The sequence below is a fragment of the Neoalteromonas facilis genome (assembly GCF_002807665.1).
GTDB classification, from domain to species: domain Bacteria; phylum Pseudomonadota; class Gammaproteobacteria; order Enterobacterales; family Alteromonadaceae; genus Alteromonas_E; species Alteromonas_E facilis.
The window spans coordinates 576714-681855 of sequence record NZ_PEAY01000004.1 but is presented as its reverse complement, the minus strand read 5'-3'; the positions used below and the strand labels follow the sequence as shown (position 1 = coordinate 681855).

General features: G+C 45.1%; 93 protein-coding genes, 1 tRNA gene, 1 other RNA gene and 1 pseudogene. 33 read left to right on the top strand and 63 right to left on the bottom strand.

What is annotated here, in order from left to right:
- A pseudogene (locus CSH93_RS14550) lies at positions 1–184 on the top strand (hypothetical protein); the annotation flags it as partial.
- A gap of 323 nt (positions 185–507) precedes the next feature.
- Here CSH93_RS14550 and CSH93_RS14545 read toward each other — a convergent pair.
- The 13 genes from CSH93_RS14545 to CSH93_RS14485 all read right to left on the bottom strand — a co-directional run bounded on the left by CSH93_RS14545 (position 508) and on the right by CSH93_RS14485 (position 11101).
- On the bottom strand, positions 508–1290 hold the full coding sequence (locus CSH93_RS14545) for a DUF2884 family protein (protein ID WP_100644026.1): 783 nt from the start codon (positions 1288–1290) through the stop codon (positions 508–510).
- 111 nt (positions 1291–1401) lie between these two features.
- Positions 1402–1890, bottom strand: coding sequence for a DUF2937 family protein (locus CSH93_RS14540; RefSeq protein WP_100643970.1), 489 nt, complete (start codon positions 1888–1890; stop codon positions 1402–1404).
- A gap of 56 nt (positions 1891–1946) precedes the next feature.
- Positions 1947–2480: an Lcl C-terminal domain-containing protein gene (locus CSH93_RS14535; RefSeq protein ID WP_420807261.1), complete on the bottom strand. Its 534-nt coding sequence runs from the start codon at positions 2478–2480 to the stop codon at positions 1947–1949.
- Entirely contained in the window at positions 2473–4197 is a 1725-nt protein-coding gene (locus tag CSH93_RS14530) for an Lcl C-terminal domain-containing protein (RefSeq protein WP_100643969.1), read from the bottom strand. Before CSH93_RS14530 ends, CSH93_RS14535 begins: the two co-directional genes overlap by 8 nt.
- Before the next feature lie 57 nt (positions 4198–4254).
- Entirely contained in the window at positions 4255–4755 is a 501-nt protein-coding gene (locus tag CSH93_RS14525; protein ID WP_100643968.1) for a PAS domain-containing protein, read from the bottom strand.
- Positions 4756–4757: 2 nt separating this feature from the next.
- Positions 4758–5747, bottom strand: coding sequence for a response regulator (locus tag CSH93_RS14520; protein WP_100643967.1), 990 nt, complete (start codon positions 5745–5747; stop codon positions 4758–4760).
- Between the two features lie 127 nt (positions 5748–5874).
- Positions 5875–6555 carry an LrgB family protein gene (locus tag CSH93_RS14515; RefSeq protein WP_100643966.1) on the bottom strand — a complete coding sequence of 227 codons (681 nt, stop codon included), beginning with the start codon at positions 6553–6555 and terminating at the stop codon, positions 5875–5877.
- 8 nt (positions 6556–6563) lie between these two features.
- Positions 6564–6935, bottom strand: a complete 372-nt coding sequence (locus CSH93_RS14510; RefSeq protein ID WP_100643965.1) for a CidA/LrgA family protein — start codon at positions 6933–6935, stop codon at positions 6564–6566.
- A 69-nt stretch (positions 6936–7004) separates the two neighbouring features.
- Positions 7005–7766 (bottom strand): LytR/AlgR family response regulator transcription factor, encoded by a 762-nt coding sequence (locus tag CSH93_RS14505; RefSeq protein ID WP_100643964.1) that lies wholly within the window; start codon positions 7764–7766, stop codon positions 7005–7007.
- A gap of 225 nt (positions 7767–7991) precedes the next feature.
- Positions 7992–8327, bottom strand: coding sequence for a DUF3718 domain-containing protein (locus tag CSH93_RS14500; protein ID WP_100643963.1), 336 nt, complete (start codon positions 8325–8327; stop codon positions 7992–7994).
- A gap of 352 nt (positions 8328–8679) precedes the next feature.
- Positions 8680–9009, bottom strand: a complete 330-nt coding sequence (locus CSH93_RS14495; protein ID WP_100643962.1) for a hypothetical protein — start codon at positions 9007–9009, stop codon at positions 8680–8682.
- Between the two features lie 84 nt (positions 9010–9093).
- Positions 9094–10221, bottom strand: coding sequence for a methanobactin export MATE transporter MbnM (locus CSH93_RS14490; RefSeq protein ID WP_100643961.1), 1128 nt, complete (start codon positions 10219–10221; stop codon positions 9094–9096).
- A complete protein-coding gene (locus CSH93_RS14485; RefSeq protein ID WP_100643960.1) occupies positions 10214–11101 on the bottom strand; it encodes an MbnP family copper-binding protein in 888 nt (295 codons plus the stop codon). The genes CSH93_RS14490 and CSH93_RS14485 overlap by 8 nt, the downstream gene beginning before the upstream one ends.
- Between CSH93_RS14485 and CSH93_RS14480 the strand changes: the two genes are divergently transcribed.
- Both CSH93_RS14480 and CSH93_RS14475 read left to right on the top strand, forming a co-directional pair.
- Positions 11100–13832 carry a choice-of-anchor B family protein gene (locus tag CSH93_RS14480; RefSeq protein ID WP_100643959.1) on the top strand — a complete coding sequence of 911 codons (2733 nt, stop codon included), beginning with the start codon at positions 11100–11102 and terminating at the stop codon, positions 13830–13832. The two genes, CSH93_RS14485 and CSH93_RS14480, sit on opposite strands and share 2 nt — an antisense overlap.
- A gap of 118 nt (positions 13833–13950) precedes the next feature.
- Positions 13951–14027, top strand: a tRNA-Ile gene (locus CSH93_RS14475).
- Positions 14028–14047: 20 nt separating this feature from the next.
- Here the strand turns inward: CSH93_RS14475 and CSH93_RS14470 are convergent.
- Both CSH93_RS14470 and CSH93_RS14465 read right to left on the bottom strand, forming a co-directional pair.
- Positions 14048–14770, bottom strand: coding sequence for a sulfotransferase-like domain-containing protein (locus CSH93_RS14470; RefSeq protein WP_124748985.1), 723 nt, complete (start codon positions 14768–14770; stop codon positions 14048–14050).
- Positions 14767–15672 carry an aminotransferase class IV gene (locus tag CSH93_RS14465; RefSeq protein ID WP_100643957.1) on the bottom strand — a complete coding sequence of 302 codons (906 nt, stop codon included), beginning with the start codon at positions 15670–15672 and terminating at the stop codon, positions 14767–14769. Before CSH93_RS14465 ends, CSH93_RS14470 begins: the two co-directional genes overlap by 4 nt.
- Positions 15673–15792: 120 nt before the next feature.
- On the opposite strand from CSH93_RS14465, the gene CSH93_RS14460 reads away from it, so the two are divergent.
- Positions 15793–16392 carry an IMPACT family protein gene (locus CSH93_RS14460; protein WP_100644024.1) on the top strand — a complete coding sequence of 200 codons (600 nt, stop codon included), beginning with the start codon at positions 15793–15795 and terminating at the stop codon, positions 16390–16392.
- Positions 16393–16539: 147 nt separating this feature from the next.
- Here the strand turns inward: CSH93_RS14460 and CSH93_RS14455 are convergent, their stop codons facing one another.
- On the bottom strand, positions 16540–18633 hold the full coding sequence (locus CSH93_RS14455; protein WP_100643956.1) for a TonB-dependent receptor: 2094 nt from the start codon (positions 18631–18633) through the stop codon (positions 16540–16542).
- Positions 18634–19002: 369 nt separating this feature from the next.
- Here CSH93_RS14455 and CSH93_RS14445 point away from each other — a divergent pair, with 369 nt between their 5' ends.
- The 3 genes from CSH93_RS14445 to CSH93_RS14435 all read left to right on the top strand — a co-directional run bounded on the left by CSH93_RS14445 (position 19003) and on the right by CSH93_RS14435 (position 24552).
- Entirely contained in the window at positions 19003–20016 is a 1014-nt protein-coding gene (locus CSH93_RS14445) for a universal stress protein (protein ID WP_100643954.1), read from the top strand.
- Positions 20017–20092: 76 nt separating this feature from the next.
- Positions 20093–21841: an ABC transporter transmembrane domain-containing protein gene (locus tag CSH93_RS14440; protein ID WP_100643953.1), complete on the top strand. Its 1749-nt coding sequence runs from the start codon at positions 20093–20095 to the stop codon at positions 21839–21841.
- 158 nt (positions 21842–21999) lie between these two features.
- Complete coding sequence (locus CSH93_RS14435) at positions 22000–24552, top strand: zinc-dependent metalloprotease (protein ID WP_100644023.1); 2553 nt, start codon at positions 22000–22002, stop codon at positions 24550–24552.
- A 92-nt stretch (positions 24553–24644) separates the two neighbouring features.
- Here the strand turns inward: CSH93_RS14435 and CSH93_RS14430 are convergent, their stop codons facing one another.
- The 5 genes from CSH93_RS14430 to CSH93_RS14410 form a co-directional block, all read right to left on the bottom strand.
- Positions 24645–25028: a TerB family tellurite resistance protein gene (locus CSH93_RS14430; RefSeq protein ID WP_100643952.1), complete on the bottom strand. Its 384-nt coding sequence runs from the start codon at positions 25026–25028 to the stop codon at positions 24645–24647.
- Between the two features lie 115 nt (positions 25029–25143).
- Positions 25144–26364, bottom strand: a complete 1221-nt coding sequence (locus CSH93_RS14425; RefSeq protein ID WP_100643951.1) for a phosphoenolpyruvate carboxylase — start codon at positions 26362–26364, stop codon at positions 25144–25146.
- The gene (locus tag CSH93_RS14420) at positions 26361–26996 is read right to left on the bottom strand and encodes a hypothetical protein (RefSeq protein ID WP_100643950.1); all 636 of its coding nucleotides are present in this window, start codon (positions 26994–26996) and stop codon (positions 26361–26363) included. Before CSH93_RS14420 ends, CSH93_RS14425 begins: the two co-directional genes overlap by 4 nt.
- Entirely contained in the window at positions 26993–30685 is a 3693-nt protein-coding gene (locus CSH93_RS14415; RefSeq protein ID WP_100643949.1) for an ATP-binding protein, read from the bottom strand. Before CSH93_RS14415 ends, CSH93_RS14420 begins: the two co-directional genes overlap by 4 nt.
- Before the next feature lie 116 nt (positions 30686–30801).
- Positions 30802–31677: a WYL domain-containing protein gene (locus CSH93_RS14410; protein WP_100643948.1), complete on the bottom strand. Its 876-nt coding sequence runs from the start codon at positions 31675–31677 to the stop codon at positions 30802–30804.
- A 181-nt stretch (positions 31678–31858) separates the two neighbouring features.
- On the opposite strand from CSH93_RS14410, the gene chrA reads away from it, so the two are divergent.
- The gene (gene chrA / locus CSH93_RS14405) at positions 31859–33016 is read left to right on the top strand and encodes a chromate efflux transporter (protein WP_240615607.1); all 1158 of its coding nucleotides are present in this window, start codon (positions 31859–31861) and stop codon (positions 33014–33016) included.
- Between the two features lie 116 nt (positions 33017–33132).
- A complete protein-coding gene (locus tag CSH93_RS14400; RefSeq protein WP_100643946.1) occupies positions 33133–34020 on the top strand; it encodes a glucosamine kinase nucleotide-binding domain-containing protein in 888 nt (295 codons plus the stop codon).
- A gap of 9 nt (positions 34021–34029) precedes the next feature.
- Here the strand turns inward: CSH93_RS14400 and trhP are convergent, their stop codons facing one another.
- The 9 genes from trhP to iscR form a co-directional block, all read right to left on the bottom strand.
- Entirely contained in the window at positions 34030–35385 is a 1356-nt protein-coding gene (trhP, locus tag CSH93_RS14395) for a prephenate-dependent tRNA uridine(34) hydroxylase TrhP (protein WP_100643945.1), read from the bottom strand.
- Positions 35386–35638: 253 nt separating this feature from the next.
- Positions 35639–36049, bottom strand: a complete 411-nt coding sequence (locus tag CSH93_RS14390) for a SufE family protein (RefSeq protein ID WP_100643944.1) — start codon at positions 36047–36049, stop codon at positions 35639–35641.
- 17 nt (positions 36050–36066) lie between these two features.
- Entirely contained in the window at positions 36067–36600 is a 534-nt protein-coding gene (gene sufT / locus CSH93_RS14385) for a putative Fe-S cluster assembly protein SufT (protein WP_100643943.1), read from the bottom strand.
- A gap of 11 nt (positions 36601–36611) precedes the next feature.
- A complete protein-coding gene (locus tag CSH93_RS14380; RefSeq protein ID WP_100643942.1) occupies positions 36612–36968 on the bottom strand; it encodes a HesB/IscA family protein in 357 nt (118 codons plus the stop codon).
- Positions 36969–36976: 8 nt separating this feature from the next.
- Complete coding sequence (locus CSH93_RS14375) at positions 36977–38194, bottom strand: aminotransferase class V-fold PLP-dependent enzyme (protein ID WP_100643941.1); 1218 nt, start codon at positions 38192–38194, stop codon at positions 36977–36979.
- The gene (gene sufD / locus CSH93_RS14370) at positions 38191–39450 is read right to left on the bottom strand and encodes a Fe-S cluster assembly protein SufD (RefSeq protein ID WP_100643940.1); all 1260 of its coding nucleotides are present in this window, start codon (positions 39448–39450) and stop codon (positions 38191–38193) included. The genes CSH93_RS14375 and sufD overlap by 4 nt, the downstream gene beginning before the upstream one ends.
- Positions 39447–40208, bottom strand: a complete 762-nt coding sequence (gene sufC / locus CSH93_RS14365) for a Fe-S cluster assembly ATPase SufC (protein ID WP_100643939.1) — start codon at positions 40206–40208, stop codon at positions 39447–39449. Before sufC ends, sufD begins: the two co-directional genes overlap by 4 nt.
- A 2-nt stretch (positions 40209–40210) precedes the next feature.
- Entirely contained in the window at positions 40211–41647 is a 1437-nt protein-coding gene (gene sufB / locus CSH93_RS14360; RefSeq protein ID WP_100644022.1) for a Fe-S cluster assembly protein SufB, read from the bottom strand.
- A 219-nt stretch (positions 41648–41866) separates the two neighbouring features.
- Positions 41867–42349: a Fe-S cluster assembly transcriptional regulator IscR gene (gene iscR, locus CSH93_RS14355; protein ID WP_100643938.1), complete on the bottom strand. Its 483-nt coding sequence runs from the start codon at positions 42347–42349 to the stop codon at positions 41867–41869.
- Between the two features lie 241 nt (positions 42350–42590).
- On the opposite strand from iscR, the gene CSH93_RS14350 reads away from it, so the two are divergent.
- The 3 genes from CSH93_RS14350 to CSH93_RS14345 all read left to right on the top strand — a co-directional run bounded on the left by CSH93_RS14350 (position 42591) and on the right by CSH93_RS14345 (position 45190).
- Positions 42591–43484 (top strand): DUF5050 domain-containing protein, encoded by an 894-nt coding sequence (locus CSH93_RS14350; RefSeq protein WP_124748984.1) that lies wholly within the window; start codon positions 42591–42593, stop codon positions 43482–43484.
- 186 nt (positions 43485–43670) lie between these two features.
- Complete coding sequence (locus tag CSH93_RS17950) at positions 43671–43811, top strand: hypothetical protein (protein ID WP_164078382.1); 141 nt, start codon at positions 43671–43673, stop codon at positions 43809–43811.
- Positions 43812–43999: 188 nt separating this feature from the next.
- A complete protein-coding gene (locus tag CSH93_RS14345; protein ID WP_100643936.1) occupies positions 44000–45190 on the top strand; it encodes a porin in 1191 nt (396 codons plus the stop codon).
- Between the two features lie 147 nt (positions 45191–45337).
- Here the strand turns inward: CSH93_RS14345 and CSH93_RS14340 are convergent, their stop codons facing one another.
- From CSH93_RS14340 to CSH93_RS14290, 11 genes are all read right to left on the bottom strand, one after another.
- Positions 45338–47338, bottom strand: coding sequence for a PAS domain-containing hybrid sensor histidine kinase/response regulator (locus tag CSH93_RS14340; RefSeq protein WP_100643935.1), 2001 nt, complete (start codon positions 47336–47338; stop codon positions 45338–45340).
- 280 nt (positions 47339–47618) lie between these two features.
- Positions 47619–48530: a dienelactone hydrolase family protein gene (locus tag CSH93_RS14335; protein ID WP_100643934.1), complete on the bottom strand. Its 912-nt coding sequence runs from the start codon at positions 48528–48530 to the stop codon at positions 47619–47621.
- 144 nt (positions 48531–48674) lie between these two features.
- A complete protein-coding gene (locus CSH93_RS14330) occupies positions 48675–49589 on the bottom strand; it encodes a hypothetical protein (RefSeq protein WP_124748983.1) in 915 nt (304 codons plus the stop codon).
- Between the two features lie 13 nt (positions 49590–49602).
- Positions 49603–50286, bottom strand: coding sequence for a hypothetical protein (locus CSH93_RS14325; RefSeq protein ID WP_100643932.1), 684 nt, complete (start codon positions 50284–50286; stop codon positions 49603–49605).
- Positions 50279–50827 (bottom strand): RNA polymerase sigma factor, encoded by a 549-nt coding sequence (locus CSH93_RS14320; protein WP_100643931.1) that lies wholly within the window; start codon positions 50825–50827, stop codon positions 50279–50281. Before CSH93_RS14320 ends, CSH93_RS14325 begins: the two co-directional genes overlap by 8 nt.
- Before the next feature lie 99 nt (positions 50828–50926).
- Positions 50927–51838 (bottom strand): hydrogen peroxide-inducible genes activator, encoded by a 912-nt coding sequence (locus CSH93_RS14315; RefSeq protein ID WP_100643930.1) that lies wholly within the window; start codon positions 51836–51838, stop codon positions 50927–50929.
- A gap of 85 nt (positions 51839–51923) precedes the next feature.
- Positions 51924–53195, bottom strand: coding sequence for an inorganic phosphate transporter (locus tag CSH93_RS14310; protein ID WP_100643929.1), 1272 nt, complete (start codon positions 53193–53195; stop codon positions 51924–51926).
- A gap of 160 nt (positions 53196–53355) precedes the next feature.
- Positions 53356–54075 carry a phosphate signaling complex protein PhoU gene (gene phoU, locus CSH93_RS14305; protein WP_100643928.1) on the bottom strand — a complete coding sequence of 240 codons (720 nt, stop codon included), beginning with the start codon at positions 54073–54075 and terminating at the stop codon, positions 53356–53358.
- Between the two features lie 14 nt (positions 54076–54089).
- Positions 54090–54896 (bottom strand): phosphate ABC transporter ATP-binding protein PstB, encoded by an 807-nt coding sequence (pstB, locus tag CSH93_RS14300; RefSeq protein ID WP_100643927.1) that lies wholly within the window; start codon positions 54894–54896, stop codon positions 54090–54092.
- A 7-nt stretch (positions 54897–54903) separates the two neighbouring features.
- Entirely contained in the window at positions 54904–56508 is a 1605-nt protein-coding gene (gene pstA / locus CSH93_RS14295; RefSeq protein WP_100643926.1) for a phosphate ABC transporter permease PstA, read from the bottom strand.
- On the bottom strand, positions 56508–58616 hold the full coding sequence (locus CSH93_RS14290) for an ABC transporter permease subunit (protein WP_164078381.1): 2109 nt from the start codon (positions 58614–58616) through the stop codon (positions 56508–56510). The genes pstA and CSH93_RS14290 overlap by 1 nt, the downstream gene beginning before the upstream one ends.
- 138 nt (positions 58617–58754) lie before the next feature.
- Between CSH93_RS14290 and CSH93_RS14285 the strand changes: the two genes are divergently transcribed.
- The 3 genes from CSH93_RS14285 (at position 58755) to ppx (ending at position 62957) form a co-directional block, all read left to right on the top strand.
- Entirely contained in the window at positions 58755–59258 is a 504-nt protein-coding gene (locus CSH93_RS14285; protein WP_100643924.1) for a glycine cleavage system transcriptional repressor, read from the top strand.
- 107 nt (positions 59259–59365) lie between these two features.
- Complete coding sequence (gene ppk1, locus CSH93_RS14280) at positions 59366–61450, top strand: polyphosphate kinase 1 (protein ID WP_100643923.1); 2085 nt, start codon at positions 59366–59368, stop codon at positions 61448–61450.
- Positions 61434–62957, top strand: coding sequence for an exopolyphosphatase (ppx, locus tag CSH93_RS14275; RefSeq protein ID WP_100643922.1), 1524 nt, complete (start codon positions 61434–61436; stop codon positions 62955–62957). Before ppk1 ends, ppx begins: the two co-directional genes overlap by 17 nt.
- Positions 62958–63115: 158 nt before the next feature.
- Here the strand turns inward: ppx and CSH93_RS14270 are convergent, their stop codons facing one another.
- From CSH93_RS14270 to tkt, 4 genes are all read right to left on the bottom strand, one after another.
- Positions 63116–64015, bottom strand: a complete 900-nt coding sequence (locus CSH93_RS14270) for a fructose bisphosphate aldolase (RefSeq protein WP_100643921.1) — start codon at positions 64013–64015, stop codon at positions 63116–63118.
- An 83-nt stretch (positions 64016–64098) separates the two neighbouring features.
- A complete protein-coding gene (locus CSH93_RS14265) occupies positions 64099–65256 on the bottom strand; it encodes a phosphoglycerate kinase (RefSeq protein ID WP_100644021.1) in 1158 nt (385 codons plus the stop codon).
- 47 nt (positions 65257–65303) lie between these two features.
- On the bottom strand, positions 65304–66317 hold the full coding sequence (gene epd, locus CSH93_RS14260) for an erythrose-4-phosphate dehydrogenase (RefSeq protein ID WP_100644020.1): 1014 nt from the start codon (positions 66315–66317) through the stop codon (positions 65304–65306).
- A gap of 22 nt (positions 66318–66339) precedes the next feature.
- Positions 66340–68346, bottom strand: a complete 2007-nt coding sequence (gene tkt, locus CSH93_RS14255; protein ID WP_100644019.1) for a transketolase — start codon at positions 68344–68346, stop codon at positions 66340–66342.
- Between the two features lie 298 nt (positions 68347–68644).
- On the opposite strand from tkt, the gene metK reads away from it, so the two are divergent.
- Positions 68645–69802, top strand: a complete 1158-nt coding sequence (gene metK, locus CSH93_RS14250; protein ID WP_100643920.1) for a methionine adenosyltransferase — start codon at positions 68645–68647, stop codon at positions 69800–69802.
- Positions 69803–69851: 49 nt separating this feature from the next.
- Here metK and CSH93_RS14245 read toward each other — a convergent pair whose 3' ends face one another.
- Positions 69852–70199: a hypothetical protein gene (locus CSH93_RS14245; RefSeq protein ID WP_100643919.1), complete on the bottom strand. Its 348-nt coding sequence runs from the start codon at positions 70197–70199 to the stop codon at positions 69852–69854.
- A 92-nt stretch (positions 70200–70291) separates the two neighbouring features.
- Positions 70292–71041: a hypothetical protein gene (locus CSH93_RS14240; protein WP_100643918.1), complete on the bottom strand. Its 750-nt coding sequence runs from the start codon at positions 71039–71041 to the stop codon at positions 70292–70294.
- Positions 71042–71201: 160 nt separating this feature from the next.
- On the opposite strand from CSH93_RS14240, the gene CSH93_RS14235 reads away from it, so the two are divergent.
- The 4 genes from CSH93_RS14235 (at position 71202) to CSH93_RS14220 (ending at position 75333) form a co-directional block, all read left to right on the top strand.
- Positions 71202–72371 (top strand): sensor histidine kinase, encoded by a 1170-nt coding sequence (locus CSH93_RS14235; RefSeq protein WP_100643917.1) that lies wholly within the window; start codon positions 71202–71204, stop codon positions 72369–72371.
- Positions 72346–72999, top strand: coding sequence for a response regulator (locus CSH93_RS14230; RefSeq protein ID WP_100643916.1), 654 nt, complete (start codon positions 72346–72348; stop codon positions 72997–72999). The genes CSH93_RS14235 and CSH93_RS14230 overlap by 26 nt, the downstream gene beginning before the upstream one ends.
- A gap of 94 nt (positions 73000–73093) precedes the next feature.
- Positions 73094–74650: a sensor histidine kinase gene (locus CSH93_RS14225; protein ID WP_100643915.1), complete on the top strand. Its 1557-nt coding sequence runs from the start codon at positions 73094–73096 to the stop codon at positions 74648–74650.
- The gene (locus tag CSH93_RS14220) at positions 74647–75333 is read left to right on the top strand and encodes a response regulator transcription factor (RefSeq protein WP_100643914.1); all 687 of its coding nucleotides are present in this window, start codon (positions 74647–74649) and stop codon (positions 75331–75333) included. The genes CSH93_RS14225 and CSH93_RS14220 overlap by 4 nt, the downstream gene beginning before the upstream one ends.
- Before the next feature lie 2 nt (positions 75334–75335).
- Here the strand turns inward: CSH93_RS14220 and CSH93_RS14215 are convergent, their stop codons facing one another.
- The 3 genes from CSH93_RS14215 to rnpB form a co-directional block, all read right to left on the bottom strand.
- Positions 75336–76193: a delta-class carbonic anhydrase gene (locus CSH93_RS14215; RefSeq protein ID WP_100643913.1), complete on the bottom strand. Its 858-nt coding sequence runs from the start codon at positions 76191–76193 to the stop codon at positions 75336–75338.
- A gap of 355 nt (positions 76194–76548) precedes the next feature.
- The gene (locus CSH93_RS14210) at positions 76549–77040 is read right to left on the bottom strand and encodes a 3'-5' exonuclease family protein (protein WP_240615606.1); all 492 of its coding nucleotides are present in this window, start codon (positions 77038–77040) and stop codon (positions 76549–76551) included.
- A 103-nt stretch (positions 77041–77143) separates the two neighbouring features.
- An RNA gene (gene rnpB / locus CSH93_RS14205) (RNase P RNA component class A) lies at positions 77144–77507 on the bottom strand.
- A 127-nt stretch (positions 77508–77634) separates the two neighbouring features.
- Here rnpB and CSH93_RS14200 point away from each other — a divergent pair.
- Complete coding sequence (locus CSH93_RS14200; protein ID WP_100643911.1) at positions 77635–78480, top strand: cation diffusion facilitator family transporter; 846 nt, start codon at positions 77635–77637, stop codon at positions 78478–78480.
- On the opposite strand, the gene CSH93_RS14195 is transcribed toward CSH93_RS14200, so the two are convergent.
- The 3 genes from CSH93_RS14195 to CSH93_RS14185 all read right to left on the bottom strand — a co-directional run bounded on the left by CSH93_RS14195 (position 78477) and on the right by CSH93_RS14185 (position 80312).
- Positions 78477–78695: a hypothetical protein gene (locus CSH93_RS14195; RefSeq protein WP_100643910.1), complete on the bottom strand. Its 219-nt coding sequence runs from the start codon at positions 78693–78695 to the stop codon at positions 78477–78479. The two genes, CSH93_RS14200 and CSH93_RS14195, sit on opposite strands and share 4 nt — an antisense overlap.
- Before the next feature lie 44 nt (positions 78696–78739).
- Entirely contained in the window at positions 78740–78979 is a 240-nt protein-coding gene (locus CSH93_RS14190) for a class IIb bacteriocin, lactobin A/cerein 7B family (protein WP_124748982.1), read from the bottom strand.
- A 262-nt stretch (positions 78980–79241) separates the two neighbouring features.
- Positions 79242–80312, bottom strand: a complete 1071-nt coding sequence (locus CSH93_RS14185; RefSeq protein ID WP_100643908.1) for a helix-turn-helix domain-containing protein — start codon at positions 80310–80312, stop codon at positions 79242–79244.
- 117 nt (positions 80313–80429) lie between these two features.
- Here CSH93_RS14185 and CSH93_RS14180 point away from each other — a divergent pair, with 117 nt between their 5' ends.
- Together CSH93_RS14180 and CSH93_RS14175 are read left to right on the top strand one after the other, a co-directional pair.
- Positions 80430–81962 carry a S41 family peptidase gene (locus CSH93_RS14180; protein WP_100643907.1) on the top strand — a complete coding sequence of 511 codons (1533 nt, stop codon included), beginning with the start codon at positions 80430–80432 and terminating at the stop codon, positions 81960–81962.
- A gap of 53 nt (positions 81963–82015) precedes the next feature.
- Entirely contained in the window at positions 82016–82864 is an 849-nt protein-coding gene (locus CSH93_RS14175; protein WP_100643906.1) for a pepsin/retropepsin-like aspartic protease family protein, read from the top strand.
- A 251-nt stretch (positions 82865–83115) separates the two neighbouring features.
- On the opposite strand, the gene CSH93_RS14170 is transcribed toward CSH93_RS14175, so the two are convergent.
- Both CSH93_RS14170 and zapE read right to left on the bottom strand, forming a co-directional pair.
- The gene (locus CSH93_RS14170) at positions 83116–83838 is read right to left on the bottom strand and encodes a YebC/PmpR family DNA-binding transcriptional regulator (protein ID WP_100643905.1); all 723 of its coding nucleotides are present in this window, start codon (positions 83836–83838) and stop codon (positions 83116–83118) included.
- An 81-nt stretch (positions 83839–83919) separates the two neighbouring features.
- A complete protein-coding gene (zapE, locus tag CSH93_RS14165; protein WP_100643904.1) occupies positions 83920–85017 on the bottom strand; it encodes a cell division protein ZapE in 1098 nt (365 codons plus the stop codon).
- A gap of 180 nt (positions 85018–85197) precedes the next feature.
- Between zapE and CSH93_RS14160 the strand changes: the two genes are divergently transcribed.
- From CSH93_RS14160 to CSH93_RS14150, 3 genes are all read left to right on the top strand, one after another.
- Entirely contained in the window at positions 85198–85638 is a 441-nt protein-coding gene (locus CSH93_RS14160; RefSeq protein WP_100643903.1) for a ZapG family protein, read from the top strand.
- A gap of 69 nt (positions 85639–85707) precedes the next feature.
- The gene (locus tag CSH93_RS14155; RefSeq protein ID WP_100643902.1) at positions 85708–87072 is read left to right on the top strand and encodes a DegQ family serine endoprotease; all 1365 of its coding nucleotides are present in this window, start codon (positions 85708–85710) and stop codon (positions 87070–87072) included.
- Positions 87073–87236: 164 nt separating this feature from the next.
- Positions 87237–88313 (top strand): trypsin-like peptidase domain-containing protein, encoded by a 1077-nt coding sequence (locus CSH93_RS14150; RefSeq protein WP_100643901.1) that lies wholly within the window; start codon positions 87237–87239, stop codon positions 88311–88313.
- Here CSH93_RS14150 and CSH93_RS14145 read toward each other — a convergent pair.
- Positions 88310–89284 carry a phosphotransferase gene (locus CSH93_RS14145; protein ID WP_100643900.1) on the bottom strand — a complete coding sequence of 325 codons (975 nt, stop codon included), beginning with the start codon at positions 89282–89284 and terminating at the stop codon, positions 88310–88312. The genes CSH93_RS14150 and CSH93_RS14145 overlap by 4 nt on opposite strands.
- A gap of 104 nt (positions 89285–89388) precedes the next feature.
- On the opposite strand from CSH93_RS14145, the gene CSH93_RS14140 reads away from it, so the two are divergent.
- A complete protein-coding gene (locus CSH93_RS14140) occupies positions 89389–91416 on the top strand; it encodes an NADPH-dependent 2,4-dienoyl-CoA reductase (RefSeq protein ID WP_100643899.1) in 2028 nt (675 codons plus the stop codon).
- 9 nt (positions 91417–91425) lie between these two features.
- On the opposite strand, the gene CSH93_RS14135 is transcribed toward CSH93_RS14140, so the two are convergent.
- Both CSH93_RS14135 and typA read right to left on the bottom strand, forming a co-directional pair.
- Positions 91426–91704 (bottom strand): SemiSWEET transporter, encoded by a 279-nt coding sequence (locus CSH93_RS14135; RefSeq protein ID WP_100643898.1) that lies wholly within the window; start codon positions 91702–91704, stop codon positions 91426–91428.
- 101 nt (positions 91705–91805) lie between these two features.
- The gene (gene typA / locus CSH93_RS14130) at positions 91806–93638 is read right to left on the bottom strand and encodes a translational GTPase TypA (protein WP_100643897.1); all 1833 of its coding nucleotides are present in this window, start codon (positions 93636–93638) and stop codon (positions 91806–91808) included.
- A gap of 389 nt (positions 93639–94027) precedes the next feature.
- On the opposite strand from typA, the gene glnA reads away from it, so the two are divergent.
- The 6 genes from glnA to CSH93_RS14100 all read left to right on the top strand — a co-directional run bounded on the left by glnA (position 94028) and on the right by CSH93_RS14100 (position 101116).
- Positions 94028–95437, top strand: a complete 1410-nt coding sequence (gene glnA / locus CSH93_RS14125; RefSeq protein WP_100643896.1) for a glutamate--ammonia ligase — start codon at positions 94028–94030, stop codon at positions 95435–95437.
- Positions 95438–95524: 87 nt separating this feature from the next.
- Complete coding sequence (locus CSH93_RS14120) at positions 95525–96037, top strand: DUF4124 domain-containing protein (RefSeq protein ID WP_164078380.1); 513 nt, start codon at positions 95525–95527, stop codon at positions 96035–96037.
- Between the two features lie 99 nt (positions 96038–96136).
- Positions 96137–97222 carry a nitrogen regulation protein NR(II) gene (glnL, locus tag CSH93_RS14115; RefSeq protein WP_100643894.1) on the top strand — a complete coding sequence of 362 codons (1086 nt, stop codon included), beginning with the start codon at positions 96137–96139 and terminating at the stop codon, positions 97220–97222.
- A 26-nt stretch (positions 97223–97248) separates the two neighbouring features.
- Complete coding sequence (gene glnG, locus CSH93_RS14110) at positions 97249–98658, top strand: nitrogen regulation protein NR(I) (protein ID WP_100643893.1); 1410 nt, start codon at positions 97249–97251, stop codon at positions 98656–98658.
- A gap of 74 nt (positions 98659–98732) precedes the next feature.
- The gene (gene mgtE / locus CSH93_RS14105; RefSeq protein ID WP_100643892.1) at positions 98733–100091 is read left to right on the top strand and encodes a magnesium transporter; all 1359 of its coding nucleotides are present in this window, start codon (positions 98733–98735) and stop codon (positions 100089–100091) included.
- Between the two features lie 113 nt (positions 100092–100204).
- Positions 100205–101116, top strand: a complete 912-nt coding sequence (locus CSH93_RS14100) for a DUF2785 domain-containing protein (protein ID WP_100643891.1) — start codon at positions 100205–100207, stop codon at positions 101114–101116.
- Positions 101117–101131: 15 nt separating this feature from the next.
- Here CSH93_RS14100 and CSH93_RS14095 read toward each other — a convergent pair whose 3' ends face one another.
- The 5 genes from CSH93_RS14095 to petA form a co-directional block, all read right to left on the bottom strand.
- A complete protein-coding gene (locus CSH93_RS14095) occupies positions 101132–101542 on the bottom strand; it encodes a ClpXP protease specificity-enhancing factor (RefSeq protein ID WP_100644018.1) in 411 nt (136 codons plus the stop codon).
- Between the two features lie 24 nt (positions 101543–101566).
- Positions 101567–102199 carry a stringent starvation protein SspA gene (gene sspA / locus CSH93_RS14090; RefSeq protein ID WP_100643890.1) on the bottom strand — a complete coding sequence of 211 codons (633 nt, stop codon included), beginning with the start codon at positions 102197–102199 and terminating at the stop codon, positions 101567–101569.
- A gap of 118 nt (positions 102200–102317) precedes the next feature.
- Positions 102318–103052: a cytochrome c1 gene (locus CSH93_RS14085; protein WP_100643889.1), complete on the bottom strand. Its 735-nt coding sequence runs from the start codon at positions 103050–103052 to the stop codon at positions 102318–102320.
- Complete coding sequence (locus CSH93_RS14080) at positions 103049–104314, bottom strand: cytochrome b (protein ID WP_100643888.1); 1266 nt, start codon at positions 104312–104314, stop codon at positions 103049–103051. The genes CSH93_RS14085 and CSH93_RS14080 overlap by 4 nt, the downstream gene beginning before the upstream one ends.
- Before the next feature lies 1 nt (position 104315).
- The gene (gene petA / locus CSH93_RS14075; protein ID WP_100643887.1) at positions 104316–104948 is read right to left on the bottom strand and encodes a ubiquinol-cytochrome c reductase iron-sulfur subunit; all 633 of its coding nucleotides are present in this window, start codon (positions 104946–104948) and stop codon (positions 104316–104318) included.
- Positions 104949–105142: the final 194 nt, after the last annotated feature.

Below are 105142 nucleotides of genomic sequence, written 5' to 3'. Positions count from 1 at the left end.
GCAGGGCCATGCACGTTACACAGCGGTCGGTGGTATTGCATCCAGCGGTTCAGACCCCTTCGAATCTGACGTACTGTTAGGTGTGAACGGACGCTGGCATTTCCTTCCGAACATCACACTAAATGCAGGCTATGAGTATGGAAAAATCACGACGTTTAACATAGGTGTGCGTTTTTCGTTCTGAGTACTTATAAAGCGCCGATGTTAGATAACCTATAGCCGAAATCTAAGTCTGTGCTAACGGAAAGGTAAAAGACACAGTTTAAGTCGGAAATTGTTTAAGTAGAGGCCGCTACAACGGCAAAGCGGCCTTTGATAATTGCCCAGTGAAATGTCAGCTCTTTGTCTTCAGGAGAGCCTCGATTTCTCGAGGATGACGGGTGGGAAGTTGTCTAAAGCATAGGTGCCCGCTCGGCTTTGGGAATGATGGGAATCAACTCAAAGCAGGGAGTTGATTCTAGCCGATAATCATCTGATAGAAGATTTGTTTCAGAGCAACCAGATTGCTTAATTTGCTTCGATAATAATATCGTAAGCAGCAAATTCGGGAATGGTCTCTCGCATTCGCTCTTCAACCTTATTCAACTGCTCGATTTTTTTGCAAAACCACTTTGCTTTGTCACGTAGGTTTTCCGCACGCGAGCCCACATCTTCGCCAAGCTCTACCGACATCTGCTCCAAGCGCTCTGACAACGCTTGCATGCGCTCTTCTGTGGGTCCATCACCGCTGTTGAGTCCGCTGATGGCAGACAATATACCGCCTAATGACGTGCTGATGGCCTCACCCAGCTGCGCTTCGATTTGCTCATCGACGAAGTCATCAACCTGTTCCAATGATCCCGGGCCGATGAAGTAATGGTTGCTTGCATGACGAAACTTGCCTTGGATCTTGTCTTTCGCACGCTCCATAGCCCTGTGCAAACGCTTATAACTGCCATGATCCACACCCACAATGCCTTGATACACTTGGTCAATCGTATCAATTGCCAAATCTACACCTTCCGTAGCCAGGATAATCATTTTCGGCACAACGTAATGCAAGCCTTCAGCGTATTGTGAAACGAGCTGCTCTTGATTGTTATCCAGCGTCACCCAATCACCGCCAATAAACAGTTGCTGACGATTATTGATCTGCAACACCGTACGCGACTCCTCCAACACGCGAATGTGACTATTGTTAACCACTACCCCGTAATTAAAATCGATTCGACACTTCATTCCCGCCTCAACGACAGGCGAGAAAAACAACGTCGCTAACGTCAATGTTAATAAAACAATCGTTTTGTTCATAAAGTCATTACCACACATCTATGCTGCTAGTTTGGCTTGAGAGGCAAAAATTTCAAGGAGGTTAAGATAAGAAATGCATAATTATCGCTAATTGACAGTTCAGACAGACTGTTACTCGATGAGATGCTTTATCCCACGATAAACGAACATTAGCAGTGCATTCAGTAACACTGCAATGCCTGTACTCCAAATAATATCTTGGATGGTCAGTGGTATTCCCGGCTTAAATTGTTGTAAAACGTCTTTAAGTCGACCTACGCGATCAGGACTCAACATAAAAATTAACTGTTGCGGATAGTTCGCCGAAGACAAATATGCCATATCATCACGCATGGTTTTCGTTTCGAGAATTAAATCTTTTTTATTTTCGGCATCTTGACGAACGACGGCATCGGAATTACTCAAAAGGCGTTCGATCAATGCTTCAATGTTTTCTACTGCATGATCTGATGACAGTGTTTCCCACTTCTCAATTTGTGATTGATTGGCAGCAATATACCCTGACAAATACTGCACATAATGCGCCGCTAAAATCGGGACTTGTAACAGCAGCAACAAAATGCAGGCGAAAAGCAGTTTGCTCAATGTATCTTTGATCATGGTGTAAATGCCTAAAGCCAATCAATACCAACTGATATTGCTATATTGCACACCCTTTACTCAGAAGGCAATGCACTGCGTACTAAACGCACAAATACATAACGATCTTTATCTTTCAGTGAGTTACTGCTATTGAAGAATGCAACCACCCAGGCTCGGTGTGGATCACGCACTGAGGGGGTGGATGTCCAGAAGTCATCTTGTGGTGTATTAGGGAAGAATTGTGTATTGATCGACGGGCGCACACATCGACGTTCCACAAGGGTCGATAATTCCTTCAGGTTAGGAAGTCGCCATCCTAGCGAATCTCCAAGCTGATAGCCATGAGCGAGTTGCAGCGCCTCTTGCCAGGTCAACTGTGACGCATCGCCTTCACAACTGTTTCCATCCCATGTTTGTCCGAGGGCGCAACGCATCCATACAAGCCCGGTGCGAGAATGAATAATTTGTTCAGGGGTTAATTCTAAAAATTCGGCACTTGGCGTTGTTTGAGGGCTATCGGGCAAACATTCCTGCGCCAATACATGCGTACTCAAAACGCCAAGCGCCATAACCATCCCCAACATAAGTTTTCGCATTGCTTCAGTCATCTTGTGTCCTCCCTGCACGCACTAACCGCACATATGCTGCGGCTTCTTTATTGAGGAAATTATCAACACCACTAGCGAAATCTATTGCCCATGCACTGCGCGATTCTTCATCTTGAACCCCATCAGCATTCGGTTGAACTGTCCAATACCATATTGGTGCGTTAGCGACATCTCCCGTTGCCGGAAAATAATCGGTATCAACAACAGCGCCCGACTCTGCTCCAAAATGCACAATTGACAGCAGTTCATTATGATTCGGTAAGCGCCAATCAAAGAAGCCGCATAAGCCTTCAGCATTCACCGCAGCTGCGTATGCGGTGGTATTGCATTCTGCCAAGGTGCATTGCGTATCAGCACCATTTAGCTCACCATCAAAACCGCCACTGGCATCTTCTTGGTACCAGCTATACGTATTGTCAGTGGAATGAAGGCCTGCATTCTCGCTTTTGATTTCCCAAACCAATCCTGTGATGTTGTCACGAACACAGCGCCATGGTTGCGTGACATCATCCACTTCATCTCCATTTTGATTGAGACGAGTAAAATCAAAACCGTGCTGACCACGCCCTGCCTTTTCCAACATACCATTTTGCGCAATGACATCTTGCCCTCGCTGACCATCTTGCCCTGGATACGTGAGTACATATTGTGTTTCTAATGTATCGGTAGTGGCTTGCTGAGTAACACCGGTATCGTTTAGCGCGGTGAGCGGTTGTTGCTCAACGTTTACATCAATCGTATCCGCTACAACATTTCCGTAGGCATCTGTTGCGTTAAAACTAAACGTTATAGTTTTAGCCGTAGCGACCGATGGCGCAATTGCATAGGTTTGACTACTGGATGATTGGTCAATAAATACCGCGTCACCAGTATCCACCTGCCACACAACACTCAAGGGTTCTGCACTGGGTACTGAAGTGGATGCAACGCCGTTTAAGAGGATTATTTCTCCACTGAATACATCATGTGACAATCCCGCATCAACCAAAGGCAATGTATCTGATTGGCTTTGAATGAATATGCTGATTTCAGCGCTGGCTTCAGCTTGATCAACATCGGTAACAGTTAACCTGAACTGCAATTGTTGTGACTCTGCACTGATAGGCGTCGCAATCGTCAGCAATGCAGCATCGGTTACAACGTCGGTTAAAACATCTTCTCCGGCAAGTTGTTGCCACTCATAGGCAATGATTGCATCACTAGCACTGTTGTCAGGATCACTGCTTCCGCTGGCGTCAAACACAAGAGTCTCACCAGCAGGGTATACATTCGCATCTAATCCAGGCCAAGGCTCAACCTGAATATTAGCAACAGGCGCTTCATTAAGCGGTGTAATATTGATGACCACTTGATCTGTTGCTGTATTTCCAGCGCCATCTGAGACTTGCACGGTAAATGTATATGCGGTGGTTTGTGTAACTTCAGGGGCGACAAAGCTAGCATCTGCGACAGAACGGTCGGGATGATTGATCAACACACTGGGTGATGAGGTCCAGCTATAAGCTAAGCTATCGCTGTCGGATTGTACTTGAGCGCTTAATGAAACCGCAGAAAGCTCAGTCGCCTCTCTATCAACACCAGCGTTAATAAATAGCGTTGGACGCTCACCCTCGCTTCCACCGCCGCAGGCCAGCAAGCATGATGAGAGAATGATAAGCACTGCATATTTTATTCGGCAAACGCGCACCGAAGCTAAGCACTGGAATATGGACGTCATGAAACCTGATCACACAATACAATTAGGATTTATACAGCAAATCACTTGCCACATTGTCTAACTTTGACGAAGTCCTTGGCGACGCTCGGAATCTTCAGAAACACTCACTTGCAGAGACTCCAACTGCTTTTTGCCCGCAGCAATATCGGTAACGTCGTAGATCATCATACTGATATTCTCAACCTGCCCTGTGGCCGAAACCAAAGGCGCCAGCGTAATGTTCTGATACATGAAGTCTTCGCTACCAGTAATCGGGCGGTAATTGGGGAATTGCAGTAAAAATGGTCGTTGCTCCCATGTCATAAATGCCCGCGTTCTTAATTCAAACACCGGCTTACATTTTTGCATGAACCACTCTTTGCTAATCTTGGGATAGAGGTCAAAAATGGACTTATTCCGCACTTCACTGGGTAACAGTCCACTGTGGCTTTCCATAAACCCATTCCAAACTTTGACGCAGTATTCACGGTCCAAAACGACAATACCCACATCCACCGTCTGCAGCATATCCATCATCCAATGAAATTCGAGTAACTCCTTCAAATTCTCGTCGGTCATGGTCAATCCTCTAGTAGATGTGCAAGTTTGGCGTTCATAGTGGCCATCGAATCTTCAGTAAATAACAACACCAGATCACATTGCACATTGTATCCTTCCAGACCATAGCTCAGTTCGATAGCCAAAGTACGCTTCCACTTCATTTTGTTTGTGCGAATGATGTCACTTACACTTTGATGTTGCCCAAGCACCACTGGATGCCCTTGGCTGAAAGCCAGATCCATTTGATTAGCAAGCCCAGATAGGCAGGCGCCAATCAGAATGCTGGCCGCGTCCATTAAAACCTCTAATTGCAATTGGTCGTCCACCTCACCATCAATATTTAAGATCCGCGCTACGTCACCGAACGATGAATCACTTAAGATGCATAATGCTTCTCCGCTAACCCCTGGACCTAAAAACCCCTGACATACCGCTGAGACTTGTTCATGCGTTTCAATATCTGACAGCATCATATGCAATTCAGATACTTCAATCAGATTCACATTCGGAATCGGCAACTCAACAAACACATTCATTATGCGTGCGAGATGGTCACCCGCTTGCCCCATCGCAATATTAGTGATTTCTTGGTAACAATCGCGAATTTCAGGATCTAACTCAGGAGTTTCTTCCACTTCATCTTGCGACTTTAGAATGTGGTTGCCGCGAAGCACTTGCTGTAATACAGCCGCATTAACAGGCTTTTTAATGAAATCCACTGCACCTAAGTTTTTAACTCTTTCATGAGCTTCAGGTTGAATATCACCCGAAATGACAATGACTTTGGTTTTAAGCCCTTTTGCTTGAATCGCTTTGAGCGTTTGGTAGCCGTCCATTACCGGCATATTCAGATCCAACAGCAACAATTGTCCTTTGCCAGATTCAAGCGCCTCGATGGCTTCACGGCCGTGTTTGGCAAAATGAACAGCGACTTCCCAATCTTGCGGCAGGCATTTAGCGACTTGCTTACGAGCCACTAGTGAGTCATCACAAATTAATACTGAGTACATCTTTGATTACACCCTTTACCGCAAATTAAAGCCGGTGGTTGATGGGTTAAGTATTAGTCGATAGCAAACAAATTGCCAATAGATTCATTATGTAGCGGCGATTTAACTAACTTCTTTAACCTCTGAATTACGATCCAAACATGATGGGCAATACCAGTGCGGTAAAAATACCGTTTAAACAAAGCGACAGCGACGCTAATGCTGCTGTTGTTTCGTTCATTTGCAGTGCCCGCGATGTCCCCACTGCATGGGCCACTGTTCCCAGCGCAATCCCCTGCGCAATGGGATTATTCACCTTCATTACCCTAAACAACCATGAAGAGGCAATAGCACCGACAATTCCAGTCGTAATCACAATAACCGCAGCCATACCGGGTATACCACCAATTGCTCCGGCTACGTCCATCGCCAACGGTGTTGTGATAGATTTTGCCAACATGGTCATTTGTAAACTTAGCGAATCAGAGAACAGGAGCACGCTTAACCAAGCCAGCAGTGGCGCAACAATTCCGCCTAACAAAATGGGCACAATAACCCGCCAACCGAAGTTACGAATTACCTGAACTTGACGGAACAAGGGAATTGCCAATGCCACTGTTGCCGGGCCTAACAACCAATGCAAAAAGGCGACGGCGGATTGATAAGTCTCCACATTGACCTTCAGTAAAGCCAATACTATTGCCACCAGCACTACTGTCGTAATAATCGGGTGGGCCAGAGGGTTTTTATGACATCGCCTGAATAAAAGCAATGCAACGCCATAACTGATTAGGGTAATCAGGCCCCACTGAAAAGTTTGCACTAACATTGACTCAATTATTCCTTAGGACGCGTAAATCTGTCCGCTAATTTGCTGACCAATGCAAAGGCTAAAATGGTAGACACTACGATGCTGGCAACAAAGCTTGGCCATTCAGTCATTAGTATCTCTCTAAAGTGCCATACGCCCATGATCGCGGGAACGAAAAACAGTGACATATGATTTAATAACGGAGATCCAGCAACCTGCACTGGCTCAGGGACACGCTTGAATACAACAAGCCCAATAAACAGTAGAAGAAGCCCCAACAAGGGAGCGGGTAGATTAAGTGGGATATGAAAAGAAAGCCACTTTCCAGCTTCAAAGCAACCGACAATGACAAACAGCCCAACTATTTGAAAAAGTGCGGTGCGCAATAATTTGGACATACCAAGTTCCACGGAATACGCATAGTAATGACATACTAGCTGAGTCCGTGGAATGAAAACAATGCGACCTTAGTTCACCATCAAAAACTCGTGACTCGCCTCATCCATTAACATTTTGTATTTTCTACTGACACGTAATGTTCGCTTATCTGACAAGAAAATCTGGTAGCAACCATTGTTGCAAGGGCGACAGCTTTCCACGTGCTGCATATTGACCAACGATGAACGATTAATTCGAACAAACTGCCACTGCCCCAATTGTTGTTCAAGTGAACGCAATGTCGAGCGAATGATGTGATCTTGCTCTTTCGCATGAATACACATGTAATCACCCGCCGCTTCAATCCAAAAAATATCGTTGACTAAAAGATGAAGCCACGAAGCGCCATTACGGAAACTGACTTTGCTCGGCGCGGGCTGTGTCATTGATGCGGTAAATCGTGCCGGCTGCTCGGTAAGATGTGTGCCGTGCAATGTATTCAGTTTTGCGAGTGCGCGCTGTATTTGTGATTGGCAAATTGGTTTTACCAGATAATCCAGTACCGGGTATTCAAAGGCCTTTAACGCAAATTGAGCATGCCCGGTTGTAAATACAACAGGTGGAATATTCTCGAGTCGTTGCTGTAACTCGTCCAAGAATCCAAAACCACTAATACCAGGTAAATCGATATCCAAAAAAATAGCGTGGAAATGGTTCTGCTCTGCAAGCACGAGAGCCTCTTCCGCATCTTCACAACACACGGTCTTAACGGCATCAGTGCAACTATTCAGGTGGAGAGAAAGTCCCTGCCTTGCCAAAGGTTCATCATCTAGGATCAAAAATGAGTACATAAATCCCTTTGCCTGCTGTTAAAAAAAAGGGCTGAATGTTTCCATACAGCCCAACTTACCAGGAATTAATACACAGTTACTGCTATATGTATTGGTCGGTTCACTACGCCGACACATTAACTATAGTAGACCTAATCAAACTCTCCACTCGACTGTGATTAGACCACTAGGTTGAGGGACAAATTGTCGAAATTACGACAGAATGTGTCTATTTTATCCAATCTCCTATTCAAAACGGCGTGCGGTTAACACTTCTGTATTCAATTTTGACTTGCGAGCAAGCAGGTCTGCAGTCTGTTGCGCATCGTGACTAAGTGCGAAATCTTGCGCAGAGTCACCGTTGCATACCAAACCTTGATTTATTTGTTTAAAACTAAGGCGGCTACGTTTAACCGCTCGATGTAATTGCAGTTTGCTGTCACTCTTTAGTGCTTCACATATGCGCACTAAATCTTTTTCCAGCGTGGTGTCCATTGGTGCAGCTGACACTGACAAAGTCGTCAACCCAAAAGTCATCATTAAAACAGGAACGGCAATAGCTTTTCGTAAATTAATTCTCATTTTGTTTTCCTCTTATTGGCACAATGGGATACGTGCAGGACGAACACTAGACGAGGAAAATCAACTCAGCTGCATATTTGCGCTTAAAGCCCCTTATTTGCGACATTGCGATTAACTGACCAAAAGCGGCGGTAAATCATCCATGATTCGGCTATTTTAGGCGTCTGAGCGACACATTTTGTAACTATGCACGGAAACTTTGAGGTTTAACAATGGAAGGGTAGAAGGACAAAGCCAGCAGAAAAATTGTAGAGGTATTAAAGAATTCAATGAGGCTGCGCAACGTCTCGCTACAGCCCCAGAATGTCAAAGCGACGTGTACTCGCCGCCATAAACCTTGAGTTTCACCCGATTACAGAGCGCTATCTAAGTGGATCTTAATGAAAAGTGGCGTGCCTACTTTTGAATAATCGATTTTGTACTCTTTACCATTTAAGGTTTGTACGAATATCAACGTTTTCTCGTCACCAAAGACTTCACCTACGGTTACATCAACCAATTCCATATCCATCATTTTGGCTTCGCGCTTATTGTCTGGCACCTTGCCTTCATAGAGTTTGATACCTCTATGAGTTACCAACACTGGTGGAAAGTCTTCACCGTTCAATATCAGTAGATCGAGCTTTCTAATTTTATGAATGAGAGTATTTCGCCCACTCACCAAAAAAGGCTTATCTGTCATTATTATTATCTCCACGCGCAATTATGACTTGTTATCTCACGAAGATAGCAAAGAATATAGCTCGATGCACTATGAAAAATAGGCTTAATCATTGACTTTAGGCGGGTTTATCGGTGCTTGATGATTTGGATCACGTAAAAATGTATCGTCGGTTAGACTGTGTAAAAAGGATTTCAAGTCTTCATGTTCTTGTGGCGTCAAGGTAAACCCAGCAACAAAGGGGCTTTTAAGCGGGCTTTTGATGCCATTGCCAAGCCCACCAGCAGCATAAAATGCAATCACATCATCTAAACTCGCCAATGAGCCATCATGCATGTAAGGCGCACTTTGCGCTATGTTACGTAATGTTGGTGCCCTAAAGCGCCCCATGTCTTTGGAGTCCAGCGTAATTTCAATCAGTCCCTGATCAATTTCGGGGTATGCGCCCCTTCCATCGACATTGTATAAGCCAGTATTGTGAAAAGGTTTTAAATCGAGTTGTTGAAAAGCGTGTTGGCTGGATTGAGTAAAATTAAAACCACCATGGCAGTGGAAACACTCAAGCCGTTCGGAAAAAAACAGTTCCATGCCACGCAATTCTGAAGGGCTTAGTGCCTCATCAATACCGCGATATGCATAATCATCAAAACGTGAATTGAACGATACTAAGCTTCGTACATAGCTCGCCAATGCTTTAACGATATGGTCAAACAAAACCTCTCGCGTCCCAAATGCCTGTTCGAATAGGGCGAGGTAATCCTCGGTTTGAAACCTGTTTAGAACCTCTTCTGTATGACCCGTGATCCCCATTTCAATCGGGTGTTCCGAAAATAGTGGGATCAGCAATTGCTGCTCAATTGTTTTAAGTCCATTGTGTGCCCAAGTTAAACTGCCGTTGTAACCGACATTCACCAACGCTAACGCATTCCTGCGCACCATTTGCCCAGTAGAGCCTGAAGACGTTTGACGCGGCTCTGCAAATGCATGTTCTGGTATATGACAAGTGCTACAGCTCATGGCGCGATTAGCACTCAGTGCGGGTTCAAAAAATAACGCCTTTCCCAACGTGACTTTTGCTTCACTCATCGGGTTATCTTCAGGCACGTTGGGCGCAGGAAAGCCATCAGGGATCTGCCATTGATAGACTTCCGTGGGGCTATTTCCCCAATCAGTCCAATAGAGAATTGCCAGTCCGGTGCTCAGTAGCATGAGCAATACCAAGCGTTTAATCATTTTGCTGCCACGAAATCACATTTTGTGTCTTCAGGTTTTCAGCTAAACGCTCGCAGCTTTCTTCACCTTTCGACTTAAACATACAACTATCAGATGCTGCGGGTGACACACCGCTCAATAGCTGTGCGAGATCGACGACCAATCCTTGTTGTACGTCAGCAACTGGTAGTGTTATCGAATAGCGGTTGGGGTAAGTGCACTCTTGTGTAGGGGCTCGAACAACCGACGGACTCTCACATCCCAAACTCCCCAAATGATACGACCACTGTTTGATTGCCGCTTGAGGATCTGTCGATTTAATGTCGAAGCGTATGAATTTGTACCCCATTCGCCATGACCAAAACATATCCGGTAAATTTAACGGCGAAGGCTGGCGCAATGGATCCAGATGATTTAAGTGATTCGGTACGGCCAAACTAAACCGTAATGCTGTGACTTCAGAAAATTTCTCAGGTGAAATAGCCAAACTTAGCAACGTGTTAGACACGCTATCAGTGGCCTGCTCACACTTGTCTGAAAACCAAATCAAGCTCACGTCGTCAGTTTGCCAAGCCGATGGAGACAACGACACCGGTTGCCATGCTTGAGAATCGCTCGATTGAACCTGCAATTCAGACACAAAAAAAGCTAAGCGCTGAATCTCCCAGCGTTGTTGAGCATGCGTAAATGCGCCTGTGCAGGTGATATCTTCAGCATCGTAGGCAAGTTGAAACGACAACTCAGTTACAGGCCCAGATTCGTCACTTAATTCCCGCTCTGAGTAACACGCTTGCTGGCTTATCGCTCCCAACAAGACTATGATTAAGCCATAGATATTGCGTCTTTTCATGTGATATACATCACCTTTAAAAGGCACCCTGCGCGAAAAGGAATCATTCATGTCTCGATATGCTTATGTTAAAAGCTCCATTGTTCTAATCATGCTCGGCCTGAGCATTGCGAGTCAAGGCGTGAATGCCCACAGCGAAAAAGAGAAAGCACGTTTTGTTGCGCAAAATGGGCGCGACAGCGGCACCTGCAATAATCGCTTTCGCCCCTGTGCCAGTATTAGCTATGCGGTTCAACAAGCCAACAAAGGCGACGCGATTTTGGTGTCTGCTGGCACCTACAACATTACCAGCGAACAAGAGCTGCTGTATTTAGTATCAGACTTGCAGCCGGTTTTAGGCGGGTATAGCACTATCGACAATTACCAGGTACAGCAACCGGAACAATTCTCTACGGTACTCGTTGGCGTTCCCCCGCAATATGTCGACGCGCTTTACCAAAAAGGGTTTGATGTCATTGTCGACAGCAAAGGAATAACCACCGAAGAGCTTGATATCAGTCTAGAGTCGGTGAATCAAATGTTATCGTCACAATCGAGTAGCCCTTGTACCGACGGCCAATCTGCCGGTTTTGCCTGCGACAACATCAGCTTGCTAGCGCATGTGCCTTTGAGCGATTTGCCGACCAACAGTAGCTCAGCCAACGATATTTGGGGCCACGTTGATTTAAACACCATGCGTGAATACGCGATTATTGGCTTGCGTCGAGGAATTGCTGTCGTCGATGTTACTTCACCAGAAAACCCTGAAGTGATTGGGTCAGTCGTTGGTCAATCTACCGTTTGGCGCGATATAAAAGTCTATCAATATTACTCAACGAGTGAACAACGCTGGCGTGCATATGCCTATGCCGGAGCTGATAGTGTTAATGAAGGGCTCACCATTATCGACCTAAATCAACTCCCTGATAGCGTCAGTCTTGCTGCACGTTCTAACGAGGATGAACGTGCGCATAACGTGTACATCAGCAATATCGATTACACCACCAATACCGCATTGTCGGGCAGAACGCCGTTGCTCCATGTTACAGGAAGTGAGAATTTTGGCGGTGCATGGCGTTCATTTAGTTTTAAAGATCCCACATTACCCACAGCAGAGTATGCAAAAGTAGGTGCTGTCCGCTCTTCTGACTACACACATGATGCATCAAGCCTTTTGATCACTGACGAGCGAGCGCAGCGAGATTGTGTTGATGCAGGTACCGGCCCATGTAACGTTATTTTGGACTTCAATGAAGACAACTTGATCCTTTGGGATCATTCGCAATCCAGCAGCGCAACTGAATTAGGCCGCGAAACATACCCGAACGCCTCATATGTACATTCAGGTTGGTGGAGCGAAGATAAACAATACGTGATCTTGCATGATGAGCTTGATGAGCAACAAAGAGGCCTTAACACGACGGTCCACTTTTTTGATATCAGCGACCTCAATTCACCAACATTGGTCGCCTCCTGGGTAGGCCCAACTCGCGCTATTGATCACAATGGTTTTGTGCGTGGCAATCGCTACTATATGTCAAATTATGAACGCGGCGTAACGATACTCGACATAAGTGATCCAACTGCGCCAGAACAAGTCGGCTTTTTCGATACATTCGGTTCTTCTGACAACGCATCTTTCAATGGTACTTGGGGCGTATACCCCTATTTACCGAGCGGGATAATTCTTGCCAGTGATATACAAGGCGGGCTTTATATTCTGCGCGATGAAACCATCAGAGAAGAAACAACCAGAATAGGTTTCAACAATACACAGGTAAATGCCAATGAAGGAGAAAACCTAGCGCTCACTGTTGATAAGGTTGGCAATGCAGCCGCCAGTGTTGACTATCACGTGATTACCGGATCTGCGGCTAGCTCAGACATTCAAGCCAGTAACGGCACACTCACGTGGGCAATGAACGATACCAACAGTAAAATCATTGAGATACCTGTAGAGCAAGACTCACGTGAAGAAGGTGACGAGCTCTTTTTCGTTCGATTGATGAATGTTTCTGGCGCCGACCTATCTGAGAATAACCTCGCGTTTGCAACCATTAATGGCTCAGCGGTTATCAGAGGTATCGTAGGTTTTGATAAATCAGAATATATCGTTAAAGAAATCGATGGCAGTATCAATATCGACGTATTTAGAAATGCCGGCTCTGATCAGGCCATCAGCGTTAACTACGCCATAGAAGGGATCAGTGCCACCTTAGACGCCGACGTACAAGGTTCTAATGGTGCGCTTACATGGGCAGACGGCGATACTGCGACCAAGACCATATCACTGGCACTTATTGATGATAGCGAGAGTGAAAACATAGAACAGCTTAGTATCACTTTAAGTGCAGAAGACTCCGCTATCTTGAGCGACGCAATAACGACGGTCGTCAGTATTCGCGATGACGAATCTAACCAGGCCCCTACTGCTGATGCGAGTGGAGACTTTCAAGTCAATGCTCGCCAAACAGTTAACTTAGCAGCCACAGCCTCTGACCCAGAAGGTGAGCCACTTACTATCAGTTGGCAGCAAAATGCTGGCGCTTCAGTTAATTTACTCGACGCAGATACGTTAACACCGCGTTTCTCAGCACCAAATAGCGCAACATCACTGACCTTTGAACTGACGGTAGAAGATGATTTTGGTGTGACCACCACTGACAGTATCACCGTTACAGTCAATGCCGTAACCAGCACAGTCACTACGTCTAATGGTTCAGGCGGTGGTAGCTTAAATTGGTTAGTCCTTATGCTGCTCAGTGTTTTAGTGACAAGACGCCAACAGCGCGTAAAAGTCTAACGATATCGACCACTTGGTCATTTTCTGTGCAGCTGGTTAACGCTCCCGCACAGAAGGGATGACAAGCGATATAAAACTGCTTATACTGCGCACCGCTTATTCAAGCATGCATTACAAAGGCCCGATAGCTCAGTTGGTTAGAGCATCCGACTCATAATCGGCAGGTCCCCTGTTCAAGTCAGGGTCGGGCCACCATTTTTTTTCCTAGATAGTCTCTATACTAATAAGTGCTCACACAACGAGTTGTATGCCGGCATAACCTGCTCTAATACTTGTTGTTGCTCGCGATTCAGCACCACGTCTCGACTCTCATAAACGCCAAAGCCCGTCGATTTTTCAACATTATGATACCAATGCTCCGCCCAAACACCGTCGCTTTCTCGGCGTCCGGCAGGCCACGCCAGCATATGAGTTGAAAACGGAATATCAATCGCACTACAAAGTACGCTGAGGGCATGTTCCGGGTCTCGCAACACCCAATTAGAGTCAATGACCGGTATATCTTGTTGGCTTATTTGACTGACCGCTTGGTACAAGTCCCACTGACGAATAATGCCTATATCCTCGGCACTGCAAACCCCTCGGCTACGTGTATAAGAATCAATGATTTGTGCAGGATCACGTATCAAAAAGCAATGGGTTAAGTTAGCTACCCAATCAAGCTCCACATTGGGTAGCATATGGTGGGTCATTAACTTTTGATACTGATAGGCGGTTTTACAAGGTGCCTGCGTTAGTTCCAGCACAACGTCATTGTAAGCTTTGGGTTGACTCGCAATGACCTCATCAAACATTGGGTGGGGGCTTTGTGTCTCGTGCAAGTAATACGCATAAAATGGCTCATCTACCACTTCACAATCTGTGCGGTTCTCAAAACTACGCATCATTGCCGTTGAGATATTTCGAGGGCCTGACCACATCGCGATTCGTTTTGTCACAGTTCACCATCCTGCGCTAAGATTGCATTTTTATACAGCCCTTGTAAGCGGCTAATCATTGGCGTCTTGCCATCACCAATGGTCCTTCCATCGACCTCTCCTACTGGGGTTAATCCTGCAAAAGTGCCCGTGATAAAAGCCTCGTCGGCGGCGTATACTTCAGACAATGTGAAATTCTTCTCAAACACTGGAATATCGTTTTCTCTGCATAACTGGACGATTTTACTGCGCGTAATCCCATCCAAACAGTAATCGCCTGTTGATGTCCAAACTTCGCCTTGTCGTACAATGAAAAAGTGCGTGGAATTACAGGTCGCGACAAATCCCTGCGGATCGAGCATTAAGGCCTCATCAACCCCCGCTTTAGCCGCCTGAATACAGGCAAAAATACAGTTGAGTTTAGAATGGGTATTAAGCTTGGGATCCTGCACATCTGAGTACCCTCGTCTCACATGCGTCGTAAATAAACGAATACCTCCCTCCTTGGGTGCCACAGGTGCTTTATACTCTGGAATTATAACGATGGTTGCCGGTGATATGGTTACTCTAGGATCCTGATAAGGGGTCGATTTAATACCCCGCGTTACCATCAAACGAATGTGAACATCATCGTGCATATTATTCGCCTTGCAAGTTGCCAAAATTCGCTCCACCAGCGCGGACTTATCAATACCAATATCGAAATCGAGTGCTTTCGCTCCATCATATAAACGTTGCATGTGTTCGCGAATAAACACCAACCGACCATGATGCATGCGAAGCCCTTCCCAAACGCCATCCCCCAGAATAAAACCGCTGTCAAACACCGATATCTTGGCGTCTTCTCGTTTGAACAATTCGCCATTTATATTGATCAGGATCTCAGCATTTCGCGGATCTTCATGGTATTGATGGGTTCCCATACAAACTCCTTTGTAGACTTTTTATTCACACTAAAAGTAATTTGGAATCAACGCAATAGCAGCGCAAGCTCTGCAGTCAAAAACGTATATGTAGATGGCCAAAGCAAGTATACTGCGCTAATGAGTTATGAAATTCCGTCCCAGCCACACAACGCCCTACTGGAAGTTAAAAAAAGCCAGTTCCATGCCTTCGCCGGTTTTGCCGACTCGCGCGAGGCTGCCATGCAATGGCTTGATAGTGCTCGGACAAAATACCCCGATGCACGGCACCATTGCTGGGCCTATTTGCTGGGATCTCCTAAGATGCCTCGCAGTGTTGCGATGTCTGATGATGGCGAGCCCAGTGGCACTGCCGGAAAACCCATCTTAAACGTTCTTCAACACAATGATATTGGCGATGTTGTTATTATTGTGAGTCGCTATTTTGGTGGGGTTAAGTTGGGCGCTGGCGGTTTAGTGCGCGCGTATTCAGGTGCCGCAAAACAAGTGCTGGATACTTTGCCAACAACGACACTTGTGCCCAAAGCGAAGTTTCAGGTAACCAGCGAATTCAAACATGAACAATACATCCGGCATTGGGTTGATCAACATGGCGGAACTGTTGGTGAATGCCGCTATACCAATGACGTTATATTGAATACCGAACTACCGATATCTTCCGCAGATGACTTTTCCACCATGTGTGCAAGCCTCAACATTCGAGTGCAGGAGCAACGTTAAACAAACTCATCGAATGGTGAAGAACCCATCAGTCCATTTCTATTTTAAGTGGAGGAGAGTTTATAGCTTTGTAGTCTACTTAAAGTAGAGCCATCTTGTGAGTGGACAAAGAAGGGGGTCCCAGAAAAGGAGCCCCCCAGAATAGAACTAGAATGAACCAACCAAGGTAAACATCGCATTAACGGGTTCACCAACCGTCGCTTGGTGAGTTGAATGTGCATTCGGGAAATACAATTCATCGGTTAAGTTTTCGATGTTTAACTGAACGCGCAAATCGTCAGACACATCGTAATAAGCAGCTACATCAATACGTGTGTAACTCGGAAGTACTGCATTGTTACCGTTATCGATAAAGCTCTCATCTTGATAAGTCGCGCCGACACCAAAGCCAAAGGCGTCATTGACTTGATAGGTTGTCCACACAGAGAACGTATTTTCAGGTAGCTCACGCGGCACATTGCCCGTTGGGCCACTGCGGTCAACAATTTCACCGTCTAAATTGCTGTAATTCACAGCCAACGTCCAATCCTCAGACAAATAACCGGTCAGTTGTAATTCAAAGCCATTGATTTCTGAATCAATCACATCCAATGTTGCTGGATCATTGTCTGCCACCTGCGGTGAGCTTTGTTCATTTTCGAAAATAGCAGCAGTGAAACTAAGGCCTTGCTCAAAGTCCCATTTCAAGCCGATTTCCTGATTTGAATAGGAATCCGGATCTAATTGATTTTTGTCACCATTGATATCGGTGAATTGCTCACCACTGCGAGGCAAGAATGACTCACTGTAGCTAGCGTAGAGAGAAATATTTTCCGCTGGCTTGTATATAAGCCCCGCTCGCGGAGACACTTCTTCATCTGTGCGACTACGCGTTTCTAATACAGCAGGGTTTGCATTAAAAACTTCAATATCAAAACGATCGAAACGTGCCCCAAGCACCAAATCAAGATGCTCTGATAACTCAATTTCGTCCTGAATGTAAAGAGAGAACACATCAAGGTTAACGCGAGTATCGTCATTCAGATCGGAGAAGTCTGCCGTAAATGCTACACCATCAGCATTAAAGCCTGCTAAACCACTGAAACTTAACGGGCGTTCGACTGAAAAATACTCTCTATCACCGTTTGTGGTGCTAAACACTGGGTTAAAGCGGTTTTGATCTGAATTTGTGGAAATCCACTCAGTGCCAAAGATGATGGTGTGACCAATACTACCTGTGCTCAATTCGCTGATCAGGTTACCTGAGAGGATCAGGTTGTCACGTACGCCACTATCTATGTATCCATCAAGTTGAACGACATTATTGGTTTGGTCGTAATTGCTTGCGTAGAAGTTTGCGTAAACTTTATCGTAATCACCATAAAAGGCATTGAAATTACCTTTTACGAAATCGGTGAACTGATGTTCTATATTTGCCCTGAAAATGTGTGCTTCTAGTGTGTGATAATTGTTCTCAGGATCAGCGAAAACGATATCTTCCAGCGCTTCGACAGGTCGACCATCGGTACCGGTAGGCACGCCACGATCAACAAACCGGTCGTGGTTGATGTACTCGTATGAGAGATCTAGCAACGTATCCTTATCCAGTTCCACTCTAACAGTTGGATTAATACCGAAGCGCTCGCCCTCGTAGAAGTCTCGATGGTTTTCAAGTTGCTCGTACATGGCATTGACTCGCAGCGCCGACGTATCACTCATGGCAACATTAGTATCGATCTCACCGCTAAACCCGCCAAAGGTGTTTAGCGATGATTTGTAACCGGTAAATTGCTCATCAAACTTAGCTTTCTTGGAAACACGATTCAATATACCGCCAGTGCCGCCACGCCCGAACAACAATGCATTGGGACCACGTAAAATCTCTACTTGCTCAACGTTGTATAGCGCCCGGTAATACTGCACATCATCGCGATTACCATCGAGATAAAAGTCGGCAGTTGAACGGATCCCGCGAAACACGATTGCATCTCTGTGGCCTTCACCTTGAGAGGTATTAACACCAGGAGTGTAATCAATGATTTGACCAATGCTGGTGATACCACGTTCGGTGATCTCATCTGCCGTCATAATTGACAAGCTTTGCGGCACATCAATTATCGGTGTTGGGGTTTTGACCGAGTTGGACTCATTAATCGATAAGTAGCGACCTTCAACAATGATCCTTTCAAACTCTTCCATATCAGCAAGCGCACTTTGGCTGAGTGCTAGAGCGGCGGCAATACACGTTAGCTTAAACTTCAAACCTTAATCCTCGAATGGTTCTTCGTCAGTACCTGAGTTAAATAGTGTCAAACACGCAACACAGTCAACGTGACGAATGTAATCAATAAAAATCATGACGCGAACCTTAATGCGAATTATTATTATTTGCAAGTTTATAGGGCGTGAATTTAACAACTTTTTGATTGAACGAATAACGCCACGAGAATGCCGATGAGATACGCACAATTTTTCTAACAATAGAGCCTCTGCATTACTCGTTCTTTGCAATGTGAATTTTCCATTTGTCTAGCGTGCTTGGAACAGTATATGAACATCACCAATAATTTGATTCGGGTCAAACACATCCCAATTTGATGTGCTAGAGTAGTTCAATACCAAGGTGTATCGATGAGAAAACGCACCTCAATTCGCCATAAAAACGGAGCCAATATGAGCGCTTTCAAACACGTGTTGTGTGTATTAACAAAACTACAAGAGCCAGATGAAATCGTAGCGCATGCTATGCATGTCTGCGCAAAACACAACGCAAAACTGACGGTACTATTAACGTTAGAGCCTCTGCCACCCAATGCGAATATGGTGATGGAGTCATTTGCCTATATTGATACATTTGAAAGCATGCAAAATGCAGCTCAAATCCGACTCGATAAGAAGGCTGAAGAATGGCGTCGCAAAATGCAGCTTGATACACAGCTACGTATTGGCCACAGCTTTGTTGAAATAGCCAAAGCAGCCAATGAGCTAAATGTTGATCTAGTGGTGAAAGAAGCTAAGACCGATTTACTCGACCGCCTATTCGGTCATGAAGACATGCGCCTACTTTCCAAGTGTCCGATTCCCGTATGGCTAGTTCATCGTGGCGATACGCGTCAATACAAGCGCATAGTTGCGGCCGTAGATGTAAATTATCACTACCCTGAACAAGAGCTTGCTGTGCGTAAGCAACTGAATGAAAGTGTTGTCATTCAGGCAGCACAAGTCGCAGTGCAAGAAAACGCTGAACTTCACATTGTGCACGTTATTGATAATCACATTGATATGGTGGTGTATGACGGCATCGTCGATATCGGCGCAAATGCCTTTATCAACAATCAAGAGGAGACCGAGGCGGAGCGTCAATCAGCGGTGGACGAACTGGTTTCATTGATAAAGTCAGCAAATCCAGATGAACTTATCGATAACTTACATATTCAAACCAGCATTTTAACCGGTAACGCGCGCCAAGATATTCCTCGGGCAGTGAAAGATTTAGACGCCGATCTGCTAGTCATGGGCACTGTCGCAAGGGTTGGTATCCCAGGCTTCTTTATGGGCAACACAGCTGAATCGATATTGACTCAAGTGAATTGCTGCGTATTAGCACTTAAGCCACACGGCTTTACTTCGCCAATTATTAGCTAGCATACCGAAACGCACACTCAAGTGTACGCTGGTCAAAAGTGAGAACAATGTGGTGACTTTAGTTGATTAAAGACACATGACAACCACATCAATAGTTAAGTGGTTACTGCAATATCTTAGCCCCTACAAAACAAAAGTTGTCGGGGCTATTGTTGCGTTGTTTATTGGCTCGTTGTCATGGCTTTTGCTCGGGCAAGGGATCCGCCTAGCGGTTGACCAAGGTTTTGTCGCTAATGACACTTCTCGCCTTAATCAATTATTAATAGGCGTTATAGCAATATCTCTATTAGCGACCATAGCAACGTACTTTCGTTTCTCTTTAATGACATGGCTAGGCGAACGTGTCAGTGCGGACATTCGCGTGTCGGTTTACAATCATTTACTCAGTTTACCCCCTGAATTCTTCGTCAAAACGCGCACCGGTGAAGTTATTTCCCGCTTTACCGCTGACACCACAGTTCTCCAAAGCGTAATCGGCATGGGCATATCCATGGCTTTGCGTTCAAGCGTTACGTTTATTGGTGCCTTATTGCTGATGTTGTTCAGTAGTCCCGTACTCACCCTCTATGTATTGATCGCCGTTCCGATTGTTTTACTGCCAATAAAAGTGCTGGGTAAACAAGTGCGTCACTACTCTAGGTTGAGTCAAGATAGCGTTGCCGATATTGGCGCTTATGTAGATGAAACGCTTCACGAAATACAGACCGTGCAAGCCTACAATCATGAATCCAGCGATCAGCAAGCATTTTCCAAACGCATCAATAAAGTAATGTCGATTGCGCAGCAACGGATCCACTACCGCTCACTACTCATTGTCAGCATTATGGCAATCAGTATGTTGGCAATTGTGGTGGTGGCGTGGCTGGGTGCGATGGATGTTATCCAAGGGAAAATGACCGCTGGTGAATTAACCGCGTTTATGTTTTACGCCGTACTCGCTGGCGGAAGTGTCGCGACGATCAGTGAGGTCATTGGCGAAATACAAAAGGCCGCCGGCGCATCTGAACGTTTGATGGAGCTACTTAACGAGAAAAATACGCTATTACACGGCGATGAAATCGGTGAGCAAAAGAGTCTTAATCTGAATGCCGAGAACGCGTTAACGTTTAACGATGTCACCTTCGCATACCCCAGTGCACCACAAAAACAGGTACTCAATGCCATTTCGTTAAGCGTAAGAAAGGGCGAGCGCATTGCTTTAGTGGGCCCAAGCGGTGCAGGAAAATCTACCTTATATCAATTGTTATTGCGCTTTTACGATGCCAATCAGGGTAGCATTGAAATCTTTGAGCACCCGATAAAACACATTGATATTCATTCGTTGCGCGCTCATTTTGCATTGGTACCGCAAGAATCTGTGATTTTTGCTTCCAATGTTTACGATAATATCCGTTATGGTCGACCTGAAGCGAGTGATAGCGAAGTAGTCGAGGCTGCTAAAACGGCTATGGCTGATGAATTTATTACGCAACTGCCCGAGGGTTATCATACCAATTTGGGCGAGCGAGGCGTAAAACTCTCGGGTGGCCAAAAACAACGGATATCCATCGCCCGCGCTATCTTAGCCGATCGCCCCATTCTGTTACTTGATGAAGCCACTAGTGCGCTAGACGCGAAAAGCGAGCATCATGTTAAGCAGGGCCTGGACAACTTAATGCGCAACAGAACCACATTGATCATTGCCCACCGCCTAGCCACCGTTGTTAACGCTGATCGATTAATCGTCATGCAAAATGGGAAAATAGTGGCGGAAGGTACTCACCAAGCGCTAATGCAAAACAGTGACATCTACCGTGAGCATGCCCAACTTCAGTTGATAGAGTAACCCAAGCAAGCAATTACTCCGCGACGAATGGCTCAATTTTTACGACGATCTACAGCCACGCATGGACGTTATCTTCAACAATAAATACCGACTATCGTTGGTGCTCCATTTTGTTGACGCCAATACCATCAAGGACAGTATATATGAAACGTTATCCAATCAAGGCGACCACTATCGCCGCAGCGATTAGCCTCGCGATTTGTTCATCAACTGCGTTTGCAGAAGAGAAAAAAGATGAGGCAAAAGAAGAAAAAACACTAACACAGATATTAGAGACTAAATCCGCATTTGACGGTTTTCTGCCGATTTATCAAGATGAAAAAGACGGCTCAAGCCTATTGGTTATCGACCCATCACAATTAGACAAGCCGTTTTTATACTTTGCGTCTACTGTCGACGGTCCGGTTGCAGCTGGACACTTTCGTGGTGGTTTCCGTGATTACCGTCTAATCGAGATGCGCCGTGATTTTGATCGCATTGAATTTGTTGCTAAAACACCGCGTTACTATTTTGACCCTGAAAATGCTATTAGCAAAGCAGCCGATGCCAACATCAGCGAAGCCGTTCTAGTCTCTGCAAAAATTGAACATGAGGACGACGGTAAAATTGCAATTAAATTGGATGATGTTGTAACCAATGAAAATTTGCATCGCATTGCGCCAATGCCCGCTGATGACCCAAAGGTTGATAAAACACGCTACAAACTGGGTAAATTAAGCGGCGATAAAACCAAAATCGCGTCGATAGACAATTTTGCTCAGAATACTCATGTCGTAGTGGATTACGTGTTTGAAAACGACACACCCAAAGTCAGTGGCGGCAATGAAATCACCGATCCAAGATTCACAACTATCAGTTTGCAGCATGCCTTTATTGAGTTGCCTGAAAGCGACTTCCAACCACGTCGAGATGACCCTCGTATCGGGTATTTTGGTCAACAATTTGATGATCTCACGTCAGACCAAACCTTTATTGGCCGTGATGTCATCAATCGTTGGCACTTGAAAAAGAAAGACCCAAATGCTGCGGTATCAGATCCGGTTGAGCCGATCGTTTGGTGGATTGAAAACACCACACCAGTTGAATGGCGCGATACTATTCGTGACGCAACATTGGCGTGGAATTCCGCTTTTGAAAAGGCTGGTTTCAGCAATGCTATCGTAGTTAAAGTCCAACCGGATGATGCCGACTGGAAAGCTGATGACGTACGATATAACGTACTACGCTGGACATCATCTCCCACTCCTCCATTTGGTGGTTATGGCCCTAGCGTCGCAAATCCATTGACCGGACAAATCATCGCCGCTGATATCATGTTGGAATACACCTTTATGAAAGGGCGTTGGATAACAGGTAAAATGTTTACAGACGGCGTAAACGCACTAGAGAATCCTCTCCCAGAAGGTCTTAGCGAAGAAGCGGTAAACTATTGCTCGCTGGGTCATCAACTAAATGCAGGCTTAATGTTCGGGCAATACGCATCACTTGCCCAAGGCATGGATGACATCAACAAAGACAAACTGCTCAAGCAGTCTATGTATTATCTGATTTTGCATGAAGTAGGTCATACATTAGGTCTAAACCACAACATGAAAGCCACACAGTTACATGGTCCTAAAGAAGCCCATGATGCATCTATTACGCAGGGCATATTAGCCGGCTCAGTAATGGACTACCCTTCAGTGAACTACGCGCCAGAAGGTATGGAACAAGGCGATTTCTACAGTGAAAAGCCAGGTCCTTATGATGATTGGGCGATTGAATATGGCTACTCAACTGCATTAGCAGACCCCAATGCTGAGGAAGAACGTCTCTCATCAATTCTCGCTCGCAGCACAGAACCGGCGCTAGCGTTTGGTAATGATGCTGATGATATGCGCGCGCCGGGGCGCCACTTAGATCCTCGCGTGAACATTTTTGATATGTCGAGCGATGCTATTGCCTATGCTCAAGACCGCTTTGGTTTGATCAAATCGACCGCGACTAAGTTGAAAGACAAAACCCTAACTGAAGGTCGTTCACACAATGATCTTGTCGTCGGTGTGAATGTCGTATTTGGTGAATTCGCGCGTCAAGCCAGCGTTGTCTCTCGGTATGTTGGGGGTGTTTATGTGGATAGAAGCTATGTTGGTCAAGAAGGCTATCAGCAACCATTTACGCCAGTAGCAAAAGCTGATCAAGAACGTGCAATGAAGACATTGCGTGATTTCGTGTTTGCACCAAACGCCATCAGCGAAATGGAACCCTTATTTGCATATTTGCAACGTCAACGCCGCGGCTTTGATCATTTCGGCAATAATGAAGACCCGAAACTGCACGATATGTTACTCGGAGCACAAAAGAACGTGCTGAACCATTTGCTTCACCCAGCAGTAACACTGCGACTAAGTGATACAGCACTTTATGGCAATGAATACAGTGTTGAAGCACTTTTGGCTGATCTCACTGCCGCTATATTTGATGCTGACATTAAGCGCGACGTGAATAGCTACCGTCGTAACCTACAGACGGAATATGTTGAACGTTTAATTGCGATTAGTGGTTTAGAAGCCGCAAGTAAGTACGATAACTTCGCCAAAGCGGCGGCAGTATATGAACTTAATCGAGTTAAAAAGCTAGTGGATAGTTCACGTGGTGATCAAGCAACGAAAGTTCATAGGTTCTACCTAAACGATCGTATTAGCCGTGCTTTCCATAAAAGTGCTAGCTAAGCCGCGACACGTTTAAGCAAATAGCACAAACAAAAACGCCGTTGTTAAAATCAACGGCGTTTTTTTTACCTCTAAAGCTTACGCAAATACGTTTACACGATCTGCGCAGTAAGCGCTTTGCCTAGAATTCGATTAGTAAGATAAGCCAATAATTCCGTTTCCTGCTCGCTGCGTTCACCGTCTATACCTGTCAGCTCCATAGCCACCTCTAAGGCTTTGTTCGCGTCTTGGTTTAAATCGTCGCTGAGAGACTGCATAAAAGCTTTACAGTCGTTGTTGTCGACCGCTAAGCGGGCTTTATGAATTGCATCGTTTAAAAATGCTTCTTGGCAAATAGTGCTGCCCCACTCCAATGTGCCCAATACCTCATCAAGATAATCCTGTTCGGTCAATGTGACCTTACCGTCAACTTGATACAGCAACACGGATAATTTAATTAGCGCTTCGTTGAAACCTTGTTCTTCTGTTAGCTGCATAATCACTCCTAACTACTTCTGATCCCTATCCTAAGATCGACTGATTGCAGATTTATGCGATTTAGACAAACCTCTCACTTTTTAGTTTCACAATTTTTTAACAATCTATGAAAATTTATCGCAAACCTAAACTGACATCGTGAATAAGATAATTCCCTGAATATTCGGGGTGCACTTCTCCGCTAGCCTCTATTGCAAAATATTGTTGCTCTTCTGAATCTAAAGATTGATAGCCGCCGATGACCTGATACAACCACGCTTCTTGGTCAAAATCCAACGACTTCCAATGTAAATATTGCAATGCTGTTATCACTTCACCCGTATCGATAACATGGCAAAAATAATGTTCTACCGCATCTCGTAGTTGTGAATCGTCAATCTCTACTGCCGCGAGCTGTTCAATGTCGATGCGCACTGAAGCCTTACTGCGGTTGTCGCTCTGGCGCACTCGATTAACATGACGGATCTGCCCCACCAGTTGCTGTAATTCCAACTCTTGCTCAACGTTATTCACGTCAGGGAATGCGTCAGCTAATAAAGCTGGCGCCTGATTAAACAGCATGGGGACATGCGTTTGACGTGTGTAATCGTGAGGAGCAAAATCTGGATGCTGTTCACAATGCAACACGAAACCTTTCAACAAACGCGTTTTGCCACGAAACTCTCTAAAACGCCCAATTAGTTCAATCAATCGGGCTTGCGCGGCTGATAACTCTTTGGTGACTCGCGTGAAACTTTGTTGCAATGCAACCACCAGCAAGTGACGTAGATCACGATTGTTACCTGCTATTTGCCCCAATTCATCAAATCGGATCAGCTCTATTTGATTCAACAAATCACTGACTTGAGATTGAGCCAGCTCGTTCTCTCTAATTTTGGCGTCAACCGATGCCACATAACCAAATTCATTGTTGATGCGGCTAAACAAAACGCGCACATGGTTCGCCAATGACTCTGTGAGGCTATAAACATGCTCCCGTAAGTCGCTTAAATGCCCTTGTGATTCAACGAACCGACCATACTGCAGCGCTTCTTTGTAATGCTGTGCTAGGGTTTTAATGGCTGCTAACGCACTCGCCATATTCGTATCAATTTGGCGATTGCGTTCGTCTTGCAAGCTACCTTCAAGTAGATTCCGCACGCTACTTTTCAAGCGAATATCCGCATCAGGTTCAGGGCGCCATAAAATGCCCTGCTGGATCAACGCCTCTAGCACTTTAGAGCTAACATCTCGCTCGTTAACACTGCCAGACAAGTAAGCTCGCATGATCACATCACTGTGACGACTCAATGCATTAAGGAGCTTTACCCCTGATTGATATAAATTCTGATTCACAGCAAGCTACCCTGCTGCGATGCAGATTCAGCTTGTTCTGCCAACGACAACGATTCAGTTTCATCAATAAACCGCAGCACTTCGTACAGGTAATCGACCTTACCTGTCGCGATAAAAATCTGTTTATCTGGATTTGGCTTGATCAAATAACCTAAATCGCACAAGCGTTTGAACACTTGTTTTAATTGCCCATCGGTTTGCGTACTGGTTGACCCAAATAAACGATAACGAGACAATTTCTCTAGTTGCTCAGCAAAAGCCGGCGTATCTTCAATAATAGTTTGTAACTCAGCTAATCGAATCGGGGTGCCCATAGTCACCGGCACATCACTGCCATTGGCTTGTTGAACTAATAACAACCAATCCACTAAGGGGCGTAAACTTGATGCCACCTCTTGGAATTGACTGCCAATCGCTTTTCGTTCCCCCTCGCCTAGCGCTTGGTACGCGGCATAAAACACATCGCCATCCACTGTTGAGGCCAGTGTACGATTCAAAAGATTTAAATGCGGTTCTAACGCTTCGCGGTTAGCCGCTTGTTTAAGGTAGCGCCACGCTTCTTCATTGCTAACCTGACAGACAAAATGTCCTTCAAGCAGACTCGATAAGACACGGCCTTGTTCAGTCATCATGCGCTAGCCTCCTCTGCCATACGTGCTTTCAGTCGCTCACTCAATTGACTTACCTTGGGTTGTACCACTTGCAAACGGCGAGTGGCCTTATCGATCAAGTAGCGGTTTTGGAATAATTTCAACACTTCAGATTCAGGGTTTGGAAATGCCCCTACCACCGAAATATCGTTATTTTGGCAAGCATCAAATATCTTTTTCACATTGCTTTGGTGTAGTGTGCCTAACTCGTCGATAGGCCAATGGATAACCACATCAGCTTGATCCCTGAGCAAGCGCGTAAAGGCCAGCAAAAACTTACATAAAATCAAATAGGCCATGCCGTGACTTGAACTCTCATTCAGCTGCCTATCGGTACGGATAACCAGATTTGAATTGCCTTCCTTCAAGTGCAGTTCAATATCGAGCAACTTGCTGATCCCACCACTCAGTGCTGCCCGCCCAAGGATATCGAGCACACGGCGCATAGACAGGCCATATTCTTCATCCGGTAGCTCGGTTGCACCGGATGACATCCACTGCTGATATTGTTTCTGGAACGCCTCTAACTCAGGCCAAAACTCAAGTTCGCTGATTTTGGAGCGGATTTTAACCGCTGAATCAGATACACCATCTAAGTAGAGTTCTTCATCAACTTCTTTGCTGATCCGACGACTCTGGGTGGATATACGCTTATCAATGTCATCTAACACATAATAATATTGTGTTAAGTCGGCACCGAATATACGGCCTTGCTCACGTAAACCTTGCATTTTCTGCGGTACAATTTCATTCAGCAACCTGGCCAAATGACTAACCAAACGACGATGGACAATGTGGCGTGTGCCTTCTTTATCTATTGTCGTACATTCCTCTCGCGAACGCTCCCACGTGTCGGACAAACCAGTGCCTGCCTGAGCAGCAATTAATTGATCAAACCGCTCTACATAGGCGCGAATATCGGTTAATAAGCGTTCTCGTTGCTGCAGTAACTCATTGGCTTCTGTGACACGTTGAGAAATAGCAGTTAGGTCACTTGCCGGCGGCTGTTTTCCTGACTCACTTTCAACCTTCAGCGATAGCTTGGCTAAACTCTTGGTGAGCTGCTCAACACTGACATTCGCTTCATTCGCTTGACGTAATAGGGTCTCTGCTTGAGTTTGCGTTTCAACCAATTGCTCACGCTTGCTTTTAACCTGTTGCGCATGCTCTGTTAACGTGCGTTCAGCTTTACTCGCGGTTTTCTTTGCTGCAGTTAACAACTTCTGCCACGTGACCTTTTGTTCACTGAAGACATGCTTGTACCAGCGCTGGTAGTCTACGACGAGGTGACGGTGTCGTTCGGTGTAATCGATATCTTTTTTCAATTGCTCAATCAGCTTTTTAAGGCTGCCGATCTCATCGACGTCAACTCCGCGGTTGGCCAACTCATCCGCTAACCACTTTTCGGTATCCTGACGATCTCGCTTAGCGTTAGCCTTGGCTTGAGCCAACTGTTCTGAAACTTGTTGCTCGTCAGCAACAATATCATCAACCACCTGCTGCCAATGGAAATCCAGTTCTGATAATGCTTCTCGCATCTGCTCATCAATATCTGCCAACGCCTGACTAAACTGTGCTTTCAATTTAGTTTGCTGAGCCTCAATTTGCTGTAGCTGCTTTTTACTTTGTTGTTTACGTTCAGCTAGCGCGGCTTGATATTCGCGGTGCAGCGCATGGCGGTCCTGTTGACTGCGTTTGCGATTCGCTTCTGCGCTTTTTAGCTGACTTTCTGCCTTGCTAACGGCCAATTCAGCCTGACGAACACGTTCGCTAGCACTGGTCAATTGCTGCTCAGCTTCGCTTTGGCACTCAACGGCTGTACTTAAAGCTTCCTGGAATTCTGCCAGCTTAAGCTTCAAAGCTTGTTCTGTCTGAGCATATTCCGGCAAGTCCAAATGACTCAGGTCCAGTTTTAAACCAAACAATGTTGCATCATGCTTTTTGTTCAACGAAGGTTTGAGATCTTTACGCTCTAACAATTCCGGCGTTAACACTTTGCCAATCGTGTTTTCCCATTCAATATTAGCTTCACGTAAAAATGCCAATAGCGTGTTGTCTTTGGGATGCAACAACGATTCTGCTTTATCTAGTTTGCTCTGACATTCCATGACCTCTCGGCTGCATTTCTGTAGAGACTCATTCGCGGTTGAGCGAGCTTGAAGCTCTGTTGTAAGCTGCTTTTGCTGCTTGCGCAGTTGATCACGAGCGATATCCTCCGCTGACACGGCTTCATCAATGGTGGCATCGAGAATATCCAATTGGCTCTGCTCAAATTCCGAGAATCCTACGTTTTGCAAACGGGCACTTAGCAACGCACGTTGCTCTACAGATTCTGAATTCTGTGCTTGATGCGCTTCTTTAAGTTGATCGCGTTGCTGTTGAAAGTCATCTTTCAGTGTTTCTCGTTGCTGTTGCCCTTCACGCTGTTTAATCGCACGTTGCTCAAGCAAATCCCGCTGTTTGCTATTGAGTGTTTCCAGTTGGCGGTTGAATTTATCGGTTAATTCAGCAACGCGCTTATCAAACGTTGATTGGATATCCTGATGCTTATCAGTTACCAACTGGTAGCGCGATTGGGCTGTTTGTAAATCTTCTTGCCATTGGTCGAGCTGTTTCACATTGCTCTGCAACTGGTCAATATCCTGATCCTGCCAACGCTGATATTCGTCCTCGACATTGTCGAGCTCTTGTTCGTATTTGGTAATATCGCCTTTCGCCGCTGACAGCGTCTGATTTAACTCTTCACGCTCATGCTGCCAATCATTTTCTAGTTGCTTGATGGCATGAATGGTGTCATCAACTAACGATTGTTGCTCAATGATATGTGCCGCGAGGAAAGAATGATCATAGCTGAATACATCACTCAGAGCCGCCAAGCGCTGCTCGGTGTCTGTTAACTGCACATCTGCGGTTTCTAACTGGCTGAACTCAGGACGTATTACGTCAAACTCTTGAATTAACTGACATTCTCGTAGCCAATCATCAACATGTTTACGGCTTAAATTAGAAGTAGGAGGTTGAACCCCATCTTCTTCAAGAATTGCTGCAATCATGGCTTTGATGGTTTCCATCTTGCCTTCTTTCGAATGCACCGCTTTCGCAAGTTTCTCAATATGGCGCAGGTGCTTCTTACTCTCGCACATACTAAAAATGCGCGCGTATCCCATCAGCTCACGCGCGCTGCTGGATGACTGCATGGTCGTGATGTCATTCTGAACAACGGCTCTATAGTCTTTGGTGCTCAATTGATTAGTCACCATGACATTATTGCGCTTCAAACTGCGCACAACGTCTTGCGGACTGGTCGGTACGTGATCGCCCGCCTTGTTTTTGAAGACGTAATCATCCAGCTCAAAGGGTTTACCAATCAAACGGTAGGTAACGCCTGTGCCATTTGAAGTCAGCACCCCCTGACATAAATCCTCATCATGATTTAGATACTCGTAGATGATGTAGCTGGATTCGCGCGGCAAATACCAACGTTCGAAACTATCGCGCGTAGCCGGTACTACCCGGCTAGGGTATTCACCATAAAAAACCGGTATAAGACGTTGAAGTGTTGTTTTACCAGACGCATTGGTGCCACAAATATTGGTATGGCCATTCAATTTAAGTTCAACGACGCCCGGCAAGTGGGTGTCGATAAGGATGATTCGATGTAAACCGGGCATAAATGTCCTGTAATTATTATCATGACGCGAGGCGCGTATCGGGCAGGATTATAACCACTGCAAAGGCTTAACTATACTGACCGCAAGGCCTGTTGCAACCTGCTTTTTGAATAAATTTATCCTGCCGCCGAGTAGCCCGGTGCAAGTGTTGGATTTTCAACGTTTTTAAGCACATCAAGGTTAGCAAGCGCTAACTGACAACCTTGCCCAGTGAATCGATATCCTGCCGAACAATCCACTTGCCATTGGCGTAAAACATACGCAGCAAGTGCCGCTTTCACATGAAGTTCATAACGCCCATCTTGCATATCAAAATCAAGCTCAACCGCTTGAGGGTATTTAAGGCTCGGATGAGGAACCAATATTAACTTAACAGTGGTATTAAACTGGGTATCGGACGTCGAGCGTTCAGCATCGGTTAGCGCTTCGTCGAGGATTGCAACGCGGGTGAAACGAGTACACACATAATCTCTGAATGTACGATGTGTGCGATCATAAGCCCTTACGTGCCAACGATGCCCATTATTAACCAATGCATGGGGCACTAATTCACGTTCATGTTCACCTGAACTAGCTGATACATAATCGCAACTAATTGCTTTCTGTTGATGGATTGCCCGCATAAGTGCCGCAATAATGCTGGCGTTGGGGTGTACCAGTCTAACAGCATCAAAACATTGGGCAGAGGGTTGCACTGGCGAGGACATGCCATCGCCGAAACCGCGACTTAAGTTTTGCAGCACAATTTCGGGATCATGATTAAAAACCGGCACAAAACCTGCGCAACGATGGTAATGCTTGTCTTGATGGACAAGACGTAAGTTATCAGGCGCTAAAGATTTATACAGTGAGAAATCACGTGTGCTTGCCGCTAGCCCCGTTTGAAATCGTTGAATAAGGTCTGTTCTCGCGACCTGACCAAAGTACTGTAATGAAAAATCTATAAACGCTAACCGTTCGCGCTGCGCATGAGGAATCGTATCGAGAGCCATTAGATGACAACCTGTTTTGTTTGCATACACCTCACTATAAGCTGCTCCCCCAAACTATGCAATCATTTTGATGCGACCTTAATGATGGCATCAAAATGATTTATTGGTGCGAGTATCGATCTTTGCGCTCAACCCTTGTAGGCTTGCACCTATACACATCCACATCACAACTAGAATGCGAATGTTAGACATTTTTTGGGTGTTTTTTCGCTTGGGTTGCACCAGTTTTGGTGGACCTGTCGCCCACCTTGGGTATTTTCGCGACGCATTTGTTAACAGGCGACATTGGTTAACCGATGAACAATACAGCAACCTTGTAGCGCTTTGTCAGTTTATTCCAGGCCCCGCGAGTAGCCAAGTTGGTGCAGCCATTGGCTACAACAGAGCAGGATATGCAGGGGCTGTTGCAGCTTGGATCGGATTCACTTTACCCTCAGCGGTTATATTGACCGCATTCGCGCTATCTATCGTAAACCTTGATAACGCAATGACGCTGCATGCTTTACATGGTCTCAAATTGGTGGCTGTTGCAGTAGTGACCCAAGCCGTTTGGGGGATGCAAAAGCAGTTATGCACAACCTTTTTAAGAAAGACTTTTGCGATAGCCATCGCGGTACTGCTTGTGCTATTTCCCAGCATAGAAGGGCAAATGGGCGCAATTATTGTCGCCGGTGTTACCACTTTCGCCTTTGCCAAACGTTCGGAAACTGAACAACAAAGTGAGATTCGTTGGCGGATACCCATCAGTAGCATCATATGCGGCGTATTATGTGTTATTGGATTATTCGTATTCGTTGGGCTCACTGATCATTCGCCTTTGATAGCGTTATTTGACAAGCTCTATCGTAGCGGCGCGCTTGTCTTTGGTGGTGGGCATGTCGTGCTTCCGCTTATGCACAGCGAATTTGTGCAAACAGGTCTAATACAGCAAGAGCAATTTCTTATGGGCTACGGTGCGGCTCAAGCGGTACCTGGCCCGCTGTTTACCATAGCAGCTTACATTGGTGCCTCTGCTGAACCGACTGTGCCACTGTTGGGCGCCACTGTAAGCATTGTCGCAATATTTCTCCCTGGGATGCTGTTACTGTTTGCAGTAATGCCAATTTGGGCACAGCTTCAACATCATTGGGGGGTAAAGCAAGCGCTGATTGGCATCAATACCGCGGTCGTCGGTATCCTGCTTGCTGTCTTAATCGACCCGCTTATCAGCCAAACCATGCTCAATATCAGCGATATTATCGTCGTCATATTAGCTACAGCTGGACTCATATACTGGCGATTGCATCCGCTGTGGATTTTGGCAGCATCTGTTTGCATTTCAGTGTTAATTCAGTTGTAGCTCGGTCTGATTCAATCCAATGCATGAGCAAACGGCAATTAACTGTCGCAATCACCGTCGCTTTGCGGTTAAATATTGCGTAATTTCCGCTAAACGTTTTACCTCAGGGATTACCATTGTTAGCAGTACCAGCACCGATTAGCATCGGCATCGATGGCGGTGGCACAAAATGCAGTGCCTACGTGATGGATAAAAACTTACACATTATTGGCAAAGGACTAGCAGGCTCAGCCAATATCGCACGAGATTTCGATAACGCGACATTATCCATTGAAACTGCCATTCACGCTGCTCTCAATGATGCGAAAATGCCTATTGGTGCGCCAACTCAAATGCCGCCGATTGTGGCCGGCTTGGCGGGGTACAATGTTCAAAGTGCAAAACAGAAACTAGCACTATGGGCGTCACAGTTTCCTTCGTTTCATGCCACCAGTGATCTGGAAACGTCATTGTTTGGCGCTCATGCTGGCGCCGATGGTAGTGTGTTGATCATCGGTACTGGATCTTGTGCGGCCGGATTAAAACAGCGCACGGTCAAACAATGGGGTGGACAAGGTTTCTTATTGGGTGACAAAGGCAGTGGCGCATGGATCGGACAGCAAGCCGTACGTAAGGTTTTGTTAGCCCTAGACAACGTCGACAATCAAGTAACTCCGTCATTTATTGAGACCATTACGACCTATCTGGGTACCCAAGGGAATACCGAAATCATCGAAAAATTATGCCAAGCTTCACCGGCAACATTTGCCAAATTGGCACCCGTGGTAATGTCACTTGCTAACCAAGGTTGCGAAACCGCAAGAGGGATCATCATTGAGGGTGCAGGCTACCTTTCAGATATTGCAAAACAGGCATTAGTGTTCAGTGGCGGCAACATCGTTATTACTGGCGGTATGGGAAGTTCGATGCGCCATTGGTTATGTGAAGAAGTACAAGCTCAAATCGTGGAGCCCAGTTATGGCGCTGAGACGGGTGCCGTGATTTGGCACCACGCCAGCAATTAAAACAACGCACTAGGCAACTTTGCCTCTGGTCGTTTCCCCTTCAACAAGGTTGCGTAACAAGATACTCATCGGTGAGGCTGTTATGCCCTCCGGTAGCCGAACCTTGACCACATGCCCAGAGCCGGGGGCAACGTCAATTGTATTGCCCGACAACTGTTCAAGTTGCTGCAACGTAAATATGTAATTGCCTTTGGGTGTCATCAGCTCAAGGCTATCGCCTAGCCCAAATCGGTTTTTCACCTCAACGGTGATCACATTGCCCTCTTCAATCGCGACAACTTCACCAACCAGCTGTTGTTTATCAGAGATAGACGCACCGGTTTCATAGTTTTGATACATATCGTGAGTATGCCGTCTCAAGAATCCCTCGGTGTAACCACGATTGGCAAGCTTGTCTAGCTCGTATAAATATTCATTATTAAAAGGTACGCCACTAAGCGCATCATTGATAACTTGCCGATAGACCTGAGCGGTACGCGCACAATAGTAAAAAGACTTGGTTCTACCCTCTATTTTTAAAGAGTCGACTCCCATCTGGGTTAGCGCGTGCACATGCTGAACAGCTCGTAGATCGCGAGAATTCATAATGTAAGTGCCGTGTTCATCTTCAAAAGCCGTCATCGGCTCATCAGGCCGTTGTCGTTCTGTGATCAAATAATCCTCGGTCGCTGAAGCCCCAAGCCCTAACGTCGGCTCGATCGGCTGGCCTTGCGGATCCCACTTACCCACAACATTGCCCACATCATCTCGCTGCGCTGGTTCAGCGTTATATTGCCAGCGACAGGCGTTGGTGCACGCACCTTGATTCGGGTCGCGCTTGTTCATATAACCCGACAATAAACAACGTCCTGAATAGGCCATGCATAACGCGCCATGCACAAATACTTCCAATTCAGTGTCAGGGCATTCGTGGCGTATCTCTTCTATTTCTTGCAAGCCTAGTTCACGCGATAAGATCACACGCTTAATACCTTGCGCCGCCCAAAATTTTACGCTCGCATAGTTAACTGCATTCGCCTGCACTGACAAGTGAATGGTTTGCTGCGGAAATGCTTCTCTCACCATCATGATCAAGCCTGGATCAGACATGATCAATGCATCGGGTTTCAGTGCAATGACAGGCGTTAAATCTTGAATATAGGTTTTTAACTTGTTGTTGTGTGGCGCCACATTGCTAACCACATAAAAGTGTTTTCCTTGCGCTTTGGCTTCATCAATACCAATGGCTAATTTTTCTAAGGAAAACTCATTGTTACGCACGCGCAGTGAATAGCGCGGCTGACCGGCATATACGGCATCAGCACCATAGGCAAAAGCGTAGCGCATGTTCTTTAGGCTGCCGGCAGGAGAAAGTAATTCAGGCATAATCGTTCGTCGACAATTTGAAAAGCGCGCAAGGTTACGCAATGTTTGCCCATTGCGACTTGACCGAGATCATATTTAGGCAGATTAAAGCCAGCCACTAAGCCGTAAGAAAGCTAAATACAAGACCGTGCGAAAGCGCTAATACGACCTCTGATCATGCGGGTTAGATGAGATAATGATGTGAAACAGAGCTGATGTTTGAATGGGCGTCAAAACACATTATTTAACGCCACGTGTGCTGAATAAAGTATGTCTACAAAGCGTTGGTCGCCAATTCGCGGATTTTACCGACAATCGCACGTAAACCGTTGCCTCTGGTTGGCGTGATGTGACGTTCAAGATCCAACGCAGCAAAATAGCCATCGATATCAAAATCCACAATCGCCTTAGCTGATTGATGGTTGTAGGCAGCCAATACTAACGCCAACAAACCTTGCACAATCACCGCATCACTATCAACGTCAAACTCAAATACACCGTCTTTTTCCGTTGCTTTGAGCCATACATTGCTTTGGCAACCTTTTACCAGCTTTTCAGGAGTACGCTCGCTTTCAGGCAAACCGGGCAAATGCTTACCCAGATCAATGATGTACTGATAGCGCTGCTCCCAATCATCAAAAAAAGCTAAATCGTCAACTATCTCTTCACTGCTTGGCAATGCCATTGAATAACCTCGTGGATTTAGAAAAAAACACCCGCTTCTAACTGAGCCTCTTCGCTCATCATGTCTCTAGACCAAGGCGGATCAAACACCAAGTCAACTTTGACGTCCTCAACGAAAGGCACCATTTTAACGCGATACTCTACATCGCCGACCAACACAGGACCCATGCCACAGCCTGGGGCAGTGAGGGTCATATTGATCACAACTGCATGAGATTGTTGCTGAATATCGACGTTATAGATCAAGCCCAACGACACTAGATTGATCGGGATTTCCGGATCATAAACTGATTCTAATGCCTGCCAAACCTGCTTCTCGTCGATTTTGCCATCAGCAGGAGGATCGAAAGACAACACCGTTACCTTTCGCCCTATCGCGTCGGCGTCAGTGCCGTCGATACGATACATATTCCCACGCCAAGTAATGGTGTAGTTTCCGCCGAGATCTTGCGTAATGTTGACGAATTCCCCTTCAGGGATAACAACTGGTTTGCCAACCGGCACTAAGCGTGCTTTACATTCACGCTCGGTCACTACCATTTTTTGCTGCATAGTACTGTTAATTACCCAACGTTAAAACTTTCACCGCAACCGCATTCGTCCACGACATTCGGATTGTTGTATTTGATCACACCGTTTATGCCTTCTTTGACGTAATCAATTTCAGTATTACGGATCAATCCTATGGCATCAGCCGCAACAGCAACGGTAAGTTGGTCATTAATGTTAACCACTTCGTCAGTACTTTCTGGCGCATCAGCAAAATCCAGTACATAGGCATAACCTGTGCAACCACTGGCTTTTGTCGACAAGCGAATGATCTGATCAGGATGATTTTTTAGCTTGCCCTGAAAATGGCGAATTGCACTGTCGGTCAATGAAATAATCTGTTTATTCGGTACAAATGTTTCAACACTCATAACATCTCCTACGCCAACATCATTTTGGCTTTTTCAAGCGCTGCAAAGAAGCGGTCTATCTCTTCAAAGGTGTTGTAAATAGAGAACGATGCTCTCGCCGTCCCCGGAATGCCCAATCTTTTCATCAGTGGCTGGGCACAGTTGTCACCGGTACGGATGGCAACGCCTTGCTTGTCTAAAATAAAGCCTACATCAGCAGGGTGCGCGCCCTCTAGCAAAAAGCTAAGCACGCCCACTTTGTGAGGAGCAGTACCAATCAAACGGATGCCCTCAAACTCACTGGCTTTTTCAGTCGCATAACGTAATAGTGCTTGTTCATGCGCCTGCACGGCAGCAGTATCTAGCGCAGAGAACCATTCAATGGCCGCGCCCATACCAATAGCCCCCGCAATGTTAGGCGTACCGGCTTCTAACCGATTAGGCAACGAGCCCCATGTAGCCGTTTGATATGTCACGTCGTGGATCATTTCACCGCCCGTCTGCCAAACAGGCCAGCTCTCCAGTACTGATTTTCGCCCCCAAAGGGCACCAATACCGGTTGGGGCAAATAATTTATGCCCTGAAAATGCATAAAAATCGCAACCTATCGCTTGCACGTCAACGCCACCATGCGCAATACCTTGAGCACCATCAATCAACACCCAAGCACCAAACTGTTTGGCTTTAGCGGTTAACTCAACAATGGGGTTTACCGTACCTAATGCATTTGACACGTGTGGCATTGCCACCAAACGCGTATTGCTGGATAACAATGAATCAAACGCGCCAATATCTAATTCGCCCGAATCAAAAATAGGCACAACTTTTAGCGTTGCACCACTGCGCTTACACGCTTGTTGCCATGTAACCAAATTGGCATGGTGCTCCAACTCGGTGACGAGTACTTCATCGCCTGGCTTCAACAATTGTCCAGCCCCGTTCGCGACAAGGTTGATGGCTTCTGTAGTACCACTGGTCCAAATCACTTCTTCACGATGTTGCGCGTTGATAAACTGGGCTACAACATCACGAGCCTTTTCATAACGCCGAGTGGCTTCGTCCGATAGATGGTGCGCACCACGATGCACATTTGCATTGCATTGGGTGTAGTAATCCACCAAGGCGTCGATCACAGCTTGAGGCTTTTGCGTAGTCGCCGCGTTATCAAAGTAAACCAACGGCTTTCCGTCAATTTCTTTTTGCAATAACGGAAACTGGGCTCGGATCGCAGCTACGTCGAAGCTCATTTGACCTCCATTGTCACAAAGCGCTCGCTGAGTTGTGGTGACAACCAATCGCGAAGTGCTTCGTTAGGCATTGCATTAACCAGCTCTTGAATAAAGCCAAAGTTCAACATCACGAGCGCCTTAGAACGCTCAATCCCTCGACTGAGAAGATAATACAATGCCTTTTCTTCAATCTCGGCAACCGTTGCACCGTGAGCGCACTGCACATCATCTGCATAAATTTCTAGCTCAGGTTTGGTGTTGATAATGCCTCTGCGCGACAACAAGAGATTGCGATTATTCAACTCTGCTAGTGTCTTTTGCGCGTCACGATGAATATGAATTCTGCCATTGAATACTGCGCGTGCACGATCACCGATGATCCCGCGCGCATTCTCTTCAGTCGTGCCATTCGGTACAGCGTGTTCAATGGTTGAATGCAGATCAAAAAGTTCGCCTTCAGCCAATAAGTAAATAGCATTCATCTTCGCTTTGGCATGTTCACCGGCATGAATAATATCCACGTCTAAGCGAGATAACTCGCTGCCGTACCCTACCAGCGTACTGTTTAAGCGCGATTCATCTTGCAAAGAAAAGTGGCTACCGCCGACGTGTTTTGCTTTGCCTGTGAACATTGCCAGACGGTAATGCTCTAAACGAGCCTTTTCACCAATCACATATTCAGCAAATGCAGTGGTTAAACTGTCAACATCACCACAGCCATGCTCAACTACAGTTAAACGACTTTGAGCTTCAAGATTTACCAATACGCGTGTATGCGCATCAACGTTCTGTGAGGCGATGTTAACGATACGCACGGGTGCTTCAACAACACATCCGGCCTTAACATTGATAAAGACGCCTTGTTGACACAATACATCGTTGACCAAGCCAAATAGGTGTCGCTGTGGCTTAATTTGTCCAAATACTGCTGATATACGCGCTTGTATTGCATCATTCGCATTGTCCAACGCAACAATGTCTAAGCCATCGGGCAATGAAATTGCACTCAGATCTGTTGCAAGGCGCCCATCTACAAAGACTAAATCTATGGCACCCAAACCTTCAATCACCGGAGCGTCTGTTTGACGTAGCGTGGTTTCGGTCACTGCAGCTCGATCTTTAACCGCAGTCAACGGCGTAAAGCGCCAAGCTTCGTTACGCCCACGAGGCCAACCATCCTGTTCAAGCTTGGCTAACGCCTGTTGACGAACAGGTGCTAAGTAGTCATTTACGCCTTTTGCCGCATCAATGACCTGTTCAAGCCATTGACTCATGCCTCTGCCTCCGCATAGGCCTTACCTAAGAACGCGTAGCCTTCTTTTTCAACTTGTAGCGCTAATGATGCATCACCGCTTTTCACAATTTCACCGTCAGCCAAAATGTGGACAAAATCAGGCTTGATGTAATCCAACAAACGCTGGTAGTGAGTGACAACGATAAAGCTACGCTTTCCATCACGTTGGCTATTAACCCCATTTGCAACCACTTGAAGCGCATCTACGTCTAAACCAGAATCTGATTCATCTAGAATGCACAAGCTTGGCTGCAACAAGATCATCTGCATGATTTCATTACGCTTTTTCTCACCGCCAGAGAAACCTTCATTGACGCCACGTTTTAAAAAGTCCAAAGGTAGCTGCACTTGTTTGCACGCTTCTTTAGCTAACTTCAAGAACTCAGCGGCTGATAGAGCATCTTCTCCACGGCTCTCACGCACGGCATTAACCGACTCTTTCATGAATTCCATATTGCTCACGCCTGGAATTTCAACCGGATACTGGAACGCTAAGAACAAGCCATTGCAAGCACGCTCTTCCACTTCCATGTCCAACAAATCTTTATCATCAAGCGATACTGAGCCTTGCGTTACTTCATATCCGTCACGACCAGACAAAACATATCCAAGTGTACTTTTACCTGCGCCATTAGGGCCCATGATTGCGTGAACTTCACCTGGATTAATTTCCAGATTCAGGCCTTTCAAAATGACCTTATCTTCGACGCTAGCATGTAAGTTGTTAATTTTAAGCATTACTACCCCACTGACCCTTCAAGACTAATTTCTAGCAATTTACCGGCTTCGACAGCGAACTCCATCGGTAACTCTTTGAATACTTCTTTACAGAAACCATTAACAATCATTGATACCGCTTTTTCTGGATCAAGACCGCGCTGTTGACATAAAAACAATTGTTCATCACTGACTTTAGATGTAGTCGCCTCATGCTCAACTATGGCTGAGGGATTACGACTCTCAATATACGGAAAGGTATGAGCGCCACACTGATCGCCTATCAATAACGAATCACATTCGGTGAAATTACGCGCACCGTCAGCTTTAGGCCCCATTTGCACAAGACCACGATAAGCATTATTGCTCTTACCGGCTGAGATCCCTTTTGAAATAATGGTGGAACGCGTGTTTTTGCCAAGGTGGATCATCTTAGTGCCGGTATCAGCTTGTTGACGACCGCGCGTCAAAGCAACCGAATAGAACTCACCCACGCTGTTATCACCCTTTAAGATACAGCTAGGATATTTCCAGGTAACCGCAGAACCCGTCTCGACTTGTGTCCAAGAAATATGCGCATTGGTATGACACACGCCTCTCTTCGTCACAAAGTTGTATATACCGCCTTTGCCATCTTCATCACCCGGATACCAGTTTTGTACTGTTGAGTATTTGATTTTAGCATTGTCTAGCGCGACCAACTCTACTACAGCTGCATGTAACTGATTTTCGTCACGTTGTGGTGCAGTACAACCTTCCAAATAGCTGACATAACTGCCTTCGTCGGCAACAATGAGCGTGCGCTCAAACTGCCCGGTATTCATTTCATTGATCCTGAAATACGTAGACAATTCCATCGGGCAACGTACGCCTTTTGGTATATAAACAAAGGAGCCGTCAGTAAACACGGCACAGTTCAGTGCAGCAAAAAAGTTATCCGTGCGGGGTACAACCGAGCCTAGGTACTTTTTGACTAAATCAGGGTATTTCTGGATTGCTTCGGAAATTGGACAAAATATAACGCCGGCTTCCTCTAGCTTTTCGCGGAACGTTGTCACGACCGAAACAGAATCGAATACTGCGTCAACGGCTACACCTGCCAGCATTTCTTGCTCATGCAGTGGAATACCTAATTTTTCGTATGTGCGTAATAATTCCGGGTCGACTTCTTCCAGTGACTTGGGTTTATCTTTCATACTTTTCGGTGCTGAATAGTATGAAATTGCTTGATAATCGATCTTCGGATAATCGACGTGTGCCCAGTCAGGCTCATCCATTTTCAACCAGGCTTCATAAGCCTTCAGTCGCCATTCAAGCATCCATTCGGGTTCACCCTTAATAGCCGAGATACGACGGATCACCGACTCATCTAGACCGCTTTCAAACGTTTCGGATTCGATCTCAGAATAAAATCCTGCCTCGTATTTCCGTTCTAACGCCTGTTCAATTTGTTCACTCATCTTTTGAACTCGCTTGTTTGCCTGTCTATGTTGACGTGATAAAAAGGTCTCTGTGATTGCCTCATAACAGGAATACACACCCTGTAGCGCCTCGTCTTGCACCACATTCACGCCAACAAAAATTAATCCGCAATTTTATAATACCTGAGTAATTTACTCAAAAATAAAAACGCCTGCGGATGAGGCTGATTCGTTGATATTCAGCGGACTGATTATGCCCTACAGCTGAATACTGACTTCGATATCGTCACCCAGTTGTAACGACTGACACTTATCTTGGCGACCAGCTACCTTTTTCACATCCCGTTTTGCCATCAACTCACTAAGTGAAATAGCATCAAGAAAATGATTAATGCGATCACTGAGGTCTTGCCATAGGCTATGTGTAAGACAGCGCTCGCCCGCTTGGCAATCAGCCTGTCCCTGACAACGCGTGGCATCGACAGTTTCATGTACGGCACGGATCACTTCGCCTATTGAAATCGCTTGTGCTTCACGCCCCAACAAATAACCACCGCCAGGTCCTCTGACACTGTCAACCAACTGTTCTTTTCTCAATTTTGAGAACAATTGCTCCAAATAAGACAACGATATTTCTTGGCGCTCTGAAATATCAGCCAACGGCACGGGACCTTTGGTTGAATGCAAGGCAAGATCTAACATCGCAGTGACGGCGTATCGCCCTTTTGAAGTTAATTTCATGGTCTTTTTTACCTACCTCATGATTGGCGCGGATCTTTTCATAACCTACTAATTTAGTCAAGTATTAAACCTTGCTGTTTAGTCGGGTATAGCAGTATAAAATACGCGGCCTAATATCGCTGATAACATTTAGTGTGTTCATGCATATTTGTACTGACAGACTGAAACATTGAACGCTCAGTTAAATGCACCTAATCGTGAATTGTTAATCTTAAGGCCTGGCTTATTGAGAGAAACCGATATGAAACACATAAAGATTTTCATTGTCTTGCTACTGATTGGCTTTGGTTGGTGTAGCAAAGTGAACAGCATGGAAGCAAAGGACAATGTCATTGCATTTTCATCAAATGACTCAGGCGATATTGAGATCTATTTGACCGATCCGACCGGAAAGTCAAAAGTCCAGATTACCCATCCACCACTCAGTGGTGGTGGTTATTTGGCTTGGTCTCCAAACGGGCAGCATATTGCTTTTTATAAGAAGTACGATGATGGAAAAACCTGGTCTATTCATACGATAAATAAAGACGGGACAAATTGGCAGCGTTTAACGCAAAAGCAAAATGTCTGGGATAGCTCTCCGGCTTGGTCCCCGGATGGAAATAAAATCGCATTTGCACGTACCTACAGAGATCACAATGATATTGTCCAAAACGAAATTTGGAGCATGAACGCTGATGGCAGTAAGAAGACTCAAATCAAGCCATTGAGTGGTGGAGCGCCCTATTTTACGGCAGATGGCAAAATAGTGTTTCACGCCCAATTCAATGATAAAAAAAGTGAAATCAGTATCGCCAACGCCGATGGTAGTAACTTAATCCAGCTAACCCAAACTGAAGCTGAAGAGTGGCAGCCAGAAGTGTCACCCGATGGAAATGAAATTGCGTTTATCTCTAAACGAGAGGGTAACTTTGAAATCTACATAATGGATATTGATGGTTCGAATCAAACTCGTCTCACCAACAATGCATATTATGACAGCATGCCGACTTGGTCACCAGATGGCTCGCAAATTATATTCACATCCAATAGAGGCGAGACTTGGGATATGTACATCATGAATAAGGATGGCTCGGGCGAAAAGAAAATCGTGGTCAATGGCTATCAACCGGCGTGGTATAAGCCTATTCAGTAATGTGGTACGCAGAGAAACGAGAAATGACGACCATTTTCTTCTATTTAAGGGTCGCTATTGATTTGTTAATCAGCAATCTTAAGTCATAGCCACTTTAATTGGTTGAAAACCTAGAAGATTTAAACCTTGCCAACAAAAAGCGAATAGTGGTATAGTGCGAAAGCCCAAAAGGTTTAGGAGAAATTTATGGCTAATGCATTTGCAAAATTTTTCAAGCCAAAACATCCATTCGCTGTGGCCTTTTACATCGGCAGAAAAAATACACAACGTATTTTAGACTGTAAAATCGAGAAGAAATCAAAACTACTCGACGAGCAAAACGGATAAGCGCTTGAAAGACAATGAGCCTCCTTTATAAGGGGGCTTTTTTGTATCTGATGGTATCAATAATCCCTCAAGCCAGAAAAAGATAGCAAATAAATATGACAGTTTTATGACAGAAATGTGACAAATCGGTTGCATCAATTAGATCTTTACTTAGACTTCAGCTTAATAGCTAAAGCCGGTGCGCATAAATGTTAAATAAAACCTCTTCCATTACTTTCAAAGTCTGCTTTGCATTCTTAGTAATTTTCGCCCCCCAAGTTTTCGCTCAAGTTGGCGGCGCAACTTCGTCGACAAGCATAAACTGGGTCAGTGATGACGGTACATACTCCCTTAAGCCGCAGTTACGTATTCAGTTTAGAGGCTCATCTCCATTCGATAGTGAACCAACAAGTCTAGAGGGATTCGAACAACCGAGCAAAAACTCATTAGAAATCAATAGAGCTCGGTTGAAGTTAACTGGACATACTTACTATTCATGGTTGAAATACAATATTCAATATGAGCTCGCGAGTAATCGACTTATCGATTTTGATGTTCGCATAGAACGCAGTAAAGAGCTAAGTCTAAAACTAGGACAATGGAAGGCTGAATATTCTAGAGAACGCTCCATTAGCAGTGGTGGGCAGCAGATGATGGACAGGTCCATCATAAACAGAGTTTTCACAATCGATAGACAACAAGGGATCAGTTTATACGGGCAAGTCGATGCTGGTGGCGCAGCAAATTTCAATTATTGGACAGGGGTATTCAATGGGTCTGGGAGAGGTGGAAGTTCAAATGATGACAATCACTTTATGTATTCTGGTCGAGTTGAATGGAATCCCTTTGGTAAGGCTGTTGGCTTTAAGTCCAGTGACCTGACTTACTCCGAGGAACCAGTGCTATCACTCGGGCTTGCTATAGCAGATCACCAAAGTCGTTACACTCGTTTTTCTTCCTCTGGTGGTGGCAGTTTGGAAGGGTTTAACGTTGGTGACGCTGGGCAATTTAAAATATCACAACATACATTAGACGCTGCACTTATGTATAAAGGCTTTAGTGGACAAGCGGAATATCATGAGAAAGTCATTAAAGATACGTTTAATAACAATGCTGAAGTCAATTATGAGGGGTTTTATGTTCAAGCCGGTTATTTCCTTCATAGTATATTTGAATGGTGGCCTGATAACCTAGAACTGGCAACTCGCTATGCTGAATATGAAACGGACCTGAATAATGTAAATAATGTTTTTGATGAAGCTTCTCTAGCGTTGAATTTATTTCTTAATAAGCATAAGAACAAAGTGACATTTCAAGTTAGTGAGCTATCGGCATCAATCAATCAGAATGAACAGGTAGATAGGACTCGCTATCAAATCCAATGGGATTTCTCGTTTTAGAGACTTTGGTAAGGGCAACATCTCGATGCAGGCATGACATTAAGAAATAAGTCATTGAAAGCATTTCCCGCGATTTGGTCTGTATTGCTCGCAAGGTGTATTGATTTTTTCTCTAAGATACAGCAGTGTTATAAAGCTCTACTTAAGCTAAATCGCTTCCAATTGTAATAATACCTTGTGAGTGACAGCAAAAATGTCATCAGCGTGAAACGGCTTGGTAATAACAGAGGTAAAGAGAACGTCGTCATCGCCCAATTCGGATTCAAAAAAAGCGTTTCCGGTTAAGGCCACAATAGGCGGTGAGCTCGAACTCTGAATATTCCTTATGTGTCTTGCGGCAGTCACCCCATCCATTACCGGCATCTGAATGTCCATCAAAATCAAGTCAAAGGATTGGTTCTGTGCCGCATTAACGGCTAACTCTCCATTGTTCACTGTAGTGACATTCTGGCCTGCCATATCAGCTAAAAATGTGGCCAAAATCTCGGCATTTGCAGGCTCATCATCCACGATCAGAATGTTGTGCCCTCGCAATTCAGAATTCAACGCTGCCAAAATATCCGAAGGCGATAATGATTGTTCAGAATGCAGGCTGGTTGTATCAAGCTCTAATCTGCACGTAAACCAAAAAGTACTCCCTTCGCCGGGTATTGAAGATGCGCCTGCATCGCCACCATTTAAGCGGGCTAACTTTCTGGAAATGGCTAAACCTAATCCAGCTCCACTGTGAGCTCGGGTAAAGCTATTATCTAATTGTTCAAACGCCTCGAACAGTGTTTCCAATTGAGGTTGTTCTATTCCGATACCCGTATCTATTACTTCAAACTGCAGTAGCGTAGTTTTTGTAGATCTCTCCAGCATACTTGCGCGAATAATGATTTTCCCTTGCTCTGTAAATTTAACTGCGTTTGACGCGTAGTTCAGCAACGCTTGCTGAAGACTGGCTTTGTCACCTATAAAGCGGTCTTCTTCAAATCCAACATCAATTTCAACTTCTATCCCTTTTTGCGCTGCTGAATCGCCAATTATCGCCGATGTGCCTGACAATAGTTCTCGAACCGAAAGTGGCTCGTGTTTGAGTTCGAATGCATTTGATTCAATTTTGGAAAGATCTAATACTGAGCTCAACATGTCGAGCAAATGCATACTCGCGATTTTTATTTTGTCGACATAGTGACGTTCTGATTGATCTATTTTGCCCTCATTCAGCAGGGTGGCGTAGCCATTAATAGCATTTATAGGTGTACGTATTTCATGTGACATATTGGCCAAGAACAGAGTTTTCGCTAAGTTTGCAGCTTCTGCTTTTTCTTTGGCTAATTTTAAATCATAGGTTTTTTCATCGACTAACTTTGCCAAGTTATCTCTATGCTCAACTAGCTCACGTTGCAAACGCTTCTCTTCGGTTATATCTCGCACGATAGCAATAAATTTATCCCTACCTTGCTGGGAACGGATCAATTGCAAATTGATACTAACATCAACATCATGGCCATCTTTATGTCTATGCACGGTCTCGAATCTGTGAACATACATCTGGTGTTCAAACATATATTGCACAAGCTCTCTGAATTGGGGTTCCGTAAAGTTAGGCTTGATATCGACGGGGGTCATTCGCGATAGCTCTTCCGATGAATACCCGACTTGTTTCTCTGCACCTTGATTGGTATAGGTAAACAGCAAAGTTTCAGGATCGAACATAAACACGCAGTCATTGGCTTGATCGACCGCTTGCCTAAGTTCTATTAACTCACGTTCTACTATGGCATGTTTAGTGACATCTTTTACGATGCAAAATGCATATGACTCGCCTTTAAAAGCAGTGCCACCTGCGGTGATATTGGCAATATATTCAGAACCGTCTTTTCGTCTATGCAAAGTCTGAAAGGTTGTTTGCAGCTCGGCAAAATCAGGAAACATCTGTCGAATATCTTGCTCCGTAAAGTTTGCTTCCCAATCCCATATATGCAGTGTCATTAGTTCTTCATAGGAATACCCTAACATATCTGCAAACGTCTGATTTGACTCAACAATATTGAAATTCTCATCGATAATGCAAATACCATCTTCAATGCGCCACATCATTTGACGCATTAAAGTTGCCACATCACTTTGGGACAATCGCTGACTCAGGTTTGCTTGTTTCAATGTTTCCTACTGCCGATAAACATCAAGGGATATGTATTTACAATAGACGAAAAAAGAAAAAAGCGAGTACTTTTGGATTAAAGGGCATTTACCCCTCAGCAGCCGCCAAGCAGTCCTGAACAGGACTGCCATTTAAGCAAAAAGCATTAACAGAGCGTCCGAACCATTATTCGCTTATGCGCCTTATTGGTGCCGCCCAACTGAATTGGCTGGGAGCATGCTTATACTGCTACTAAAGGAACCTCTGTAGTAATGTCGGAACGCGACCTTACGGTAGGTATTAACTTTTAAGCTGAGAATCAAAAAAGGCTAGCGTGCGTTGCCATGATAGTTCTGCATCATTCGCGCTATAGCGACTAGTTGAGTCATTGTGAAACCCATGTTGCGCGCCAGCATATACATGAGCGTCATAGGGCACGTCATGTTTGTCTAAAATGGCTTGATAGTCTGGCCATGTCGCATTGACTCGTTTGTCCATTTCAGCGAAATGTAGCAGCAGAGGGCCTTTGACCCGTGCTTGGAGTTCAGGTGATGCTGGCGTGCCATAATAAGGAACGGCTGCACTGATAACATCGGCCTTAGTCGCCGCGAGCAAATTACTGATGTACCCGCCAAAGCAAAACCCAACGACTCCAACTTTGCTTGTCGTTTTACTTGACGCCTTTAGCCAATCAGCAGCAGCCATAAAATCCATTTCAATATCGCTACGCTCAAGACTTCTTTGCATGGCTCGCCCCTCATCATCATTGCCGGGATATCCGCCCAATGGATGCAGTGCATCGGGCGCGAATGCTACATAACCATGAAGGGCTAACCGTCGTGCTACGTCCTTGATGTAAGGATTCAAACCTCTATTCTCATGCACAACTAACACAGCAGGCAGAGGCTCTGTTACATCTTTAGGGGCAACCCAGTAACCTTTTCCTTGTTTATGTGATGAAGGTGATTCGAATGTTTCATATCGAGCTCTGATGCCAGGGTGATTGAAACTTACTTGTTCAGCCAAGGCATAATTTGGGGTGAGCGCACTGGTTATCGTACCGAGCGTAATACCTGCTACAGGCAGGGTTGCCAACAACTGCACAAATCGTCTGCGTGACATGTCGCCGTGTGCATAATCGTCATACCAATCAAACGCTTCTTGCGGGATATTGTCGGCCTTAAGAACTTGCTTGTTAGTTTGCTCAGTCATAGTGTTTCATCATTTTGGGCTTTAAAAGACTATACGCAAAAATGGGGAATTAGGTCTCATTTCGAGTAAATTTGTTTTATTGATGAAGAGATGTTGTTGCGAGGGCACCGCCTAACTGGCGTTAGGCGGTCTTTAGCGTTGAGACTAGAAGTTATACACAACGGCTTGTGCTAACAGTTCTTTTGCATCGATTTTCTCTTGTACGCACGCTCTAATTTGGGACTGCGCGAACACATATACTCTATCTTGAGCCTTACGACGCTCATCGGTATCAAACTCTTTCAGCACAAAACTAATATGCTCATCTTTTGGCAGCGCGCGTAGTCCTGCTCCAAAGCGGCATAGTGTGTCACCAATCATGTCTTCGAAAGATGATAAAAAGGCCTTATTGGCTTGTTCTTTGGCTAGGCGCTGCTTTTCAACCTGCTCTTTTTGCTCTGCTTCAATAGTTTCCGCATATTTGTTCAGCTCTTGTTTTTTCTCCTCAAGCTTTGCCGCTTCTTTGCGGATTTGTTTCAGCTCTTCTTCAACTTCAGCTTTGCGCTCATTTACGGCTGTTCGCAATTCGAAATTAAGATCACGTTGTCTGCGCTCTAATTCACGTGTTTCCCACTCAAGATCACGTACATTATCTCTAACATCTCGCATTTGTTCATTGTTAGCTCGAAATGCGTCTTCAAAAGACTGTACGGTGTTTTCAATGTACTCTTCCCATTCTTCTGATACTTCAAAGCTCATTCCATCTTCGTCCGAACTTCTCATTACGGGTGCAGCGGGCGCCACCGGCACACTGGGAATAAATTGTCGAATATCTAACTCTATCCCCCACCCTCTGCGGCTGGTGTTAACTTCAAAAACAACACCTTGGCCAGCTAGGTAGCTCGTTTCTATGCTTCTAAACCGAACCATAGATTCGTTTGAAGACTGCCGTAGAGACGTCACTAAAACACTATCCATAATTTCCAGCTCTTTGCTTAGATTGGCATAGTTGGTTGCTGCTACCGAGGTAAAGGTTGCAGAAAGCGCCAAAAGGCCTGTCGTAATTAATTTAAATTTCATCATAAACTCCACATTATTCATTCGGTAGCTGACTTTGATCAGCGTTGATAGTCGGTACGTTTGCGCGGATACCATTTTGCGCATAGATTTCTTGTTGTAAGTTGTTCAATTGACGTGCGTAAAACAGTTGATCATCGCTACGCTGCTCGTTCAGAAACTTAACCAGTTCTGCGAAATCTTCGCGCCGCTCCTGTCGACTCGATGACAGCAAATATTCTGTAAGCTGCACACTGCTTTCCTGTTGTTGACGGTTTAATGCGTCAACATATTGGGCAAACATGGCTTGATTATTATCTTGATAATCTTGAATGCGTTGGGCTACCAATGCGTCGATCTGGGCGTTGGTTACCCGTTCAGCAAAGCCAACATTCACACCATCATCAGTGACCGACACTTGCACGTTGCTCAAGGCCAAAACAATTGCAAAAGCGGAACATGCAAAGGATGACAACGCTAATTTAGGTGACTGCCACCAAGGCAACGATTGCGGCATATCAAAGGTGGCTTCACGATTCCATGCAGGCACCTCTTCAGGATGATACGCATCACTGACTATCTTGATATGATTTGCGTTTGCGACGCGTGCTGAAAATGCAGCATCACTGATACACAGCGCTTCAAACTCTTGGCGCTGTTCATGACTCAACCGGTCATCCAACCAAGCTGAAAATAATTCTGATTGATAATCCTTAGACATATTCAACCTCCAAATGACCCTTAAGTTTGTCTAATGCCGTGTAAAGACGCGACTTTACAGTGTTAGGTGAGATCCCCAACTGATCAGCAATTTCCTCAAACGTAAATTGACCAAAAAATTTAAGTTCCACTACGGCACGCTGGTTTACCGGTAACAGTTGCATAGCCATTAATACTTGGGCCTGACTTTGATTACTCTGCATTTCGCATTCTGGCGATTGCGAGTGAAAGTCTGCCTCAGGCTCTGGCGTATCATCCAAACTGACATGCGGTTTGCGCCGACGATAAAACTCGATACAGCGATAATGCGCTATTCTAAATAACCAACTCTTAAATGAGCCCGTTCCTTGATAGCTGGCGAGGTTGCGAAACACTGATACGAAAATGTCCTGCATTAAATCGAGACTGTCATCACGACTACCAGTCATTCTGATACCGTAATTAAACAGCGATTTCTCGTAGCGGCTAATGAGCGAAAACCACGCTTTCTTGCTACCACCTAACGCCTTTTTAATTAGTTGTTCATCGGTTGTGGTGAACACCCAAATCGTCCTGTTGTTGATTGTGTAGTAGTAAAGTCGAAAGGTAGGCTAAAAAAGTTTGAAATTTTTTCATTTTTTTTAGCCTATTTTTGCGTATTGCTATTGAGTGAGTGTATCCACTGGCATCAAAGGTGCGAGGCACTCTGCCAGTGAACGGAAAAGCTGTACCCGTGTGGTGCCATTTCGCCACACCAGGCCAATTTCTCTAAACGCATTATCTTCTGCAGGCAGCGCGATTAATTCTGACTTTTCTAGAATATCTTGCTGCAGCGCCATTTCAGGAATAAAGGTATAGCCTAATTTTGCGTTAGCTAATTGAACCAGCGTATGTAGTGATGATGCTGCCAAGCTATTAACCTGCTCGCTATATTTGAGCCCGCATGCGCTTACCGCGTGTCCAGTCATACAATGTTCCTGCTGCAGCAAAAAGATGCTGTTTTTAGGCAGATTTTGTACCTCTATTTTTTGGTTGTCACCAGTATAGGCTGAACGGTGCATAACTAAATGGAATGGATCATGCCCAATCACTAATTGTTTGCATCCCGGCGTCTCAAACGGCAGCGCTAAGATCAGTAAGTCGAGAACACCTTCATTAAGCTGTTCGAGCAAATTATCAGTAGTGTCTTCTTGTAAATGCAGGGCGAGTTCTGGATAGATCCTTCTAATTGATTTGATCACGCCTTCAAACAAGAAGGGCGCGATGGTTGGGATCACACCTAACTTTAAGCTTCCGCGTCTCCAATCACCGGCATGTGTAGCGTACTCCATGAGCTCACGAGCTTCATTGATGATCCGTTTACTGCGCTCAACTATTTCAAGGCCATACGCCGAAAACACAAATGACTTATGTTCGCGTTCAAGCAATTGAGCACCAAAATGCTCTTCAAGGTTTTGAATAGCAGTGCTGAGTGTCGATTGGGTTACATGACAACGTTCAGCAGCTCTGTGAAAGTGCTGCTCTTGATGCAGCACTACGAGATAATGCAGATGTTTAAGGTTAGGCCATTTCATTGATGCAATCTATTAAACAGTTAAATGTTAATAGATTAACGAACCTAAATAGAAAATCCAACTAAATGAGGACTTTGGTGTTGTTTTAAACAACACCAAAGGCAAATTTAAGCGCAAAGAAGAATACAATCGCAAGGCCAGCACCAGCAGGCAGAGTAACCACCCATGACACTAATATCGTGCGAATAACGCCAAAGTTAAGCGCCGAAACACCTCGCGCTAAACCTACACCTAGCACAGCACCAACAAGCGTTTGCGTTGTTGAAATAGGTAACCCTGTACCAGAGGCTATAACCACTGTTGTAGCAGCGGCCATTTCAGCAGCAAAGCCACGGCTAGGTGTTAAATGGGTAATCCCTTGACCTATGGTTTTAATCACGCGCTGACCAAATAAAGCCAAGCCGGCAACAATACCAATCCCGCCGAGTGGTAACACCCACCATGCGAGAGCAGCTTTAGAACTAATCTGTCCTTCATTGCTTACAACGCTGACAACTGCAGCAAGAGGACCGATTGCGTTAGCAACGTCATTCGAACCATGAGCAAAAGCCATACAACAAGCTGTCACGACCATTAAAATCGCGAAAATTTTCTCAATATTAGCCTGTTGATGTTCCCTCGTATCATTCGCTTCGAATTTAATACGATTTATTAACCAAACCCCTAAGAAAGCTATCCCAATAGCGATAACGACTGCTAACATGTAGCCTTGAGCGTCTGGAAGACCCAGGCCAACATGCTTCAAGCCCTTTTTGATTGTCACCAAAGACATCACAAAGCCGGCAAGTCCCATATACATTGGAACGTACCGTTTGGCATTTTGAAAAGGCGTTTTAGCTTGAAAAATCAGCTTATCAGCACTAACAAATATCGCATAAGCGATGATTCCAGATATCGCTGGTGTAATAATCCAACTGCCTACAATCCCACCAACTTTACTCCACGCTACGGCTTCAGCACTTACACCTACGGCCGTAAAGCCAACAATAGCGCCAATGATGGAGTGTGTAGTCGATACTGGCCAACCTTTGAATGAAGCGACTGCCAGCCAGATCCCAGCTGCCAGTAATGAAGCAATCATACCTAGAACAAGGTATTCCGGAGTTGGAATAAAGTAGTCAGCATCAATAATGCCTTTACGAATCGTTGATGTTACTTCCCCTCCGGCTAAATACGCCCCAGCGAATTCAAATACCATTGCAATCAAGATAGCTTGCTTGATCGTCAAAGCTTTCGAACCTACCGACGTTCCCATAGCATTAGCAACATCATTTGCACCTATACCCCATGCCATGATGAAACCGAATACCGCAGCCAAAATAATAAGAATAAGGCCGTAGCTCTGTATAATATCCACTTTACCTAATCCTTATTACCGATTAAAACAGGAAGCACTCAAGCTTTTTTGTTTAAAATTTAAAATCATAAAATTGCCGTTGAATTAGATTCACTCTATACAATCCGCCGCGCATAATACCGTAATGAAGCGAGAAGCCATAGTTTATTTATCGAAAACTTTAATCTGAGAGCTCTCCAATCTTCTTTTGCATGGTTTCTAATGATGCATGTCTAACATCGGCTCCCCCAGCTAAGTACACAACGTACTCACAGATGTTCTTACAACGATCGCCTATTCTTTCTAACGCCCTTAAAGCCCACAATACCTCCAGCCAGTCCTCCATCATTTCCGAGTGCTGTTGCATTTCTTGGGAAGTGTAGGACAACAAAAGTTTATACTGTTTATCTATGCGATCATCCTGTTCGTAAACGTCTAACGCAGCATGTTCATCTTGGCGTGCAAATGCGTTGAATGTACCTCTCATCATCGCAACAACATGTTCACCGATGGCTAACATGCTGCTTTTGATGGTTTCAGAGGCAGGAAGTTTGTCTTTGGTCACCAATTTAGCGATACGCTCAATTTCGTCCCCGATACGCTCAATATCCGTAGTGGCTTTTGAAATGGTGAGTACCAGGCGCAAATCACTGGCAGTAGGATGACGTTTGGCAATAATCCGCATGCACTCTTCATCGATCTGTACTTCCATCGAATTCACTTTGAGATCATTAAGCACCACTTTCTCAGCTAACCCGGCATTGTTTTCTTTTATCGCGCGCAGAGTGTCAACCATTTGTTGCTCGACTTCACCGCCCATGGTCAAGACTGAATTTCTTAAGTTTTCCAGTTCAATATTGAATCGACCGGATATATGTGTGTTGAATTTAACCTGTCTCATCGTTCACCTAACGTCTAGCCATAACGGCCAGTAATGTAATCTTCAGTTTGCTTCTTTTTGGGCATGGTAAATAAGGTATCGCTGTCTGAATACTCAACGACTTCGCCTTGATGGATAAACGCGGTGTAATCCGAAACACGCGCTGCCTGTTGCATATTGTGAGTCACGATCACTACCGTACAACGTTTTTTAAGCGTGATCATAAGCTCTTCGATATACAACGTCGTGAGGGGATCTAGCGCAGAAGTTGGCTCATCTAATAACAAAATTTCAGGCTGTAACGCCAAGGCTCGTGCAAATACCAAGCGCTGTTGCTGTCCGCCCGATAAAATATTGGCAGAATCAAACAAACGATCTTTAACCTCATCCCATAAGGCTGCATCACGCAGCGCTTGTTCTACAGCATCATCGAGACTTCTTCGCTGCGACACCCCTTGCAACTTAAGGCCGTAGCATACATTTTCATATATGCTCATGGGGAAAGGATTGGGCCGCTGGAATACCATGCCGACTCGGGCTCTTAATCGCGCAACGTTCTCACGTGGATGATTGATATTACGCCCATCAATTTCTATCTCACCTTGGTAGCGACATCCATCCACTAGGTCATTCATGCGATTAAAGCTACTGATCAGCGTAGATTTGCCGCAACCACTCTGCCCAATCAGGGCTGTTATTTGATTTTTCGGGATCCGCATACTGACATCAGTTAACACCTGTTTTTTGTGAAACCACAAATTGAGCTCGCTCACCTTTATTGCAGTTTCCTCATCAGATAACTGACTGATGTTAAGCTTTTCTCGGTCAAATAGATTTAGCATGTACCCTTTAGTCCTGTGAATATCGCTTTCTCAAGCGAGAACGTAGATTGATCGCAATGAGATTCAAGCCAAACACACACAATAAAAGCAATAAACAGGCAGCAAACATCATCGATGACCCCTGAATACTGGTTTGACTATGAAATGCACCATCATAAATCAATACACCTAAATGCATGAACTGACGATCCAAATGTAAAAATGGAAAGTCACTGTCGACAGGTAAGGTTGGCGCAAATTTAACTGCGCCTACCAGCATTAAAGGTGCAACCTCGCCGGCGGCTCGCGCGATGGCTAGGATCACCCCTGTCATGATGCCGGGACTTGCAATAGGCAAGACGGTATACCAAATTGTCTCAATCTTTGTCGCTCCCAGAGCATAACTGCTGTTCCGAATTCCGCGCGGAACGCGTTTAAGCCCCTCTTCAGTCGCGACGACAACGACAGGTAACGTTAATAGTGCCATCGTTAACGAGGCCCAAAATAAACCGGGAGTGCCAAATGTTGGCGAGGGTAAGTGGTCTGAATAAAACAACTCATCTATACCACCGCCTATACCATACACAAAGAAACCCAAGCCAAAGACACCATAGACAATCGATGGCACGCCGGCCATGTTGCTAACACCTATACGTACAGCCGAGGTCAATGCATTAGCCGGTGCATATTCGCTCAAATAAATAGCTGCCAACACACCAAAAGGTGTGACGATAACGGTCATCAGCAAAACCATAAGAATAGTGCCAAACAAAGCAGGAAAAATACCGCCTGCTGTATTCGCTTGTTTGGGCGACTCCAGCAAAAACGCAAAAATCTTGGTCACGCTAAGTCCCAACTTTCCCAACGTAGTTAACTGGTTTGGAAAGTGAACCTGGCTTACATCCGATAACATTATGCTGGTTTTATTTCCTTCCGCATCAGAAACGAAGAGCAAATATTGCGAGAGTGATTGTTGTAAGCGGTTTATCGCCTGTTGGAAATGAAAGAATTGCTGCTCTAACTTTACTCTTGCAGGAGCATCCAGCGCAACGCCACTGCGGTCCAACTGTGCAATTTGCCTGTGAATAGAAGACAAATGTCCATCTCGTATCAACGAAATTTGTTTTTCCAAATCAGACACTTGCTGAAGCAGTTCTGGCAGACCATCAACACTGAGAAACGTTTTAGACGGAGACTGTAAGGCGTCGAGATAAAAGAAAAAGTATTGCCCATCGTCCATCTGCATTTCTGCCACGCGGCTTTCAACGTGCTGTTTAATAATATTCTCACTATTTAGAATGATAGAATGTGACTGAATACCAAGTGAATCGATAGTACTCACTTCTAAATGTGTTTCTGCTAGGTGTTTTCCCTGTGTCAGTGCTGAACTCGATTGACCTTCTATCTGTTGAACCTTCGCTAGCACCGTGTGAATTTGATCATGTGAGTCAATTTGGTATTCGATTGTTTTCACCTGTGTAGGCCAAAAGAATGCACTACCGCGCAGCAAAATAAACAGTAAAAGAGTGACAAGTGCTAATAATAGAATTGACGTCATCGAGGCGGCCATAATCATCGCCAATGACTGGCGATTGTTATGACTCCATAAATCACGTACTTGGGCTATAAACATCAGACTTGACTCACTTTACGTGAACGCATTCTTAGTAGCTCTGCCAGCGTATTAATCACAAAGGTAAACAAAAACAGTAAGCAGGCCGTCAGGAATAAAACTCGATAGTGAGCACTGCCAACCTCAGCTTCGGGTAACTCAATAGCCAAATTAGCCGTCATTGCACGTAAACTGGTAAATAGATCCCAATCGACTATTGGTGTATTGCCTGTCACCATTAATACGATCATGGTCTCACCAAACGCCCTTCCAAACCCCAGCATCAGTGCAGCCACAATCCCCGGCAACGCTACCTTTAACACAACATTTCGAAGCGTTTGCAGGCGAGTAGCTCCCAGTGCAAACGAAGCCTGTTTCAGGCTGTACGGAACACCCTCAATTGCGTCTTCAGCAAGTGAATATATTGTAGGTGCAATTGCCAAACCCAACGCGATAGCTACAACTAAAGTCGTTTTATTCACGTGCGTGCCGAATTGCAAATCTTCATCTGCCACTTGAAATACTGACACAACACCAACCAATAAATCGACAGCAAACAACAGACATAGACAAGCTGTAATGACGACCAAAATACTGATCAATGGTAATTCCCAGTATTTGCGCATTTGTTCAGGAATTCTACTTGAGATTGCCGAATGCGTTGAAGCAACAGCAATCAATACGACTGGCAGTAGGATAATGAATAAGCACAATGCCAGTAAAAATTGTTCAGCTAGGGGCGCAACCCAGACTGCCGCAATAAAACCAATGACTACCGACGGTATAGCTTCTAGCATTTCAATCGCCGGCTTAATTTTGGCACGCAATCTTGGATGGACAAAAAAAGCCGTATAAACAGCGGCTCCTAGTGCAAGTGGAATTGCTATCAACAAAGCAACCATCGACGCTTTGATAGACCCTATCATCAATGGCACCAGGCTGTATTTCGCAAGTTGATAATCTGTGGCATTGGTTGTTTGCCATACGTAATCGGGCTCTTGATAACCCGCATAACGTTGGGGTTCAAACAAGGTTGAAAGTGTCGTTGTACTATCTCGATCATCAACCGACCACACCGATAATTTATCGTTAACGTGTAAATACAGGTTATCGCCAAACCAAGCAATCGATGACGGTTGCTCCGCTAACTGATAGCGAAACAGTATTTCTCCGCTGACTCGGTTAAACAATAAAAGGCGGGCCTGATTAGTTAACACCATGCCAAGGTTTACACTGGGATCAATTGACACATTCAAAGGCGATTCAGAATCGTTGAGAGGCATGGAAAACAATTCTCTCAACTCAAAGACGCCATTATTATTGAGTATTGTCCATTTACTCACTTTACCGAAAGATTTACTCAGATATAGAGCGCGTGGGTCATTTGTGGCAAGTAAAAGTCCGTCCGCTTGCAATGACGCTACCGAATCTAAAGATTTGTCAGCGCCAACCGGCCAGAGCAACAATTTGTCTTCATGCACATAGGCGGACGCATCAGCAGAGGGCATTGCAACACTCCAATCCCCTTTATTATATATCTGCTCAAAGGCACGTTCAGGTGACAATCTATCAATCCACAACATGACATCATGCCGATCGCTGTAGAACTGGATGACAGCCCAACGTCCAGTCAATTCAACCCGATGAATTTGAACATTCTCAAATGATTCAGGGATCGCCCGAGATAGGATTGATACTATCGAAATATCGCTACCTGCGTTAACGACTTGCTGTATCCGAACGAGATTCTGATTGGAAACCTCAACCACAAACAAATCTTCGCCTTGGCGTGATACAGATAAACCGGAGTTACATGAGTAGGGAGTGGATTTAACTAATTTCAGTGTACTGTTCACTGATAGGATATAAAAATGTAAAGCGCATGCCTGAGTTCGCGTGACAAGAAGGCCACCTTGCTTAACATCCCCTACGTAAAGCGCTTCTTCACGAACGGGAATATGAAACTCACTTTTCGGTTTAATACTCGGTGAATTAAATAGCGGTAACGCTTGGCTTAGCAAATGCCAGATTAACACACCAAGTGTTAATAATACTGCCCAGCCAAAAAACACCACCACTCGCTGTGCAAAATAGTCTATTCTGTCGCGGCGGCGCTGGCGCGAAATCATGGGCTGTTGCATTGATGAATTGAAACATCGGTACTATTTAACGTCTTGCAGCAGTGTAAGACGTGCTATGTTAATAGCAAGCACTAATTAATTAAGAATATATGAATCAGTGCTGCCCTAGTCAATTATGGAGAATTTATGAAATCGTTGGTCATTACGTTAATTGGTGAAGATAAACCGGGTTTAGTTGACACACTTGCCAAAGCTGTGCGCAATCATGGTGGTAACTGGCAAGCCAGCCGCTTTGCTCATATGGCGGGCCAATTTGCGGGGTTTGTTGAAGTCACCATAGCTGAATCCAGTGCTGATGAGCTCGTATCTGCATTAAATGCACTGCCGAATTTATCGATTCAAATGGTGAACGTAAAAGCACCAGAAAGTAAGCCTAGCCGGATTGTTCACTTTTCTGTTATGGGTAATGACAAAACCGGTATCGTCAGCGAAATAACCTCTATCTTGCAGCAATTTGCAGTGAATATTCAAAAATTCAGTTCAGAGTGCGTAAGCGCTCCTAATTGGGGCAACCTTATGTTCCAAGCTGAATTTACCGTAGCACTGCCAGATGATGTGGATTTGGATGCAATCCAACAAGCGCTAGAAGATATCGCCAATGACTTAGTGGTTGATATTAGTTTCAATTAAGTTAGAAACTGGATTGTTGACACAAATATGTCGTAAAGCTCAGTAATAATGAGTGATTTTTCTAACATTAAGCAGGCTATTACACCTACTTACTTTATCAGATTACTATGACAGACGAAGAAATATACTACCCGAAAGAACTCAGCTGGTTATCCTTTAACGAACGCGTACTGCAAGAAGCTGCCGATAAAAATAACCCTATTGTTGAGCGCATTCGCTTTCTTGGCATTTACTCAAACAATCTAGATGAGTTTTATCGGGTACGCGCAGCAGATGTGAAGCGTCAAATCACCATTGCATTAAACGAAGATAATGAGGAAGAAGCAGCGCGACAAACGCAGCTAATGGCCGACATTCAAGCCAAAGTTGTTGAATTATCGGGTAAGTTCAACGAAATTCACCGAGATGTAGAAAAGACGCTTGCCCGCTACAACATTCACATAATTCGTAAGTCAGAATTGAATGAATATCAAAGTGAGTGGCTTCGAAACCTTTTTACCAACAAGATATTGCGACACATTGCACCGATATTAATCGACAACAAAACACAGCTACTCGATCGCTTAAATGGCACATCCGTCTATTTGTACGTCGCCATTAGACGAGAAAACCGCAATACAAAGTACGCTGTAATTCAGATACCTACCGGCGAAATGTCGCGATTTGTTGTGATCCCCCCGCAAAAGAGTCGAAAAAAGAAACATATTATTCTTGTCGATGACATCATTCAGTTATGCTTGGATGAAATTTTTAAAGGTTTTATCAAATACGACTCGCTGGAAGCGTTTTCATTTAAATTGACCCGCGATGCTGAATATTCCATCAATGATGAAATTGATGAAAGCTATGTAGAGAAAATGTCTGAAAGTATGAAGCAGCGCATGATTGCAGAGCCTGTGCGCGTCATTCATGACAGAGATATGCCGGAAGACATGTCAAAGGATCTGCGTAAGCGCCTAAAAATCAGTCGATTGGATACTGTGCTTGCGGCCGGACATTACCGTAATTTTAAAGATTTTATTGGTTTCCCCAATGTGGGGCGAGACTATCTTGAAAACCCGCCCATGCCGGCAATTAATACACGTGCATTCGCCGCTCATGACACAGTATTCGACGCCATTAGCGCAAATGACATTTTGCTACACTACCCTTATCACCGTTTCCTACATTTTACCGAATTTGTGCGTCAGGCCGCGTTCGACCCTAGTGTAAAGGCGATTCGCATAAACATATACCGAGTGGCGAGCCACTCTCGTATTATCAATTCTCTAATTGATGCGGTAGATAATGGTAAAAAGGTAACGGTTGTCGTCGAGCTGCGTGCACGCTTTGATGAAGAGGCCAATATCGAATGGTCCAAACGCATGACGGATGCCGGTATTCGCGTTGTGTTGGGTATCCCCACGTTAAAAATTCACAGCAAGTTGTGTGTGATTAGCCGAGAAGAAAAGGGCACTATGGTGCACTACGCCCACATCGGTACCGGGAACTTTAACGAAAAGACCGCCAAAATCTATACTGATTTCTCACTGTTTACGCGGAATCAAGAAATAGCGGAAGAAGCCGTAAACGTATTCGACCTTATCAATTACCCATACCGTCGTTATAAGTTTCAGCACCTGCAAATTTCACCACTCAATGCTAGAACCAAGATCCAATCGTTGATCCGTTCCGAAATCCAACACGTGAATCAAGGTGCAAAAGGTTCAATCACGTTTAAAATTAATAACTTAGTAGACAAAGAGTTAATCGACGATCTATATCGTGCCAGCCAAGCGGGTGTAAAAATCCGCGGGATCGTGCGCGGCATGTGTGCTCTTATTCCCGGTAAAAAAGGACTGAGTGAGAATATTCAAATCATCAGTATTGTCGATCGCTTTTTGGAACACCCGCGTGTGATGGTATTTGAGAATGCGGGTGATAAAAAAGTCTTTATTTCGTCCGCCGATTGGATGACACGCAATATGGATAATCGTATTGAAGTGGGTTGCCCAATTTATGATCCTGCCATGATCAAACAAATCCTCGATATTTTAGAGCTGCAATTTAAAGATACGCTAAAAGCGAGGGTTATCGATGAATTTCAAACGAATCAGTATGTAAAACGTGGTAACAGGCGGAATCTTCGCTCTCAAGTAGAGATTTATAACTACCTATTAAAGCAAGAAGACAAGTATGCCACCAATGGATAACGTGCTAAATGACATCGAAGTACGCGACAGCCAAAAGGTCGCCGCGCTCGACATAGGTTCTAATAGCTTTCACTTAGTCGTTGCTCGTATCGTCGCTGGATCTGTGCAAATTGTTCACCGCGTTAAGCAAAAGGTTCGACTAGCGGAAGGACTGGTTGATGGCAAACTCACTGAAGAGGCCATTCAGCGAGGCCTAGATACGCTAACCGTTATTGCCGAGAGTTTGCAAGGCTTCGAACCCGACTCAGTGAAAGTTGTGGCTACCCATACCTTACGCAAAGCGAGGAATGCACATACCTTTCTTGCAAGGGCCAGAGCGATATTCCCCTACCCCATAGCTATAATTTCGGGGCCCGAAGAAGCCCGTCTTATATACAGTGGCGTTGCGCATACGCAGCATTCTGAAGGACAACGGTTGGTGGTTGATATTGGCGGCGGCTCAACCGAGTTTGTCATTGGAGAGGGGTTTGACGCTCGCCTGTGCAGAAGTTTACAAATGGGATGCGTCAGTTTCACCACACGATTTTTTAACCACGGCGAGCTGAACGAAAAGTCGTTTAGTCGTGCAATAACGGCCGCACAGCAATCTTTGGAACTGATTGACGTTAAATACCGCCGATTAGGATGGCAGCAGTGCATTGGCACATCTGGCACCATAAAAACCATTTTCACGCTGTGCCAAGAGAGCCCAGATAAAGCATCTCCAATTACCCTCAAGCAACTCAAAAAACTCAAGCAAGCATGCATTCAAGCGCAACATGTAGACTTATTAGAGATTGAAAATCTTCCTGAAGAACGGCGCCCAGTATTCGCCGCAGGATTAGCTATATTGATTGCCGCATTTCAAAGTCTCCACATTGAAAGTATGGAGTTTTCACCTGCAGCTTTGCGTGAAGGTGTACTCTATCAAATGAGTGAAACGTTAGAACATGACGATGTGCGAAGCCGAACAGCACAGAGTTTAGCGACCCGCTATGATGTAGACACAGAGCAGGCCTCGCTAGTACATGCAATGGCAATCGCACTATTTGATGCAAGCGCCGCCCATTGGAAGCTCTTTGATGAAAATCTACGTAGCATGTTGGGTTGGGCCAGTTTGCTGCATGAAATAGGCTTACAAATCAATTCTCGCGGGATCCAACGGCACGGCGCTTACATTTTACAGAATGTAGACATGCCAGGATTCAACCAAGAAGAGCAATTACTATTAGCGACATTGGTTCGATTCCAGCGCAAGAAAATCCGCACAGAAGATATCCCTGAATTTGACTTATTTGACGCTAAAAAAGTACGAAGACTAATTGCCTTAATCCGCCTTGCAGTGTTACTTAATATCAAGCGGCAGGCAGACTTCCTTCCTGAGTTTAGTATCGGTTGTGAGGGGAAAGCACTGGCGTTGCGCTTTCCTGAAGGTTGGCTAAACGAAAAGCCCATATTTAAAGCTGACCTTGAACAAGAACAAACTTATTTCTCCACTCTTGATCTTGAACTCATCATCGACAGTTAGCTTAACTATCAGCAAGACAACCGCTCGCTCGCTTAGCGTTGTAATATACAAACTTAACGACTCTGAGGAACCCTCCGCATTGCAATGAGCTTTGCCGTGTAGCATCAATAAAAAAAGGAGCCTGAAGGCTCCTCTTTATAAGTTTGTGCATTCAGCGCTTAGCTCTTAGAGGCTTGGTAAATACTTTCAATTGTTGCATCTAAAGTCGCATTGAATTCATCATCAGACTGACCGAAAGACACTCCTTCAGTCAACGCTCTTGAAAACGATGCGATCATGCCATTGTTTTCACTCAAGCGTAGATTAGCTTCTTCACGTGAATAACCACCAGACAAGGCAACCACTTTCAATACATTCGGATGTTCAACCAACTCTCGATAGAAGTTAGGCTCTTCTGGCAAAGTCAGCTTCAGCATAACCAATTGATCAGCCGTTAGTGCATTCAATTGAGCCATCAATTCGGTTTTGAGCAAAGCTTCTGCGCGTGCCTTTTGTGGACTGTTAATATCCACCTCAGGCTCGATGATAGGTACTAAGCCAGCCGCAATGATTTGCTTACCAATCTCAAATTGTTGCTCAACCACAGCCTTAACACCTTCGGCATTTGCCATCTTAATCACTGAGCGCATCTTAGTACCGAAAATATCCTGCGCATTCGCTTTAGCAAGTAACTCATCGAGTCCCGGCATAGGTTTCATAACTTGTACGCCGTTCTCTTCGTCAGCTAAACCTTTGTCTACTTTTAAGAAAGGAACAACCTGTTTGTCTTGCCACAAATAATGCGATGAAGGTTTACCTTCGATACTGCGATCAAGTGTGTTTTCAAACAAGATGGCGCCTAGCACGCGCTCGCCGTTGAATGCTGGACTGGTGACTATGCGTGTGCGCATGGCGTGCACAGCTGCAAACATTTCGTCGTCGTTACTGTATGCATCTTCATCAACGCCATAAAGTTTAAGTGCTTTTGGGGTACTACCACCGCTTTGATCCAATGCAGCAATAAAGCCTGATTGACTCTTCACTTTTTCCAGCATTGCCAATTGTGCTTCAGATGCCATATGACTACTCCTTTTGTATTGCCCTTTGGGCGTGTAGGGTAAAAGATTACAACCTTATTATTTTTATTATGTTGTGTAGTTTATCAGTATTTTTCCGCTAAAACTGCTACCGCAGGCAGAGTTTTACCTTCTAAAAATTCTAAAAATGCGCCACCGCCAGTGGAAATGTAAGACACATCGTCAGCAATGCCATACTTATCAACTGCTGCAAGGGTATCGCCGCCCCCCGCAATCGAAAATGCTGAACTGTTTGCTATAGCGTGCGCTAGCGCTTTTGTGCCGTCTCCAAATTGATCAAATTCGAAGACGCCAACCGGGCCATTCCAAACAATAGTGCCGGCGTTTTTGAGGATTTCAGCTAACGCTTCTGCTGATTTTGGTCCAATATCGAATACCATGTCATCTGCACCAATTTCATCAACAGATTTTGTGGTTGCTTCTGCGCTTTCTGAAAACTCTGTTCCCGTCACAACGTCTACCGGCACAGGAATGTATCCGCCGCGCTGTTCTGCTTGCTGCATCAAACGGTTGGCTTCGTCGACTAAATCCATTTCAACTAACGACTTACCAATGGCGTGGCCTTGTGCCGCGATAAATGTATTCGCAATGCCGCCACCCACAATCAATTGATCGACTTTATCCGCCAAAGATTCTAATACCGTAAGCTTCGTTGAAACCTTAGAGCCACCTACAATAGCCACCAGCGGACGCTTAGGATTTTCAAGCGCTTTACCCAAAGCATCTAGCTCTGCTGACAACAGTGGGCCAGCACAAGCATCTTTAGCAAATTTAGCAACGCCATGAGTAGAAGCTTGTGCTCTATGTGCAGTGCCAAAAGCATCCATTACAAACACATCACACAATGCGGCATATTGTTGTGCCAATGCATCGTCATCCTTCTTTTCACCTGGATTAAAGCGAACATTTTCAAGCACAACCACTTCACCCGGCGATACCTCTACACCTGACAAATAGTCTTTGGCTAAACGTACATTGACGGATAATGCGTTATTTAAATAGTTCACTACCGGTGCTAACGAAAAAGCGTCATCGGCTTCACCTTCCGTTGGGCGCCCTAAGTGAGACATCACCATTACTGCCGCCCCTGCATCCAGTGCCTTTTGGATTGTCGGCAATGAAGCACGAATACGTGCATCAGAGGTTACTTCGCCATTTTTAACCGGCACATTAAGATCTTGTCTGATCAATACTCGTTTAGCGGACAAATCAAAATCATCCATTGTTTTAATTGTGCTGAATGCTTGAGTCACGGTTAGGCTCCTACGATTTAATCGTCTGCAGCGTGCATGGCGAGGGCGGTATCGAGCATACGATTCGCAAATCCCCACTCATTGTCACACCAGACTAAGGTTTTAATGAGGTGTTTGTGGCTTACTCGTGTTTGAGTGCCATCCACAATGCACGAATGTGCATCATGGTTAAAATCACAAGAAACCAACGGTTCCTCGGTATAACTAAGAATATTTTCAAGCGCACCACTGCATGCGGCTTGTATAGCAGCATTGACTCGCTGAATATCGACATCATTGGCAACGGTAACGCTCAAATCCATAGCGGTTACGTTAATTGTGGGCACACGCACAGCAATCGCTTCGAATTTGCCAGCAAATGCAGGCAAAATACGCTCTATGCCCGCAGCTAATCGGGTGTCGACAGGAATAATTGATTGGGACGCCGCACGAGTTCTGCGCAGATCAGGATGATAAGCATCTATCACTTGTTGATCATGCATCGAAGAATGTATGGTGGTGATCGTGCCGCTTTCTACCCCAAACGCGTTATCCAGCGTTTGGATAACAGGCACTATACAATTCGTGGTGCAGCTACCGTTTGAAACCAGCTTATGCTCGGCACGCAGTTCATCATGATTAACCCCATAAATAATGGTCGCATCGAGATCCGGTGTACCAGGCTGTGACAATAACACCTTTTTCGCGCCAGCTTCTAAGTGAAGCGCTATTTGTTCGCGGGAGTTAAATTCACCAGAACATTCAAGCACGATATCAACACCCAAATCCCCCCAAGGCAGTTGACTCGGATCGGCTTGATGAAACAATCGAATGCGATCATTCGCGACCAATAAATCACCATTGTCACGTTCGACGTTAAAGGCGAAACGACCATGCGAAGTATCATATTTGAGTAAATGTGCGATGCCTTCAGGGGCTGCCAACTCATTGATGGCAACCACCTTCACTTGGTCGGTTAGCCCTGCCTCATATAGCGCACGCAATACGTTTCGGCCTATACGACCGAATCCGTTAATGGCTATGCGCAACAGAGGCATTGGCGAAGCTACGCTATTAGGCATCTAATGCCATTGCCGCAGCAACTATTGCCTCTACGGTAATATTGAAGTGTTGGTATAGATCAGCTGCTGGGGCTGATTCACCAAAGGATTCCATACCAATGATGGCACCGTTAAAACCAACATATTTATACCAGCTATCTTTACTCAACGCTTCAACCGCAACGCGACGCGTCACTGACGCAGGCAACACGCTTTCGCGGTATTCGCTGCTCTGCTGATCGAAAACATCCGTAGAAGGCATCGATACTACGCGCACCGCATGACCTTTTTCGCTTAATGCTGCAGCAGCATCCACGGCAAGTTGCACTTCAGAGCCCGTCGCAATCAGAATAATATCCGGTGTGCCATTTGTATCTTGCAAGATATATCCACCGCGGCTTATTGCCTCCACCTGCTGTGCAGTTCTATCTTGTTGAAGCATGCCTTGACGGCTAAAGATCAAACTTGTTGGGCCATCTGTACGTTCAATTGCAGATTTCCACGCAACTGCAGATTCGACCTGATCACAGGGGCGCCAGTTGTTTAAATTTGGCGTTGAACGTAGTGCAACGAGTTGCTCTACAGGTTGGTGCGTAGGTCCATCTTCCCCCAGACCAATCGAGTCGTGGGTATAAACGAAGATTGCCGGCTGTTTCATAATGGCCGCCATGCGCACTGCGTTACGCGCATATTCCATAAACATCAAGAATGTTGCGCCATAAGGCTTAAAGCCTCCATGCAATGCAATACCATTCATAATGGCAGACATCGCGAACTCGCGTACGCCGTAATAAATGTAGTTGCCCGATGCGTCATCCGAAGTGAGAGGCTGGCTACCTTTCCAAATCGTCAGATTTGATCCCGCTAAGTCAGCAGAGCCACCCATAAATTCAGGTAATATCGGACCAAATGCGTTTAAACAATTTTGCGATGACTTACGTGTTGCGTCGTTGGTAGGGTTTGCTTGTAATTCAGCAATATAAGTATTGGCCTTATCTGCCCAATCTGACGGCAATTCACCTGCTTGTCGACGAGCAAACTCTGCGGCTAACTCGGGATATTGTTGCGTGTAAGCATCAAACAACGCATTCCATTCTGCTTCTGCCACCTGACCTTTCTCAAGCGCACTCCAACCCGCGTAAATAGCTTCGGGCACTTCAAATGGCCCGTATTGCCAACCTAACGCTTCTCGCGTTAACGCAATTTCATCATCACCGAGTGGTGCACCGTGACATGATTCGGTACCTTGCTTATTCGGTGAACCAAATCCAATCACTGTCTTACAACAGATTAACGTTGGTTGAGACGTGTTGGCTTGTGCCTGTGCAATCGCATCGGCAACTTGCGCTGGATCGTGACCATCAACATTCTCAATCACCTGCCAGCCATAAGAACGGAAACGTCCAGGTGTGTCGTCAGTAAACCAACCTTCAACTTCGCCATCGATGGAAATGCCGTTGTCATCCCAAAACGCGATTAATTTGTTTAAGCCAAGCGTACCGGCAAGAGAACATGCCTCATGAGAAATACCTTCCATCAAACAACCGTCACCCATAAACACGTATGTGAAATGGTCAACAATGTCAAAATCAGGTTTATTGAACTGAGCAGCTAGAGCCTTTTCAGCAATAGCCATACCGACAGCATTGGTGATGCCCTGACCTAAAGGTCCGGTTGTCGTTTCAACGCCCGGAGCGTATCCATACTCTGGATGTCCTGGCGTTTTGCTGTGTAATTGACGGAACTGCTTCAGATCATCGATAGACAGGTCATAACCGCTTAGGTGCAACAATGAATATAACAGCATTGAACCGTGGCCATTGGACAATACAAAGCGATCGCGATTCGCCCAATCTGGGTTTGCTGGATTATGAGATAGCACGTCTCCCCATAAAACTTGTGCTATATCAGCCATTCCCATTGGTGCGCCAGGGTGGCCTGATTTAGCTTTTTGTACCGCATCCATACTAAGCGCTCGGATAGCATTTGCGAGTTCGCGTCTAGAAGGGGTATTTGACATGTCATCTCCTGATTGATCTTTTTCCAGCATTTATGCGTTCTGGATTGCTTGCAGTGTCGCGTATTGAGGTCGGGTATTCTCACTCAGAGCGGGGTTCAGTTCAACGGCTTTCGCATTCAATTTTGGCGCATGTGACCGTTAACAAAGCCTTACGCAAAATTTTGCAAGAAACTGTCAAGTTAAGTTAACAAATAGACATTTAGACGTCTAGAAGTAAAGACTGGTAATTTTACGAAATAACGCTAGACTATGCACATTAATCTCAACGACCTATGAGTCTGTATTAGGGGAAGCCGAGATGGCAAAACATTTATTCACGTCTGAGTCGGTGTCTGAAGGACATCCAGACAAAATTGCGGATCAAATTTCTGATGCCGTGTTAGATGCAATCTTAAAACAAGATCCACACGCGCGTGTTGCCTGTGAGACTTTCGTCAAAACCGGCATGGTGCTTGTTGGCGGTGAAGTAACAACGTCAGCATGGGTCGATATTGAAGAACTCACGCGTGAAACCGTACGCAATATTGGTTACACCCATTCTGACATGGGGTTTGATGCCGACTCATGTGCTGTGCTCAACGCCATTGGTAAACAGTCACCCGACATCAATCAAGGTGTTGACCGTGCACGCCCTGAAGACCAAGGCGCAGGCGACCAAGGTTTGATGTTTGGCTACGCCAGTGACGAAACTGATGTATTGATGCCAGCTCCCATCACTTACTCTCATCGCTTAGTACAAAAACAAGCTGAGCTGCGTAAATCAGGCGAGTTACCATGGCTTCGCCCGGACGCTAAGTCTCAGGTCACTTTTGTGTATGAAGATGATAAGCCTGTAGGCATTGACGCCGTGGTGTTATCAACACAGCATTGCGACTCTGTTTCCACTGAAGAGCTACGTGAAGCGGTTTTAGAGCGCATTATTAAGCCAGTATTACCAGAACAGTGGTTGAATAAAGATACACAGTTCCACATTAATCCAACCGGACGTTTTGTGATCGGTGGCCCTATGGGAGATTGTGGTTTAACCGGACGTAAGATTATCGTGGATACCTATGGTGGTATGGCGCGACATGGCGGCGGCGCATTTTCTGGAAAAGATCCATCAAAAGTCGATCGCAGTGCAGCTTATGCTGGGCGTTATGTGGCGAAGAATATCGTTGCTGCAGGGTTAGCCAAACGTTGTGAAATCCAGGTCTCGTACGCAATTGGCGTCGCCGAGCCTACTTCAATTAATATTGATACATTCGGCACTGGTGTGATTTCAGATTTAGCCCTAACTCAACTCGTGCGTGAATATTTTGATTTACGCCCATATGGCTTGATCAAGATGCTCGACCTAGAACGTCCTATCTACCAACCGACAGCTGCTTACGGTCACTTTGGCCGTGATGCGTTCCCTTGGGAAAAGACGGATAAAGCTGACGCGTTAAAGGCTGCTGCGTCTAAATTAGCGTAAGTTGAGTGCATTATATGCTGTGGCTCTCATGTGTGGCAGCCGCAGCATATTAAATTTTAGGCTCTTTGTAGAAGGCCTTATCCGCATAATTCATATATACAAGCACACCTTGACGAACCATTCGATAATACAGCCGCTGCTCAACGTAGCATCCTGCTGCGATATAAAGAGGAAATAGTGCACAGAACAACAATACATTTCCGCTACTGAGCCACAACACTAAACCACCGACAATTAGAGCTACTATTTGCGGTAATGCCATAAAGCGCCACAAATACCCAAGCTTTCCGAACAAGCGAAACATATACAAGCGCCCGACTTGAATAGCATTGCGTTGGAAGCGTTCACTGAAGTGCTCAATGCCCTTTATCTTATTGACCAGATGAATTGAACGCACGCTTATTGTCCCTGATGAGTATGGTAAAGATATTCACTAACAAGCGTAGTGCAAAAACCCTTTGGATAAACCTGTACCAAAGAGCTGTTCGACTATGCCGCGTCCAGTGTTTTACAAATGCCCAATCGTTTGGCGTAACGTCGAGTGATCACATTTGCTGCTATACCACCGATAACGCCAGGCGCAATCCAAAATGCTATTTGCCATTGCCCCATTTCAGCAAAAAATACGCGACCACCGAAAGCAATAAACGCAGTATAAGCACCAATACCCGAGCCTATCATTGCGCCGATATGTTCCAACACCCATTGATGCTTTTTAACCTCATCACGGGTACTGTAGCGAATTAAACTAATCGAAAGAAACACCCCTAACACGCCAAACACGGTATGCAAGTGACGCCCCAAGGCTACGCCAGTAGCAAGGCAGGCAATGCCTCCCAACAATAAAGCCCACAAAGGAAAAATATAAGACCAATGACGCAATGGTTGACGTGCTTGTTTTACTCGCAATACTGCTAGTCCATGACGTGTCGTCACAAAGGAAAGCAAACTTAAATACAATAAAAATGCCCAAAAGATCCGAATATTTTCAATGACCTGAGCAGGGTTATTGCTCGCCACGATCATGTTACCTTTGATAGCCATTGGCAGCGCGATTACCATAATTGCCATCAATGCTCCCGACCCCGCTACCGCGTACATAGCACTTGCATAGTAACGACCATAGGTAGTGTGATTCAGCTGTCCCTTTTTACTCAGCATTGGGATCCAAAACAGCACTAATGCGCCGGCTCCAGACAGAATATGAATAACGAAAAGAATAGAATGTAAACTCGACATATTGATGCCCTCTCTGTGATATTGAGCAGCAGTCTACAAGTGCCTTGTTTACAGCCATAGTGCCAAAAGTCACAACAGCAATCGTGACTTTTGGCCTATTGGGTTATCGCTATAAAGCAGGCATACTCTGTTGAATTCCTGAAAAAACCAATGCGGATAAATGGCTAAAGCGTTACTCCTTTCTAAAAGCTATGAATGGCTTGCGGCCTTTTTTACCTGGTTACTTGTGGCATGTACAAGCCTGTACTTCATGTATCAAAGTGATCGCTTTTCTCTGCCAGATACTGGATTTGCTGCATTGCTTTACCTAACATTTTTTATCCTGTGGGCGTGTGCTGTACGAGATAAACCCTACCAGCATGAGCCTAACACCCGCTTTATGTTTTTGCTGCTACAGGTCATCGTAGTCTGCACGCTTTATTTTATTGTACCTTTCACCTACAACGCCATTTTGATGGTGCTGGCTAGTTCCATATTGCCTCACCTAACGACCTTGCATCGCTCGCTTTTCATTTCTTTGTTGTTATCAACTCCCCTGTGGCTGATCTACCAGTGGTATTGGCAGCAAGATGGCATGCTGATCACCGCTGCCCTATTTTGGACTTTTAACCTCTTTGCAATCGTTATTATCAATGCAATGCTTAACGCCACTCGCACGCAAGAAGCGCTCGGGCATAAGAACCGCGAATTGCTGGCAACCCAGTCACTATTAACAGAAGCGACTAAACAATCTGAGCGTACGCGCATCGCTAGAGATATACATGATCTTCTCGGGCATCACCTTACGGCCATGACGATTAAGCTACAAGTCGCCAGTCGGTTAAGCGAAGGGGAAGCCAAACAGCAAATTGATGAATGTTATGGACTAGCCAAATTATTGTTAAGTGACGTGCGCGAAGCCGTCAGTGAAATCAGGGAAAAGTCAGCTTTGGATATTCGCGATGCCATTACGACAATGCAGCACAGCACGCCCGAGTTAAAAGTGCACAGTCACATCGATTCCGACGTTCAAATCGATGACGTTAATCAGGCTGAGGTTATTATCAGAACGATTCAAGAGACGATAACCAATACTCTCAAACATGCGGGGGCTCGACGAATCGATATTAATTTAACCTCCGACGGACGTAACATTATGCTATCCATAATCGATGATGGCGCGTCATCACATAAACGCTCAGATGCTATACATGAAGGCAACGGCTTGACAGGAATTCGAGAGCGAGCAGCACAGATTGGGGCTGACGTGATGTTTGAACAAACTGACAAAGGCTTTAAAACCGTTTTAACCTGGGGTGGCGACAGTGCAATACAACGTTCTGCTAGTTGATGATCAAGCTCTAGTTAGGAGCGGCATTTGCAGTCTACTTAGCCTATCGGATTGTGTTTGTGTAGTCGGTGAATGTGCCGATGGCGAGGAGGCTTTGGCATGGATAGCAGAGTCACCCGATATCAACGTCGACATTGTATTAATGGATATTCGCATGCCTCGTCTCGATGGCATTGCCACTTTGCATGAAATGAATGCAAAGAATATTACGCTTCCGGTTTTGATGTTAACCACATTTGATGATCATGCCCTCATCCTCAATGCGGTCCAAGCCGGCGCTAAAGGCTATCTGTTAAAAGACGTTTCGCTAGAAACACTGATCCAGGCCATAAAGGATGTTGTTGATGGCAAAACCTACATTCAGCCAGCCATAACCGAACGTTTACTGTCGGGTCTGCCGTCTACAACACCTTCACAAGAAACAACTACTCTGGTTGAAGCGTTAAGTGAGAAAGAACGCGAAATATTACGCTTGATGGCCGCGGGATGCAGCAATCGAGAAATCGCACACAGCATTCACAAATCGGAGGGTACGGTTAAGAACCAAGTGTCGAGCATTTTAGCCAAATTAGGTGTCCGCGATCGCACCCGCGCAGTACTAAAGAGTATAGAGCTCGGCATCATTTGATGTGATGCGACGATGTGCAAAGTGACTTTCTATGGTCTTTTCCACTATAAAAACCGTATACTGCGACTGATTTTTCAATCCAGAAAGTGGCATTGTGTATAAACGAAAACTGTTTTATTTCGGCCTTACCACGGCTTTCATTTTATTAGTCGCACTGACTTGCACAGCGGTGTCTGCCCACCTGACGCGAGAAAACCTCAAACAGAGTACTACTGCGCAAACATTGCTAACTGAACACCAACAGTTGTCGAGTATTTCTTATCGGTTATTTAAACAATTAACCGATGGCGTGATTTTCGGCCAGCAAGCAAATCAGGCAAACGTTCGAAAAAAGCGCTCTTTGATTGAGCAATCACTGACCAATATACGGCGCTTGGAATTACAGCAGCGCCAAGCACTCGGTGTTGAGGTCACGCAAGGTAGCGTTGAAGATACCGATGAATTGGCACAAATCATTGACGACATCATCTTTCAGTTTGGTCAAATTGTCAGCTCCGAAGATCTCGCGCCTTTGAGCCAGCAAGAGCAGTTACGCTCACTGCTAGAAGTCACCATTGATAATGAATTTAGAGAAGCGATTAACGCGGCAGTTTCACGCCAAAGTCGCGTGGTCGCCGCTATTAACTCTCGTATTGATACGCTTAACACCGCCATGGTGTGGTTCACTATTGGATTAGGCGCTCTGGCTATTCCGTTAATCATCTATGGCTGCTATTGGTTGTTTAATCAGCTTTATCAACCGTTGATCATATTTCGTGAAGCAACGAATAACATTGCTTCAGGGTTATATAAACGCCCTATTTCAGTGAAGCTAGATGATGAATTTGAAACCTTAGCAAATGCCATCAACGATTTGGCTGAACGTCTACACAAACATCAATCTGAAGTATCACAAGCCAAAAAACAATTGGAGTTTGAGGTTGAACAACGCACGCGAGAGCTCACATCCGCAAACCAACAACTGACCAAAATAGATTCACGTCGCCGCCAGTTTATCGCCGATGTTTCGCATGAGTTGCGCACGCCCCTTACCATAATCAGGGGTGAGGCCCAGGTTACATTGCGTTTAACCTCTGCATCTGAAGCCGATTACAAGGAAACGTTAAGCGCCATTTTGGAGCAAGCCGTCAACTTGAGCCGGTTAGTTGACGATTTACTATTGCTCACTCGCGCTGAAATGAATCAACTGAATCTGAATAAAGAAAACGCGGATGTTGAAGATCTGGTCCAAGTAGAAGTCGACAAGTGGCAACGGCTACACCCCGATAGAAATATCACCATGACCAATCAACTTGAAACAAAAGACGTTCAAGTGGCCGTTGATAAACCGCGTATAACACAGGCATTGTCGATTCTACTAGATAATGCCATTAAATATTCATCGTCACAGTCTGCGATAGATGTTGTCGTTTCACAGCAACAACACGATGTATCCATTAGCGTAAATGATCAGGGCGAAGGTATTTCGGCAGCCGAAATAGAGAATATTTTTGAACGATTTGTGCGCTTTTCGAAGCATGATGATGGGCTTGGTTTAGGGCTACCTATCGCGAAAGCGATCATTGAGGCACACGGTGGACATATTCACGTAACTTCAGAAAAAGGTGAGGGCTCGTCTTTCACCATTACCTTAACGCAGGATTTGTCATGAGTATTCTAGTCGCAGATGATGAACAACCGCTTTTGCGCTTCATTGCCAAGGGACTTCGAGCGGAAGGCTATGAATGCGTAACGGTGAATGAATACGATGAAATATTAGAGCAGATTGCTAACACGCATCCCACGGTTGTGGTACTGGATAGACTGTTTGGAAACCGCGATAGCGTTGAATTACTCACCGATATTAAAGCGCTTTCACCGGCACCTATGGTTTTGATGTTGACGGCATTGGATGAAGTCAGTGAGAGAGTTAAAGGGCTGCAAGAAGGGGCTGATGACTACCTGTGCAAACCCTTCGATTTTGATGAACTGCTAGCGCGTATTGAAGCCTTGTACCGGCGATCAAACATCGACTCAGGGGCTGACGCCAACGTGGTGGCGCTGGGTACACTGACAATCAATCTAAATGAACGTCTGGCTCACCTGAAAGGTATAGAGCTTCACCTCACAAAACTTGAGTTTGATTTACTTTATTACCTTGTACAAAACACCGGTAAAGTACTGTCCAGGGAGAGAATACTCACACGTGTGTGGCAAGCGTATTCCGATCCTCAAACGAACATCATTGATGTGTATATCAGTAAGTTAAGAAAAAAGCTGGATAGTGAAAACAATATCACTATCCAAACTTTACGTGGGAATGGCTATCGGTTGAATTTCGACAGCCATGGTTAGGATCAGTTGATTGGAGACAATAAGTCTGGATTCACCACGAGATTACGTACGCCATGAGCATGGTCTTCGTTAAACTCATTGTCTTTACACCATGCGTCTACTGAATTGATATCCAAAACGGCGACTTCTGGGCGCATACTCCAACTAACTTGTAACGGTGAACCTTGCTCATTGTATGAAGGTCCTGTAGTCGAGCCCAAGTATTCTATAGGTTTACCGGTGTTGCTTGGAATATTAGGAGCCTGTGCGTACCCATTGACACTCGCCACCTTGGCGAGCTGTTTAAAATCAAGCGCAGATGCATCATTTGCCAATACAAACACTTGCCCTTCAACACGTAACCCAGGGTTCATCGTATTGTCTGCTAAACATGAACCCAGCGTAGGTCCAGGAGATACTTGTGCCGAACTGAACACCCAGTGAACTTCGATGGTATCACCCGATTGCAATGGGTCACCTTTGGCTCCACACACGTTTACCGAAACAGGCTTCATTTGTGCATCAGTTAATGTGCCGTTGTAAACGAATCCAGTATTTTTTCCTTTGCCATCACCATTCCCGGCATATGTGGTGAATTCACCGCCTTTGTGTTCAGCATTTTTATGGAAGTGGATGTTACATAAGTTCATTTCACTGCGGTTTGGCGCAAAACCAAATGCACGCAAGTTAGTACCATACGCTTGGTCAATATCACGCGGTGATTGAGGTCCAAAGCCTTTTCCTTGTGTATTTTTTGCTAATGCTGCGCGTTGTTGTTCAATCACATTATCAGCTACGTCTTTCGCATTTACTGTGCCAGCTAATCCGCCAGCAACAATGAGTGCAAGTGCAGTACAACTAGTCCGAGACGAAACATTCATTCTATAAAGCCCTCGTTATATTGATCGAGCCTATGCTCTTCAATCAAGTGAAATCAGAACAAACAGGTCAGGGTCACGTACCCAAGAATTAGTGCAAAAATACTCTGCGAACTTCACAGCCAAAACGCTGTGGCCTGTTTGAGATTTGTAAAACGAAGAGATGATAGGAATGAAGTCTTAAAAAGACTTTAGCCAAACATTAAAAAAACATTAAAAATGAAAGAAGCGCAAAGCGATTAACAATCTCTTGTTATGGCTCGCGTTATGGCTAGCCTCATGGCTCGCCTGCGAAAAACAATTGCAGTAAGGCAATCAATACGACATTTGAGCGCTAGCTGATAGCCGTCTCACCCAATCACTGTGCTAGGTCGGATGCCAAAACGCGAGTAATTGTTTGTTGGATAATCATTGCATCAACACTTGCCCGATGCCGAGAGCCACCTAACTCGGAACTGACATCAGATTTCACGCTATCCCATCGTAAAATGTGTGACTCCTTAAGCAGAGACTCAAGTGGACTTAACCTGAATGTCATCTCGCAGCGAGCAGCTGCGTATAGTTTTATTAGCCATGGATTATCAACAACCCACCCGTCACTAAACAGCGTGCGTTGCCCAACAAAAGCATTGATTTGCAAACAGACATCCAGGCCATTTTTACCGAAGTGCAGTAATTCATCTCGATTGATGCCATGCAATTCCGCCGCAGTTTCGCTCCAATGTTGCCACTCAGGAAATGGTTTGATTAGACGACAAAAACGCGCGCCATCCTCGCGCACTATGCCGATTTCTATGGGGTAACTGTCGGGGCCAAAACCACTGGCTTCAATATCAATGATGGAAGGCACTGAGCAACCGAAACGAATTTTTATTCACTCAGCATAGCCCTGGTAATCAAATTAATAAATAGGTATTTAGGACTAGTCCGTTACAGGATATGTCAAAGTAGAAAATGTGAGCCAGCCGATAAGCCGGGTTCTGTTCGTTATTGCTAACGTGACAATCATTCATCTAGGCCAACAATCGCTCGTTGGCTCAAGCAACCTACCCGATCCCTTTGCGGGCCACAAATTGGGATCCTATTTGGTCTTGCTCCGGGTGGAGTTTACCTCGCCACAAACTGTTACCAGTCGCGCGGTGCGCTCTTACCGCACCCTTTCACCCTTACCGGCATACGAATATGCTTAGGCGGTCTTCTCTCTGCTGCACTTGTCGTCGGCTTTCGCCGCCCAGACGTTATCTGGCACCCTGCCCTTTGGAGCCCGGACTTTCCTCCCTTTTACCGAAGTAAAACAGCGATTGTCTGGCTGGCTCGGGCGCTAGTATACCGTCGAATAGAGGGAACACCTAATGCAAAAATGCAGGTTGTGTTATCGTCGAGTTTAGTCCTATAGTGGTTAGCGGTAGAACAGTGGACAATAATTGCTTAAGGCGTTGAAAATATGCAGGTTAAACATGTCCTGATCATCGAGGGCAGTATCAATTTACTGATTATGGCGCTCAAGTTGGTAGTGGGCTTGATGACGCACTCCACCGCAATTTTGGCGGATGCGTTCCATTCATTGACCGACGTTGGTAATAATATCGTCGCTTGGTTTGCCCAACAGCAAAGTGAACAACCTGCTGATAAATCACACCCCTACGGACATCAAAAATTTGTGCCATTGGCGATTTTTTTTCTCGCCACACTATTGTCTGTGGTTGCAGTTGAAATTGTAATCACGGCAGTCGAGCGTTTTGGAGAGCCTGTCAATAATAGTTCCACAGGGTTGGTGATTCTAATCGGGGCGCTTGTTGCCAACATCTTGTTAACCACTTGGGAACATCATTGGGCCAAGCGATTAAATTCCGATCTACTGCATGCCGATGCCAGTCATACGCTAAGCGATGTATTGTCCTCTATTACCATTATTGCCGGCTGGCAACTTGCTGCAATGGGATGGTATTGGTTAGATACGTTGTTTGCGATTTGTATGGCCGTTATTATCTTATTTTTGGCCTATCGCCTGTTTAAAAAGTCCATTCCAATCCTAGTTGATGGTACTCATATTGATCACAATCTAGTACGCAAAACAATCGGCGACCTTGAAGGCGTAAAGGAAATTCGAAAAGTACGTACTCGTTTTGATGGTCAACAACACATTGGTGACATTACGGTCGCAACGCCTAGCTCGTTATCGCTGACACAAACTCATGAATTAGCCGATCAAATTGAAGCAGTTCTCGCTAAAGAGTTTGGTATTACTGATGCTGTTGTGCATATTGAGCCCAAGGAAAACAAAAATTAATCTTTCTTCATTCGAGAAAATACCGCTAGCCTTTTGCCCACCTCGGTGAACAATGCAACCACCAGCAAAATAACAACGCCAATAATAGCTATTTCAGTACCTTCACCGATGTCTGTAAATATTGATAGAGTCACGCGCGAAACTACCACAATGACACATATCATAACCAAGACGTATATCAGCAACAGCACGCTTGCTTTTAAATTTCGTAACATATCAACTCCCAGCCGAGTATGAGAGGGGCCTAAGCCCCTAAACCTCATTCATCAGATGACCCCGTCGTTCTCTCAGACATCTTGTCACCCACTTTACTTCCGGCATAACCAAGTCCACCAGCTACGGCACCAAGAGCCATTGACACAAAGCCACCTCTCATGCCGCCAATCGCGCCGGCAACAACTGACGCGCCAAAACCTGCCGCACTGAAATCACCCCAGCAATGCTCGGCACAACCACCAGAAACACTTTCCAATTCTTCATTTGATAACGTATTCATCATTAAGGTCCTTTTTAAGATTTGCCTTCATTGGCGTCATCAGATTACGTGTCTTGCGGTGCTGTTACAGCTGTACCTGAGGTTAGTTTATCGGATAACTGAGTCGCGACATTTTGTTGCAACAGAACAAAACCCACAAAAAGCTCCTGTAGAGGGGGTTAAGAGCGCGTAGTAGGCTCCTGTGAACAAACTGCAATCGTTATTTAATATGGGTGAATGTAGTGGTCAATATACTGGGAGGTGAATGACGGAATTCACAATCAAGCTAGGTATTGGACTCCTTGAATTCACTTGGTGTCATCCCTTCTTGTAATTTAAATGCTCGGTTAAAGTTTGATTTGGTTGAAAATCCACATTGGTAGGCGATGTCTAAAATAGTTTGCTCGGTATCAGAAATAAGTAATTGCTTAACTTCCTCAATGCGAAATTGATTCACATATTCAGAAAAACTTTTCTGATATCGTTGATTGATGAACGCCGAGACATTTCTTGGGGAAACACCCAGTTTTTTGGCGAGACTCTGCAAATTAAATAATGGTTGTAAGTAAGGCTTATCGTTACTCATCAGCCGCTCTAGTTCGTTTTCTAGTAGCGCCGTCACAGCAGGGTCTATTTGGTATTCATTATTCGATTTCTTACCGTCTGTTAGCACTTCCAAATCCGACGCAGTGATACCGTGGAAACGTTTGTCTTTCGTCAGTTCGGTGAGCGCCAGCGTTACAATAGATGCTGATAACAATAAGAACAGGGACACTTGAGATAAACCAATTAAGAATTCATTTTGTGTGATCACATAAAGTGCAACCGTGCCCATATTACTCAGCAAAATGACAGCATTTATAAATAACGCCACTTTGATCCCTGTCAGTGCGATAGCATCATCCAGCGATTGGGTAAGGTCTATGGTGGCGATATATTTCTTGTAAATAGCTGCAGCTGCGATGAGATAGATAGCCATGCTCAGAAAAGTTAACCCCGCCGCAACAAGAAAATGAACGGAGGTGAAACCATCTAAAACTGTAATGAGTGGCGCTGGTAGCAGGTGGATCGCATCTTTTAGAGCCAAACGCTTTTCATCGAATACAGATGTTCTAACGTAAAGGTATACCAAAGGCCCATACAACAAACTAATCCCTTTAGTTATCGACAAAACAAAACTGAAAGGTTCATAGGCTAGAGCCAAATTAGCCACCATGTGAAGCGTAAACACGGCCAAAAGAAATAAAAAGATACGTGTTGAGTTAGTGATAACCTCCGAGAATCTCATTAGAAAAATACAAAAAACGATATTTTGTAAGATGATAGTCAGCTGTATGCCAGCGGTGATATCAGACATTCATTCTCCAGGTCCAAAATCGTGATTTAGTACGTCCTAAATAAGCATTTAGGTCTCATGCCCATAGGGCTCCAGATACACTTGGTTACCACTTAGCTTCTATTAACTGGACCAAGCATGAACCCACGTGAAAAATACGGCTTCAAGGCTGCGTTTTGTGCGCTCTTTGTTTTGCTCTCTGCCACTATTTTTGCTGATGATAAACACCATAACACAGCATCAAATATTGAGACTAAACGCATCGAGAGTATATTCAATAACTATTTTTTCAAGCCAAGCATTTTACAAAATGGGCAATTAAATTCGGTCTTAAAAAAGCAGCATCAGATCGTAACAGAGCATAACGACATTAGCGTTACGTTAAAGGCATTAAATTCGCTTTGGTCATCATCCGGTATTTCTCATATCGCATTTAATCAGTCACATCGCAGTGCCCAACAAATATACCAACATGTAAATCAAATGAACGTCGGGGCCAGTGCAAGTCAGCTAACATTCGATGATGACTTCGCTAGGTTAAACATAAAAACAATGATGGGGCGTGATAACGAACAACAGGTCGCCCAATTTATGGAAGACATCATTGCGCGCGACGTTACCAATCTAGTCATTGACTTACGTGGTAATGAAGGGGGTGCCATGGTGGTGAAATCACTCTTATCGTATTTTGTCGATAAAGCTACCGTTATTGGAGGCTTTGCCACTCGCGCTTGGTACCAAGAGCATGATGCAGAACCCACTCACACGGACATCATGAATGCGACACCTTTTCGTGGCGACACTCTACTTGAGTTTTGGGCGGCACTAGATTCCCATCCAATTATCAACTTAACCATAGAACCTTCAGGCAGCTTATATTCGGGTAGTGTATATATCCTGGTTGATAGCAATACCAAAAGTGCTGCTGAACTATCTGTGGCTGGACTAGCCATGATTAATAACGCCGAGATCATTGGTGAAAAGACGGCTGGAGAGCTCTTATCACAAAAGATGTTTGATATTGCACCGGGTATTCAAGTGTCTTTGCCAATTGCCAATTACATTTCGCTCAATAAAGGGCAAATAGAAGGGAACGGACTTATTCCCGATCATGAGGTCGCGAGCGACCTCGCATTAGACAAAGCGAAACAGCTTATCCAACTCCCTGAGCCTAAACGACCTGCGGCTTCAGTCAAACCTCATACGATGATGGCGCAACTGAGTGTACTTGAAGGCAACTGGAATATGACCACAAAAATGTCAAGTGACAAAGGAAAGACGTGGCAGATAATCTCAACGCTTCCCGTTACTGTCGCTCGCCAACACAAAGAACTGCTGCTTACTGAGCAACCCACTGAAACAGCTACTGATAGTTTTAATATGTTGTCATACCTCAGTTATGACCAATATCGCGATGTATTCCGGAAAGCGGCAATAGATGACATTTGGGGCGTCATGGACCTTTACGAAGGGCGGATTGTAGAAGACACATTGGTCATGACAAACCTCAACAGTGGAACCTTTTTTCCTATCTCGAAAGGAGTATGGAGAGCATTCCGACTTAGCATAGAACTAAAAGCCCAACATCGAAAAATGATAATTGATGCCAGTGATGATCACGGCGCCAGTTGGTTTCCTGCCTTTATCGTTGAATATGAAAAGGTGAACTAAGGATTTCCTCACCTTAAAAATAAAAATCTACTGCAAAAAATAAGGAAAAATAAATGAAGTTAATTATCTTTGCATTTTTACTGTTAGTCACCAGTCAAACTTTGTTTGCTGATAACACTTCGAGGATTGAACTGCCCATAGGTAGCTTTGGTGGTCGACCGACCATCGACATCAGCCTCAATAACTCAGAGCCGTTCAGCGTCATCATAGATACTGGGCTTGGTGGAGCTGAACTTATGTTATCCAGTGACAAAGCAAAACAGTTAAAGCTCCCCGAGACAGGTGTTAATGAAATGAACAATCTAGGTGGTGGACAAACCTTGGAAATCACTCAGCACGCTGCTGAACAAGTGATGGTTGGCGATGCAACGTTCAATTTCAACCGGATCAGTAGCCACATTATGACGATGTTCACATCGCCCGATGCGCCAGAGGGTGTATTAAGTGCCTGGGCACTGTCTCCCGGTGTGATCACAGTGGATCTGATGCGACAAGTTATCTCAATCGACAAAGAACATGAGTTGAAAGACGGTTCAGAAAATACCTTAGAACTGAATACTCAGGACTCTTTACCGTCATTTAAAATCCTAATTAATGAGCAGGAATATGACGCACATATCGATACAGGTTCTCCTATCGGTCTATCTTTACCGCTCAACTTGAAGTCATCATTTGACTATGTTGAAGAACCTAAAGTGATTGGCAAAGCTCGTATCCCAGGACATGAGATTGATATTTGGGAAGGAAGAATAGCGGGAAGTGTCGAGTTAGGGAGTATCGTCTTTGAAAATCCCGTGGTTAAATTTTTAGCGCCGCTGCGCTGGGTAAACATTGGGGCAGAAATTATTAAAAATCATCCTGTATCAATTGATATGGAAAATGGTTATATCCAATTTAACTAACTCGTCATGTAATCATCTCTCACTGATGTTAAAGATGGGGAAGCGCAAAGTCCCCATCGCACTGTTGTGTGCAGAGAGCTCAATCAGCGTGTTCAGTGTTATTCGATTGGAAATAAAAAAGCCTTGAGGTTTCCCACAAGGCTTATGTCTTTCATGCTTGCATTGCAAATTATGCTCGCACGCTGTGTTAAACAACTTAATTCTAATAAAACTCAGTGAAAGTCGTTAAACAATCCAATTACCGTAAAGGCTTATTCAGGCAATACCGCGTTGTGATATACATCCTGAACATCATCGCAATCATTTAGCATGCCCATAAACTTCTCAAATACAGGCACATCTTCTTCACTGATATCAACATTGGTTTGAGGTACGAATGTGATTTCTTCAGTGTCAAACGTAATATCTGGATTTGCTTCTGTTAGTGCAGTTTTCACTTTGTAGAACTCAGTATGCGGCGCAAATACAGTAATTTTGCCTTCTTCCTGTTCTACGTCTGTGACATCAACATCAGCTTCCATCAAAACCTCTAAGATGGCGTCTTCGTCGTCACCATCAAACTGGAAAATAGCTTGATGATCAAACATATGCGCCACAGAGTTTTGTGCGCCAAGGTTTGATTTAGTCTTAGTAAAACAGTTACGTACATCGGTAATTGTGCGGTTTGCATTGTCACTTAAACAATCCACAATCACCATACAGTTACCCGGCCCAAAACCTTCATAACGCATCGGTACGAAATCTTCACCTGCACCACCTGCCGCTTTATCAATCGCTTTTTCAATAACGTGGCTGGGGACTTGGTCTTTTTTGGCTTTATCCATTAAACGACGTAACGCTAGGTTAGCGTCTGGATCGGTTCCGCCATTCTTGGCGCAAACATAAATTTCTTTACCGTATTTTGAATAGACCTTGGTCTTTGCCCCGGCTGTTTTTGCCATGGCATTTTTTCTAACTTCGAATGCTCTTCCCATTGTGCTCTCTTAAATCTTAACTGACGGGCAATTTTGTGCCGTGGATTTTACCTATTTTCACGCCCAGATAACACCCACCTATTAGGGTAAATGTTGTTTACTCAGATATTCGTGTGACTGCATTTCCTGTAATCGGCTCAAACAACGTTTAAATTCGAAGTTTAAGCGGCCCTCACTGTACAACTCTTCCATGGGTACTGACGCTGAAATAATCAACTTCACGTGGCGCTCGTAAAACTCATCTACCATGGCAATAAATCGACGAGCGACATCATCATTGTCTTGTCCCATTTGGGTGACATTAGCCAATAGCACCGTGTGGTAAATACGGCTTATTTCAATGTAATCGGTTTGACTACGCGGGCCATCACACAATGCTTCAAATTCAACCATTACCACGCCATCTGCGTCTCTCAACACCGAAATCTTGCGTCCTTCAATCGCTATTTGACAGTTTTCCTGCCCTACATCGGGTGCAAGTTGAGTAAAATAATGATGCAAATTCTCCGTCGCTTTTTTATCCAACGGATAATGATAGATTTCAGCCTGTTCGAGGGTGCGCAATCGATAGTCAACACCACTATCGACGTTAATCACCCGCGTATTCTGATTAATCAAATCTATGGCTGGCAGGAAGCGCGCACGTTGCAAACCATTGCGATACAACTCGTCCGGGATAATATTTGAGGTAGCCACCAACACAATGCCATGGCCAAACAGGTATTCAAATAACTTACCCAAAATCATGGCATCGGTAATATCAGATACAAAAAACTCGTCAAAACAAATGACCTTCGCTTCTTTAGCCAAGTCGGCGGCAATGATTTTCAACGGATCACTTTGCCCTGCCAATGGTTTTAACGCCTGATGCACACGGTGCATGAACCGGTGAAAGTGAATGCGCAATTTCTTCTCGAATGGTAAACAATCGTAAAACGTATCAACCAAATACGTTTTACCGCGCCCTACACCACCCCAAAAATACAAGCCTTGGATAGACGGTTTGGTCATCCCTTTACCGAAAGTTGCTTTGATTTTAACTCGCCACGTCAGTTTTTTCTTTGGTTGGGTCAGCTCGTCATACAAACGCTGCAGCTCATTAACCGCCATTTCCTGAGCGGGATCGTAATGAAAATCGGGCTTTTCTAAGTCCTGTTTATATTTTTCGATTGGCGTCATCGTATTGAATACTACCTTTTGGCGTCGCTTCCGCTTGAAACTTGTTACTCACTCCCCAATATGGGAAATAACCGATAAAGGATAAATGATACTAATGAATCTGCGCAAATGCGATGATGCTTTGGTATAGTTTAAGAAAGAACATTAAAACAGTTTGCCCATAGCACTAGTGGAGTACCCATGGAAATTGCAATTTCAATTGGATTGGTTTTAGTCGGCGCTGTCGTTGGCTTTTTTGTTGCGCGCTTTATGTACGCCCAACAAGGTAGCGAACAAGCAGCCAAAGCGGCAGAAAAAAGCGTAAAAGCAGTCATGGTCCAGCAGGCCGAACACCACGTTTTTCAAGCGCGACAAACCTTGCAGGGCTTAAAGCACCAAATTGATGTGTTAGAAGAACAAATTGGTGATTATGAAACGCAAATTCAACCCGAAGAAAGTACTGAGGGTATGCCCAAAATGACATTCTTTGGCGAACAGGCAACCGCTATGTTGAGAAACTCTCAACGTCAGCGCAAAAATGCAGCCAAAGCGAGCTCTGATGAGCAACCTCGTGATTTTGCCAGTACAGGCTCATCTGGGCTATTCGTCGACAATAAGCGACAAACAAACGCGCCAGATTAAGTTTCACTGAACTTATCTTTAACTCAATAGTCATTGTAGCGAATAACAAAAATAGGAGTATCAACCTTAATGAGCAAACAATTACGGTCGTTGGTAGTTATTTTTAGTATTGCAGCAGTGTCAGTGTTTGCGAGTAGTCCCGCACTGTCAGCATTACCTTTTTTCAGTAGTGACAAGGACGAAGTACCTTCGTTAGCTCCGATGTTGGAAGGCGTAACCCCGGGGGTTGTAAGTATTGCAGTCGAGGGCACTCAAACGGCTCGTCAACAGGTGCCGGAAATGTTCCGATACTTTTTTGGTGGTCCGAATGAACAGGTGCAAGAGCGTCCTTTCAGAGGCCTTGGTTCAGGGGTCATTATTGATGCTGAAAAAGGTTATGTGGTCACAAACAACCACGTGGTCGAAAATGCCGATAACATTACGGTAATGTTGACCGATGGGCGCGAATTAGAGGCGAAAAAGCTGGGTGCTGATCCACAAAGTGATATCGCATTATTACAGATTGAAAGTAAAGATTTGGTCGCGATCCCACTTGCTGATTCTGACAAATTGCGAGTAGGTGACTTCGCCGTTGCAATAGGTAACCCATTTGGTCTTAGTCAAACAGTAACGTCGGGTATCATCAGTGCATTGGGCCGCTCTGGTCTCAACATCGGTGGGTACGAAGACTTTATTCAGACTGACGCAGCGATAAACCGCGGGAACTCAGGCGGCGCGTTGGTTAATCTGCGTGGTGAGCTGATTGGTATCAATACGGCTATTTTTGGTCCAGGCGGTGGTAACGTCGGTATCGGCTTCGCTATTCCGAGCAATATGATGAAAAGCTTGGTTGACCAAATCATCGAATTTGGTGAAGTCCGCCGCGGTCTTCTGGGTATTTTAGGCAGCAATATTGACGCTGGTCTAGCCGAAGCGATGGAATCAAAAGTCAACAAAGGTGCCTTTGTTAATGAAGTAACACCTGACTCCGCAGCCGAAAAAGCAGGCTTGCAGCCTGGGGACATCATTGTTGGTTTGAATGGTCGAGCACTGCACTCGTTTGAAGAGCTGCGTGCTAAAGTTGCCAGCTTAGGCGCAGGTACTGAAATTGACTTAACCATTATTCGTCAAGGCGAAGAAATGATTAAGAAAGTAGTGCTTGGTGATGCTGGTGCAAGCGTGGCCAGTGCAAGAGATATTCATCCTGCTCTGGAAGGTGCAACACTTGCCAATGGACAAGACAACAGCGGTAATCGCGGTGTCGAAGTCAGTGAGCTAGAAGCGCGCAGCCCGGCTGCTCGTATTGGCTTACAACAAGATGACGTGATCATCGGTGTCAATCGCCAACGCGTAACAACAATCGTTGAGTTTTCTTCAGCGATTGAAAGTGCCAGTGGCGTAATTGCACTGAACGTGCGACGTGGCAACTCAACCCTCTATCTAGTTATCCGATAGACACCTGAATAAAATCGCAGAAAAAGGGGCAACCATCGTGTTGCCCTTTTTTATGCACAGATAACCTTCGGCTTTAGCTGTTATTTCAAGCATAGTATTGCTACACTTTTGTGTCTTACGCGGCAGCACGTAATAATTAAATAAAAGAGAGTAACCTGCCCCTAATGCCATCGTTGAAAGCGTTTCTTATATTTATTAGTCGATCAGTATTCTTAGGTCTTATCGTCGCAGCACTGATGTTATTGCTGATCCCTGATCTCAGAATAGGCTCAGGCTTTTCTTCCGGTTGGCTCTCAGGCAAAACTGACACAGTACAACGGGCAACCTATTATGATGCCTTAAGTGTTTCAGCCCCCGCTGTGGTCAATATTTACAGCGAAAGCATCGAAATATCTAACAACCCCTTTAGCCAGCCGAGAACCCGAGAGCGCACCAGTCTTGGTTCCGGCGTCATCATGAGTGGCAATGGATATATCCTTACTTGCTACCATGTTGTCGAGAACGCTGACACCATTCAAGTACGCCTACAAGACAGTCGTTTGTTAGAGGCGGAAATGATCGGTTTTGATATTTATACCGACCTTGCAGTACTAAAAGTCAATGCTGACAATCTCCATGTGATCCCTCAATTGGAAGATCCCAAAACCCGCGTTGGTGACGTCGTAATGGCGATTGGTAATCCTTATGATCTTGGCCAAACCATAACGCAAGGGATTGTCAGTAGAACGGGCCGATATGGGCTTGCAAATTACGTTGACTTTATCCAAACCGATGCGGTACTGAATCAAGGCAATTCTGGTGGTGCGCTGGTTGATAGCAATGGCTTTTTAGTCGGCATTACCAATGCGAGCTTCCTTGTGCGTGACAATCGTCGTCGTATTCGCAGTGTTGATGGCGTCAATTTCGCGGTTCCCTATGAACTTGCCAAACGTGTGATGAACGAGATCGTAGATAATGGCAAAGTCACACGCGGTGAACTCGGCTTTGCTGGTAATGAAGTCCCTAACCGCCCTGGAATAGTAGTTAACGGTATTAGACCCGGCAGCCCAGCCGAATCCGGCGGATTACAGGTGAACGATATTATCGTGGCTGTTGATGGTATTGAAGTGGAAAGCGCATCAAAAGTGCTGGATCGGATCGCTGAAACAGCGCCGGGTACTATCATGCAATTGGAAGTGGTTAGGGATAACGAGCGGCTGAATATTCAAGTGGTCGTAGGCGAACTCGCCATTCCAAACTAATCCAGTAGCGCTAACGCCTGCTTAACTTGCTCTTGCGAATATGCAGTTAACTTTTTGTGCGACGGTGACCAGCCCAACAAAAAGCGTTCGAAATCCGCCCAAGCAAAAGGCACTAAATGGCGCCATTCCTTTTCAACCTCTGTCGCAACAGCTTCGCCATGTAATTTCGCAATACGAGGCAATAAACAAGCAAAGTATTCATCAATTAGGTCATTGGCGCGTACAGCAAGTGATTGATTGTCTAGCACACTGCCGAGCAAATACACCACATCTTGGATGCCACACCCTAGCCCTGTGTATTGGAAATCGACTGCGGCACAAGTGTTCCAATCAGCACTGAAACAAAAATTAGCCACCTTAGCGTCACCATGCAAAAGCGTTTTCAAGCGGCAGTGAGCGAGGCGTTTATCAATATCTGCAGCATGAGTCTTAAGCGGCCCATCAGGCATTGCATTCCACTCATCCTGACGCGTGGCTAAATACCAGTATGTCCCTCTCGGTGACAAACCTACACCTTTTACGTTTAAGAACGTCGAATGGAAGTTGGCCAACCATTGCAGCGCGCTGTGCAATGCCGATAGATTGTCGCCTAAACTGCGCTTATAGAATCCACTCGCATCTAAATCCTGCATTAAAATCCAACCTGCTGCCATGTCACCCGAAATCGCGATAGGCCGAGCAACAAGACTTTCATCAGTAAGGCACTGTGTATAGTGAGCGTAAAAGTGACGCTCATTTTGGTATGAGGTTAATTTTCGTTGATGTGAAGTTGTAGTATTCCAGCCTCGCGGATGTACTGCGGATCCGGGCGGGCTGATCAGTTTTGCAATAACCGTTGTCCCTGTTTCTTCACTACGAAAGCGTGCGATTTCACCATAGCCACTCCACAATGACTGCAAGACTTCTACTTTCACAAAGTGCTGATCAGGATAGGTGCTTTTTAACGCCGTTTGAATAGCATTGTAATTCATAAAAATGACAGCCGAGTGTGGTTATTCAACAGGTTGCTTGACAATAACTTGCATAATGCGTGACTGATTAATACTCTTCAGTAATCAGGATGAAGGGCAACCATATGACAACACAAACTGCATTTCCACACTTATTAGCACCATTAGATTTAGGTTTTACCACGTTGAAAAACCGAACATTAATGGGATCAATGCACTTAGGGCTTGAAGAGGAGAAAGGTGGCTTTGACAAACTCGCCGCGTTTTATGCCGCGAGAGCAAAAGGTGGTGCAGGTTTAATTGTGACCGGTGGCATTAGCCCTAATATTGCCGGTTGGGTTGCGCCTTTTGCGGGCAGAATGAGTAGCCGTCGACACGCTAAAAAACATAGAGTTATCACTGAAGCGGTGCATGCCGAGGGTGGCAAAATCTGTATGCAAATATTGCACTCCGGACGTTATGGCTATCACCCATTTGCTGTCTCAGCCAGCCCGATTAAAGCCCCCATTTCGCCTTTTAAACCACGAGCGCTATCTAGCCGCGGTGTTAAAAGCACCATTAAAGATTACGTTAACTGCGCACACTACGCGCAAATGGCGGGATATGACGGTGTTGAAATCATGGGTTCAGAAGGATACCTGATCAACCAATTTTTCTGTCAGCGTACCAATCATCGAGACGATGAATGGGGCGGAAGTGTTGAAAACCGGGCTCGCTTAGCCGTTGAGATCGTGCGCCAAACACGTGAAAAGGTTGGTTCCAACTTCATCATTATCTACCGTTTGTCGATGCTTGACTTAGTTGAAGGCGGCGCCCCATGGGAAGAGGTGGTGTACTTAGCTAAAGCAATTGAAGACGCTGGCGCCACCTTGATCAATACCGGTATCGGCTGGCACGAAGCTAGAGTACCGACAATTGTTACCTCTGTGCCACGCGCAGCGTTCACTTGGATCACCAAGCGAATGAAGCAAGAAGTCTCAATTCCCCTAATCACAACCAATCGCATCAATATGCCGGAAGTTGCTGAAGCCGTGTTAGCGGAAGGGCATGCCGACATGGTCTCTATGGCACGTCCATTTCTTGCGGACCCCGACTTTGTGGTTAAGGCCGAACACAATCAATCTGATTATATTAATACGTGTATAGCCTGTAATCAGGCCTGTCTTGATCATGCGTTTGAACAAAAACGTGCCAGTTGTTTGGTCAATCCACAAGCGTGTTATGAAACTGAGTTAGTCTTTAAGTCAGTTGTTGAGCCTAAGCAAATAGCAGTTGTCGGAGCTGGTCCTGCAGGTCTAGCGTTTGCAACCTATGCAGCTGAGAGAGGCCATCATGTTCACCTGTTTGACCAAGCGGCGGAAATTGGCGGCCAATTTAATTACGCCAAACAAATACCCGGTAAAGAGGAGTTTTACGAGACCCTACGATACTTCCAGAAACGCATTGAGGTGACCGGGGTTCAGTTACATTTAAACACACGTGTTGATGCTGCATTGTTGAAAGAGAAAGGCTTTCATCACGTGGTAATGGCGACCGGTATAAAACCACGACAACTCGACATTCCAGGCATGGATCACCCATCAGTGATGAGCTACCTCGATGTATTACGCGATCATAAACCGGTAGGCAAGCGGGTTGCCATTATTGGCGCGGGTGGCATTGGTTTTGACGTCGCAGAGTATCTAGTTGAAAACGAGCATCTAACCAAAGATTTGGACAAATGGATGGCACATTGGGGCGTTGATAAAGATTACACGCAACCTGGCGCGTTAATGCCAGCCGAGCATGGCGAGCCGACGCATGAAGTGTATTTGCTACAACGTAAGACCAGTAAAGTTGGTAAAGGATTAGGCAAAACCTCTGGCTGGGTCCACCGCGCCTCACTGGCCAATCACAAGGTGCAAATGATCAACAGTGTTAGCTACGAAAAGGTCGATGATGCCGGACTGCATATCAACATTGCAGACAAACCACGCCTGCTTGAAGTCGACAATGTTATTGTGTGCGCTGGGCAGGAGCCACTGCGTGAATTACAAAGCAGCTTAGAAGCCGAGGGCATGCATGTGCATGTGATTGGTGGCGCTGATGTGGCCGCTGAACTCGACGCTAAACGAGCAATACGTCAAGGCGCCGAGCTGGCTGCCAGTATATAGAAAACGCGGTCAAGCGCGTGTTTTTGCACGCGTTTGTAGCGTATGGCGTATTTTTAACCCCAGAATAATGGCGGCGAAAAACAAGGTTATGGTGTTCGCTATAATCATCGGTAAGTCTTGTAACAATATGCCGTAAGTCAGCCACATCAGCAGACCAAATGAAAATATAGAGTACATGGACAATGAAAGCGACGCTGTGTCTTTAGTACGGATAACTTTCAATGCCTGCGGCAAGAAAGAAATGCTGGTACAAAAAGCGGCCATATAACCAAAATATTGTACTTCCATAAAACCTCCCAGACAAAAAACGCCGTTGGTCGCAAGTGCGATAACGGCGTTTAACTAATCTACAAATTATATGCTCGCATGAAAACGAGCATTTAAAAAGTCTACTTTTCTTTAGAGCGACTCGCGCGCTTACGGTCATTCTCAGTCAATAATTTCTTACGAATGCGAATGCTTTCAGGCGTCACTTCTACTAGTTCATCGTCATCAATGAATTCTAGCGCTTGCTCTAGCGTCATACGAATAGGCGGTACGAGTGTTTGCGCTTCATCAGTACCGGCAGCACGAACGTTAGTTAACTGCTTACCTTTTAGCGCATTAACCGTTAAGTCGTTATCACGGCTATGAATACCAATGATCATACCTTCGTAAACTTCGACACCATGACCAATAAACAAACGGCCACGCTCTTGTAGGTTGAATAGCGCATTTGTCAGTGCTTTACCCGGTGCATTGGCAATTAGAACACCATTCTTACGCTGACCAATGTTGCCACCTTTGTGTGGACCATAATGATCAAATGTATGGTAAAGCAAACCTGAACCTGAAGTCAGGGTCATGAATTCTGTTTGGAAACCAATCAAACCACGGCTAGGGATTACGAAATCTAAGCGTACACGACCTTTGCCATCTGGCGACATGTCTTTCAGTTCAGCTTTACGTATACCCAATTGCTCCATGATCGAACCTTGGTGTTGTTCTTCACAGTCAATGGTCAGTGTTTCGTAAGGTTCATGAACTTCGCCGTCTACATCACGCAGAATTACTTCTGGACGCGATACCGCTAATTCATAGCCTTCACGACGCATATTTTCAATCAAAATACCGAGGTGTAATTCACCACGACCAGATACGCGGAATTTATCAGGGTCTGTTGTTTCTTCAACACGAAGCGCTACGTTGTGAACCAGTTCAGCATGCAAACGTTCTAGGATGTTACGCGAAGTCACGTACTTACCTTCTTTGCCCGCAAACGGTGACGTATTGACCTGGAAAGTCATGGTTACCGTCGGTTCGTCAACTGACAATGGTGGTAATGCTTCAACCGTATTAATGTCACATACTGTATCGGAGATTTTTAGCTCACCAAGGCCCGTAATAGCGATGATATCGCCGGCTGAAGCGGAATCGACTTCGTGGCGTTCCAAGCCTAAGTAGCCTAATACTTGCCCTACTTTACCGTTTCGCTTCTTACCGTCTGCACCCACGATAGTGACTTGTTGATTCGATTTAACTGTACCACGTGTAACGCGGCCAACACCGATAACGCCAACATAGCTGTTGTAGTCCAACTGTGAAATCTGCATCTGCAATGCACCTTCAGGATCGGCTGCTGGCGCTTCTACTTTTTCAACAATGGTTTCAAATAACGCTGTCATATCGGTGGCAGGTTCATCTGCGTCTAACGACGCCCATCCATTTAACGCTGACGCATAAACCACTTGGAAATCAAGCTGTTCGTCAGTCGCACCAAGGTTGTCGAACAAATCGAATACTTGATCCATAACCCAATCTGGGCGAGCACCAGGCTTGTCGATTTTGTTGATAACAACAATTGGCTTAAGGCCTTGAGCAAAAGCTTTTTGCGTTACGAAACGCGTTTGTGGCATTGGGCCTTCTTGTGCATCGACCAATAGCAAAACACTGTCAGCCATAGACATAACGCGTTCTACTTCACCACCGAAATCTGCGTGTCCCGGGGTATCAACAATATTGATGCGGTAGTCATTCCAATTGATGGCTGTATTTTTAGCCAAAATTGTAATGCCGCGTTCCTTTTCAATATCGTTAGAGTCCATTACGCGTTCTTGCGCTTCACCACGACCTTCCAGTGTGCCTGATTGTTGAAGCAGTTTATCAACCAAGGTCGTTTTGCCGTGGTCAACGTGTGCAATAATCGCAATATTGCGTAATTTACTAATATCAGTCTTGTTCATTACCTAAATGCCAGAAAAAAGGGCTTAAAAACACCTTACCCAAATGCTTCTACATAGAAAAGCACAACGTCGGTAAGTTAAAGAGCGCGGATTGTACAGATTAATACCGCATATTGCGATGAAGATTTAATCAGCGACTTAAAAAAAATTTACTTCACATGCGCTATTTAGCGTCTATGCTAATTAGCATGTGCAACCCATTACACCTTGCGCACCACAATGAAGCACCAAAGCACCATTATGGTGCATGATATTGCCGAATTAATTGCCTTATCGCATATAACTGTAGCAATTCTGCGGTATTAATTCATGGCATGATAATCGCACAGGGTTTTACCACTGGATTTTTACCCAACTTAGTATTAACGCCTATAAACCTGGAGGACACCATGTCAGTAGAAAAGGCCTTGGAACTTATTAAAGAAAGCGAAGCTAAATTTGTTGACCTACGCTTTACAGACACAAAAGGAAAAGAGCAACACGTTTCTATTCCTACTCATCAAGTAGATGAAGACTTCTTTGAAGAAGGTAAAATGTTCGACGGCTCTTCAATTGCTGGTTGGAAGGGCATCAATGAATCAGACATGATCCTTATGCCTGATCCAGAATCATGCGTACTAGACCCCTTCGCAGAGGAAACACAAGTTAATATCCGTTGTGACATTCTTGAACCTTCGACTATGCAAGGTTATGAGCGTGACCCACGTTCAGTTGCGCGTCGTGCAGAAGAGTATTTGAAATCGACCGGTATCGGTGATGCTGCATTCTTTGGTCCTGAACCAGAGTTCTTCTTGTTCGATGACGTGAAGTTCCATACCGATATGGCGGGCTCTTTCTATAAAATCGATTCAGAAGAAGCTAAATGGAATTCTGGCGCTGATTTTGAAGGTGGAAACCTAGCTCACCGTCCAGGCGTGAAAGGCGGTTACTTCCCAGTTCCTCCAGTAGATTCAGCGCACGATACTCGTGCTGCCATGTGTCTAGTAATGGAAGAAATGGGTCTTGTAGTAGAAGCTCATCACCATGAAGTTGCAACTGCAGGCCAGAATGAAATTGCATGCCAATTCAACACGCTAGTAACCAAAGCGGATGAAATCCAAATTTATAAGTATGTTATTCACAATGTAGCGAACGCATACGGTCAAACTGCGACCTTCATGCCGAAGCCATTGGTTGGTGATAATGGATCAGGCATGCACTGTCACCAATCGATCAGTAAAGGTGGCGTGAATATCTTTGCGGGTGATAAATACGCAGGGCTTTCAGAAGAAGCACTTTACTACATTGGCGGTATTATCAAGCACGCGCGTGCAATTAATGCATTTACTAACGCTTCAACTAACTCATACAAGCGTCTAGTGCCAGGATTCGAAGCGCCTGTTATGCTTGCATACTCTGCACGTAACCGCTCTGCTTCAATTCGTATTCCTTACGTAACCAGCGATAAGGCTCGTCGTATTGAAGTTCGCTTCCCTGACCCAACAGCAAACCCATACTTAGCATTCACTGCAATGTTGATGGCTGGTCTTGACGGTATCAAAAACAAAATCCACCCAGGCGATTCTATGGACAAAGATCTATACGATCTTCCACCAGAAGAAGCAGCAGAAATCCCAACCGTTGCAAGTTCACTAGAGCAAGCGCTAGCTGCACTTGATAGCGACCGTGATTTCCTTAAAGCCGGCGGCGTTATGACTGATGACATGATTGATGCATACATTGGTCTTAAAGCTGAAGAGGTTGAAACGCTTAATATGACAACTCACCCAGTTGAGTTTGATATGTACTACAGCTGCTAATACTTATAATTCGATATACCTAGCCCGCTTTTTGCGGGCTTTTTTATTTGTCCAATTCGCTCTACACTTAACAACATGAAATATGTAATGACTCTCTTGCTAACTGTTGGGCTATGCGCCACCGTATATGCACGTACGGTTTATAAGGTGGTTGCCGCTGACGGTACAGTAACCTACACAGACCAGCCAGTACCTGGCAGTACGCCTGTGCATTTAAATAAAGTAAATACCAGCCAACCGTTAGCCCGCGTGAACAGTGCTACTGCGCCAAACACCGCGGCAAAAACTGAAAAGCCAATCGATTACACATTAACCATCACATCGCCTCAAGACGAGGCAACCATTCGTGACAATAACGGTAAATTTAATATTAATGCTCAATTGACGCCTGCCGCCCCGGGCGGTCGCTATCAACTTATATTCGACGGTCAGAACGTCGGCGAGAGCGATACAGGCAACTTCGAACTCAGTAATGTCGTTCGCGGGCAGCATCGTTTTAAAGTTGAATATACTGACAATAAAGGCAAGGTCCTTGCATCGTCTCCCTCACAAACACTGTTCATGCATCAGGCATCTGCACTGATCAATCCTAAGCAGTAAATACAACGCTTTCGAAGCTATTCAGTTTCAGTTGTGCACCCAAGGATTGCAGGCTAAACTTTTGATGCACCATTTTTGTGCAACGCATTGTGAGGCCTTGTGAAATTTGAAGCAAACAAACTATTGGATAACTTAAATACCGCGATTGTAATAATCGATGGCGAATTTGTTATTCAGTTTTGCAATTTCGCCGCACAAAAGTTATTCGAGCGTAGTCTTAATCAATTGCAAGGGAGTGACTTACGCGATTATTTCTATAATCGTGCACTCGATGAAGAGCGTTTACTGCGGGCATTGCATGACGGTGATGAGTTTACCGAAAATGAGTTCCAACTATGCTTTCGAGATCAACGTTACGTTTTAGCTGATATCACCGTCACCAGTATTAGCGTTGATGGGCAGCCCTTCTTGATGTTTGAAACACGTCAAATTGATAAACAGAAGCGCATTTCTCAGGAAAACATGCAACATGCGCAACAACATGCTGCACGAGAGCTCATTCGTGGGCTTGCACACGAAATCAAAAACCCATTAGGTGGCATTCGAGGCGCAGCTCAACTGCTGAGTCGCTCATTAAATAATCCAGAATACTCTGAATTCACGGAAATGATCATCGAACAAGCCGATCGTCTACGAAGCCTTGTAGATAGATTGCTTGGGCCGAACACATTGCCGCGTTTTCAGCACTGTAATTTACATCAATCGTTAGAGCGCGTTCGCACTCTGGTCAATGCAGATGAGGTGTATGCCATTGAAGTTATACGTGACTATGACCCCAGTATTCCAGACCTGACCATAGATCCGCATATGATTGAACAAGCTATATTAAATATTGTTCGCAATGCTCAGCAGGCTTTACATGAGTCAAATACCGAACACCCTCAAATCCAGTTGATTACCCGCGTTGAAAGACAAATGACGATCCATGGTATCCGTTACCCATTATGTGCCGTGATCAAAGTGATTGATAACGGCCCCGGTATTCCAGAACAACTGCGTGATACTTTGTTTTACCCCATGGTAACCAGCAAAGCCGATGGTAGTGGTCTTGGTTTATCCATTTCACAAACGTTGATTGATCATCACAAAGGCAAAATAGAATGCGATAGCCATCGCGGACATACCGAATTTTCTATTTATTTGCCCATTATTTCGGCAGATGAGCCGTTAGAAAATGGAGATTAATATTATGTTGAGCAAGGTACATAATTATGAATTCTGAACCCGTATGGATAGTAGATGATGACAGTTCAATACGCTGGGTATTGCAAAAGGCGTTGCAAGCGGCCCAAATTCCTTGCGTATCATTTGCTAATCCACAAGATTTATTACTACAACTGGATGTTGCTCAGCCCCCACAGGTGATTATATCTGACATCAAAATGCCTGAAATGGACGGGATGACATTGCTCAGTAGAGTCCATGAAGTGTACCCATTGTTGCCGGTCATTATTATGACGGCGCATTCAGACCTAGACAGTGCGGTGAATGCCTATCAAAGTGGCGCATTCGAATACCTGCCTAAACCTTTCGATATTGACGAGGCTATTACGCTCGTACAAAGAGCACTTATTCATGCAAAGGAAAATAGCCGCGCTGAAAACGCTCAAGAAGAAACGCCCGCATCTGAGATCATTGGTGAAGCGCCAGCGATGCAGGAAGTTTTTAGGGCGATAGGACGTCTATCGCGCTCTTCAATTAGCGTCCTAATCAATGGGCAGTCGGGTACGGGTAAGGAACTCGTTGCGCACGCTTTACATAGGCACTCTCCACGCGCAATGAACCCCTTTATCGCGTTAAATATGGCTGCTATCCCTGCCGATTTGGTTGAATCTGAATTGTTTGGCCATGAAAAAGGCGCCTTTACCGGTGCACAAAATCAGCGACAGGGACGGTTTGAACAAGCCAATGGTGGCACCCTGTTTTTAGATGAAATTGGTGATATGCCCCTTGATGTACAGACCCGCTTACTGCGCGTATTGGCTGATGGGCAGTTTTATCGCGTTGGCGGACGAGAGCCCATCAAGGTCGATGTGAGGATAATAGCTGCAACCCATCAAAACCTAGAGAAACGTGTTACTGAAGGGAAATTTCGGGAAGACTTATTTCACCGCCTAAACGTTATTCGTGTGCATATTCCTTCGCTTAAAGAGCGCCGTGAAGATATCCCCTTGTTGGCGAAACACTTCCTAGTGAGAGCGGCTAAAGAGTTGGATGTCGAGAGCAAGCAACTCAGTAAGGAAGCCGCACGTGTTATGAGTGAATTAGCGTGGCCAGGCAATGTACGACAACTTGAAAATGTATGTCGCTGGTTAACCGTAATGGCATCTGGCCAAGAAATACTGCCCGCTGACCTGCCACCTGAAATTCATGAAGATTCAGCTCCACAAAGTGTTGCGACAGATGCGAGCTGGGAAAACTTGTTGGCTCAATGGGCTGATCAACAATTAAAAAGTGGGCGCGAGAACATTCTTAACGATGCGCAGTATGTGTTTGAGAAAACGCTTTTACAGCGCGCTTTACATTTCACTCACGGCCACAAACAAGACGCAGCGAAACGTCTCGGTTGGGGGCGCAATACGCTTACGCGAAAATTAAAAGAATTAGACTTACTGAGTTAAAGAAAATTCGTAGTCATAACAAGCTATTATAAGTTACTCTATGCAAGAATTAAGATTCCTGCATAGTGAAACTGATGGCTGAAGCACTCGAATCCAATCGCACACGCGCCCAGATGAAAGACATCATGCGTGCCCTTGCGTCTGGTCGCTTCGTTTCTGTCAGACGCACACTGCACACATTGCCAGCTTCCGACGTCGCATTAATCCTTGAATCAAGCCCCAAAAAATCGCGTGATGAACTTTGGCAGCTAATCGACAGCGATTTCCATTCTGACGTTATTGAAGAACTGTCGGAAGATGTGCGTAACGGTATCATCACACAGATGACCACGACCAACGCTGTTGACGTGTTGGGCCAAATGGATACCGATGACTTAGCTGAAACACTAAGCTCACTTCCTGAGGAAGTCCTCGCCTCATTGCTAAAGTCAATGGACGAGCAAGATCGTCAACGTGCTGAGCAAGCGTTGTCTTATGGTGAAGAAACCGCTGGTTTCATCATGAATACAGACACCATAACCCTGCGGTCTGACGTGACCATCGATGTTGTTCTGCGTTACTTACGCTTGCGTTCTAAAGTACCAGAAGACACGGACACGTTTTATGTTGTGGATCGCAATGACACTTTGATTGGTAGCCTCCCTGTCACACGCTTACTCATAGAGCCTGCTGAAGCACTCGTTGCCGAGGTCATGGATGATGAGCCAGAAGCCATCCCTGTTGATATGCATGATGGTGAAGTTGCCAGCTTGTTTGAGCGCTATAATTGGCTTTCAGCCCCCGTCGTCGACAATAAACATCGCTTAGTTGGGCGTATTACCATTGATGACGTGGTCGATATCATTCGTGAAGACGCTGAACACTCGATGATGAGTATGGCGGGTTTAGATGACGAAGAGGATACTTTTGCACCCGTCCTGCAAAGTACACGCCGCCGCTCTATTTGGTTAGGCGTAAACCTATTAACCGCATTGATGGCTGCGGCGGTAAGTGATTTGTTTGAAGCAACGCTTAGCCAGCTAGCAGTACTCGCTATATTAAACACTATCGTGCCGAGCATGGGTGGAGTCGCTGGAAACCAAACCCTGACGTTGGTTATTCGCGGTATGGCGCTTGGGCACGTAAACTCGGGCAATAGCCGCTCTTTAATAACCAAAGAACTCGCGATTGGTTTTCTGAATGGCTTAATTTGGGCGGTTCTTATTGCTGCGGTTATTGCGTTATGGAAACAAGATTATCAGTTAGGGGTCATCATCGCATTTGCCATGATGGCGAATATGATTGCCGCAGCACTCTCAGGCGCAACAATTCCCATCCTGATGAAACGCCTTAAAATCGATCCCGCATTGGCTGGCGGCGTAATACTGACGACTATTACCGATGTAGTTGGCATCTTTGCATTTTTAGGAACAGCAACGCTGTTCTTAATCTAATGTCGCGTTTCCATGATCGTTTTAATACTGAGCACCTTGTTGTTTAAGCGCTACTCAGTGGTATTCCTTCACCGTTTTGCTAGTCTGTAAATTCAATTGATTAGGAAATCGTGATGCGCTTTGTTCTTGCTACTATCTTTCTGCTATTAAGTTCTTCCCCACTAGTCGCTGATGAAACACCATCGGGTTGTTTCTCATCTGAGTGGGATAAAAAAGCACTTCTTGATCTTAAAAGTCAGGCCTTTGAAATAAGTGAACAGGAAGCCAGAGATGAATTAGCGCTTCAGTTGCTCGCATGTTTAGCAGAGGAAGACCCGGCTATCCGTGATGGCGTCGCATATGAAGCGTTAACTCAATGGTTGCGAAGCGAGAGTCTAGCTGACGATACCATCGCTGTGTTGCACTCACGTGTCGCTGATCAACTTGCCTCTGGAAAGAATGATAGTGAAGGTTTTTTAATGCCCTTTAACGCGCTTATATTTGCTGAAATAGTGCGCGTAGATCGCATATCACCTTTTCTTTCAGATGAGCAATTCAATGTTAGTGTACTCATTGCAACTGAGTATGTTAAAAGCGTTAGCGATTATCGCGGCTTCGATGAAAAAGAAGGTTGGCGTCATGGTGTCGCACATGGCGCGGATATACTTCTGCAACTAGCACTGAATAGTCGATTGAATAAGTCACAAGCCGATGCCTTACTGCTCGCCATCGCCAGTCAAGTTGTGCCTGACAACAATCATTTTTATATATATGGGGAGCCTAGAAGATTAGCTTTACCCTCATTATATGTGTGGTTAGCTGGCTTACATGAGCTACAAGAATGGCAAACGTGGCTTGATGAAATCGTCCACCCAGCCCCTTTAGACTCTTGGCGGCAGGCGTATCAAAGCCAAACGGGACTATCCCAATTACATAATGTTCGTCAGTATCTTATGCAGCTATTAGCACTGGTGGAAGGTAGCGAAAACGAGAAAATTACCCAACTTAAGCCTTCAATAATAAACGCGCTTAAAACAGTAGGGTAATGTTTCTTCGTTGAGCTATTTAACCACTCTTAACGAGGGCTTAGCCTTCTTAGCGGGCTTGGCAAGTGGTTCTGATGTCGCTTCAGGTGTTGCCGTCGTTGCGTCTGACTCAATCTCAGCTTCCGGCGTAAACACCGTCCCAGCGCCATTTTCACGCGCGTATATCGCAATTACGGCCTGACACGGAATAAATATACGATGGGGTTGGCCACTGAAACGAGCCTGAAAACTCAGGCTCTCATAATCCAGTGAAAAGTGTACACATGCACTAGGGGAGACATTCAAAACAATTTGACCATCTTTAACAAACTGTTGCGGAACCTCGACTCCCCTCATATTGGCGTTAACCACGATATAAGGTGTGAGGTCATTATCAACAATCCAATCGTAAAAGCCTTTCAGCAAGTACGGTTGGTTTGACGTCATTTTGATTTGATCTGTCATAGTCTCTTACAGTGGGTTGTGAATTTCACGTTCTTGATCAGTCAAGGAAGCTTTGAATGAGCTACGACCAAAAATTCGGCCCATATAGGCCAAAATGTCTTTGCTACCCGCACCCGCCAATTCAATTTTTAATGCCGGAAGACGCCACAATAGAGGCGCTAGATAACAATCGACCAGACTGAACTCTTCAGACATAAAGTAAGGTGTTTCAGCAAATAATGGGGCAATGCTTAGAATAGCTTCTCGCAACTCGTTGCGTGCTGTTTCAACATCACCTTCACCGGTCATGATTTTTTCTGCTAATGAATACCAGTCTTGTTCAATTCGGTGCATCATCAAACGGCTTTGGCCACGCGAAACAGGGTAAACCGGCATCAAAGGTGGATGTGGGAAACGCTCATCGAGATATTCCATAATGATGTGAGACTTGTATAAAACCAACTCACGATCAACCAAGGTAGGCACTGTGCCGTATGGATTCAAATCGAGTAGGTCTTCAGGTAGGTTAGTTGGATCGGTATAACTGATCTCTACACCTACTCCTTTCTCAGCTAAAACGATTCTGACTTGATGACTATAGATGTCCAAAGTGTCTGAAAACAAAGTCATAATAGACCGTTTATTTGTGGCAACTGCCATTCACGTTCCTCCGCATTACGCAGTATTTCATTGAGCATTTCTGCTCAGTGATTATTTTTTCATCAAAAAAGGGCGCGAGCGCGCCCTCAATCAGGATATTATACCTTAAGTTGTACGTTTAATGCACGTCACGCCAGTATTCTTTCTTCAGCAGTAATGCAAATACAAAGAATACAACGATAAATACTAACACCCATTTACCGATAGCTTCAGACTGCAAACGTGAAGGCTCGCCACTGTATTCAAGGAAGTTGACTAAGTCTAAGATAGCTTTGTCATATTCCTCGGCTGATAGCATGCCGTCGCCGTCTGACTTTAAGCCTGCATAGCGCTGAACCATTTCACCATCTACCATAACAGTCTCGTAGTGCTCGCGTGGAGTACCTTGAAGCTCTTGTAATACGTGTGGCATGCCCACATCAGGGAATACTTTGTTGTTTACGCCAAACGTCTTGTTTTCATCGACATAAAACGTGCGCAAATAGGTATACAACCAATCAGCACCACGTACGCGCGCCACCAACGTCAAATCAGGAGGTGGAGCACCGAACCAAGTGGCTGCGTAATCCGCAGGCATTGGTGTTGTGATGTAATCAGATACTTTTTCGCCTGTGAACTGCAAATACTTTTGTCCTAGTTCATCAGGAATACCCAAATCACTGAAAGTACGCTGATAACGTTGGTACTGCATTTGGTGACAACCCAAACAGTAGTTCATGAAAACGCGCGCACCATTTTGCAGCGACGCTTTATCAGTCAAATCATAGTCAGCGTGATCAAGTGGATAGGTACTGCCTGCCGCCCAAACTAATGAAGGGAACGCCAACAAGGCTGCAATAATTATTTTTCTCATCGTGGGATCCTCGCAGGCACAGGCTTAGTTTGTTCATTCTTGCTGTACATCCATAGCAAAGCAAAGAAACCAAAGTACATAATGGTACAAATTTGCGATGCTACGATTTTCCAGTTTTCTTGCGGTGTACCACCTAGGTAGCCTAAGAAGATAAACACAATGGCAAACACAATTAGGTTTACTTTGTGTAAACCACTGCGGTAGCGCCATGAACGAACAGTGCTGCGATCAACCCAAGGCAACGCAAATAAAGCTGCAATCGCCGCGAACATCGTAATAACGCCGAATAATTTATCCGGTACCGCTTTTAAAATCGCGTAAAACGGCGTGAAGTACCACACAGGGAAAATATGCTCTGGGGTTTTCAGTGGGTTCGCAATTTCGAAGTTAGGATGCTCAAGGAACTTACCACCCATTTCTGGTGCAAAGAACATGATGTAACAGAAACCAAATAGGAAGATGGTAAATGCCACCAAGTCTTTCAGCACAATATGTGGGAAGAACGGCACTACATCATCAGCAATATCGTATTTCGCTGTATAGTACTCATGGATCTTGAACTTGGTCTTTTCGTCTTCTGACAAAGAGCCTTTTTTGTGTTTTATCGCAACGCCGTCTGGGTTGTTAGAGCCTACTTCGTGTAGCGCAATGATGTGTAGGAACACAAGAATCACGATAACCAGTGGCAACGCAATGACGTGTAGCGCGAAGAAACGGTTCAATGTAGCACCGGAAATAACGTAATCACCTTGGATCCAGATAACCAAATCAGGACCAATAACCGGTATTGCACCAAATAACGATACAATTACTTGGGCACCCCAGTATGACATTTGTCCCCATGGCAATACGTAACCCATGAAGGCTTCAGCCATAAGTGCTAGGTAAATCAACATACCGAACACCCACAGAAGTTCTCTTGGCTTCTGGTAGGAGCCGTAAATCATGCCACGGAACATGTGCATGTATACAACGATAAAGAAAGCCGATGCACCGGTTGAGTGCATGTAGCGTATTAACCAACCGTAGTCGACTTCACGCATAATGTATTCTACTGAAGCAAATGCGCGTGCTGAGCTTGGCTCAAAGTTCATTGTTAACCAAATACCCGTCACGATTTGGTTTACTAATACGATAGTGGCTAAGAAACCAAACACGTACCAGAAGTTCATGTTGCGTGGCGCTGGATATTGGATAGCATGCATATTCGCTACCCGCATCATTGGGATGCGCTCTTCAATCCAATTTAAGAATGCTGACATGTTATGCAACCTCTGCTTCTGAGCCGATGATGATAGTAGTATCGTCTACGAACTGATAAGGCGGTACAACTAGGTTAGATGGTGCTGGAACGTTCTGGAAAACACGTCCAGCCATATCAAATTTTGAACCGTGACAAGGACAGAAGAAACCGTCCGTAACGCCTTCAGCATATTCTTCCATTGCACCGTCTTTAAGGTGTTGTGGCGAACAGCCTAGGTGAGTACAAATACCAACGAGGATCAAGTATTCCTCTTTCAATGAGCGCCACTGATTCTGCGCGAACACAGGTTGTTGTTCAACTTCAGAATTCGGATCTTTGAGTTGGTCTTCGTGAGTAGCTAACGCCGACAAAATTTCAGGTGTACGACGAACAATCCACACGGGCTTACTACGCCACATCACACGCACCAACTGACCCGGCTCGATCCCTGAGATATCCACTTCAACATCAGCACCAGCGGCTTTTGCCTTAGCACTAGGATTCCAAGAAGCAATAAAGGGTACAGCAGCACCAGCAACACCTAGGCCCCCTACTACAGATGTAGCAACGGTCAAAAAGCGTCGACGGTTGTTGGTTTGTGGTTGACCTTGTGCTTGCGATGATTCGCTAGCATCAACAGATACATTACTCATCCACGGTTCTCCAGATTTGGACAAAAGGCTTCTCTTGTCGAGAAAGCCGAAAGCGAGTCGTCATGACGATTCGAATGATTATTTTCGATCGGAAATGATAAGAAAAAGCCCTGCTAAAAACAAGGAAATACAGGCAAAAAACAAGGATTTAGTTACAAAGCTATGTTTTAGTCGGCTTCAGTCAAATCATAGCC

Coding starts and splice junctions, on each gene's coding strand:
- CSH93_RS14545 (WP_100644026.1), bottom strand. CDS start 1,290: ATGAACAAAACGATTGTTTTATTAACATTGACGTTAGCGACGTTGTTT.
- CSH93_RS14540 (WP_100643970.1), bottom strand. CDS start 1,890: ATGATCAAAGATACATTGAGCAAACTGCTTTTCGCCTGCATTTTGTTG.
- CSH93_RS14535 (WP_420807261.1), bottom strand. CDS start 2,480: ATGACTGAAGCAATGCGAAAACTTATGTTGGGGATGGTTATGGCGCTT.
- CSH93_RS14530 (WP_100643969.1), bottom strand. CDS start 4,197: ATGACGTCCATATTCCAGTGCTTAGCTTCGGTGCGCGTTTGCCGAATA.
- CSH93_RS14525 (WP_100643968.1), bottom strand. CDS start 4,755: ATGACCGACGAGAATTTGAAGGAGTTACTCGAATTTCATTGGATGATG.
- CSH93_RS14520 (WP_100643967.1), bottom strand. CDS start 5,747: ATGTACTCAGTATTAATTTGTGATGACTCACTAGTGGCTCGTAAGCAA.
- CSH93_RS14515 (WP_100643966.1), bottom strand. CDS start 6,555: ATGTTAGTGCAAACTTTTCAGTGGGGCCTGATTACCCTAATCAGTTAT.
- CSH93_RS14510 (WP_100643965.1), bottom strand. CDS start 6,935: ATGTCCAAATTATTGCGCACCGCACTTTTTCAAATAGTTGGGCTGTTT.
- CSH93_RS14505 (WP_100643964.1), bottom strand. CDS start 7,766: ATGTACTCATTTTTGATCCTAGATGATGAACCTTTGGCAAGGCAGGGA.
- CSH93_RS14500 (WP_100643963.1), bottom strand. CDS start 8,327: ATGAGAATTAATTTACGAAAAGCTATTGCCGTTCCTGTTTTAATGATG.
- CSH93_RS14495 (WP_100643962.1), bottom strand. CDS start 9,009: ATGACAGATAAGCCTTTTTTGGTGAGTGGGCGAAATACTCTCATTCAT.
- CSH93_RS14490 (WP_100643961.1), bottom strand. CDS start 10,221: ATGATTAAACGCTTGGTATTGCTCATGCTACTGAGCACCGGACTGGCA.
- CSH93_RS14480 (WP_100643959.1), top strand. CDS start 11,100: ATGTCTCGATATGCTTATGTTAAAAGCTCCATTGTTCTAATCATGCTC.
- CSH93_RS14485 (WP_100643960.1), bottom strand. CDS start 11,101: ATGAATGATTCCTTTTCGCGCAGGGTGCCTTTTAAAGGTGATGTATAT.
- CSH93_RS14465 (WP_100643957.1), bottom strand. CDS start 15,672: ATGGGAACCCATCAATACCATGAAGATCCGCGAAATGCTGAGATCCTG.
- CSH93_RS14460 (WP_100644024.1), top strand. CDS start 15,793: ATGAGTTATGAAATTCCGTCCCAGCCACACAACGCCCTACTGGAAGTT.
- CSH93_RS14445 (WP_100643954.1), top strand. CDS start 19,003: ATGAGAAAACGCACCTCAATTCGCCATAAAAACGGAGCCAATATGAGC.
- CSH93_RS14440 (WP_100643953.1), top strand. CDS start 20,093: ATGACAACCACATCAATAGTTAAGTGGTTACTGCAATATCTTAGCCCC.
- CSH93_RS14430 (WP_100643952.1), bottom strand. CDS start 25,028: ATGCAGCTAACAGAAGAACAAGGTTTCAACGAAGCGCTAATTAAATTA.
- CSH93_RS14420 (WP_100643950.1), bottom strand. CDS start 26,996: ATGATGACTGAACAAGGCCGTGTCTTATCGAGTCTGCTTGAAGGACAT.
- CSH93_RS14415 (WP_100643949.1), bottom strand. CDS start 30,685: ATGCCCGGTTTACATCGAATCATCCTTATCGACACCCACTTGCCGGGC.
- CSH93_RS14410 (WP_100643948.1), bottom strand. CDS start 31,677: ATGGCTCTCGATACGATTCCTCATGCGCAGCGCGAACGGTTAGCGTTT.
- chrA (WP_240615607.1), top strand. CDS start 31,859: ATGTTAGACATTTTTTGGGTGTTTTTTCGCTTGGGTTGCACCAGTTTT.
- trhP (WP_100643945.1), bottom strand. CDS start 35,385: ATGCCTGAATTACTTTCTCCTGCCGGCAGCCTAAAGAACATGCGCTAC.
- CSH93_RS14390 (WP_100643944.1), bottom strand. CDS start 36,049: ATGGCATTGCCAAGCAGTGAAGAGATAGTTGACGATTTAGCTTTTTTT.
- sufT (WP_100643943.1), bottom strand. CDS start 36,600: ATGCAGCAAAAAATGGTAGTGACCGAGCGTGAATGTAAAGCACGCTTA.
- CSH93_RS14380 (WP_100643942.1), bottom strand. CDS start 36,968: ATGAGTGTTGAAACATTTGTACCGAATAAACAGATTATTTCATTGACC.
- CSH93_RS14375 (WP_100643941.1), bottom strand. CDS start 38,194: ATGAGCTTCGACGTAGCTGCGATCCGAGCCCAGTTTCCGTTATTGCAA.
- sufD (WP_100643940.1), bottom strand. CDS start 39,450: ATGAGTCAATGGCTTGAACAGGTCATTGATGCGGCAAAAGGCGTAAAT.
- sufC (WP_100643939.1), bottom strand. CDS start 40,208: ATGCTTAAAATTAACAACTTACATGCTAGCGTCGAAGATAAGGTCATT.
- sufB (WP_100644022.1), bottom strand. CDS start 41,647: ATGAGTGAACAAATTGAACAGGCGTTAGAACGGAAATACGAGGCAGGA.
- iscR (WP_100643938.1), bottom strand. CDS start 42,349: ATGAAATTAACTTCAAAAGGGCGATACGCCGTCACTGCGATGTTAGAT.
- CSH93_RS14350 (WP_124748984.1), top strand. CDS start 42,591: ATGAAACACATAAAGATTTTCATTGTCTTGCTACTGATTGGCTTTGGT.
- CSH93_RS17950 (WP_164078382.1), top strand. CDS start 43,671: ATGGCTAATGCATTTGCAAAATTTTTCAAGCCAAAACATCCATTCGCT.
- CSH93_RS14345 (WP_100643936.1), top strand. CDS start 44,000: ATGTTAAATAAAACCTCTTCCATTACTTTCAAAGTCTGCTTTGCATTC.
- CSH93_RS14335 (WP_100643934.1), bottom strand. CDS start 48,530: ATGACTGAGCAAACTAACAAGCAAGTTCTTAAGGCCGACAATATCCCG.
- CSH93_RS14330 (WP_124748983.1), bottom strand. CDS start 49,589: ATGAAATTTAAATTAATTACGACAGGCCTTTTGGCGCTTTCTGCAACC.
- CSH93_RS14325 (WP_100643932.1), bottom strand. CDS start 50,286: ATGTCTAAGGATTATCAATCAGAATTATTTTCAGCTTGGTTGGATGAC.
- CSH93_RS14315 (WP_100643930.1), bottom strand. CDS start 51,838: ATGAAATGGCCTAACCTTAAACATCTGCATTATCTCGTAGTGCTGCAT.
- phoU (WP_100643928.1), bottom strand. CDS start 54,075: ATGAGACAGGTTAAATTCAACACACATATATCCGGTCGATTCAATATT.
- pstB (WP_100643927.1), bottom strand. CDS start 54,896: ATGCTAAATCTATTTGACCGAGAAAAGCTTAACATCAGTCAGTTATCT.
- pstA (WP_100643926.1), bottom strand. CDS start 56,508: ATGTTTATAGCCCAAGTACGTGATTTATGGAGTCATAACAATCGCCAG.
- CSH93_RS14290 (WP_164078381.1), bottom strand. CDS start 58,616: ATGATTTCGCGCCAGCGCCGCCGCGACAGAATAGACTATTTTGCACAG.
- CSH93_RS14285 (WP_100643924.1), top strand. CDS start 58,755: ATGAAATCGTTGGTCATTACGTTAATTGGTGAAGATAAACCGGGTTTA.
- ppk1 (WP_100643923.1), top strand. CDS start 59,366: ATGACAGACGAAGAAATATACTACCCGAAAGAACTCAGCTGGTTATCC.
- ppx (WP_100643922.1), top strand. CDS start 61,434: ATGCCACCAATGGATAACGTGCTAAATGACATCGAAGTACGCGACAGC.
- CSH93_RS14270 (WP_100643921.1), bottom strand. CDS start 64,015: ATGGCATCTGAAGCACAATTGGCAATGCTGGAAAAAGTGAAGAGTCAA.
- CSH93_RS14265 (WP_100644021.1), bottom strand. CDS start 65,256: ATGGATGATTTTGATTTGTCCGCTAAACGAGTATTGATCAGACAAGAT.
- tkt (WP_100644019.1), bottom strand. CDS start 68,346: ATGTCAAATACCCCTTCTAGACGCGAACTCGCAAATGCTATCCGAGCG.
- metK (WP_100643920.1), top strand. CDS start 68,645: ATGGCAAAACATTTATTCACGTCTGAGTCGGTGTCTGAAGGACATCCA.
- CSH93_RS14240 (WP_100643918.1), bottom strand. CDS start 71,041: ATGTCGAGTTTACATTCTATTCTTTTCGTTATTCATATTCTGTCTGGA.
- CSH93_RS14235 (WP_100643917.1), top strand. CDS start 71,202: ATGGCTAAAGCGTTACTCCTTTCTAAAAGCTATGAATGGCTTGCGGCC.
- CSH93_RS14220 (WP_100643914.1), top strand. CDS start 74,647: ATGAGTATTCTAGTCGCAGATGATGAACAACCGCTTTTGCGCTTCATT.
- CSH93_RS14215 (WP_100643913.1), bottom strand. CDS start 76,193: ATGAATGTTTCGTCTCGGACTAGTTGTACTGCACTTGCACTCATTGTT.
- CSH93_RS14200 (WP_100643911.1), top strand. CDS start 77,635: ATGCAGGTTAAACATGTCCTGATCATCGAGGGCAGTATCAATTTACTG.
- CSH93_RS14195 (WP_100643910.1), bottom strand. CDS start 78,695: ATGTTACGAAATTTAAAAGCAAGCGTGCTGTTGCTGATATACGTCTTG.
- CSH93_RS14190 (WP_124748982.1), bottom strand. CDS start 78,979: ATGATGAATACGTTATCAAATGAAGAATTGGAAAGTGTTTCTGGTGGT.
- CSH93_RS14185 (WP_100643908.1), bottom strand. CDS start 80,312: ATGTCTGATATCACCGCTGGCATACAGCTGACTATCATCTTACAAAAT.
- CSH93_RS14180 (WP_100643907.1), top strand. CDS start 80,430: ATGAACCCACGTGAAAAATACGGCTTCAAGGCTGCGTTTTGTGCGCTC.
- CSH93_RS14175 (WP_100643906.1), top strand. CDS start 82,016: ATGAAGTTAATTATCTTTGCATTTTTACTGTTAGTCACCAGTCAAACT.
- CSH93_RS14170 (WP_100643905.1), bottom strand. CDS start 83,838: ATGGGAAGAGCATTCGAAGTTAGAAAAAATGCCATGGCAAAAACAGCC.
- zapE (WP_100643904.1), bottom strand. CDS start 85,017: ATGACGCCAATCGAAAAATATAAACAGGACTTAGAAAAGCCCGATTTT.
- CSH93_RS14160 (WP_100643903.1), top strand. CDS start 85,198: ATGGAAATTGCAATTTCAATTGGATTGGTTTTAGTCGGCGCTGTCGTT.
- CSH93_RS14155 (WP_100643902.1), top strand. CDS start 85,708: ATGAGCAAACAATTACGGTCGTTGGTAGTTATTTTTAGTATTGCAGCA.
- CSH93_RS14150 (WP_100643901.1), top strand. CDS start 87,237: ATGCCATCGTTGAAAGCGTTTCTTATATTTATTAGTCGATCAGTATTC.
- CSH93_RS14145 (WP_100643900.1), bottom strand. CDS start 89,284: ATGAATTACAATGCTATTCAAACGGCGTTAAAAAGCACCTATCCTGAT.
- CSH93_RS14140 (WP_100643899.1), top strand. CDS start 89,389: ATGACAACACAAACTGCATTTCCACACTTATTAGCACCATTAGATTTA.
- CSH93_RS14135 (WP_100643898.1), bottom strand. CDS start 91,704: ATGGAAGTACAATATTTTGGTTATATGGCCGCTTTTTGTACCAGCATT.
- typA (WP_100643897.1), bottom strand. CDS start 93,638: ATGAACAAGACTGATATTAGTAAATTACGCAATATTGCGATTATTGCA.
- glnA (WP_100643896.1), top strand. CDS start 94,028: ATGTCAGTAGAAAAGGCCTTGGAACTTATTAAAGAAAGCGAAGCTAAA.
- CSH93_RS14120 (WP_164078380.1), top strand. CDS start 95,525: ATGACTCTCTTGCTAACTGTTGGGCTATGCGCCACCGTATATGCACGT.
- glnG (WP_100643893.1), top strand. CDS start 97,249: ATGAATTCTGAACCCGTATGGATAGTAGATGATGACAGTTCAATACGC.
- mgtE (WP_100643892.1), top strand. CDS start 98,733: ATGGCTGAAGCACTCGAATCCAATCGCACACGCGCCCAGATGAAAGAC.
- CSH93_RS14100 (WP_100643891.1), top strand. CDS start 100,205: ATGCGCTTTGTTCTTGCTACTATCTTTCTGCTATTAAGTTCTTCCCCA.
- CSH93_RS14095 (WP_100644018.1), bottom strand. CDS start 101,542: ATGACGTCAAACCAACCGTACTTGCTGAAAGGCTTTTACGATTGGATT.
- sspA (WP_100643890.1), bottom strand. CDS start 102,199: ATGGCAGTTGCCACAAATAAACGGTCTATTATGACTTTGTTTTCAGAC.
- CSH93_RS14085 (WP_100643889.1), bottom strand. CDS start 103,052: ATGAGAAAAATAATTATTGCAGCCTTGTTGGCGTTCCCTTCATTAGTT.
- CSH93_RS14080 (WP_100643888.1), bottom strand. CDS start 104,314: ATGTCAGCATTCTTAAATTGGATTGAAGAGCGCATCCCAATGATGCGG.
- petA (WP_100643887.1), bottom strand. CDS start 104,948: ATGAGTAATGTATCTGTTGATGCTAGCGAATCATCGCAAGCACAAGGT.